This is a genomic window from Pseudonocardia sp. NPDC046786 (assembly GCF_040645415.1).
Lineage (GTDB): Bacteria > Actinomycetota > Actinomycetes > Mycobacteriales > Pseudonocardiaceae > Pseudonocardia > Pseudonocardia kongjuensis.
The window spans coordinates 1-113880 of sequence record NZ_JBEYYF010000016.1; the positions used below are offsets into that span (position 1 = coordinate 1).

General features: G+C 74.4%; 101 protein-coding genes, 1 tRNA gene and 3 pseudogenes (1 of these 105 only partly in view). 57 read left to right on the plus strand and 48 right to left on the minus strand.

The annotated features are described in order from the left end of the window. Positions 1 to 112: 112 nt before the first annotated feature. The 7 genes from trxA to ABZ881_RS19630 form a co-directional block, all read right to left on the minus strand. The gene (gene trxA, locus ABZ881_RS19600; RefSeq protein ID WP_344023839.1) at positions 113 to 436 is read right to left on the minus strand and encodes a thioredoxin; all 324 of its coding nucleotides are present in this window, start codon (positions 434 to 436) and stop codon (positions 113 to 115) included. Between the two features lie 57 nt (positions 437 to 493). Next, a complete protein-coding gene (gene trxB, locus ABZ881_RS19605) occupies positions 494 to 1498 on the minus strand; it encodes a thioredoxin-disulfide reductase (protein WP_358486459.1) in 1005 nt (334 codons plus the stop codon). Positions 1499 to 1664: 166 nt separating this feature from the next. Beyond that, on the minus strand, positions 1665 to 2222 hold the full coding sequence (locus tag ABZ881_RS19610) for a hypothetical protein (RefSeq protein ID WP_358486461.1): 558 nt from the start codon (positions 2220 to 2222) through the stop codon (positions 1665 to 1667). Between the two features lie 152 nt (positions 2223 to 2374). After that, entirely contained in the window at positions 2375 to 2890 is a 516-nt protein-coding gene (locus tag ABZ881_RS19615) for a sigma-70 family RNA polymerase sigma factor (RefSeq protein WP_358486463.1), read from the minus strand. 87 nt (positions 2891 to 2977) lie between these two features. Beyond that, complete coding sequence (locus ABZ881_RS19620; RefSeq protein ID WP_358486464.1) at positions 2978 to 4771, minus strand: protein kinase family protein; 1794 nt, start codon at positions 4769 to 4771, stop codon at positions 2978 to 2980. Positions 4772 to 4961: 190 nt separating this feature from the next. Continuing rightward, on the minus strand, positions 4962 to 7253 hold the full coding sequence (locus tag ABZ881_RS19625; RefSeq protein WP_358486466.1) for a DUF6049 family protein: 2292 nt from the start codon (positions 7251 to 7253) through the stop codon (positions 4962 to 4964). Then, positions 7250 to 7744 carry an NUDIX hydrolase gene (locus ABZ881_RS19630; RefSeq protein ID WP_344023829.1) on the minus strand — a complete coding sequence of 165 codons (495 nt, stop codon included), beginning with the start codon at positions 7742 to 7744 and terminating at the stop codon, positions 7250 to 7252. Before ABZ881_RS19630 ends, ABZ881_RS19625 begins: the two co-directional genes overlap by 4 nt. 290 nt (positions 7745 to 8034) lie before the next feature. On the opposite strand from ABZ881_RS19630, the gene ABZ881_RS19635 reads away from it, so the two are divergent. The 3 genes from ABZ881_RS19635 (at position 8035) to ABZ881_RS19645 (ending at position 11457) form a co-directional block, all read left to right on the plus strand. After that, complete coding sequence (locus ABZ881_RS19635) at positions 8035 to 9435, plus strand: CCA tRNA nucleotidyltransferase (RefSeq protein WP_358486613.1); 1401 nt, start codon at positions 8035 to 8037, stop codon at positions 9433 to 9435. Positions 9436 to 9649: 214 nt separating this feature from the next. Then, on the plus strand, positions 9650 to 10246 hold the full coding sequence (locus ABZ881_RS19640; protein ID WP_358486469.1) for a YqgE/AlgH family protein: 597 nt from the start codon (positions 9650 to 9652) through the stop codon (positions 10244 to 10246). A 38-nt stretch (positions 10247 to 10284) separates the two neighbouring features. After that, on the plus strand, positions 10285 to 11457 hold the full coding sequence (locus tag ABZ881_RS19645) for a macrolide family glycosyltransferase (RefSeq protein ID WP_358486470.1): 1173 nt from the start codon (positions 10285 to 10287) through the stop codon (positions 11455 to 11457). A gap of 19 nt (positions 11458 to 11476) precedes the next feature. On the opposite strand, the gene ABZ881_RS19650 is transcribed toward ABZ881_RS19645, so the two are convergent. Continuing rightward, on the minus strand, positions 11477 to 11953 hold the full coding sequence (locus tag ABZ881_RS19650) for an SdpI family protein (protein WP_344023823.1): 477 nt from the start codon (positions 11951 to 11953) through the stop codon (positions 11477 to 11479). A gap of 256 nt (positions 11954 to 12209) precedes the next feature. On the opposite strand from ABZ881_RS19650, the gene leuS reads away from it, so the two are divergent. After that, positions 12210 to 15098, plus strand: coding sequence for a leucine--tRNA ligase (leuS, locus tag ABZ881_RS19655; protein WP_358486472.1), 2889 nt, complete (start codon positions 12210 to 12212; stop codon positions 15096 to 15098). Positions 15099 to 15156: 58 nt separating this feature from the next. Continuing rightward, positions 15157 to 15942: a hypothetical protein gene (locus ABZ881_RS19660; protein ID WP_358486474.1), complete on the plus strand. Its 786-nt coding sequence runs from the start codon at positions 15157 to 15159 to the stop codon at positions 15940 to 15942. A gap of 35 nt (positions 15943 to 15977) precedes the next feature. Here the strand turns inward: ABZ881_RS19660 and ABZ881_RS19665 are convergent, their stop codons facing one another. Genes ABZ881_RS19665 through ABZ881_RS19680 form a run of 4 tightly spaced genes read right to left on the minus strand, consistent with a single transcriptional unit; the run spans position 15978 to position 18627 of the window. Next, a complete protein-coding gene (locus ABZ881_RS19665; protein ID WP_358486476.1) occupies positions 15978 to 16451 on the minus strand; it encodes a HEPN domain-containing protein in 474 nt (157 codons plus the stop codon). Then, positions 16448 to 17206 (minus strand): UPF0158 family protein, encoded by a 759-nt coding sequence (locus tag ABZ881_RS19670; RefSeq protein WP_358486477.1) that lies wholly within the window; start codon positions 17204 to 17206, stop codon positions 16448 to 16450. Before ABZ881_RS19670 ends, ABZ881_RS19665 begins: the two co-directional genes overlap by 4 nt. A 20-nt stretch (positions 17207 to 17226) precedes the next feature. Beyond that, complete coding sequence (locus tag ABZ881_RS19675) at positions 17227 to 17664, minus strand: DUF1707 domain-containing protein (protein WP_358486479.1); 438 nt, start codon at positions 17662 to 17664, stop codon at positions 17227 to 17229. A gap of 21 nt (positions 17665 to 17685) precedes the next feature. Next, positions 17686 to 18627: a DMT family transporter gene (locus tag ABZ881_RS19680; protein ID WP_358486481.1), complete on the minus strand. Its 942-nt coding sequence runs from the start codon at positions 18625 to 18627 to the stop codon at positions 17686 to 17688. Between the two features lie 81 nt (positions 18628 to 18708). On the opposite strand from ABZ881_RS19680, the gene ABZ881_RS19685 reads away from it, so the two are divergent. Continuing rightward, positions 18709 to 19623, plus strand: coding sequence for a LysR family transcriptional regulator (locus ABZ881_RS19685; protein WP_358486482.1), 915 nt, complete (start codon positions 18709 to 18711; stop codon positions 19621 to 19623). Here ABZ881_RS19685 and ABZ881_RS19690 read toward each other — a convergent pair. The 4 genes from ABZ881_RS19690 to ABZ881_RS19705 form a co-directional block, all read right to left on the minus strand. After that, a complete protein-coding gene (locus ABZ881_RS19690; protein WP_358486484.1) occupies positions 19592 to 20311 on the minus strand; it encodes an SDR family oxidoreductase in 720 nt (239 codons plus the stop codon). The two genes, ABZ881_RS19685 and ABZ881_RS19690, sit on opposite strands and share 32 nt — an antisense overlap. Positions 20312 to 20363: 52 nt before the next feature. Further along, positions 20364 to 20972, minus strand: a complete 609-nt coding sequence (locus ABZ881_RS19695; protein WP_358486486.1) for an NlpC/P60 family protein — start codon at positions 20970 to 20972, stop codon at positions 20364 to 20366. Between the two features lie 359 nt (positions 20973 to 21331). After that, positions 21332 to 22411: an inositol-3-phosphate synthase gene (locus tag ABZ881_RS19700; protein WP_358486487.1), complete on the minus strand. Its 1080-nt coding sequence runs from the start codon at positions 22409 to 22411 to the stop codon at positions 21332 to 21334. Between the two features lies 1 nt (position 22412). Beyond that, positions 22413 to 23051, minus strand: coding sequence for a PadR family transcriptional regulator (locus ABZ881_RS19705; protein WP_358486489.1), 639 nt, complete (start codon positions 23049 to 23051; stop codon positions 22413 to 22415). Positions 23052 to 23249: 198 nt separating this feature from the next. Between ABZ881_RS19705 and ABZ881_RS19710 the strand changes: the two genes are divergently transcribed. The 4 genes from ABZ881_RS19710 to ABZ881_RS19725 all read left to right on the plus strand — a co-directional run bounded on the left by ABZ881_RS19710 (position 23250) and on the right by ABZ881_RS19725 (position 28745). Beyond that, positions 23250 to 23645 (plus strand): DUF5318 family protein, encoded by a 396-nt coding sequence (locus tag ABZ881_RS19710; RefSeq protein ID WP_344023800.1) that lies wholly within the window; start codon positions 23250 to 23252, stop codon positions 23643 to 23645. Between the two features lie 206 nt (positions 23646 to 23851). Beyond that, complete coding sequence (locus ABZ881_RS19715; RefSeq protein ID WP_358486491.1) at positions 23852 to 26455, plus strand: transglycosylase domain-containing protein; 2604 nt, start codon at positions 23852 to 23854, stop codon at positions 26453 to 26455. Positions 26456 to 26637: 182 nt separating this feature from the next. Beyond that, complete coding sequence (locus tag ABZ881_RS19720; protein ID WP_358486493.1) at positions 26638 to 27960, plus strand: glycosyltransferase 87 family protein; 1323 nt, start codon at positions 26638 to 26640, stop codon at positions 27958 to 27960. 116 nt (positions 27961 to 28076) lie between these two features. Continuing rightward, positions 28077 to 28745 carry a CoA pyrophosphatase gene (locus ABZ881_RS19725; protein WP_344030589.1) on the plus strand — a complete coding sequence of 223 codons (669 nt, stop codon included), beginning with the start codon at positions 28077 to 28079 and terminating at the stop codon, positions 28743 to 28745. 1 nt (position 28746) lies between these two features. Here the strand turns inward: ABZ881_RS19725 and ABZ881_RS19730 are convergent, their stop codons facing one another. Continuing rightward, the gene (locus tag ABZ881_RS19730) at positions 28747 to 29520 is read right to left on the minus strand and encodes a deoxyribonuclease IV (RefSeq protein WP_344030586.1); all 774 of its coding nucleotides are present in this window, start codon (positions 29518 to 29520) and stop codon (positions 28747 to 28749) included. Positions 29521 to 29738: 218 nt separating this feature from the next. Between ABZ881_RS19730 and rpsF the strand changes: the two genes are divergently transcribed. From rpsF to dnaB, 5 genes are all read left to right on the plus strand, one after another. Beyond that, the gene (rpsF, locus tag ABZ881_RS19735; RefSeq protein WP_344030597.1) at positions 29739 to 30053 is read left to right on the plus strand and encodes a 30S ribosomal protein S6; all 315 of its coding nucleotides are present in this window, start codon (positions 29739 to 29741) and stop codon (positions 30051 to 30053) included. An 11-nt stretch (positions 30054 to 30064) separates the two neighbouring features. Continuing rightward, the gene (locus ABZ881_RS19740; protein ID WP_358486496.1) at positions 30065 to 30619 is read left to right on the plus strand and encodes a single-stranded DNA-binding protein; all 555 of its coding nucleotides are present in this window, start codon (positions 30065 to 30067) and stop codon (positions 30617 to 30619) included. Positions 30620 to 30670: 51 nt separating this feature from the next. Further along, positions 30671 to 30907 carry a 30S ribosomal protein S18 gene (gene rpsR / locus ABZ881_RS19745; protein ID WP_093350843.1) on the plus strand — a complete coding sequence of 79 codons (237 nt, stop codon included), beginning with the start codon at positions 30671 to 30673 and terminating at the stop codon, positions 30905 to 30907. A 14-nt stretch (positions 30908 to 30921) separates the two neighbouring features. Then, positions 30922 to 31368: a 50S ribosomal protein L9 gene (rplI, locus tag ABZ881_RS19750; protein WP_344030580.1), complete on the plus strand. Its 447-nt coding sequence runs from the start codon at positions 30922 to 30924 to the stop codon at positions 31366 to 31368. 652 nt (positions 31369 to 32020) lie between these two features. Then, the gene (gene dnaB, locus ABZ881_RS19755) at positions 32021 to 33436 is read left to right on the plus strand and encodes a replicative DNA helicase (protein WP_344030577.1); all 1416 of its coding nucleotides are present in this window, start codon (positions 32021 to 32023) and stop codon (positions 33434 to 33436) included. A gap of 153 nt (positions 33437 to 33589) precedes the next feature. On the opposite strand, the gene ABZ881_RS19760 is transcribed toward dnaB, so the two are convergent. Then, the gene (locus ABZ881_RS19760) at positions 33590 to 33973 is read right to left on the minus strand and encodes a DUF3040 domain-containing protein (protein ID WP_358486498.1); all 384 of its coding nucleotides are present in this window, start codon (positions 33971 to 33973) and stop codon (positions 33590 to 33592) included. A gap of 162 nt (positions 33974 to 34135) precedes the next feature. Beyond that, a complete protein-coding gene (locus tag ABZ881_RS19765; RefSeq protein WP_358486500.1) occupies positions 34136 to 34633 on the minus strand; it encodes a dTDP-4-dehydrorhamnose 3,5-epimerase family protein in 498 nt (165 codons plus the stop codon). Positions 34634 to 34839: 206 nt separating this feature from the next. On the opposite strand from ABZ881_RS19765, the gene ABZ881_RS19770 reads away from it, so the two are divergent. Together ABZ881_RS19770 and ABZ881_RS19775 are read left to right on the plus strand one after the other, a co-directional pair. Continuing rightward, positions 34840 to 36015 (plus strand): methyltransferase C-terminal domain-containing protein, encoded by a 1176-nt coding sequence (locus ABZ881_RS19770; RefSeq protein ID WP_358486615.1) that lies wholly within the window; start codon positions 34840 to 34842, stop codon positions 36013 to 36015. Between the two features lie 13 nt (positions 36016 to 36028). Beyond that, on the plus strand, positions 36029 to 36418 hold the full coding sequence (locus ABZ881_RS19775; RefSeq protein WP_344030567.1) for a BlaI/MecI/CopY family transcriptional regulator: 390 nt from the start codon (positions 36029 to 36031) through the stop codon (positions 36416 to 36418). Between the two features lie 6 nt (positions 36419 to 36424). Here the strand turns inward: ABZ881_RS19775 and ABZ881_RS19780 are convergent, their stop codons facing one another. Together ABZ881_RS19780 and ABZ881_RS19785 are read right to left on the minus strand one after the other, a co-directional pair. After that, on the minus strand, positions 36425 to 38062 hold the full coding sequence (locus ABZ881_RS19780; protein ID WP_358486502.1) for an SDR family oxidoreductase: 1638 nt from the start codon (positions 38060 to 38062) through the stop codon (positions 36425 to 36427). A gap of 38 nt (positions 38063 to 38100) precedes the next feature. Further along, positions 38101 to 39528, minus strand: a complete 1428-nt coding sequence (locus tag ABZ881_RS19785; protein ID WP_358486503.1) for an AI-2E family transporter — start codon at positions 39526 to 39528, stop codon at positions 38101 to 38103. Positions 39529 to 40204: 676 nt separating this feature from the next. Here ABZ881_RS19785 and ABZ881_RS19790 point away from each other — a divergent pair. Both ABZ881_RS19790 and ABZ881_RS19795 read left to right on the plus strand, forming a co-directional pair. After that, the gene (locus tag ABZ881_RS19790; RefSeq protein WP_344030558.1) at positions 40205 to 40693 is read left to right on the plus strand and encodes a hypothetical protein; all 489 of its coding nucleotides are present in this window, start codon (positions 40205 to 40207) and stop codon (positions 40691 to 40693) included. 530 nt (positions 40694 to 41223) lie between these two features. Further along, complete coding sequence (locus ABZ881_RS19795) at positions 41224 to 42459, plus strand: D-arabinono-1,4-lactone oxidase (protein WP_358486505.1); 1236 nt, start codon at positions 41224 to 41226, stop codon at positions 42457 to 42459. Between the two features lie 4 nt (positions 42460 to 42463). On the opposite strand, the gene ABZ881_RS19800 is transcribed toward ABZ881_RS19795, so the two are convergent. Together ABZ881_RS19800 and ABZ881_RS19805 are read right to left on the minus strand one after the other, a co-directional pair. Continuing rightward, positions 42464 to 43795, minus strand: coding sequence for an amidohydrolase family protein (locus ABZ881_RS19800; protein WP_358486507.1), 1332 nt, complete (start codon positions 43793 to 43795; stop codon positions 42464 to 42466). Positions 43796 to 43797: 2 nt separating this feature from the next. Further along, on the minus strand, positions 43798 to 44454 hold the full coding sequence (locus tag ABZ881_RS19805; protein ID WP_344030549.1) for an NYN domain-containing protein: 657 nt from the start codon (positions 44452 to 44454) through the stop codon (positions 43798 to 43800). Positions 44455 to 44517: 63 nt separating this feature from the next. Between ABZ881_RS19805 and paaI the strand changes: the two genes are divergently transcribed. Next, positions 44518 to 44970, plus strand: a complete 453-nt coding sequence (gene paaI, locus ABZ881_RS19810) for a hydroxyphenylacetyl-CoA thioesterase PaaI (RefSeq protein WP_358486509.1) — start codon at positions 44518 to 44520, stop codon at positions 44968 to 44970. 49 nt (positions 44971 to 45019) lie between these two features. On the opposite strand, the gene ABZ881_RS19815 is transcribed toward paaI, so the two are convergent. From ABZ881_RS19815 to ABZ881_RS19840, 6 genes are all read right to left on the minus strand, one after another. Next, complete coding sequence (locus ABZ881_RS19815) at positions 45020 to 46306, minus strand: benzoate/H(+) symporter BenE family transporter (protein WP_358486511.1); 1287 nt, start codon at positions 46304 to 46306, stop codon at positions 45020 to 45022. 75 nt (positions 46307 to 46381) lie between these two features. Then, complete coding sequence (locus ABZ881_RS19820; protein ID WP_358486513.1) at positions 46382 to 47632, minus strand: 2Fe-2S iron-sulfur cluster-binding protein; 1251 nt, start codon at positions 47630 to 47632, stop codon at positions 46382 to 46384. Beyond that, positions 47629 to 48501 (minus strand): FAD binding domain-containing protein, encoded by an 873-nt coding sequence (locus ABZ881_RS19825; protein WP_358486514.1) that lies wholly within the window; start codon positions 48499 to 48501, stop codon positions 47629 to 47631. Before ABZ881_RS19825 ends, ABZ881_RS19820 begins: the two co-directional genes overlap by 4 nt. Then, positions 48501 to 49283, minus strand: a complete 783-nt coding sequence (locus ABZ881_RS19830; RefSeq protein ID WP_344030534.1) for an enoyl-CoA hydratase/isomerase family protein — start codon at positions 49281 to 49283, stop codon at positions 48501 to 48503. Before ABZ881_RS19830 ends, ABZ881_RS19825 begins: the two co-directional genes overlap by 1 nt. Position 49284: 1 nt before the next feature. Beyond that, positions 49285 to 51696 (minus strand): xanthine dehydrogenase family protein molybdopterin-binding subunit, encoded by a 2412-nt coding sequence (locus tag ABZ881_RS19835; protein WP_358486516.1) that lies wholly within the window; start codon positions 51694 to 51696, stop codon positions 49285 to 49287. Further along, complete coding sequence (locus ABZ881_RS19840; protein ID WP_358486517.1) at positions 51689 to 53203, minus strand: class I adenylate-forming enzyme family protein; 1515 nt, start codon at positions 53201 to 53203, stop codon at positions 51689 to 51691. The genes ABZ881_RS19835 and ABZ881_RS19840 overlap by 8 nt, the downstream gene beginning before the upstream one ends. A gap of 143 nt (positions 53204 to 53346) precedes the next feature. Here ABZ881_RS19840 and ABZ881_RS19845 point away from each other — a divergent pair, with 143 nt between their 5' ends. Continuing rightward, a complete protein-coding gene (locus ABZ881_RS19845) occupies positions 53347 to 53919 on the plus strand; it encodes a PadR family transcriptional regulator (RefSeq protein ID WP_344030526.1) in 573 nt (190 codons plus the stop codon). A gap of 25 nt (positions 53920 to 53944) precedes the next feature. Here ABZ881_RS19845 and ABZ881_RS19850 read toward each other — a convergent pair. The 4 genes and pseudogenes from ABZ881_RS19850 to ABZ881_RS19865 form a co-directional block, all read right to left on the minus strand. Next, a pseudogene (locus ABZ881_RS19850) lies at positions 53945 to 55012 on the minus strand (nitric oxide synthase oxygenase); the annotation flags it as partial. Positions 55013 to 55631: 619 nt separating this feature from the next. Continuing rightward, positions 55632 to 56405 carry a tRNA (guanosine(46)-N7)-methyltransferase TrmB gene (gene trmB, locus ABZ881_RS19855; RefSeq protein ID WP_358486519.1) on the minus strand — a complete coding sequence of 258 codons (774 nt, stop codon included), beginning with the start codon at positions 56403 to 56405 and terminating at the stop codon, positions 55632 to 55634. Beyond that, positions 56398 to 57402: a glycosyltransferase family 2 protein gene (locus tag ABZ881_RS19860; RefSeq protein ID WP_358486521.1), complete on the minus strand. Its 1005-nt coding sequence runs from the start codon at positions 57400 to 57402 to the stop codon at positions 56398 to 56400. Before ABZ881_RS19860 ends, trmB begins: the two co-directional genes overlap by 8 nt. Positions 57403 to 57456: 54 nt before the next feature. Next, positions 57457 to 58449 (minus strand): glycosyltransferase family 2 protein, encoded by a 993-nt coding sequence (locus tag ABZ881_RS19865; protein ID WP_358486523.1) that lies wholly within the window; start codon positions 58447 to 58449, stop codon positions 57457 to 57459. Between the two features lie 316 nt (positions 58450 to 58765). On the opposite strand from ABZ881_RS19865, the gene ABZ881_RS19870 reads away from it, so the two are divergent. Both ABZ881_RS19870 and ABZ881_RS19875 read left to right on the plus strand, forming a co-directional pair. Beyond that, the gene (locus ABZ881_RS19870) at positions 58766 to 59545 is read left to right on the plus strand and encodes a hypothetical protein (RefSeq protein WP_358486525.1); all 780 of its coding nucleotides are present in this window, start codon (positions 58766 to 58768) and stop codon (positions 59543 to 59545) included. Between the two features lie 94 nt (positions 59546 to 59639). Then, positions 59640 to 59954 (plus strand): DUF6802 family protein, encoded by a 315-nt coding sequence (locus ABZ881_RS19875; protein WP_358486527.1) that lies wholly within the window; start codon positions 59640 to 59642, stop codon positions 59952 to 59954. A 6-nt stretch (positions 59955 to 59960) separates the two neighbouring features. On the opposite strand, the gene ABZ881_RS19880 is transcribed toward ABZ881_RS19875, so the two are convergent. Further along, the gene (locus ABZ881_RS19880; protein ID WP_344030509.1) at positions 59961 to 60425 is read right to left on the minus strand and encodes a hypothetical protein; all 465 of its coding nucleotides are present in this window, start codon (positions 60423 to 60425) and stop codon (positions 59961 to 59963) included. A gap of 86 nt (positions 60426 to 60511) precedes the next feature. Next, on the minus strand, positions 60512 to 61075 hold the full coding sequence (locus ABZ881_RS19885) for a TetR/AcrR family transcriptional regulator (RefSeq protein ID WP_344030507.1): 564 nt from the start codon (positions 61073 to 61075) through the stop codon (positions 60512 to 60514). 139 nt (positions 61076 to 61214) lie between these two features. Here ABZ881_RS19885 and ABZ881_RS19890 point away from each other — a divergent pair, with 139 nt between their 5' ends. The 4 genes from ABZ881_RS19890 to ABZ881_RS19905 all read left to right on the plus strand — a co-directional run bounded on the left by ABZ881_RS19890 (position 61215) and on the right by ABZ881_RS19905 (position 67898). Beyond that, positions 61215 to 62795 (plus strand): MFS transporter, encoded by a 1581-nt coding sequence (locus ABZ881_RS19890; RefSeq protein ID WP_358486528.1) that lies wholly within the window; start codon positions 61215 to 61217, stop codon positions 62793 to 62795. Between the two features lie 136 nt (positions 62796 to 62931). Next, on the plus strand, positions 62932 to 63279 hold the full coding sequence (locus ABZ881_RS19895) for a hypothetical protein (protein WP_358486530.1): 348 nt from the start codon (positions 62932 to 62934) through the stop codon (positions 63277 to 63279). 362 nt (positions 63280 to 63641) lie between these two features. Beyond that, a complete protein-coding gene (locus ABZ881_RS19900) occupies positions 63642 to 65462 on the plus strand; it encodes a phosphoenolpyruvate carboxykinase (GTP) (RefSeq protein WP_358486531.1) in 1821 nt (606 codons plus the stop codon). Positions 65463 to 65864: 402 nt separating this feature from the next. Continuing rightward, entirely contained in the window at positions 65865 to 67898 is a 2034-nt protein-coding gene (locus ABZ881_RS19905; protein ID WP_358486533.1) for a hypothetical protein, read from the plus strand. 4 nt (positions 67899 to 67902) lie between these two features. Here the strand turns inward: ABZ881_RS19905 and ABZ881_RS19910 are convergent, their stop codons facing one another. Beyond that, complete coding sequence (locus tag ABZ881_RS19910) at positions 67903 to 68247, minus strand: hypothetical protein (RefSeq protein WP_358486534.1); 345 nt, start codon at positions 68245 to 68247, stop codon at positions 67903 to 67905. Between the two features lie 150 nt (positions 68248 to 68397). Here ABZ881_RS19910 and ABZ881_RS19915 point away from each other — a divergent pair, with 150 nt between their 5' ends. From ABZ881_RS19915 to ABZ881_RS19940, 6 genes are all read left to right on the plus strand, one after another. Continuing rightward, a complete protein-coding gene (locus ABZ881_RS19915; RefSeq protein WP_358486535.1) occupies positions 68398 to 68991 on the plus strand; it encodes a peroxidase-related enzyme in 594 nt (197 codons plus the stop codon). A 99-nt stretch (positions 68992 to 69090) separates the two neighbouring features. Beyond that, entirely contained in the window at positions 69091 to 69423 is a 333-nt protein-coding gene (locus tag ABZ881_RS19920; RefSeq protein WP_344030479.1) for an antitoxin, read from the plus strand. A gap of 213 nt (positions 69424 to 69636) precedes the next feature. Next, entirely contained in the window at positions 69637 to 70830 is a 1194-nt protein-coding gene (gene pdhA / locus ABZ881_RS19925) for a pyruvate dehydrogenase (acetyl-transferring) E1 component subunit alpha (RefSeq protein ID WP_358486537.1), read from the plus strand. Further along, entirely contained in the window at positions 70827 to 71804 is a 978-nt protein-coding gene (locus tag ABZ881_RS19930; protein ID WP_358486538.1) for an alpha-ketoacid dehydrogenase subunit beta, read from the plus strand. Before pdhA ends, ABZ881_RS19930 begins: the two co-directional genes overlap by 4 nt. 9 nt (positions 71805 to 71813) lie before the next feature. Then, positions 71814 to 73559 (plus strand): dihydrolipoamide acetyltransferase family protein, encoded by a 1746-nt coding sequence (locus tag ABZ881_RS19935; RefSeq protein WP_358486540.1) that lies wholly within the window; start codon positions 71814 to 71816, stop codon positions 73557 to 73559. 67 nt (positions 73560 to 73626) lie between these two features. Then, complete coding sequence (locus tag ABZ881_RS19940) at positions 73627 to 74151, plus strand: FxsA family protein (protein ID WP_358486541.1); 525 nt, start codon at positions 73627 to 73629, stop codon at positions 74149 to 74151. Positions 74152 to 74629: 478 nt separating this feature from the next. Here the strand turns inward: ABZ881_RS19940 and ABZ881_RS19945 are convergent, their stop codons facing one another. After that, positions 74630 to 75388: a glucose 1-dehydrogenase gene (locus tag ABZ881_RS19945; RefSeq protein ID WP_358486542.1), complete on the minus strand. Its 759-nt coding sequence runs from the start codon at positions 75386 to 75388 to the stop codon at positions 74630 to 74632. 342 nt (positions 75389 to 75730) lie between these two features. Between ABZ881_RS19945 and ABZ881_RS19950 the strand changes: the two genes are divergently transcribed. Both ABZ881_RS19950 and ABZ881_RS19955 read left to right on the plus strand, forming a co-directional pair. Then, a complete protein-coding gene (locus ABZ881_RS19950; RefSeq protein WP_344027477.1) occupies positions 75731 to 76921 on the plus strand; it encodes an ATP-binding protein in 1191 nt (396 codons plus the stop codon). A gap of 192 nt (positions 76922 to 77113) precedes the next feature. Continuing rightward, a complete protein-coding gene (locus tag ABZ881_RS19955; protein ID WP_358486543.1) occupies positions 77114 to 77434 on the plus strand; it encodes a co-chaperone GroES in 321 nt (106 codons plus the stop codon). Positions 77435 to 77717: 283 nt separating this feature from the next. Here ABZ881_RS19955 and ABZ881_RS19960 read toward each other — a convergent pair whose 3' ends face one another. Further along, positions 77718 to 78089 carry a pentapeptide repeat-containing protein gene (locus tag ABZ881_RS19960; RefSeq protein WP_358486545.1) on the minus strand — a complete coding sequence of 124 codons (372 nt, stop codon included), beginning with the start codon at positions 78087 to 78089 and terminating at the stop codon, positions 77718 to 77720. 345 nt (positions 78090 to 78434) lie between these two features. On the opposite strand from ABZ881_RS19960, the gene ABZ881_RS19965 reads away from it, so the two are divergent. Both ABZ881_RS19965 and ABZ881_RS19970 read left to right on the plus strand, forming a co-directional pair. Further along, positions 78435 to 80450, plus strand: coding sequence for a VanW family protein (locus tag ABZ881_RS19965; protein WP_358486547.1), 2016 nt, complete (start codon positions 78435 to 78437; stop codon positions 80448 to 80450). A gap of 96 nt (positions 80451 to 80546) precedes the next feature. Beyond that, positions 80547 to 80972 carry a CBS domain-containing protein gene (locus ABZ881_RS19970; RefSeq protein WP_358486549.1) on the plus strand — a complete coding sequence of 142 codons (426 nt, stop codon included), beginning with the start codon at positions 80547 to 80549 and terminating at the stop codon, positions 80970 to 80972. A gap of 122 nt (positions 80973 to 81094) precedes the next feature. Here ABZ881_RS19970 and ABZ881_RS19975 read toward each other — a convergent pair whose 3' ends face one another. Beyond that, positions 81095 to 82951 (minus strand): acyl-CoA dehydrogenase, encoded by a 1857-nt coding sequence (locus ABZ881_RS19975; RefSeq protein ID WP_358486550.1) that lies wholly within the window; start codon positions 82949 to 82951, stop codon positions 81095 to 81097. Between the two features lie 271 nt (positions 82952 to 83222). Here ABZ881_RS19975 and ABZ881_RS19980 point away from each other — a divergent pair, with 271 nt between their 5' ends. The 3 genes from ABZ881_RS19980 to ABZ881_RS19990 all read left to right on the plus strand — a co-directional run bounded on the left by ABZ881_RS19980 (position 83223) and on the right by ABZ881_RS19990 (position 86122). After that, a complete protein-coding gene (locus tag ABZ881_RS19980) occupies positions 83223 to 84425 on the plus strand; it encodes an N-acetylmuramoyl-L-alanine amidase (RefSeq protein WP_358486551.1) in 1203 nt (400 codons plus the stop codon). A gap of 81 nt (positions 84426 to 84506) precedes the next feature. Next, on the plus strand, positions 84507 to 84920 hold the full coding sequence (locus tag ABZ881_RS19985) for a hypothetical protein (RefSeq protein WP_358486553.1): 414 nt from the start codon (positions 84507 to 84509) through the stop codon (positions 84918 to 84920). Between the two features lie 14 nt (positions 84921 to 84934). Then, entirely contained in the window at positions 84935 to 86122 is a 1188-nt protein-coding gene (locus ABZ881_RS19990; RefSeq protein ID WP_358486555.1) for a class I SAM-dependent methyltransferase, read from the plus strand. A gap of 12 nt (positions 86123 to 86134) precedes the next feature. Here ABZ881_RS19990 and ABZ881_RS19995 read toward each other — a convergent pair whose 3' ends face one another. Further along, positions 86135 to 86767: a 2-C-methyl-D-erythritol 4-phosphate cytidylyltransferase gene (locus tag ABZ881_RS19995; protein ID WP_358486557.1), complete on the minus strand. Its 633-nt coding sequence runs from the start codon at positions 86765 to 86767 to the stop codon at positions 86135 to 86137. A gap of 99 nt (positions 86768 to 86866) precedes the next feature. Between ABZ881_RS19995 and ABZ881_RS20000 the strand changes: the two genes are divergently transcribed. Further along, complete coding sequence (locus tag ABZ881_RS20000) at positions 86867 to 89797, plus strand: helix-turn-helix transcriptional regulator (RefSeq protein WP_358486558.1); 2931 nt, start codon at positions 86867 to 86869, stop codon at positions 89795 to 89797. 160 nt (positions 89798 to 89957) lie between these two features. Here ABZ881_RS20000 and ABZ881_RS20005 read toward each other — a convergent pair whose 3' ends face one another. From ABZ881_RS20005 to ABZ881_RS20020, 4 genes are all read right to left on the minus strand, one after another. Further along, positions 89958 to 91430 carry a dynamin family protein gene (locus ABZ881_RS20005; protein ID WP_358486560.1) on the minus strand — a complete coding sequence of 491 codons (1473 nt, stop codon included), beginning with the start codon at positions 91428 to 91430 and terminating at the stop codon, positions 89958 to 89960. Beyond that, a complete protein-coding gene (locus ABZ881_RS20010) occupies positions 91427 to 93211 on the minus strand; it encodes a dynamin family protein (RefSeq protein WP_358486561.1) in 1785 nt (594 codons plus the stop codon). The genes ABZ881_RS20005 and ABZ881_RS20010 overlap by 4 nt, the downstream gene beginning before the upstream one ends. Positions 93212 to 93418: 207 nt before the next feature. Then, complete coding sequence (locus ABZ881_RS20015; RefSeq protein WP_358486563.1) at positions 93419 to 94225, minus strand: IniB N-terminal domain-containing protein; 807 nt, start codon at positions 94223 to 94225, stop codon at positions 93419 to 93421. 123 nt (positions 94226 to 94348) lie between these two features. Then, on the minus strand, positions 94349 to 95167 hold the full coding sequence (locus ABZ881_RS20020) for a hypothetical protein (protein WP_358486564.1): 819 nt from the start codon (positions 95165 to 95167) through the stop codon (positions 94349 to 94351). A 292-nt stretch (positions 95168 to 95459) separates the two neighbouring features. Here ABZ881_RS20020 and ABZ881_RS20025 point away from each other — a divergent pair, with 292 nt between their 5' ends. From ABZ881_RS20025 to ABZ881_RS20055, 7 genes are all read left to right on the plus strand, one after another. Next, a complete protein-coding gene (locus ABZ881_RS20025) occupies positions 95460 to 97598 on the plus strand; it encodes an Hsp70 family protein (RefSeq protein WP_358486566.1) in 2139 nt (712 codons plus the stop codon). Between the two features lie 265 nt (positions 97599 to 97863). Then, positions 97864 to 98211, plus strand: a complete 348-nt coding sequence (locus ABZ881_RS20030) for a hypothetical protein (protein WP_358486568.1) — start codon at positions 97864 to 97866, stop codon at positions 98209 to 98211. 67 nt (positions 98212 to 98278) lie between these two features. Next, positions 98279 to 99091 carry a hypothetical protein gene (locus ABZ881_RS20035; RefSeq protein ID WP_358486569.1) on the plus strand — a complete coding sequence of 271 codons (813 nt, stop codon included), beginning with the start codon at positions 98279 to 98281 and terminating at the stop codon, positions 99089 to 99091. Between the two features lie 9 nt (positions 99092 to 99100). Further along, positions 99101 to 99820 (plus strand): alpha/beta hydrolase, encoded by a 720-nt coding sequence (locus ABZ881_RS20040; RefSeq protein ID WP_344025072.1) that lies wholly within the window; start codon positions 99101 to 99103, stop codon positions 99818 to 99820. A gap of 44 nt (positions 99821 to 99864) precedes the next feature. Beyond that, positions 99865 to 100203: an MmcQ/YjbR family DNA-binding protein gene (locus ABZ881_RS20045; RefSeq protein WP_358486571.1), complete on the plus strand. Its 339-nt coding sequence runs from the start codon at positions 99865 to 99867 to the stop codon at positions 100201 to 100203. Beyond that, positions 100155 to 101168: a 2-dehydropantoate 2-reductase N-terminal domain-containing protein gene (locus tag ABZ881_RS20050; protein ID WP_358486573.1), complete on the plus strand. Its 1014-nt coding sequence runs from the start codon at positions 100155 to 100157 to the stop codon at positions 101166 to 101168. The genes ABZ881_RS20045 and ABZ881_RS20050 overlap by 49 nt, the downstream gene beginning before the upstream one ends. Positions 101169 to 101220: 52 nt before the next feature. Continuing rightward, the gene (locus ABZ881_RS20055; RefSeq protein ID WP_358486575.1) at positions 101221 to 101853 is read left to right on the plus strand and encodes a pyridoxamine 5'-phosphate oxidase family protein; all 633 of its coding nucleotides are present in this window, start codon (positions 101221 to 101223) and stop codon (positions 101851 to 101853) included. 65 nt (positions 101854 to 101918) lie between these two features. On the opposite strand, the gene ABZ881_RS20060 is transcribed toward ABZ881_RS20055, so the two are convergent. Then, a complete protein-coding gene (locus ABZ881_RS20060; protein ID WP_358486577.1) occupies positions 101919 to 102326 on the minus strand; it encodes a hypothetical protein in 408 nt (135 codons plus the stop codon). A gap of 20 nt (positions 102327 to 102346) precedes the next feature. Between ABZ881_RS20060 and ABZ881_RS20065 the strand changes: the two are divergent. Next, positions 102347 to 103450: pseudogene (locus ABZ881_RS20065) on the plus strand (molybdopterin cofactor-binding domain-containing protein); the annotation flags it as partial. A 47-nt stretch (positions 103451 to 103497) separates the two neighbouring features. Then, positions 103498 to 104134, plus strand: a pseudogene (locus tag ABZ881_RS20070) (transposase); the annotation flags it as partial. A gap of 1 nt (position 104135) precedes the next feature. Here ABZ881_RS20070 and ABZ881_RS20075 read toward each other — a convergent pair. Then, positions 104136 to 104393 carry a hypothetical protein gene (locus ABZ881_RS20075; protein ID WP_358486578.1) on the minus strand — a complete coding sequence of 86 codons (258 nt, stop codon included), beginning with the start codon at positions 104391 to 104393 and terminating at the stop codon, positions 104136 to 104138. 897 nt (positions 104394 to 105290) lie between these two features. On the opposite strand from ABZ881_RS20075, the gene ABZ881_RS20080 reads away from it, so the two are divergent. Next, entirely contained in the window at positions 105291 to 105449 is a 159-nt protein-coding gene (locus ABZ881_RS20080) for a hypothetical protein (RefSeq protein ID WP_358486579.1), read from the plus strand. Positions 105450 to 105554: 105 nt separating this feature from the next. On the opposite strand, the gene ABZ881_RS20085 is transcribed toward ABZ881_RS20080, so the two are convergent. Next, a tRNA-Gly gene (locus ABZ881_RS20085) sits at positions 105555 to 105625 on the minus strand. A gap of 163 nt (positions 105626 to 105788) precedes the next feature. On the opposite strand from ABZ881_RS20085, the gene ABZ881_RS20090 reads away from it, so the two are divergent. Genes ABZ881_RS20090 through ABZ881_RS20100 form a run of 3 tightly spaced genes read left to right on the plus strand, consistent with a single transcriptional unit; the run spans position 105789 to position 108718 of the window. Further along, entirely contained in the window at positions 105789 to 106955 is a 1167-nt protein-coding gene (locus ABZ881_RS20090; protein ID WP_358486581.1) for a UDP-N-acetylglucosamine 2-epimerase, read from the plus strand. A 23-nt stretch (positions 106956 to 106978) separates the two neighbouring features. Beyond that, positions 106979 to 107563 (plus strand): dCTP deaminase, encoded by a 585-nt coding sequence (dcd, locus tag ABZ881_RS20095; RefSeq protein ID WP_358486582.1) that lies wholly within the window; start codon positions 106979 to 106981, stop codon positions 107561 to 107563. Positions 107564 to 107620: 57 nt separating this feature from the next. After that, the gene (locus ABZ881_RS20100) at positions 107621 to 108718 is read left to right on the plus strand and encodes a hypothetical protein (RefSeq protein ID WP_358486584.1); all 1098 of its coding nucleotides are present in this window, start codon (positions 107621 to 107623) and stop codon (positions 108716 to 108718) included. 77 nt (positions 108719 to 108795) lie between these two features. Here ABZ881_RS20100 and ABZ881_RS20105 read toward each other — a convergent pair whose 3' ends face one another. Then, on the minus strand, positions 108796 to 111174 hold the full coding sequence (locus ABZ881_RS20105; RefSeq protein WP_358486585.1) for a (Fe-S)-binding protein: 2379 nt from the start codon (positions 111172 to 111174) through the stop codon (positions 108796 to 108798). A 560-nt stretch (positions 111175 to 111734) separates the two neighbouring features. Here ABZ881_RS20105 and ABZ881_RS20110 point away from each other — a divergent pair. The 3 genes in view from ABZ881_RS20110 to ABZ881_RS20120 are tightly spaced (at most 14 nt apart) and all read left to right on the plus strand, a layout consistent with a single transcriptional unit that may run on beyond the window. Further along, the gene (locus ABZ881_RS20110; protein WP_344025102.1) at positions 111735 to 112010 is read left to right on the plus strand and encodes a hypothetical protein; all 276 of its coding nucleotides are present in this window, start codon (positions 111735 to 111737) and stop codon (positions 112008 to 112010) included. A 14-nt stretch (positions 112011 to 112024) separates the two neighbouring features. Continuing rightward, positions 112025 to 112873: a hypothetical protein gene (locus ABZ881_RS20115; RefSeq protein WP_358486587.1), complete on the plus strand. Its 849-nt coding sequence runs from the start codon at positions 112025 to 112027 to the stop codon at positions 112871 to 112873. Continuing rightward, positions 112860 to 113880 carry the 5' end (the start) of an ATP-binding protein gene (locus ABZ881_RS20120; protein WP_358486589.1) on the plus strand. Its footprint extends 1976 nt past the window's final position, so the window shows 1021 of its 2997 coding nt (coding positions 1-1021); its start codon is at positions 112860 to 112862; its stop codon lies off the right edge, out of view. Before ABZ881_RS20115 ends, ABZ881_RS20120 begins: the two co-directional genes overlap by 14 nt.

The following is a 113880-nucleotide window of genomic DNA, read 5'->3' on the forward strand; positions in this document are numbered from 1 at the left end:
CAGCTCCACTCCACACCCGGGAGGCCTTCGCCCGTCTACAGATCAGACCGTGTCGTCACACGATCTCGACCAACGTGCCTGGGCATCACAGCTAGACGCGCGCGAGTGAACGTCAGATGTGGTCGGAGAGATCCGCCAGCAGGGCGGCCTTCGGCTTCGCCCCCACGATCTGCTTCACCGGCTTGCCGCCGCTGAACAGGATCATCGTTGGCACCGACATCACCTGGTAGTCGCGGGCGACCTCCGGGTTGGCGTCGATGTCGAGCTTGGCGACGGTGAGCTTCTCGGCGTGCTCACCGGCGATCTCGTCGAGCACCGGGGCGACCATCTTGCACGGTCCGCACCAGGTGGCCCAGAAGTCGACCAGGACGGCCTTGTCGCTCTTGAGGACGTCCTGGTCGAACGAACCGGTGGTGACGTCGATCGTGTTGGCCATGGGTTTCTCCTTCGGTCGGAACGGGTCGGGTGGTGGGTGGGGTGGTCCTGCCGGGCGTCAGTGCGCTGCCCGAGCGACCTCCTCGGCGGGCGCGTCGCCGTAGCCGCCGCCGGCCAGCTCGGGCGAGATCGGGTGCCCGGCGAGCCAGCGCTCGGCGTCGATGGCGGCCGAGCAGCCGGACCCGGCCGCGGTGACGGCCTGCCGGTAGGTGTGGTCCACCAGGTCGCCACAGGCGAAGACGCCGGGCAGGTCGGTGTAGGTGCTGCGGTCGAGCACCTTCACGTAGCCCTCGTCGTCGAGCGGGACCTGGCCGCGGACCAGCTGGCTGCGCGGGTCGTGCCCGATCGCGACGAACATGCCGGTCACGTCGAGCGTGTCGGTCTCGCCGGTCACCGTGTCGCGCAGCTGCAGCTGCTTCACCGAGCCGTCGCCGGTGACCTCGGTGACCTCGGCGTTGGTGCGCCAGCGCATCTTCGGGTCGTTCCGGGCGCGCTCGAGCATGATCTTCGAGGCCCGGAACTCGTCGCGCCGGTGCACGACGGTGACGGTCTCGGCGAACCGGCTGAGGAAGGTGGCCTCTTCCATCGCGGAGTCGCCGCCACCGATCACGGCGATGTGCTGGTCGCGGAAGAAGAAGCCGTCGCAGGTCGCGCAGGAGCTGACACCGCGGCCGAGCAGCTCCTGCTCACCGGGGACGTGCAGGTAGCGCGGCGCGGCACCCATCGCGAGGATGACGGCCCGGGCGCGGAAGGTCTCATTCCCGACCCGGACCTCCTTGATCTCGCCCTCGAGGGAGACCTCGTCGACGTCCTGCGCGCGCAGGTCGGCGCCGAAGCGCTTGGCCTGGCCGCGCATCTGCTCCATGAGCTCCGGGCCCATGATGCCGTCGGTGAAGCCGGGGTAGTTCTCGACCTCGGTGGTGGTCATCAGCGCCCCGCCGAACTGGCTGCCCTCGAAGACGAGCGGTGCCAGCTGGGCCCGTGCGGCGTACACCGCGGCGGTGTAGCCGGCCGGGCCGGAGCCGATGATGATCAGGTTGTGCACGGTGTCATGGGTGCTCACCGGTACCGATCCCTCCTGGCGCTGCCCGTGCGGGCTGCGCGATGACGGGGCCCGCGGGGCTCTGCCCCGCGTCGTAGCTGTCTGTTCTCTCGAACGAGATCCTAGACAGGGGCATTCCCGGTGCTCCGGGCGCGAACCGGGGCCCGGCCGATCGGTTCCGCAACGGTCACGGAGCGCGGCCCTCCAGGAGCACCCGGCCGTTGCCCGGGCCACAGTCCGGCGGGACGACGAGCAGCCGCAGCCGGCCGGGCTCGGGGGTTCCGAGGACGAGCAGCACCCCGGGCTCACCCTGCACCGGATACGGCCGGGTGGCGAGCAGCGGCGCGTCCGGGTCGGCGGCGCCGGCGGCGGTCAGGCAGTCCCGCACGCGCCCGGGATCGGCGAGCGGCCCGGCGGGGGCTCCGGCGCCCGGTGCGGCGCTGCGGAGTGCCTCCGGGGTGCCGGCGGCGACCGGTCGGGGGGTCGGGCCGGGCCGGTCCGCGGACGCCCGCAGGAACGCGGGCAGGGCGGCGAGTACGGCGATCGCGGCGACCGAGCCCGCCGCGGCGAGCAGCCGGGCGCTCCGGGGTCGCGGCGGCCGACCGGGGCGGGTGGTGGGCGATTGTCCGAGGCGGGTGGTGGGCGACCGGCCGGTCACCCACCGGGTGCCCGGCGGGGTGGGGGTGCAGCCGGTGAGCTCGTCGTGCAACCGCCCGCGGATCCGGCCGGCGATGTCGTCGGGCATCGGGACCGGCCCAAGGGCCGCCCCGAGCCGCACCCGCACCGCCACGATATCGTCGATGTGACATTCATCAGGTGGATCCTGGTGCTTGTCGCTCCGACGAGAAATATCCGACTGATTCATGTCAGTGTGGCGAGAAGACTCTCCTGGCGTGCTCATCGGTCCTCCTCGTGCAGGCACCCGAGCTCCGCGGCCAAGCGTGCCCGGGCCCGCGCGCAGCGGCTCTTCACCGTTCCGTCCGCGACGCCGGAGATCTCCGCTACCTCGGCGACCGGGTATCCGAGCCCGTCCACCAGCACCACCGCGACCCGCTGCTCGACGGGCAGCACGGCGAGCGCGTCGTCGACCGTCAGCCGGGTCACCAGCGGCCCGGCCGGGTCCCGGACGACGGCCGCGCCGGCGTCGTCGGTGTCCCGGCGCCGGGCCCGGGCCCGGATGCGGTCGATGCAGCCGTTCACCAGGATCCGGTGCAGCCAGGTCCCGGGGGCGGCCTCACCCCGGAAGTGCGACGAGCGGAGCGCGGCGAGGAACGCCTCCTGGACCGCGTCCTCGGCGTCGGCCCGATCGCCGAGGATGCGCAACGCGACCGACCAGAGCCGGTCGGCGTGCGCCCGGAACACCTCGTCCAGGGCGGGCGTGGCGGGCCGCGGGGACCGGTCGACGGTGGGCACCGGCGCACGGTAGGTCCGGTGCGGGTCCGGCCACCGGTGTCCGGCCGGTACCGTTCGCGGCTGCGAACGGCGGGCATCCGGGGTGGGCTACTGGACGGCCCGTTCGAAGGAGATCTCGCCGATCTCGCTCTGGTTACCGGGACCGAGGCCGGTGATCCACAGGAGGAGGTGGCCGGTCGGCTCGGCGGCGTCCAGCGGGACGACCGTCTCGCCCTGCTCCAGGGTCATGGTGCGGACGAGATCGGTCTGCCCGAGCGTGGCGTCCGCGGTGGGCGCCGTGCGCACCTCCATGACGGTGCCTGCGCTCGCCGAGTCGATCGTCAGCCGGCTCACCGGCTCCGGCGAGCCGAACGACACCATGATCCCGATCCCGGGCTTGAGCGCCGGGAACTGCTGGAAGTACCGGCTGGTGCTCCAGGTGGTCGACGGGTCGCCGTCGACCACCCGGTCGACGGTGGCGGCGTTGTCCCCGTCCCCGGCCGGGTCGAAGACCTGGACCGACACGTCCTGCACCGGGGCGGCGACCGCGGCCGGAGCCTGGCCCTGCTGGACCGGCGCCGTCGCGGCCGGCGGGATGACGACCGGCGGGGTGCTGGAGCCGCCGAACAGTGCACCCACCTGGATGCCCAGGTAACCGAGCACGATGAGCACGCCGATCGCCAGCACGGCCAGTCCGACCCGCAGGTTCCGGCGGCGCTGCGGATCGTTGCGGGTGTCGGGGAGCCGATCGGAGTCCTGCCAGACGTCGTCCGGATCGGACGGGGCGCCGTCGTGCACCGGCGGGAAGAACGCCTGGTCCGCGTGCTCGGCGACGACGTCGGCCAGCATCCGGTGCATCGCGGCCGCGGTGTGCACCCGCCCGAGACCGCCCTCGCCCGCCTGACCGAGCGCACCCATGCACAGCGTGTCCAGCTCCAGCGGGACGCCCGGGCGCAGCTGCGCCGGCGAGCGCAGCCGGCCGGTCGGGGTCCGGTCCGCGGCGACCAGCCCGGCCCGGGCGGCATCGGCGACCGAGAGCGGCCAGCGGCGGGTCAGCAGCGTGTACAGCAGCCCGCCCAGCCCGCGCACGTCGTCGGCGGCCGACACCGACGGGCGGGGCAGCAGGAAGGCGAGGATCGCGCGGCCGTCCGGCGTGATCCGGATCCGCTGCGGGTGGTCGCAGCCGAGCACCAGGCCCTGCTGGTGTGCCTCGGTCGCGGAGGCGGCGAGCGTCTCGACGGCCTTCGCCGCCCGCTGCGCCCGGACCGGCCCGTCGGCGACGGTCTCGGCGAGCGACCTGCCCGGCACCCACTCGGCGACGGCCGCGCCCAGCACGTCGGCCGGGAGGCCGTGCGTGCCGGGGGCCAGCACGTCCAGCAGCCGCGCGCTGCCGGGGTGCTCGAAGCAGCCCGACCGTAGCGCGCGGACGATCATCTCGCCGGCCCGGGCAGAGCCCTCCGGATCATCCGAACGGTCGTCGGCGGGCAGCCTGCGGAGCAGGGTGACGGCGACCGGACGGCGCAGCACGGTGTCCTCGGCGCGCCAGAACTCGGCCCCGGCCGACGGATCGGAGCCGGTCCGCTGGCGGAGCACGTAGCGGTCGGTGAGCGGGGAGCCCGCCGCGGTGCCGACGGCGTCCCGCGCCGCGGGGATCCGCTCGGTGGCCCGGGTCTGCGCGGGCACCCGGGCGGTCGCCCCGCCGTCGGCGGCCGGGGACTGCTCACGGCCGTCGTGGGTGGTGGCGGTGGCCGGATCGACGGCGCCGGCCGGGTCCAGCGAGGGGTGCGTGCCCGCCGCGTCGGCCTGGGGGTTCGGGTGACGTTCCGTACGGGCAGCGCGCTCGTCGATCTGCCCGTTCAACGGCTTCGCCTCCCCCTGGCGCGCTGATGTCTCGTCGGGCATCAGCCTACGTCACCCCGTCCCTTCCGGACGAGTCGAGGACCGCCTTCGCGACCCGCTCGAACAGTCATCGGCCGGGGGCTCGGACAGGTTCACCACACAGCCGACGGTATTCGGTGAACTGTCGCTTCGATGCGACGAACGGTCAACCTGGGTCCGTGTATGACCCGTTGCGGGGTGAGTGGGCCGCCGTTCAGCGCGGCGGTGCCCGGTCCACGGCGGGGGGTGCGGCGGCTTCGCCGTCGGCGTCGGTGGACGCCGCCGCCCGGGGGTCCGCAGCACTGTCCGGGCCGCCGTCCGGGCTGCCTTCCGGGCCGCTCCCCGAGGCATCGCCGGAGCCGCTCCCGGCGCGCACCCGGCGGACGATCCGGCGCACCACCAGCACCACCAGCAACGCGCCGGCGATCCCGGTCAGCCAGACGGTGACGGTGCCGTAGACGGTCGACCGGACCCGGAGCCGGGTGTCCGGCCCGAGCTCCGCGCCGTCCGGGGTGCGCAGGCCCGCGTCCACCCCGAACTGGCCGGACCGCGTCACCTGCGCGCTCACCCGGACCTGCACCCGGCCCAGCGGCGGGACCGCCTGCACCGGGATCGGGGCCACCCGCAGGCCGGTGGTGCTGGACAGCACCACCCGGACGTTCATCGTGACCGGCAGCCCGTTGGCCACCGTGATCAGCAGCGGCGCGTCGCTGGTGCCGAGCGAGTACGGGCTCGGCGGCTGCACGACCCGCACCGACGCCCGGATCTGCTCGATCCGCCCGGCCACGATCGCGGCCTCCCGCTCGGCCCGGGCCGGGTCCGCCCGCCACCACGACGACGCCGCCCGCAGCGTCCCGCGGACCAGCGGATCGAACACCTCGGCCGGGCTCGCGCCGACCCCGGTCCGGACCTCCGCGGCGCCGCGCAGTCCCTCGATCGACCGGACCTGGTCGGCCACCGTGTCGATCACCGGGCCGGGGATCTCCGCCCCGCCGGCCTGCACCGGGTAGAACAGTCGGGCCGGTTCGGCGGCCGGATCGGCCTGGGCCGCGATGCCGGGCAGCCCGGCCGCGGCGAGCCTGCCGTCCTGGATCAGGGCGGTGAGTGCGGACAGGATCCCGGCGGCGGCCTCCCGGCCGGCGGCCCAGCCGTGCGGCGGGGCGACGAGCAGCGAACCCGCCGGGCCGTCCGTGCCGCCGGTGCCCGCCCGGAACGCCAGCGCCCCGGCCAGCTCCTGGCCGGCCAGTCCCCCGGCGCCACCGTCCTGCAGCTCGACGACGGCCGGGCCGGTCGCGGCCTGGGCGAGCAACGGATCGGCCAGCACGGCCCGGTCCCCACCGGCGGGGCCGTCGTTGAGCCGGACCACCCCGGACGTCTGCCCGGAGGACACGCCGTCCGACGACAGCAGGAACCGGGTGCCGCCGCCGAGCGCCTCCAGGGTCGGCTCGTCCAGCACGCCGTCGGCGGGCCACACGACGTCGCTCAGGACGGTGGTGCCCAGCAGCTCGGCGAGCGCGGCCCGGCCCTGTTCGAGGGTGGTGCGGGCCAGATCCGCCTGGCCGGCGCGGACCAGCGCGACCAGGTCGGCGTCGGACGGGGGAAGGGCCAGCACGCAGGACCCGGCCGCCGCTCCCCGGAGCGCCTCGAGCCACTCGCCTGCGGCCGCGGCGCCCTGCCCGGGGGCGGTCTCGCCGCCCGGCCCGACGGTCACCTCGTAGCCGCCGCTCATCGCCGCCGCCGTCGCCACCAGCTCGGGATCGATCGCCAGGCAGAGCGCGGTGCGGACCGGCGAGCCGGGCGGCGCGCCGTCGGACAGCGCGTCGACCAGGCCGTACAGCCGCCCGCCGGGGGCCATCGAGGTCGCCAGGTCGTCGTCGGTGAGCACCGGGACCTGTCCCGGCACCGGCGGGATCCGCCGGGGGGCGTCGGTGATCGGGTACAGCATCGACACCGGGGTCGCCGAGGTGTCCGGGTCGCCCGGCGCGCCGGGCAGCGACGAGACCGGCAGCACGCTGCGGATCCCGGCGATCCGGGACGGGGTGCCGTTCAGCGTGCCGTTGAGGTTCACCAGCAGCGGGTAGGTGCCCGGGCCCGGCAGCGCGAGCGAGTCCGCCCGGTCACCGGTCAGCGGGACCGAGTAGCGGAACGGGACGGAGCCGCCGGAGGCGACCGGCCCCAGCTCGGTGAACGCCGGTGTCGCGTCGTCCACCGGGGCCTCCCCGGCGAACGCCGCGCGCAGCGCCGGCTCGCCGCCGACCGCGGGTCCGCGCTGCACCCGCAGCGAGAGGTCGTCCACCGGATCCGGGCCGGTGTTGGTCACCGAACCGGTGACGACGAGCTCCGGCGGCCCGGCCGAGGTGACGACCCGGGGCGACATCGCGTCGACCTCCAGCCGGACCGGTGCCACGTCCGGCTGCTCCTGGGCCCGCGCCGGGGCGGGGAGTGCCACCGACCCGTACAGGAGGGCGGCGAGCAGGATCGCGACCAGGGCCGCGACCCGGCTCACGCGGTCTCCTCCAGGAGGTTGGCCGCGTGCCGGATCAACCGGCGTTCGTCGGCGTAGGCGAGCCGGCCCTCCAGCTCACCGAGCGGCACCCAGGCCACCTCGGAGACCTCGACGTCCTCGTCGGAGAGCTCGCCGCCCAGTGCGCGCATCAGGTAGTGGTGCACGGTCTTGTGCACGCGGCGGTCTTCGGCCACGAACCAGAAGTCGATGGTGCCCAGGGGTGCCAGCACCTCACCGATGATGCCGGTCTCCTCCTGCACCTCGCGCACGGCCGCCTGTTCCGCGGTCTCACCGGCCTCGATGTGCCCCTTGGGCAGCGACCACAGCAGCCGGCCGCGCCGGTCCAGCCGGCCGATCAGCGCCGCGGCTCCCGAGCGCGGATCGACGACGAGGCCACCCGCGGACGTCTCGTCCACCGTGCGCAGGCGGCGGCGCCGGTCGGACGAGCGTCCCGCGCGACGCCCCCCGGAGCGGCCGCGGGAGGTGGACATGTGGCGATGGTAACGAGACGGTGGCATCTCGGTGGGTCGACGAGCCGTCACCGATCGGGCTTGCGGCGGTCGGGTGCCCGTTGATCTGCGGGCCCGCCGTCCCGCCCGGACCCGTACCCGCGGGCCCCGCCCGGGCGCGTTGCCTACACTGGCCGGTCGTGTCCACGCCGTCCGTCACCTCGCGTCCCGTGACCTCCTCCCAGAACCCGCGCCCGGCTGCCCGGGGCGGCCGGGAGTCCGGCCCCGGGCCGGACCCGGAGGGGCTGAAGCGCTCGCAGGAGGACGCCGTGATGCAGATGCTCGACGTGCCGGCCGTCGCCGACGAGCTGGCGGCCCGGTTCGCCGAGCGCGGGCACCGGATCTACCTGGTCGGGGGCAGCGTCCGGGACGCGCTGCTGCGCGGCACCGGGGTGTCGGACCGGGACTCCGGAGACCTGGACTTCACCACCGACGCCCGGCCGGAACAGATCCTGGAGGCCGTCCGCGGCTGGGCCGACGCGGTCTGGGACACCGGGATCGCGTTCGGCACCGTCGGGCTGCGCCGCCGCGATCAGGTGATCGAGGTGACGACGTTCCGCGCCGACACCTACGACGGCAGGTCCCGCAATCCCGAGGTCCGCTTCGGCGACGATATCGAGGGCGACCTGGTCCGGCGGGACTTCACGGTCAACGCGATGGCCGTCGAGCTCGGGGAGCGCCGGTTCGTCGACCCGCACGGCGGGTTCGCCGCGCTCGCCCAGGGCGTCCTCGACACCCCGGACCTCCCCGAGCGCTCCTTCGCCGACGATCCGCTGCGGATGCTGCGGGCCGCCCGCTTCGTGTCCCAGCTCGGCTTCACCCCGGCCGACCGGGTGACCGCGGCGATGACCGAGATGGCCGGCGAGCTGTCCCGGATCACCGCCGAGCGGGTGCAGGCCGAGTTCTCCAAGCTGGTCCTCGGCGCGCACCCGCGGCGCGGGATCGAGCTGCTCTGCGACACCGGGCTGGCGCAGCACATCGTCCCCGAGGTGCCGGCGATGCAGCTGGAGACCGACGAGCACATGCAGCACAAGGACGTCTACACGCACTCGCTGGTCGTCATGGAGCAGGCGATCGAGCGGGAGACCGACGGCCCGGACCTGACGCTGCGGCTGGCGGCGCTGCTGCACGACATCGGCAAGCCGGCCACCCGGCGCAAGGAGCCGGACGGCCGGGTCAGCTTCCACCACCACGAGGTGGTCGGCGCCAAGATGACCCGCAAGCGGCTGCGCGCGCTGAAATACCCGAAGGCACTGATCGACGACGTCTCCCAGCTCGTCTACCTGCACCTGCGGTTCCACGGCTACGGCAAGGGCGAGTGGAGCGACTCGGCGGTCCGCCGGTACGTGACCGACGCCGGCCCGCTGCTGAACCGGCTGCACCAGCTCGTCCGGTCCGACTGCACCACCCGCAACCGGCGGCGGGCGGTGGCGCTGCAGCGCAACTACGACGGGCTGGAGCGGCGGATCGCCGAGCTGCGCAAGCAGGAGGAGCTCGACGCGATCCGGCCGGACCTCGACGGCAACCAGATCATGCGGCTGCTCGGCATCCCGCCGGGCCCGGCGGTCGGCCGCGCCTACCAGCACCTGCTCGCGCTGCGGATGGAGCAGGGCCCGCTCGGACCGGACGAGGCCGAGGCGGCGCTGCGGGCCTGGGCGGCCGAGAACCTCTGAGTTGTACGTACGTCATATGCGATCGTCTATGACGTACGTACGGAGTGTGCTCGGTCCGTGTGAACCCGTTCAGACGTCCGTACACACGATCGTCCGCGCCGGGCGACCCGGACGACCCGCCCGGGACCGCCCGGTCCGGCGTCCATCGGTCGGGTGGCACTCCTGCACACGGGTGCCGAAAGCGGACCTCCGGGGCGGGTGCGAAACTGACGCCGTGCGGGAACACCGCGCCACCCGAGGCGCCGCCCTTCCCCCGGTCACACCGGGCAGCCTGCTCGTCGCCGCCCCCGGTCTGGGTGATCCGAACTTCGCCCGGACGGTCGTCTACATGATCGAGCACCGTCCGCACGGCAGTCTCGGCGTCGTGCTCAACCGGCCCGGCCGGTCCGCCGTGCGCGACGTGCTGCCCCGCTGGGCCGGGGTGACCAGCGATCCCGGCTCGATGTTCGTCGGCGGGCCGGTGGAGGCGCAGACCGCGCTCTGCCTCGCCGCGCTGCGCACCGGGCAGTCGACCCGCGGGCTGACCGGGCTGATGCCGGTCCGGCCCCCGGTGCAGCTGGTCGATCTCGACTCCGATCCGGCCCCGCTCGCACCCCGGCTGCGCGGGCTGCGGATCTTCGCCGGCTACTCGGGCTGGGACGGCGGGCAGCTGCACGGGGAGATCGCCCGCGGCGACTGGTTCGTCGTGCCGGGGCTCCCGGACGACCTGCTGACGACCTCGCACGACCGGCTGTGGGAGCGGGTGCTGCGCCGGCAGGGGATCCCGCTCGCGCTGCTCGCCACCTTCCCGGCGGACCCCGCACAGAACTGATCCGGGGCGGACGCACCGGTGGAGCTACCCTGCCGCCGATGGCCACCGTCTCGCACTACGTGCCGCTCGGCGCCGGGCACGTCAACCCGACGCTCGGGATCGTCGCCGAGCTGGTCCGCCGCGGCCACCGGGTGACCAGCTTCGTCCCGGAGCGGTTCGCCGGGCTGCCGGCCGCCACCGGCGCCCGGGTCGTGCCGGTGCCCTCGACGTGGGAGGCCCACGGCCTCGCCGATCCGCCGCAGATGCACGGCAGGCACCTGGTCCGCGCGATGGGGTACCTGCTCGACGAGACCCGCATGCTCGTCCCGCTGCTCGCCCGGCATCCGGCCCCCGATCTGGTGCTGCACGACGGACCCCTGGCGATCTGGGGACGGGTGCTGGCCCACCGCTGGGCGGTGCCGTCCGTCGAGGTCTGGCCGAACCTGGTCAGCAACCGGCACTGGTCGATGAACCGCTACACCCGGCTGAACCCACTCGCCCCACGGTTTCTCGCCATGATGATGAGATATGGCTCGTACCTGCGCAGGGAGGGAATCCGGGACGTCCGGGGGTTCTTCGAGGGCAGCGCCGCGGCCCAGCGGCTGGTCACCCTTCCCCGGGCGTTCCAGTACGCCGGGGAGACCTTCGAGGGATACCGGTTCGTCGGCCCGGTGCTCGGCGACCGCGCGGCCGAGACCGGCTGGACCCCGCCGGACGGCGACCGGCCGGTGCTGCTGGTGTCGCTCGGCAGCGCCTACAACCGGCGCCCCGCCCTCTACCGGACGATCCTCGCCGGGCTCGCCGGGCGTGGCCGGCACGTCGTGCTCGCCGTCGGCGACGTCGACCCGGCCGAGCTCGGCCCGCTGCCGGCGGGGGTCGAGGTGCACCGCAGCGTCCCGCAGGTGTCGGTGCTGCGGCACGCCGCGGCCTTCGTCACGCACGCCGGGATGGGCGGCACGATGGAGGGCCTCGCCGCCGGGGTCCCGCTGGTGGCGCTGCCGCAGATGGCCGAGCAGCGGGCGAACGCCGACCGGATCGCCGAGCTCGGGCTCGGCGCCACCCTCGACCCGGCCACCCTCACCCCGGACCGGCTGTGGTCGGCGGTGCAGCAGGTCAGCACCGATCCCGCGGTGCGCGAGCGGCTGAACTGGATGGCCGGCGAGATCGCCGCGGCCGGTGGCGCAACGGCCGCCGCCGACGAGATCGAGCGGGCGCTCCCGCCGCCGGGCTGATCCGCCGATCCCGCCGGGATCAGCGGCCGGTGCCCGCGCTGCGCTCCCCGGCCCGCCGGTCGGACTCCGCCGGGCCGCCGCAGCCGGCCACCAGGTCGCAGCCGGTGCAGACACCGGCGCAGGACGGCGCGGGGGCCTGCTCGGCGATCGCGATCTCCGCGGCCCGGGCCCCGAACGAGCCGCCGAGGCCGGCCATGACGACCACCCCGGCCAGTGCGATGACGGCCAGCACCCACGGGGCCGCGCCACCCCGGTCGGTGAGCAGCAGCGCGGTCCCGCCGACCAGCCCGATCAGGCCGGCCGCGCCCAGCGGGCGCGCTGCGACCCGGTTGGCGAGTGCGAACGCGTCCGCGGTGCGCAGGCTGCTCGGCGTGCGGACACCGACGAACCTGTTGCGAGGCAGCCTGCCGCTCGCACCGAGCACGGCGAGCACGACGAGCACCGCTCCGGCCAGCAGGAGCAGGACGGCGAGGACCAGGCGCAGCGTGGTGGGCACGTGACCAGGGTAGAACCCGGCGCAGCGGGCCCGCCCGCCCCGGCTACCCTGGTCACATGTGCGCGGCCCGACGTCGGCTGCCCCACCGGCGGCACCGACTTCCCGGCGCCGCGCCGGGCTGAGGTCGGCAGCGAGACCGCCGTCACGACACGCCGGCGCGGCGACGACCCCTCCTGCACCGGGTGCGGAGGGGTCGCAGCGTGTTCCGGGCCCCGGGCACGGGCCGTCACGACATGTTTCCCGAGGTGAAGCGGACATGACCACCGAGACCAGCGCGGCACCGGCGACCGGTGACCGAACCGACCGTCCGGCCTTCCGGTACGACGCCGAGATGGCAGCCCGGATCGAGCGCAAGTGGCAGGACTTCTGGGAGGCCGAGCAGACCTTCCACGCTCCGGGCCCCGGCGAGCCGGGCTCGGAGAAGCCGAAGTTCTACCTGATGGACATGTTCCCGTACCCGTCCGGCTCCGGCCTGCACGTCGGGCACCCGCTCGGCTTCATCGGCACCGACGTGCTGGGCCGCTACCTGCGGATGACCGGGCACAACGTGCTGCACCCGATGGGGTTCGACGCGTTCGGGCTGCCCGCCGAGCAGTACGCCGTGCAGACCGGGACGCACCCGCGCGCCACCACCGAGGCGAACATCGCCCGGTACCGGCAGCAGTTGCGCCAGCTGGGCCTGGGGCACGACCCGCGCCGATCGGTCTCGACCACCGACATCCCGTTCTACCGCTGGACGCAGTGGATCTTCCGGGAGATCTTCGAGGCCTGGTACGACACCGACGCGGACCGGGCCCGCCCGATCGCCGAGCTGCGCGCGTCCTTCGAGAGCGGTGAGCGGCCCACCCCGGACGGTCGGCCGTGGACCGGGCTGTCCGAGGGCGAGCGCCGCCGGCTGATCGACTCGCACCGGCTGGCCTACATCTCCGAGGCGCCGGTCAACTGGTGCCCGGGGCTGGGCACCGTGCTGGCGAACGAGGAGGTCACCGCCGACGGCCGCTCCGAGCGCGGCAACTTCCCGGTGTTCCGGCGCAACCTCAGGCAGTGGATGATGCGGATCACCGCCTACTCCGACCGGCTGATCGCCGACCTGGACCGGGTCGACTGGCCGGAGTCGGTCAAGGCGATGCAGCGCAACTGGATCGGCCGGTCCGAGGGTGCACGGGTCACGTTCGGCGTGTGCGACGCCGACGCCGGCATCGAGGTCTTCACCACCCGGCCGGACACGCTGTTCGGGGCCACCTACATGGTGCTGGCGCCGGAGCACCCGCTGGTCGGCGAGATCACCCCCGCGGCCTGGCCCGCCGGGACCGACGAGCGGTGGACCGGCGGCGCAGCGACCCCGGTGGAGGCGGTCGCGGCCTACCGGGCCGAGGCGGCCCGCAAGTCCGAGCTGGACCGCCAGGAGAACCGGGACAAGACCGGCGTCTTCACCGGCGCGTACGCCGTCAACCCGGTGAACGGGGCCGAGATCCCGGTCTTCGTCGCCGACTACGTGCTGATGGGCTACGGCACCGGCGCGATCATGGCGGTGCCCGCGCAGGACCAGCGGGACTGGGACTTCGCGACCGCGTTCGGCCTGCCGATCGTGCGCACCGTGGACCCGGGCGCGGACTGGTCGGGCGAGGCGTTCACCGGCGACGGGCCTGCGGTCAACTCGGCGAACGACGAGATCAGCCTGAACGGCCTGGGCGTCGCCGACGCCAAGCGGGCGATCATCGACTGGCTCGCGGCCAAGGGCTCCGGCGAGGGCGTCGTGCAGTACAAGCTGCGGGACTGGCTGTTCTCCCGGCAGCGCTACTGGGGCGAGCCGTTCCCGATCGTGTGGGACGAGCACGGCCCGATCTCGCTGCCCGCCGACCAGCTGCCGGTCGAGCTGCCCGACGTCGACGACTACGCGCCGAAGACCTACGCCGCGAACGACGCGGACAGCGAGCCGGAGCCGCCGCTGTCCCGGGCCGCGGAGTGGGTGAACGTCGAGCTGGACCTGGGCGCCGCCGGTGGCGACCAGGGCCCGAGGGCGTACCGGCGCGAGACGAACACGATGCCGCAGTGGGCCGGTTCCTGCTGGTACTACCTGCGCTACCTGGACCCGGAGAACTCGGAGCGGTTCGTCTCGCCGGAGGCCGAGCGGTACTGGCTGGGCACCGACCCGTCCGAGGCGCAGCCGGGCATCGAGGACCCGGGCGGCGTCGATCTGTACGTCGGCGGCGTCGAGCACGCGGTGCTGCACCTGCTGTACTCCCGGTTCTGGCACAAGGTGCTGTTCGACCTGGGCCACGTGTCCAGTGAGGAGCCGTTCCGCAGGCTGTTCAACCAGGGCTACATCCAGGCCTGGGCCTACACCGACGCCCGCGGCGCCTACGTGCCGGCCGAGGAGGTCGTCGAGGAGGCGGGCCCGGACGGCACGCCGCGTTTCACGTGGAACGGCGAGCCCGTCACCCGGGAGTACGGGAAGATGGGCAAGTCGCTGAAGAACGTCGTGACGCCGGACGAGATGTGCGACCGCTACGGCGCGGACACGTTCCGGCTCTACGAGATGTACACCGGCCCGATGGACGCCTCCCGGCCGTGGTCGACCCGCGACGTCGTCGGCCCGCAGCGGTTCCTGCAGCGGGTGTGGCGCAACCTGGTCGACGAGCAGACCGGCGAGGTCACCGTCGTCGACGCCGAGCCCGGCGAGGACGTGCTGCGCGCGCTGCACAAGGCGATCGCCGGCGTCCGCCAGGACGTCCCGGCGCTGCACTACAACACCGCAGCCGCGAAGCTGATCGAGCTGAACAACGTGCTGACCAAGCGGGCCGCGCCGGTCGAGCGGCCGGTCGCCGAGGCGCTGGTGCTGATGCTGGCGCCGCTGGCCCCGCACATCGCCGAGGAGCTGTGGCAGAAGCTGGGGCACGACGGCTCGCTGGCCTACGCGCCGTTCCCGCGGGCCGACGAGCGGTACCTGGTCGACGACACCGTCGAGTACCCGATCCAGGTCAACGGCAAGGTGCGGTCCCGGATCACGGTCCCGGCCGACGCCGGGCAGGACGAGATCCGCACGACGGCGCTGGCCGACGAGAAGATCGTCGCGGCGCTGGCCGGTGCGGAGCCGCGCAAGGTGATCGTGGTGCCGGGCCGCCTGGTCAACGTCGTCCGCTGAAGCCGGCGCCCGGAACGCGGCGGGCATCTCGGGCGTTGACCCGGGTGGGAGGTCCGATATGACCGGAGCATTGCTCACACTGATCGTCGCGCTGGCGGCGGTCGCCGCCGTGGTCTGGCTGGTCCGCAGGCATCAGGCGGACCAGGCCGCACAGCTCGACGACGCGAAGGCCGAGGCCCGCCGCTGGGTCGAGCGGCTCGGCGGCCAGGTGCTGTCGCTGACCGGGACCGACGAGCCGTCCCGGCAGGCGCTCGCCGACGCCGCGGAGCGCTACACCGCGGCCGGGTCGCAGATGGAGCAGGCACGGACCGTGCCCCAGACCCGCCAGGTCACCGAGACCGCGTACGAGGGCCTGTACTACGTGCGCGCCGCCCGGACCGCGATGGGGATGGACCCCGGCCCCGAGCTGCCGCCGCTCCCGGGTCAGGCGCGGGCCGGTGCGGTCACCGAGGAGCGCGAGGTCGAGGTCGAGGGGCGCACGCTGGGCGCATCGCCGCAGCCGACCGACCGCAACAACCACTACTACCCCGGTGGGACGGTGGCCGGGCGCCCGGTGCCGCGCGGCTGGTACTCCGAGCCGTGGTGGAAGCCCGCGCTGATCGGCGGGGCATGGGGCGTCGGATCGGCGCTGCTGTTCACCTCGCTGTTCAGCGGGATGGCCGGTGCCGACCAGGCCGCCTACGCCGGAGCCGACGGTATGGACGGCGGCGGTATGGACGGTGGCACGGACGGCGGCGGTATGGACGGCGCCGGCGGCGGCTTCGACGATCCCGGCGGGTTCGACGGCGGGGACGGCGGCGGCATGTTCGACGGCGGCGGCGACTTCGGCGGCGACTTCTTCTGACGCCCGGTCCGGACCCGGCGCGGTCCGGGGTCCGGTCAGGACTCGGCGGCCCGCGCCGGACGGGCCCGGCGGACCGGCCGCGCCGGCCGCCGGGTGGTGCCGCTGCTCGGGTCCGGCGGGCTGCTGAGCGAGGGTTCCGCGAGCCAGGCCGCGACCGCGTCGATCACGAACGCGGCGTCGGCCAGCGCGACGTCCGCCTCGGCGGTCGGGGCCGGCACGTCGGAGTGGTCGGCCAGGCCGCGCCGGTTGTACAGCGAGCGGAGCAGCCGCCCGGCCCGCGGGTCGAGCGAGCGCTCCCGGACCACCCGGCGGACGAACGCGCTGACCACGTCGGAGTGCTCGGCCCGGGTCTCCCCCAGCACGAGCAGCGCCGTCTCGGCGGCCCGGAACGCGGCGTGGAACGAGCGCGACACCGCCGCGTCGGCGTAGCCGTGCTCGGCGAGCAGCCGGGCGCCCGCGAGCTCGGTGCGGGCCCTGGCGATCCCGGGGCGGTGCCGGCCGGTGCTCATCGCACGCGCACCGCCTCGGCGCGGGCGCGGATCACCGTCGGATCGTCCGGCCGGGCGAGTTCGCGCTGACCGACCGGCAGCGCGCTGATCGTGAGCCCGCTGCGCTGGGTGTGCCGCCACAGCACCTCGTCCACCGAGGCGAGCTCCGACCACGGGTCGACCGGGGCCTCATCGTCGTCGAGCACCAGGAGCAGGTCGATCGAGGACTCCACCGATCCCTCGCCGCTGGCCCACGAGCCGAACAGCAGCACCTGCCGCAGTCGCGGCCCGTAGTGCGCGACGAGATCGTCGGCGACGGCCGCGGGCACGTCCTCGTTCGACGGGTCGGGATCGGGATGGCGGGCCCGGACGCGTTCGGCGTCGGCCTCGGAGATCAGCCCGGCGGTGGCCAGCCAGTCGACGGCGCGGCGCCGGGAGCGGGCGTCCCGGAAGCGGTACCACTGATCGCGCACCTCGGGGAACTCGAACAGCGTGTTCTTGAACCGGCGGAAGGCGCCCCGCCCGTCGATCGCCCGGTCCAGCAGCGCGCCGGCCCGCCGGTGCTGCACGCCCGCGGTGAAGTCGGACATGTCCCGGTACGACTCGCGGCTGGTCACCGGCTCGATCAGCACCCGGTCGCCGGCCGGCGGGGGGTCCCCCGCGGGGTGCGCCGCGACCGCCCCGGTGTCCGGATCGAGGTACCACCGGACGTCGGGCGACCGGTCGTCGAGCGCGTCGGCCAGCGCAGCCAGGTCGACGCGGCCGGGATCGAGCATGCCAGGACTCTAGTCCCGGGTCAGTCGTCGTCGCGCCAGAACAGCTGCGCGACCAGCACCGCGCCCCAGATGCCGATCGGGAACATCGGCCAGAAGAAGTTCAGCTGGCCGGACGCGATCGAGGTGATCCCCCAGATCGTGGTGAGCAGCACCGCGACCCCGGCCCACGACCGCCACTCCTTGGCGTACTCGCGGATCTGGTCGGCCCGCTCGGTCTCCGCCCGCTCCGCGCGCACCGCGGGCAGGTCCTTGCGGCGCACCCGGGGCAGGTCGGCCTCGAGCGCCACGAGATCGGCGCGCACCGTCGCCGCGTAGGCCGCGCGCAGCCGCTCGTCGTACTCGGTGAGCGACAGCCTGCCCTCGTCGTGGGCGAGCTTGAGGCGCTCGGCCGTCTCCTGTCGCTCGGCGTCGGACACCCGGATCAGGGCCTTGCCGTCGTCCCCCTGCTCGTCCCCCATACCGGCGAGGGTAGACCGGAATCAGCCGGTGGGGATCGGTCGTCCGACCGATCCGGTGGGGAGCGGGCGGCCGCGCCGGGTCGCGACGGCGACACCGGCCAGGCACAGCGCACCACCGGCCAGCGCCAGCGGGGCCGGGATCTCGCCGAGCAGGCCCCAGGAGAGCAGCACCACGATCGGCGGGACCGCGTAGGTGGCCGCCGCGAGCCGGCCGGCGCTCGTCCGGGACAGGGCGTATCCCCACGTCAGGAACGCGATCGCGGTCGGGAACACGCCGAGGTACACGGTCCCGGCGAGTGCCCCGGCCGGTGCGGTGGCGAGCTCGCCGAGCAGGGCGGGGAGGAACGGCAGCAGTGCCACGGTCCCGGCGAGCGCGCCGAGCCAGGTGACGGTCAGCGCGTCGATCCGGGCGAGCAGCCGCTTCTGCGCGACCGCGGCGCCGGCGTAGACCAGTGCCGCGACCAGCCCGAGGAGCACCCCGGCGACGTCGGTCCCGCCGGCCGAGGTGGTCGCCGCGATCAGCGCGACGCCGCCGAACGCGACCGCCATCCCGATCAGCAGCCGGACCGGGAAGCCCTCGCCGAGGAGCAGCCCGGCGAGCACCGCGACGACCACCGGTGCGACGTTCACCAGCAGCGCGGTGGTGCCGGCGTCCAGGTGCCGCTCGGCCGCATTGAGGGCCAGGTTGTAGAGCCCGAACCAGGCGGCGCCCCAGAGCGCGACCGCGCCGAGCAGTCCCGGCGCCGGCCGGGGCACCGGCCGGCCGCGCCGGGTGTGCACGGCCAGCACGATCGCCGTCAGCGTCGCCGAGCCGACCAGCATCCGGCCCAGCGCCAGCGCGCCCGGCGACAGGTCGTGGCCGACCGCCCGGATCCCGACGAACGCCGAGGCCCAGAGCACGACGGTGACAGTGGCGGCGGCGAGCGGGAGGAGCGCCCGGTACCGGGTGGGGAACGGCGTCATGTGCTCAGCCTGCTCCCGCAAACTATTAAGTACCAGCGACCATTCCTACCGATGGATTCAGTAGCGCTGTACGGTCGGCCGATGCTCGACACGCACCGCCTGCGGGTGTTCCGGTCCGTCGTCGCGAGCGGATCGGTCCAGGCGGCCGCCGCGAACCTGGGCTACACGCCGTCGGCGGTCAGCCAGCACGTCACCGCGCTGCAGCGGGAGACCGGGCTCGCCCTGTTCGAACGGGCCGGGCGTGGCCTGCGGGTGACGGCGGCCGGCACCGTGCTGGCCGAGCAGGCCGATGCGATCCTGGCCCGGCTCGGCGAGGCCGAGACCGTCGTGGCCGACCTGCGGGCCGGGCGGACCGGCACGCTGTCGCTGTCCTACTTCGCCTCCGTCGGCGCCGCCTGGCTGCCCGGCGTGGTGCACCGGCTGACCGCCGACTTCCCGGGCGTGCGTCTGGACCTGGCGCTGCGCGAGTCGCTGCCGGACGATCCGGCGCAGTGCTCGGACGTGCAGATCGCGGTCGAGCGGCCGGACTTCCGGGGCCGGCCCGGGTTCGGCGTGGTACACCTGCTCGACGATCCGTACGTCGTCGTCCTCCCGGACGGCCATCCGCTGGCCGGCCGGTCCGAGATCGAGCTGGCCGAGCTCGCCGGCGAGCGCTGGGTGGACAACGACTTCGCCCGCGGCTGGTGCCGGCGCAATCTCGTCGAGGCCTGCTCGGCCGCCGGGTTCCGGCCGCCGTTCCACGTGGAGGCGCACGACTACCCGACCGCGCTGGCCTTCGTCGGGGCCGGGATCGGGATCACCGTGCTCCCCGAACTCGGGGCGGTGCGGCTCCCGGCCGGGACCCGGGCGGTCCCGCTCGTCCGGCCGGTGCCGGTGCGCACGATCCTGGCGGTGGTGCGCGAGGCCGTCGCGAGCACCCCGCCGGTCGTCGCCGCGCTCGCCGCGCTCCGCACGGTCGCGGCGCTCACCCCTGCGGCCGCACCACGATCTCGGTGAGGTGCGCGTCCCGGCTCGCGGTCAGCGCCGCGAGCACGGCGGACGCGACCGACTCCGGGCGCAGGAAGCGTGATCCGTCGTACTCGCCGCCCTCGTGCGCGACGACCGCCCGCTGCATCGCGGTGTCCACCCGGCCGGGATGCACCGAGGTGACCCGGATGCCGCGGGCCGACTCCTCGGCGCGCAGCGCGTCGCCGAACGCGCGCAGCGCGAACTTGCTGGCCGCATAGGACACCCAGCCGGGCCTGGCGGTGAAGCCCGCGCCGGAGTTCACCAACACGACGTCGGCCCCGCCGGCCGCACCGGCCGCGCGCAGCGCCGGCAGCAGCAGCCGGGTGGCCTCGGCGACGGCGACCACGTTCACGTCGAACTGCCTGCGCCAGGCCTGCGCCGGGGTCGCCTCGACGGTCCCGAGCTCGCCGGTCCCCGCGGAGTGCACCAGCGCGTCGAGCCGGTCGATCCCGGCCAGCGCGCCGGCCAGCGCCGCGTCGTCGGTGAGCTCGACGGCGAGGGTGCGGACGCCGACCGGGCCGGCCGCGGTGAGCTCGTCGGCGACCGCGGCCAGACGCTCCTCGTCGCGCCCGCCCAGGATCAGGTCGTAGCGCGGCGCGAGCTGCCGGGCGACGGCGGCGCCGATGCCCTGGGAGGCACCGGTGATCAGGGCGAGCGGGCGGTGCGAAGCGGTCATGCGCCGGAACCTACGGCGCGCTGCCGGGTCCGCGTGCGGCGGACCCCGCGGCTCAGATCCGGCGCGCCGAGTTGAACGGCATCCGGTCCATGTCGTCGATCTTCACCGGCTTGCCGCTGGTCGAGGCGTGCACGATCTGGCCGCCGCCGATGTAGATGCCGACGTGGCTGACCGGGCTGTAGAAGAAGACCAGGTCACCGGGCTGCAGCTCGGAGCGGCTGACCGGGGTGCCCGCGGTCGCCTGGGCGCGGCTGGTGCGCGGCACGTCCTTGCCGGCGGCGGAGAACGCGTAGGACACCAGGCCGGAGCAGTCGAAGGCGCTCGGGCCGGTGGCGCCCCAGCTGTAGGGCTTGCCGATCTGGGCCATCGCGGTGGACAGCGCGGTCTGGCGCGCGGCGACGGCCTGGCCGGCCTGTGCGGCCGCGTCGGTGGCGGCGGCGACGTTCTGCGCGGCCGGGTTGCCCGCGGTGGTGAGCGAGACGGGCAGCACGTTCGTGGCGGGCACGACGTCGTGGGTGACCGTCGCGGTGCCGAGTTCGGGAGTGGCGTCCGGGGCCGGGGCCGCGGTGGCGGCGGGAAGCACGGACAGGGCTGCGGCCGCGGCGGCGGTGGTGGCCACGACGGCGACGCGGAGCGCCGGAGCGGTGGGACGCTGGGGCACGGTGTTTCCTCGGGGGGTAGCACCGCCGGCGAGCCGTGGGGGCGGGGTGCGCAGGCCCGGGGGGAGTGCGTGGAGCGGCGCTGGGTACGCCGTGTCCGGTGGCCGTGCAGCCCGCCCGCGTCGTCGTCCGGCGGAGACCCTGCGCCCTGCACCCCGGTTGGGCTCAGGTCGCGCAAGGCCGAAGGCGACATTACGAACAGATATCGCCCGGATAAATGACCCAGCACACAATAACGGGATGACTGCGCTCACGGACAATTTCGAGAAGATTCCAGATTGGAGACTTCCTGTTCCGAAAACGGCATCGGCCCGGCGGTGACCTGGGTGGTCGCCGCCGGGCCGATGCCCGGAGAAATCGATCAGCTGTCGATCTCGCCCCGGATGAACGACTCCACCTTGTCCCGTGCGACGGAGTCCCGGTACTGCTCCGGCGGGGACTTCATGAAGTAGCTCGACGCGGACAGCAGCGGTCCGCCGATACCGCGGTCCTTCGCGATCTTGGCCGCACGGACGGCGTCGATGATGATCCCGGCCGAGTTCGGGGAGTCCCAGACCTCGAGCTTGTACTCCAGGTTCAGCGGGACGTCACCGAACGCCCGGCCCTCCAGCCGGACGTAGGCCCACTTGCGGTCGTCCAGCCAGGCGACGTAGTCGGACGGGCCGATGTGCACGTTGCCCCGGCCCATGTCCCGGTCCACCTGGGAGGTCACCGCCTGGGTCTTGGAGACCTTCTTGGACTCCAGCCGGTCCAGCTCCTTCATGTTCAGGAAGTCCATGTTCCCGCCCACGTTGAGCTGCATGGTGCGGTCGAGCTGCACCCCGCGGTCCTCGAACAGCGTCGCCAGCACCCGGTGCGTGATGGTCGCGCCGACCTGGGACTTGATGTCGTCGCCGACGATCGGCACGCCCGCGGCGCGGAACTTCTCCGCCCACACCGGATCCGACGCGATGAACACCGGAAGCGCGTTGACGAACGCGACACCCGCGTCCAGCGCGGCCTGGGCGTAGTGCCGGTCCGCCTCCTCGCTGCCCACCGGCAGGTAGGAGACCAGCACGTCGGCGCCCGCGTCGCGCAGCGCCTGCGCGACGTCGACCGGTTCGTCGTCGGACTCGGTGATCGTCTCCCGGTAGAAGCGGCCGAGGCCGTCCAGGGTCGGGCCGCGCTGCACGGCCACGCCGATCGGCGGCACGTCCGCGATCTTGATGGTGTTGTTCTCGCTGGCCGAGATGGCGTCGGCGAGGTCGTGGCCGACCTTCTTGGCGTCGACATCGAACGCGGCCACGAACGTCACGTCCCGGACGTGATAGCCGCCGAAGTCGACGTGCATCAGGCCGGGGACCTGGGTCGACGGGTCGGCGTCCGCGTAGTAGTGGACACCCTGGACCAGCGACGCCGCGCAGTTACCCACGCCGACGACCGCGACCCGAACCTGGCTCATGTCAGGCTCCTCCTGTTGTCTCGTCCTGTCGTTCCCCGCCGGACCCGGGTCCGGCGTCCGTTCCGGCGCCGTCGCCGGGGATGGTCTCGTGTGGCTGTTCGGCGTTCTCGGCCGCGATCAGCTCGTTCAGCCAGCGCACCTCGCGCTCGGAGCTCTCCAGTCCGAGGCGGTGCAGCTCGCGGGTGTAGCGGTCGATCTGCTCGCCGGTCCGGCCGAGCGCGGCGCGCAGGCCGTCCCGGCGCTCCTCCACCGCCCGGCGCCTGCCCTCCAGGATCCGCAGTCGCGTGTCGGCCGGCGTCCGCGAGAAGAACGCCAGGTGCACGCCGAAGCTGCTGTCCTCCCACGCCTGCGGTCCGGCGTCGTCGAGCAGCTCGCCGAACCGTTCCTTGCCCTCTGCGGTGATCCGGTACACGCGGCGGCCGCGCCGGGACCAGCCGGCCCCGACCGCACGCTCGACGTCGGCGGGATCCGGCCCGGTCTCGGCGATCAGTCCGGCCCGCAGCAGCCTGCGCAGTGCCGGGTAGAGCGAGCCGTAGGAGAATGCCCGCAGACCACCCAGTCGACGGCCGAGCTGCTTGCGCAGCTCGTAGCCGTGCAGCGGTCCTTCCTGGAGCAACCCGAGAACGGCGAACTCCAGCACCGCACGCCCCCCTCGCTGCCGCGCGATCCCGGACGGACCGCGGCCCGACCATATCGGCCCGATACATCGGTTCGCTCGTCGAATGATCGTCGTCACAACGACCACCGATCCGGACGAGTGCCCCGACCAGGCACGGAACGGGCCACCGGCACGGGACGGGCGGTCGGCGCGGATCACGGTCGCGCGTACCCTGGTCGAGTGCTCAGCCCGCGACAGGTGGTGGACTACGCCCTGCAGCGCCGCGCGCTGCTGGCCGACGTCCGTGCCGGTCGGGTCGATCCCGAGGAGGTGTGCGACGCCGGTGCCTACCTGCAGCGTGCTGCCCGCTTCCACGGCCGGACCGTCGACGAGACCTGCCCGGTCTGCCGCCGGGACCAGCTCAGCCAGGTGTCCTGGGTGTTCGGCGAGGCACTGCGGCACATCTCCGGTTCGGCCCGCTCCACCGAGGACCTGGAGCAGCTCGCGGCGCACCACCGCGAGTTCACCGTGCACGTGGTCGAGGTCTGCCGGACCTGCCGGTGGAACCACCTGGTCCGCTCGTTCGTCCTCGGCACCGGCCGTCCGCGCGGCGGCCGCCGGACGGCGGGTGGCTGAGCCCGTGTCGCCCCGCCCGCCGACCCGGCCGCCGAGCCAGGTGCACGTGCCGGCCCACCTGCCGGCCCGCCCGCCGGTCACGGACCGCGCGCCGGAGCCCACCGGGCCCGCCGCGGCGCGGGTCCGGCCACCGACCACCGCCGTCCCGGGCACCCCCGACCCGGCGACCGGCGGACCAGCGAGACCGCACCCCACGGAGCCGCCCGGTGAACGACGAGCGTGACCCCCGACGCACCCCGCCACCCGGACTGCCGCCTCCCCCCGGCCGCCCGCTCCCCCCGCCGGCTCCCCGCCCCGGCGCCGGGCCCCGTCGGCCCGGTCCGCCGGCCCCGCCACCGCCCGGACCGCCCCCCGGCCGTCCGGGCCCGAACCCGCGCCCGGGGCCGCCCGGCGCGCCCCCGCCCGTCCCGCAGGGGGGCAGGCCCCGGCCGCTCCCCCAGCCGCCGCCACCGCTGCTGACCCACGAGGACTCCGGCATCGGCAACTTCGGCGCGGTCGCCTACGGCGCCCAGCAGGCCCCGCCGTCCCCGCCGCAGCGGCCCGGCCCGCCCCGCGGCGGTGCTCCCGCGCCGGCCGCGGCGCCGGGCCGGACCGGTGGCCCGCCCGGGCCGCCCGGCCGCACCGACGGCCGCCGCCCCGGCGGTGACGGCGGCGACGGGCGCAGGCCGAGCCGCAGGCGCCGGATCCGGAACTGGCTCATCGCCGCGGCCGGGGTCTCGGTGCTCGGCCCGCTGGTCGCCTTCGCGATCGGCTGGCTGGTCTTCCCGGTGCCGGCCGCTGACGACATCGCGGTCACCCAGGTGGCGACGTTCACCTACGCCGACGGCGCGCCGCTGGCGACCGTGCGGCCCGGCAACGTGAACCGCATCAGCGTCACGCTGGACCGGATCCCGGTGCCCGTGCAGCAGGCCGTGCTGTCCGCCGAGGACCGCAGCTTCTTCTCCAATCCCGGCTTCGACATCTCCGGAATCGGCCGGGCGGTGATCAACCAGCTGACCGGCGGCATCGGCGGCGGCTCGACGATCACCCAGCAGTACATCAAGGTGACCACCGGGGACGACCAGAACTCGCTGTTCCGCAAGTTCCGCGAGGTGGTGCTGGCGGCGAAGATCTCCAAGGAGATGACGAAGGAACAGATCCTGGAGAACTACCTGAACGCGATCTACCTGGGCCGCGGGGCCTACGGCGTGCAGGCTGCCAGCCAGGCGTACTTCGGCAAGGACGTGTCGGAGCTGAGCGTCTCCGAGGGGGCGATGCTGGCCGGAGTGATCCAGTCGCCGTCGCGCTGGGACCCGGCGAAGAACCTGGACATGTCGCAGCAGCGCTGGAACTTCGTGCTCGACGGCATGGTGGGGCAGAACTGGCTCAGCCAGGCCGAGCGGGACCAGCAGCAGTTCCCCCGCTGGAACGAGTCGTCCGCCGCCGAGGGCGGCGGCATCCCCGGCGACGACCGGGGACACATCTACAACGCCGCCCGCGGCGAGCTGGAGGGGCTCGGCATCTCCGAGACCGAGCTCAACACCCAGGGGCTCACGATCACCACCACGATCGACCCGGCCGCCCAGGAGCAGGCCGCCGAGGCCGTCGCGCAGAGCCTGGACGGGCAGCCGGAGAACCTGCGCTCGTCGCTGGTGTCGGTCGATCCGCGGACCGGTGCCGTGATCGCCTACTACGGCGGCGAGAACGGCGTCGGGCTGGACTACGCGTCCGTGCTGAAGCAGCCCGGGTCGTCGTTCAAGCCGTTCGTGGTCGCCGCGGCGCTGCAGGCGCCCGACCCGATCGGCCTGGGCACCACCTACGACGGGTCGTCGCCGCAGACGCTGGCCGGCACCCGGGTCACCAACTCCGAGGGCGTGAGCTGCGCGAACTGCTCGGTCAAGGAGGCGATGACCAAGTCGATCAACACCGTCTTCTACCGGATGGGCCTCGACGTCGGCCCGGCGCGCGTCGCCGATGCCGCGCACCAGGCCGGCATCCCCGCCGACCTGCTGCCGGACCCGACCGGCGGCATCTCGCTCGGCGACCGTGAGGTGCACCCGAAGGACATGGCGGCGGCCTACGCGACGTTCGCCGCGGACGGCGTGAAGCGCGCGCCGTACATGGTCAGCAAGGTCACCGCCAACGACGGCCGGGTGATCTACGACCGCGGCGGGACCGACGACGGCGAGCAGGTCATGCCCCAGGAGGTCGCGCGCAACGTCACCGAGTCGATGACCGACGTCGCGAGCTCGTCCCGGATCGGCCTCAACGGCGGGCGCCCGGTCGCGGTCAAGACCGGCACCGTGCAGAGCTCGGTCGAGGGCCAGAACAACGACGCGTGGACCGTCGGCTACACGCCGTCGGTCTCCACCGCCGTCTGGGTCGGCACCGACGACAACTCGCCGATCCGCAACGCCTCCGGCAACGCGATCTTCGGCCGGATGCTGCCCGGCCAGATCTGGCAGTCGTTCATGGACGACGTGCTGCGCGGCACCCCGCCCGAGCAGTTCTCCAGCTTCCGGCCGATCGGCGAGGCCCCGCCGGCCCGCAACGTCTCCGCCGACACCGGCTCCGGCGACGACTCGTCCTCGGCCGGGGAGAGCACGGAGCCGAGCCGGGAGCCCGAGGAGGGCCGGGACCGCAACGGCGACGAGGGCGGCGGGCGCGACGGCTCCGGCGGCGACGGCGACTCCTCCGACGACGGCTCCGGTGGCGACGGGGGCGGCGACCGCAACCCGTTCGAGAACGGCGACCCGTTCTCCGACGGCGGCGGCCCGGACTCCGGTGGCGGCCAGGACGGCTCCGACGACCCGAACGGCGGTGGGGGCTGAGCGACCCCGGCCGCCCCGGCGCCGATCCCCCCGGGGAACCGCACACCGGGGACGGCCCGACCGTCCGCGAGGTCCCGAGCTGGACCGAGCCGCTCGCCCGCTCGGCCAGCCGGCTGGTCGGCGGCCCGCTCGGCAGGCACGCGCTGATCGGCCGGGCCCGCTACTGGACGCCGCTGCGGGCCGTGCTGCTGCTCGCCGTCGTCGTGCTGGCGATGAGCTGGCTCGGCAAGGCGGCCTGCCTGCAGGAGTACCGCACCGCGGACGGCGTGCTGGCGCTCGACTGGCGCAACGACCGCCAGTACGTGGCGATGTGCTACTCCGACACGGTCCCGCTCTACGGCCTGGAGGGGCTCGCCGACGACGGCGTCCCCTACCGCGACGCCTGGTTCGAGACCCGCTCCGACGGCACCCGGGTCGAGCGCTGGATGGAGTACCCGGTGCTCACCGGGTTCTTCCAGTACCTCAACGCGCAGCTCACCGACGGCTGGCAGTGGCTGGCGGAGCGGCTGCCGCTGCCGACCGCGCTCGACGTCGTCGTCTACTTCAACATGACGGCCTTCTGGCTGTCGGCCGCCTGGCTCACGGTGGTCTGGGCGGTGCTGCGGCTGCGGCCGGACCGGCCGTGGGACGCCGCGCTGGTCGCGCTGTCCCCGCTGGCGCTGGTGCACGTGTTCACCAACTTCGACGCGCTCACCGTCGCCCTCGCCACCGGCGCCCTGCTGGCGCTGCGCCGGGACCGGCCCGGCTGGGCCGGCGTCCTGATCGGGCTCGGCGCCGCCGCGAAGCTCTACCCGCTGCTGCTCCTGGTGCCGATCCTGCTCGTCGGGTGGCGGCGCCGCTCCGACGGCGGCCTGGTGCGGGCCGGCTGGGCGACCGGCGCCGCGGTCGCCGCCTGGACCGCGGTCAACCTGCCGGTCGCGCTCGCCTGGCCGCGCGGCTGGGCGGAGTTCTTCCTGCTCAACCGCACCCGTCCGGCCGATCCGGACTCGATCTGGTACTCGCTGAGCTGGTTCACCGGCTGGGCCGGGTTCGACGATCCACTCGTCGACGGGGCCCCGCCGACCATCCTGAACGCGGTCACCGCGGTGCTGATGGTGCTCGCCGTCTCCGCCATCGCCTGGCTCGCGCTGCGCGCCCCGCAACCGCCGGCCGTCGCGGAGCTCGCCTTCCTGTGCGTCGCCGCGTTCCTGCTGGTCAACAAGGTGTGGAGCCCGCAGTACTCGCTCTGGCTGGTGCCGCTCGCGGTGCTGGCGATCCCGCGCTGGCGGCTGCTGCTCGGCTGGATGGTGATCGACGCCCTGGTCTGGGTGCCGCGGATGTACCAGTACCTCGGCGTGGCCGACAAGGGCCTGCCGATGGAGCCGTTCCTGGTCACCGTCCTGGTCCGGGACGCCGTCGTGGTGACGCTGTGCGTGCTGGTGGTGCGGCAGATCCTGCGGCGCGGGCGGGACACCGCGCCCGACCCGGTCTGGCCGCCCGCGACCCGGGCGGCGGCCCGCACCTGACCCGCCGCGCCGCACCCCGCCCCGCCCACCGCCCCGCCCCACCGCGCCCCGCCGGTGACGGGTGACGGTGGTCTCGCGGGGCAGGCCACCGCGCACGGGTGCGGAAGTATCGGGGCATGGGCGACGACGCGGTGGTCCCGGACCGGGTGCAGCAGCGGCTGCGGGAACGGATCGAGGCGGCGCTGCCGGTGCTGCAGCGGCGCGCCGCGACCGACACCGAGCGGGCCGGGAAGCGGCCCGCGTCGGTCACGATGACGCTGCTCCCGGTGCCGGGTGCGACCGGCGACGGCCCGCTGGCCACCGAGGTCGCGTTCGTACTCACCCGCCGGGCCCGGTCGCTGCGCGCGCACTCCGGGCAGTGGGCGCTGCCCGGCGGCCGGCTCGACGCGGGCGAGACGGCCGAGCAGGCCGCCCGCCGCGAGGTCGCCGAGGAGGTCGGCCTGGACCTCGGCCCGGACCGGGTGCTCGGCCTGCTCGACGACTACCCCACCCGCTCCGGGTACGTCATCACGCCGGTGGTGCTCTGGGCGGGCGGTGCCGGGGAGCCGGTCCCGAACCCGGACGAGGTCGCGGAGCTGCACCGGCTCCCGCTCGCCGAGATCGACCGCGAACCCCGCTTCCTGACCATCCCGGAGTCCGGGTCCCCGGTGATCCAGGTGCCGCTGTTCGACCGCTACGTGCACGCTCCGACCGGTGCGGTGCTGCACCAGTTCCGGGAGGTCGTGCTGCACGGGCGGCCGACCAGGGTGGCGCACCTGGAGCAGCCGGTGTTCGCCTGGCGGTGACTCAGCTCCGCGTGTGCTCGCGGAGGTACGCGATGTCGGCGGCCTGGCCTTCGGCCGGGGTCTCCACGACCACCGGCGCGCCGGCCTCGGCGACGACGGCGGCCAGCTCGTCGGGCGGGATGGTGCCCGCACCGATGTTGGCGTGCCGGTCGCGGGCGGAGTCGAACGGGTCGCGCGAGTCGTTCAGGTGGATCAGGTCGATCCGGCCGGTGATCGCCTTCGCCCGCGCCACGATCCCGGCGAGCTCCTCCCCGCCGGCGAACGCGTGACAGGTGTCCAGGCAGAACCCGACGCCGAACTCGCCCACCGCGTCCCACAGCCGGCCGAGCGCGTCGAACCGGCGGGCCATCGCGTTGTCCCCACCCGCGGTGTTCTCGATCAGGACCGGCACGTCGAAGCCGTGCTCGCCGGCCTGGCGCTCGACGAACTTGCGCCAGTTGTCGATCCCGGCGGCCGGGTCCTCGCCCGCGGTGACGTGACCGCCGTGCACCACCAGGCCGAACGCGCCGACCTCGGCCGCGCCGGCCAGGTGCTGCTGCACGATCTTGCGGGACGGGATCCGGATCCGGTTGTTCGTGGACGCCACGTTCGCGGTGTAGGGGGCGTGCACCACGACCGCGACCCCGGACCCGGCCAGCTCGGCGGCCCGCGGGTGCGGCGGCGGCTTCTTCCAGCCCTGCGGGTCGGAGAGGAAGAGCTGGATCACCTCGGCCCCCACCTCCTCGGCCGCGGCCAGCGGGTCCTCGGCGTCGCGGACGTGTGCTCCGATCTGCATGCGGGTCACGGTAGCGAGCGCCCCCGACAGAACCGCCCGGGCGCCCGCGTACCCGCAGGTGGGGCGCCGGACGGCCGTTGGTAGCCTTGCCCGGTCATCCCGCAGGTCCGCTGCCGGCTCCGGCCGTGCGGCGATTCTGTCGGGGGGCACTGAGAACCTCCTGTCACGGCCGTCCGGGCCGTGACCGTTTTCGAGTCCATAGGAGGTGAGTGGTTCTCATGCGTCACTACGAGGTCATGGTCATCCTCGACGGCAGCCTGGACGAGCGCACCGTGCAGCCGTCCCTGGAGCAGTTCCTCACCGTCGTGAAGAGCGACGGCGGATCGGTCGAGAAGATCGAGGTCTGGGGCAAGCGCCGGCTGGCCTACGAGATCAGGAAGCAGAGCGAGGCCATCTACGCGGTCGTCGAGATCGCCGCGGAGCCCGCCACCGTCGCCGAGCTGGACCGCCAGCTGGGTCTGAACGAGTCCGTGCTGCGCACCAAGGTGCTGCGCAAGGACGTCACCCGCACGCCGGCGCCCGCCGCCGGCTGAGAGGGGCTGTCATGGCCGGCGAGACCGTGATCACCGTCGTGGGAAACCTGACGGCCGATCCCGAGCTGCGGTTCACCCCCTCCGGCGCCGCCGTCGCCAACTTCACCGTCGCGTCGACGCCGCGGACCTTCGACCGCCAGTCCGGCGAGTGGAAGGACGGCGAGGCGCTGTTCCTGCGCTGCAACATCTGGCGGCAGGCGGCGGAGAACGTCGCCGAGTCGCTGACCCGCGGTGCGCGGGTCGTCGTGCAGGGGCGGCTGCGGCAGCGGTCCTTCGAGACCCGTGAGGGCGAGAAGCGCACCGTCGTGGAGATGGAGGTCGACGAGGTCGGCCCCTCGCTGCGCTACGCGACCGCCAAGGTCAACAAGGTCAGCCGGGGCGGAGGCTCCGGCGGCTTCGGTGGCGGTGGCGGCTACGAGGGCGGAGGCTCCGGCGGCTTCGGCGGTGGCGGCCAGCAGGGCGGTGGCTCCGGCGGAGGCAACTCCAGCGGCGGCTATGACGACCCCTGGGGTTCGGCCCCGCCCGCCGGGAGCGGCGCGGCGTCCGACGACGAGCCCCCTTTCTGATCCACGTACCCACCGCCCGTCACGGGCGGTAGACCCACCAGGAGCACCACCATGGCCAAGGCCATCGTGCGCAAGCCGAAGAAGAAGGTTTGCGCGTTCTGCAAGGACAAGGCCCAGCAGATCGACTACAAGGACACCGGTCTGCTGCGGAAGTTCATCTCGGACCGGGGCAAGATCCGTGCCCGTCGGGTGACCGGCAACTGCCGTCAGCACCAGCGGGACGTCGCCGTCGCGGTCAAGAACTCCCGCGAGGTCGCCCTCCTGCCCTACACCTCGACCGCGCGCTGACGAGGAGAACGCAGATGAAGCTCATCCTCAACGCCGACGTCCCGAACCTGGGCGCGCCCGGCGACATCGTCGAGGTCAAGGACGGCTACGGCCGCAACTACCTGCTGCCGCGCAAGCTCGCGGTCGTCGCCACCCGCGGTGCCGAGAAGCAGGTCGAGCAGATCCGCCGGGCCCAGAAGACCCGCGAGATCCGGGACCTCGGGCACGCCCAGCAGGTCGACTCGCAGCTGCGCAACCTGAACGTGACCGTCCCGGCCAAGGCCGGCGACAACGGCAGGCTGTTCGGCTCGGTCACCCCGACCGCCGTCGTCGAGGCGGTCAAGGCGTCCGGCGGTCCGACGCTGGACAAGCGGATCGTCGACGTCCCGGGTCACATCAAGACCCTGGGCAAGCACCAGGTGCAGGTGCGCCTGCACCCGGAGGTCACCACCGAGCTGCCGATCGCGGTCGTCGCGAGCTGAGCGGTGCGGTGGTCGATCGACCACTGAGAGTAGTCAGAGCGGTGTCCGGAGCCGAGTGCTCCGGGCACCGCTCTGTCGTATGCACGGACCGGCCCGCGATGGGTCGGCGACCGGTCCGCGGACGCGCTCCGGAGTCGCGAGTGGACGGGACCGCCCGGTCGGGTGAGGACGGACCGGATCCGCTGTCACACAGACGACACGCCGCGCGGTGACGATCGGCTCGTCGGGCGGGGCTGTGGACGCGCCGGGCGGTGAACGGTGTCCGGCGCACTCCGACACGCCGGAAGCGGCCCTGCGACGACACGCCAGAGCGATGTTGTCCACAACTGTCCCCATGCCATTGACCAGCGCCTATGGCGGAAATCGATGCGCTGTCCCCAGGTTGTCCACAGCACGGTCCCGGGATGGGCGGCGGTCGTGCACAGGCCGTCCCCAGGTTGATCACCAGGCCGGTTGGTGCCGGGGGTGCGCGCCGACCTAGCCTCGGTCCGACCGGCTCGGCAGTACGTCCCGCACCCGCCCGCACGACAGGCGGCCCGGTGGCGGGCGCCCGGGCCGGACCATCACGGGAGACCCACGCGAGTACGCCGAGGACGGCTCTCGCGCTTCGAACGTGTGTTCGCTATGCTGTCCACCGGGGGTGACGCTGCGTATGGCTCTGACGGACGATCGTCCCACCGGCCGGCCTCGAGCCGTTCGCGACGAGGACCAGGCGGGCGGCTCCGGCAGCGGCGGTAGCGGCACCTTCGATCGTCAGCCGCCGCAGGATCTCACCGCGGAGCAGTCGGTACTGGGCGGCATGCTCCTGAGCAAGGACGCGATCGCCGACGTCGTCGAGGTGCTCCGCCCGGAGGACTTCTACCGTCCCGCGCACCAGACGGTCTACGAGACGATCCTGGACCTCTACGGCCGCGGTGAGCCGGCCGACGCGGTGACCGTGTCGGCCGAGCTGCAGCGCCGCGGTGAGCTGGTGCGCCTGGGCGGTGCGCCGTACCTGCACACCCTCATCGCGACGGTGCCGACCGCGGCGAACGCGGCGTACTACGCGGAGATCGTCGGGGAGAAGGCGATCCTGCGCCGGCTGGTCGAGGCCGGCACCCGGATCGTGCAGCTCGGCTACCACGGAGCCGAGGGCGGCGAGGTCGACGAGGTTGTCGACCGGGCGCAGGCCGCGGTCTACGAGGTCACCGAGCGCACCACCACCGAGGACTACACGGTGCTGGAGGAGCTCCTTCAGCCGACGATGGACGAGATCGACGCGATCGCCTCCCGCGGCGGCATGTCCTCCGGCGTCCCCACCGGGTTCGCCGATCTCGACGCCGTCACCAACGGTCTGCACCCCGGGCAGATGGTCGTCGTCGCGGCCCGGCCCGGGCTCGGGAAGAGCACCCTGGGGTTGGACTTCGCCCGCTCCTGCTCCATCAAGAACGGCATGACCAGCGCGTTCTTCTCACTGGAGATGAGCAAGTCCGAGATCGTCATGCGACTGCTCTCGGCGGAGGCACGGATCCGGCTGGCCGACATGCGGGCCGGCCGGATGTCCGACGAGGACTGGACGCGGATGGCGCGGCGGATGTCGGAGATCTCCGAGGCGCCGCTCTACATCGACGACTCGCCGAACCTGACGCTGATGGAGATCCGGGCCAAGGCGCGCCGGATGAAGCAGCGCAACGACCTGAAGCTGATCATCCTGGACTACCTGCAGCTGATGACCTCGGGCCGCAAGGTCGAGTCCCGCCAGCAGGAGGTCTCGGAGTTCTCCCGGCAGATCAAGCTGCTCGCCAAGGAGCTCGAGGTGCCGGTGGTCGCGATGAGCCAGCTGAACCGTGGTCCCGAGCAGCGGACCGACAAGCGGCCGATGCTGTCCGACCTGCGTGAGTCCGGATCCATCGAGCAGGATGCCGACATGGTGGTGCTGCTGCACCGCCCGGACGCCTTCGAGCAGGACGACCCGCGGGCCGGCGAGGCGGACCTGATCCTGGCCAAGCACCGTAACGGCCCGACGACGACGATCACCGTGGCGCACCAGCTGCACTACAGCCGGTTCTCCGATCTCGCGCACGGCTGAGCGCCCGGCAGCGCCAGCACCGGCGCGCGGGCGGCGGTACGACGTGGCGTGCGGCCCGGTGACCGCGGCGCGGGACGTGGCGGCAGCGCGGCGGTGGCCGCGGCACGGTGAGCGGCACGGTGAGCGGCATGGTGAGCGTGGCCCGCGGCCCGCTCAGCCCCCGGATCGGCGCCGCTGCGGCACGGTGGCCGCGACGCCCAGCGACAGCGCGGCGAGCACGATCCCGGCGATCACCACCGGCACCGCCACCATGACCGCTCCGGCCAGCAGCACCAGCAGGGACACCCCCAGCAGCACCGACGGCAGCGGCCCGGCCCCGTGCACCGAACGACCCGACCCGCCGGGGCCGTGCAGCAGGCGCCCCGGCGCGGCCGGACGCAGCAGGCTCCCCGGGGTGGCCGGACGCAGCGGGCGCCCCGGGCCGGCCGGCCGGTTCGCGCCGGTGAGCGCCGCGAACCGGCGCACCAGGCGTGGATCGGTGAGCCGCAGCTGGATCTCGATCTCGTGCAGCCGCCGTGTCTCGCGCTCGCTCAGCACAGAAGCACCCCTCGGAGTCTCGACCGGCGCACGGGAGCACCGGTGGGGAGCCTGGGGCGACGTCGATCCGGGCGTTCAGGGCAGACTACGTGACCTGATCGTGACCTTGACAGCCGGGCGAACGGGGTCACAGTGCCGGTGCTCACGCCGCACCGGCCCGGGTCACCAGATGGAGACGCGGTCCCGCCGGGGCCCGGCCGGGGCGCCGATCCTGCTGCACAGACCGGTCCACGAGCGGTCCGGGGCCGGTGTCCTGGCGGGCCGGGACCGCAGCCAGCGCAGCTGGAGGTCCGGGTCGTCGGGATCGACGGTCGTCCGGCCCCGGCGGCTCGGCCTGCCCGCCGACCGGGTCTCGACGATCGTGCCGTCGGTGAGCGCCTGCACGCCGTGCAGGCAGCCGGGCGGGACCAGCAGCAGCCGCCCGCCGTCCAGCACGGACACGGCGAGCCGGCCGAACGTCTCGGCATCCGGGCGGGCGTCGATCACGACCGCGTAGCCGGCTCCGCGGGACACGTCGAGCAGCACCGCCTCGGCCCGGTGCAGGTGCAGGCCGTCCACCGCGTCCCGGGCCACCCGGCGCCTGCGGCGCACCGCGAACGCGTCCGGCCCCGGCGGCCCGACGAGCAGCGACCCCGGTACCACGGTCCTCAGCACGCTCACCCGCCGCTCCCCCCGCCGCTCCGGTCACGCCCGGTGGCGTGTCCGGGCCCCGGCCCGTTTCTCGTACCCGGGACGACAACGAGCGAGAGCGCCGTTGGTGACGCTCGGCGAACATGTGCTGCTCCGAACGGGTGGCCGAGGCGTAGCCGCCGTAGCGGACTACTATCGTCGATAGTTGATCGGAGGTGGGCGCCGTGCCGGAACCGGTGCGTTGCCGCGCCTGCCGTTCCGATCGCGGCGAGATCGTCCTCGACCTCGGTGAACAGCCCCCGTGGGACCGCATGCCGCTGCGGGACGCGCCGCTGCCCGATCCGGTCGCCCCGCTGCGGATGTGGCTGTGCGGGCGCTGCGGCCTGGCCCAGCTCGCCGACGACGTGCCGGTCGCCGAGGAGCTGCACGGCGTCGAGCCGCTGGCGTTCGCCGCGCAGAGCGACCGGTCGGTCGCCCGGCTCGCCGACGCCCGCCTGGTCCGTCCCGGCGGCCGGGTGGCCGAGTTCGGCAGCCCGCACGGTGAGTCCTGGCTGGCCCGGCTGACCGGCCGGGGGATGACCGCGCTCGACCCGGCGGATCCCGGGGCCGGGCCCGCCGACCTGGTGGTCGACGTCTACGGGCTGCTGCACGAGCCGGACCAGCGGACCGCGCTGCGCCGCCGCGCCGCCCTGCTCGCCCCGGGCGGGACGCTCGCCCTGCAGCTCCTGTCGCTGGGCACCGTGCTGCGCGAGGGCCAGTGGTACGACCTGCGGCACGGTCACCACGCCTACTGGTCGCTGCCCGCGCTGGACGCGGCGCTGCGCGGGCACGGGATCGGCCTGCACCGCGCCTGGTGGTACCCGCTCTCCGGCGGAACGCTGCTCGTCACGGCCCGGGCCGGGGCCGAGCCGGAGGCCGGGGCCCGGCGGCTGCTCAGCGCCGAGGACGGGCTCGGTGTCCGGACCGCGGCCGGGCTGCACCGGTTGCAGGCCGACGCCGACGGCACCGGCGCGCTGCACGCCTGGCTGGTTGCCGAGCGTGCCGCGGGCCGCACCGTCGCCGCCTACGGCGCCGCGTCGCGGGCGGTCCCCCTGGTCTGCCGGGCCGGGATCCGGTCGGACCTGCTCGCGGCGGTCGGCGACGCGGCGCCGGCGAAGCAGGGCAGGCGGATGCCCGGCACCGACGTGCCCGTCGTCGCCCCGGCGGAGCTGGCGCGGCTGCAGCCCGACCGGGTCGTGCTGTTCATGCCGGAGCTCGCCGACGAGGTGCGCGCGGAGCTGCCGGGGATCGAGGCGGCCGGGGGCCGGTGGGTCGTCCTCGATCCGGCTCCGCGGCTGCTCGGCCGGGTGGCGGAGGAGCGGCCCGCCGGACGGAGCCCTGGGGCGCATGGGGGGTTGCGGTTACCCTCGTAGGCCGGGAGGCACCATGCGAGGTCGACTCGGTGAGCTCGAGGCAGCCGTGATGGACGTGCTGTGGGACGGTGCCGCACCGTGCCGCGTCCGGGACGTCCGGGCCCGCCTCGCACCGGCCCGCCCGCTGGCCTACACCACCGTCATGACGGTGCTGGACAACCTGCACCGCAAGGGCTGGGTCCGGCGCGAGCTCGACGGCCGGGCCTACCTCTACCGCCCGGCCGCCACCCGCGAGGAGGAGACCGCACAGGCGCTGCGCGAGCTGCTGGACGCGGCCGGCGACACCGAGGCCGTCCTGCTGCACTTCGCCCGTTCGGTGTCCGAGCGCGAGTCGGCGGTGCTGCGGGCCGCGCTGAACCCGTCGGCGCCGCCGGTGCTGTGGGGCCGCGACGCCGCGGGCTGACCGGGATCAGGCGGCGCGGCCGGCGGACCGGCGGGACCGCAGCCAGGACGGCCTGCGGCTCGCCGGCGGGGTGTCGGGTGCGCCGTCGTCGGCCCGCTCGGCGGTCCTGGTGATGTTGCGGACCATCCCGCCGAAGACGATCCCGTGGAACGGCGCGACCGACCACCAGTACAGGAACCCGGGCAGCCCGTGCGGAATGAACAGCGCGCGCTGGTGGTAGGTCGATCCGCCGTCGCGGGGCCGGACCGTCATCTCCAGCCAGGCCCGGCCCGGGACCTTCATCTCGGCCCGCAGCCGCAGCAGCGCCGCCCCGTCTCCGTGCCGGCTGTCTCCGTGCCGGCTGTCCCCGTGCCGGCTGTCGCCGCCGGGTTCCACCAGCCGTTCCACCCGCCACCAGTCCAGCGCGTCGCCGGTGTGCAGGTCGTCCGGGTCGCGGCGGCCGCGGGCCAGCCCGACCCCGCCGACGGCCCGGTCCATCCAGCCGCGCACCGACCAGGCCAGCGGGAACGAGTACCAGCCGCGCTCCCCGCCGATGCCCTTGACGACCGTCCACAGCCGTTCGGGTGAGGCGTCGCAGTCCTGCTCGCGCTCGTCGAGGTAGACGCTGCCGCCCGCCCACTCCGGGTCGCTGGGCAGCGGATCGGACGGCACGTTCTGCACGGTCGCGCCGGACCAGCGGGTCTCGACCTCGCCGTCGGTGATCCGGGACAGCGCCAGCCGCACCGCCCGGTCATAGCCGATCCGGCCCTCCGGTGGGTCGGGCACGTAGCCCAGGATGTCCTGCTCGGAGCAGACCACCTCGTGCACCAGCGACTCGATCAGCGGGGTCGCGATCGACTTCGGCACCGGCGTGACGACGTTGATCCAGTGCGCGGACAGCGACGGCGACAGCACCGGCACCGGGACGACCCGCCGGCGGCCCAGCCCGGCGACGGCGGCGTAGCGCTGCATCATCTCGACGTAGGTGAGGATCTCCGGCCCGCCGATGTCGAACGTCCGGTTCAGCCGCCCGGGCAGCTCGGCCGCCCGGATCAGGTAGCGGAGCACGTCGCGCACCGCGATCGGCTGGATCCGGTTGTGCACCCAGCGCGGGGTGACCATCACCGGGAGCCGCTCGGTGAGGTGGCGCAGCATCTCGAAGCTGGCCGATCCGGAGCCGAGGATCACCGCCGCCTGCAGCACGACGGTCGGCACCCCGGACCGCAGCAGCGTCTCCCCGACCTCGACCCGGGACGCCAGGTGCGCCGACAGCTCGGCCGGGTCGCCGTCCGGGTGCAGCCCGCCCAGGTAGACGATCCGCCGCACGCCGGCCTCGCGCGCGGCCTCGCCGAGGATCAGCGCCGCCCGCCGGTCGAGCGAGGCGAAGTCCGAGTCGGACAGCGAGTGCACCAGGAAGTAGACGACGTCGACGTCCCGGCACGCCTCCCGGACGCTCTCCGGATCGAGCAGGTCCCCGGTGACGATCTCGGCGTCGCCGGCCCACGGGACGTCCGCGAGCTTGTCCGGGTTCCGGACCAGGCAGCGGACGTGCACCGGGCCGGCGTCCGGGTCGGGCACCAGATCGGCCTCCGGGCCGTGCCCCAGCAGCCGCGGTGCCAGCCGTCCACCGATGTACCCGGTCGTTCCCGTGACGAGATAGCGCACGGATCGATCGTCCCACCGGTTCGCCAGCCCGGCAGGGTTCACGATCTCCCGGTGAGCTCGGCGGGCGGGTTCCCGTCGCGCGGCCGCAGCGGATCGACGTCCTCGGGCGCGACCTCCCGGGGGGCGACGAGCGAGCGCACGGCGGCGGTGAGCACCGCCAGCAGCGGGACCGCGAGCAGCGCACCGACGATGCCGGCGATCACCACGCCGGCGGCGACGGCCAGCGCGACGGCGAGCGGGTGCAGCCGCACGGCGCGTCCGAGGAGCACCGGCTGGAGCACGTGGCTCTCCAGCTGCTGCACGGCCAGCACGACGCCGAGCACGATCAGCGCGGTCCCGAGACCGTTCGCGACCAGCGCGATCAGTACGGCGATCGCCCCGGTCACCACGGCGCCGACGATCGGGATGAAGGCGCCGACGAACACCAGCGCCGTGAGCGGCAGTGCCAGCGGCACGCCGGTGATCCACAGCCCGAGGCCGATCCCGGTCGCGTCGACGATCGCCACCAGCACCGTCGCCCGCACGTAGCCGACCAGCGAGGCGAACGCGCGTCGCCCGGCGACGTCCACCCGCTCGCGCCGGCCGACCGGTGCGAGCAGCCGCAGGAAGCCCCACATCCGGCGGCCGTCGTAGAGCATGAAGATCAGTGCGAACAGGCACAGCGCGAAACCGGCCAGCACCTCGCCGACCGTCGTCGCGGTGCTCACCGCACCCGAGGTGAGGGTCTGCTGGTTGTCCTGCAGGGTCTCCAGCAGCTGGTTGCCGAGCTGTTCGACGTCGACCTGGAACGGGGTGGCGTCCACCAGGCCCTGCAGCGACGCCACGCTGATCGTGAGCTGCCCGATCAGGTCGGCGGTGCCGTCGACCAGGGTGTCGACGACGAGGGTCAGCAGCCCGCCGAGCGCGGCCAGCCCGGTGACCATCACCAGTCCGGTCGCGGCCCCGCGCGGGACCCGCCGGTCGTGCAGCCACTGGACCAGCGGGGCGAGCAGCGCGGCCAGCAGCACGGCGATCGCGACCGGGATGACGACCACCCGCAGCTGGATCACCAGGAAGATCATCAGTGCCAGGCCCGCCGCGATGACCAGCATCCGGGCGCAGATCTCGGAGGCCACCCGCAGCGGCGCCGGGACGTCCGAGCGGCCCGCCGGACGGCGCGATCGCCGGGCCCCGGGTGCCTGCTGCCGGGTGTCGGACCAGGACAGGGCGGCCTCCGGGTCGGAGGCCGCGCCGCCCCGGGGCTCGGCGAGGGGTGGTCCGGCTCCCTCGGCGAGCGCGGCCGCGGGGGGCCCGGGATCCTGCCCGGTGCCGGTCTCCGGGGGCGCGGTGTCCGGTTGCTCGCTGTCCGGGGGCTCGGTGTCTGGTTGCTCGGTGTCTGGTTGCTCGGTGTCCGGGCGCGTCGTGTCCGGGTCGGTGGCCGTCCCGGGGTCCGGTCGGCCGTCGCCTGGTCCTGCACCGTCCGCCACCACCCCGACGCTAGACCCCGGTCCGGCCGCCGGCCCGCCGCGCGCGGCGCCCGCACCCAGGTCCGCTCGGACGGCCCAGCGCCGGCCCGGCCGGGGCGGTCCACCCGGCGGCATCCGGCCGGGGCCGGCACGTCGCCCCGGGACGGTGCCGGCGATCGACCCCGCCGGCCGTCCGGCGACGCCCGCCCGGCACGCGATCCGGGGAACCTCTCGCACCCCTCGGACGGCCCACCCACCGCGCGGTCGGAGCAGTGCGGACCACGGGAGGTCACGCAGCGTCGAACTACACCCGTGTAGTGGACACCCCCGAGGTCCGGTGGTGACACCGTCAGGTGGCGGACCGGTCACCCACCGCCCGATCACCGCCCGGACGTGCTCCGAAGCTGGTAGGAGCAGCCGGAGCGATACGTCCGCACCGGGTTCGGGACGGGTTGACGATTACTCGCTGCTCCACACGGGCGCCGGACGTACACTCTCCGTACGCGCGACGCAGGGTGACGACCGAGCTGCACCACCCGTACGAGCGCACTTGCCGGTGTCGCTGTAACCGCCGTTTCCCCGCTCGGGTGTCACCCGTTGACGGAGTGAGTGGGCCGAACGGCGGTACGACGGGTACGGACTTCGGGCGAACCAGTTGCGGCACACAACCGACGTCAGCGAGCAGGAGGTACGGCGGGTGTACGAGTTCGAGAATGGATCCAGCGGTCACGGTTCCGGCGGTCTCGAGTCGTCGATCCGGCGTCGGCGGGCCACCCGGGACGGATGGCCGTTCCCGGGCCGGCACGAGTCGCACAACGAGATCGCGGACGAGACCCCGATCTTCCATTCGCTCACCGTCGGCGGGTGGCGGGACCGGCAGCGCTCCGGCTCCGCGGGCAACGCCGTGCGGCGGGTGCACCGCGGCACCGTCCGGACCACCCGCCGCGCCCCGGCCGCCGACGCCCGGCAGACCGCCGACGCGGTCGCCGCGTTCCACACCGATCCGCTCGCCTCGCCGGTCCCGCAGCAGTCCGAGCCGGTCGGCCGGGGCACCTGGAACGACCCGGGCGACGCCGCGCTGGCGATGCTGCGGCGCCGCCGGGACGCCGCGCGGGCCGCGGACCGGGCGGCGGTCGCCGACCTGCTCGGCGGCGCCGGGCGGCACCGGCTGACCCGTTCGGCCTGATCGTCACGGCGCAGGCAACCAGCGCGCCCCCGGCACGTCCCGGGAGGTGAGAAGACGTCCCGCGGAGACCTTGGGCCGCGGGGTGGGTGACGACCGGCTGGGGAGCAGGGTCGTCAGCACGCAAGGCGAGGGCCGGAACGCCGGGTCGGAGGGAGCCGACCGGGCGTCCCGGCCCTCGCGCGTGCCCCTGCCGGCACGGTCAGGCGGTGCCGGACGCGATCGAGCCGGCCCGGAACCGTGGGGAGCGCGATTCCGGAGGCGCGGGCTCGACGAGGCGGGGACGGCGTCGGCCCTGCCTCACGCGGCGACATGATCGCCACGGAGTGTGACCGTAACGGGCGGCCGTCCGGGTCACAAGGGGTCTGTCCCAGTCCGTTCTGCAGCATCACCGAACACTGCAGTCACCACCGTCACCTGAGTCACCACGTTCGACAGTCACCACGTTCGACGCAGTCGTGCGGGGGTGACGTCGCCGCGTCGTACCCGGATCCTTCCGCACGGTGACGCCCGGGAGCTCTACCCTGCAGTCGATGAGCACCGATGCCGCGGCGACCGGACCCCGTCGCACCGACCGCCCGCTGGACGAGGCCGGGGTGGTGACGGCGGTGCGGCGCGCCGCCGAGCGGGGCACCCGGGTGCGCCCGACCGGGGCGGGGGCGCGGGCGCCGGGACCGCTGGTCCGGACCGACGACGTGCTGCTCGACGCGTCCGCGCTGACCGGGGTCGTCGAGGTCGCCGAGGACACCGTGCGGGTCCGCGCTGGGGAGACGATCGCCGCCCTGTGCACCACGCTGGCCGCGTCCGGGCGCGCGCTCGCGACCGTGCCGGACGCGCCGCGGGCCACCATCGCCGGTGCCACCGGGCTCGGGATGTACGGCGGCGAACCGGCCGTCGGGTCGCTGTCCGACCAGGTGCTGGCGGTGCGGCTGGTGGACGGGCTGGGCCGGGTCCGCGAGGTGACCGGACCGGACCTGGACGCCGCCCGCTGCGGCCTCGGCGCGCTGGGCGTGCTCACCGCCGTGCAACTGCGAACGGTGCCGCTGCGCGGGCTGCGGGTGCACGAGGAGCCGACCCGGACCAGCGAGCTGCTCACCGACGGTGTGCTGACCGGGCACGCCTGGACCGAGTGCGACGTGGCGGTGCACACCGGCCAGGCGATCGTCCGGTGGGCCGAGCCCGAGGACACCGACGACCTGCCCGCCGAGGTCGCCGAGGGCCGCGGCGGATACGCCGGGACCTGGGGCCGGGCGGTGTCCCGGCTGGCGTCGTCGTGGTGGTCCGCGCGGTCGTCGTGGCCGCCGCCGCACCGCTGGGCACCCGGGACCGCCGGCCCGCCGCACGAGGTGCTGCCCGATCCGCAGCCGTGGGACCCCGATCTCGCCGAGTGGGCGGTGCCGCGCGCCGCCCTCGGCACCGTGCTCCGCGAGCTGGGCGCCGCGGTCGCCACCCGGGGGCACGACCTGCGCCCGGTCCGGGTGCGGCTGGGGCCCGCCGAGACGGGCCACCTGCACCCGGCGTCCGGCCGGGACACCGCCTACCTGCGGATCCGGACCCGTGGCGCGGCGGAGGAGCCGGTGCGTCGACTGGCCGGTGCCGTCCTGGAGGACGCGGGCGGGCGCCCCTGCTGGACGACCCGGCACGAGTGGGGGCCGGACGAGCTGGCCGTCGCCTACCCAGGCTGGGCGGCGTTCGGCGAGGTCCGCGACCGGTTCGACCCGGAGCGGCGGTTCACCGATCCCTACCTGGCGTCGGTGCTCGGCCCCTGACCCCTCAGGACGCCAGCGCCTTCCGGAGCCGGGCCGAGACGGCCCGCACCGCGGCGAGCGACTCCCGGCGGTCGGCCATCGTCGGCTCGCCGCCCGCGACGACCTGCTCGCCGCCGACCCACACGTCGCGCACCAGCCGCGAGCCGCCGGCCCACACCAGGTTCGACACCAGCTGGGCGTCGTCCTCCGGGGCGACGAACGCCGAGTCGTCGGTGTCGATGTGCACCACGTCGGCCCGCCGGCCGGTCTCGAGCACGCCCAGGTCGTCCCGCCCGATCGCGGCCGCGGCGTCGGCGGTGCCCATCAGCAGCACCTCGGCGGCGGTGATCGCCGCGGCGTCGTCGGCCCCGATCCGGGCGAGCAGCCCGGCGAGCCGGGCCTGGTGCCACAGGTCCAGGTCGTCGCCGGAGGCCGGGCCGTCGGTCCCCAGCCCCACCGGGACGCCGGCCCGGCGCAGGTCCAGCAACCGTGCCGTCCCGGCCGCGAGCTTGGCGTTGGAGCCGGGGCAGTGCGCGACCGCGACCCCGTACCGGGCGTAGGTGGCGATGTCGTCGTCGGACAGGTGCACCGAGTGCGCGGCCAGGATCCGGCCGCCCAGCGCGCCGCCCGCGTCCAGCATCGCCGGGACCGAGCCGTGCTCGTCGCGCAGGTGGGCGTCCTCGCCGCGGGACTCGGCGACGTGCGTGTGCACCAGCGCGTTCCGCTCGCGGGCGTGCTCGGAGATCGACGCCAGCGCGCCGGGCGGGAGGGTGTACGCCGAGTGCGGGCCGTAGCCCAGCTCGATCCGGCCGTCCCCGCCCGGGTGCAGGCCGTGCGCGTCGATCCGGGCCGACACGTCGTCGCGCATCTGCTCCCAGGTACCCAGCCGGTCCCAGCCGGGCGCGGCGATGATGCCCGGCGTCAGCACGGCGCGCGATCCGGCGGTCCGGACGGCGTCGGTCAGCGCGTCGGTGAAGAAGTACATCTCGACGCTGGTGGTGCAGCCGGTCCGCAGCAGGTCCAGGCAGCCGGCGAGCATCCCGGCGTGCACGTCGGACTCGGTCAGCAGCGCCTCGGCCGGCCACATCACGTCGGTCAGCCACGGCATCAGCGGGAGATCGCCGCCCATCCCGCGCAGCAGCGACATCGGGGTGTGGCAGTGCGTGTTCACCAGGCCGGGCATGATCAGCCCGGGCAGCGGCCGGACGACGGCGTCGGTCGCCGGGGCGTCGGCCGCCGGGCCGAAGTGGGCGATCCGGCCGGCGTCGTCGACGTCGAGCACGGCGTCGCGGACGACCGGGAACCCCGGCGCGCAGCTCAGCGCCACCGGGGCGGTGAGCCGCTGCAGCACCGCCATCGTCAGCGCCGCTCGAGCAGCGAGCGCAGCGACCGGAACGGCGGCAGCCAGGCGCCCTCGTCGGGCAGCGTGTCCAGCGAGACCCGCGGCAGCGGCTCCCGGAACACGCCGTCGATGTCCTCCAGGTCCAGGAACGAGATCACCTCGGAGGACAGCGCGAACCCGGCGTACTCCCGGAACCCGATCACCGAGACGTCGGTGCCGGACTCGACGAGCTTCTCCAGCGGGTCCTTGAACGCCCGCCCGTCGCCGGACGCGACGACGACGTGCCGCAGCCTGCCCTCGGCCGCCCGCAGGTCGATGTGCGCGAGCATGTCGTCGTCGACGTCGGAGTCCTCGCTGCTCTTCGGCTTGGCGAAGACCGCGAAGCCGACGTTGCGCAGCGCCTCGACCCAGGGCCGGACGATCTCGATGCTGCCCGCGGCGACGTTGGTGAACACGCACGCCTCGGCCTCGGCCTCGGGGCCGGCGAGGTCGAGCAGCCAGCGGCCGACGGCGTCGAACCGGGGCCGGTAGGCCGACGTCGGCCGGGCGCCCAGCAGCGAGCCGAGGCTCATGTCCATGTTCGGGGCGTCCCAGACGAGCAGCACCCGCTCCAGCGGTCCGGTCGGCCCGGTACGCCCCTGCTGGCCCGTCACGGTCCCCGCCCCGCTGCTCATGCCGGCGAGCCTAGTCGGGACGTGCCGTCGGCCGGCGGGCGCCGGGTGGGCGAGACTGTGCCGGTGACGACGACGGGCAGTGCGGGCACCGACGGTCAGCGGATCGCCGAGGAGAGCGCGGCCGCGATGCGGGCGGCGGACCGGGCGGCCCGCGCCGCGGGCGTCGAGGTGACGGAGGTGGCGCCGGGCCGCGCCGTCGCCACCATGACGGTCGGCGAGGACCACGCCAACGGCCACGGCGTCTGCCACGGCGGTTACCTGTTCCTGCTGGCCGACGCCGCGATGGCGTACGCGTGCAACGCCTACGGCGTCTCGGCACTGGCGACCGGCGCGGACATCGCGTTCCTGCGCCCGGCGCGGACCGGCGACCGGCTGACCGCCGAGGCGGCGGAGCGCGCGCTGACCGGGCGGTCCGGGCTCTACGACGTGACGGTCCGGACCGCCGACGGGACGGTCGTCGCCGAGTTCCGGGGGCGGACCCGGCAGGTGCCCGGCCTCGCGCCGCCGCCGGTCTGACCCGCCCGGCCCGCCCGGGCGCGGCCCGCGGCCGCACCGGCGACCGGGCTCACGCCGGCGCCGACCGGAAGTCGCGACCCTCCAGGACCGCCGAGGCGAGCACGCCGGCCACCAGCGCCCAGAACGGGCTGGAGATCCCCAGCGGCGCGATCCCGCTCATGGCCACGACCAGCGCCGTCAGCGCCCCCACCCGGAACCGGCCCTCGCCGAACGCGCCGCGGAACGACGAGACCAGCACCCCGATCATCGCCAGGCCCGCGACGGCCGAGACCAGCTCGACCGGCAGCGCCGTCACCGCGGTCACCGCCAGGCCGGCGAGCACGCCGAAGGCGATGAACACGACACCGTTGACCACGCTCGCCGCGTACCGGGCGTCCTTGTCGGGGCCCGCCTGCGGACCGGCGCAGATCGCCGTCATCGGTCCGGCCATGTTCGCGTTGTGCCCGCCGAACAGCGGGGCCAGCGCGCCGCCGACGCCGCTGGCCACCGTCATCGCGTTCACCGGCGGCCGGTAGCCCTGGCTGAGCAGCACGCCGTAGGCCTGCGCGTTCTCGGCCGCGATCACCAGGACGGCGAGCGGCAGCGCGACGGCGAGCAGCGCGCCCACGTCGAATGTGGGGACGACCAGCACCGGAAGGGTCCAGCCCTCGACGGCGGCGCCGTCCCCGGAGAGGGCGCCGGTCGCGATGGCCGCGACCAGCCCGGCCCCGAGCGCGCCGAGCGCCCCCGGGACCGACGGCACGAACCGGGACAGCACCAGGAACCCGGCGATCGCCGAGCCGACGATCCACGGCGCCGCCGCGGCCGCGTTCACCACCTCGGTGCCGAACCGGATCAGTGCCCCCGCGATCATCGCCATCACGATGGGCAGCGGGAGCAGACGGGCCACCGTGCCGATCAGCCCGCTGAGGCCGAGCGCCAGCACGAGCAGCCCGGCGACCAGGAACGCCCCGACCAGGTCGGAGAACTCGTAGGAGCCGAGCGCCCCGACCGCGAGCACCGCGCCGGGGATGGAGTACGCGCCGACCGCGGGCATCCGGTAGCGCAGTGCCAGGAACAGCGAGATCAGCCCGCCGAACACGTAGATCCCGAAGATCCAGGACGAGATGATCACGCCCGGGACGCCGGCGGCGGAGGCTCCGTCGATCACGATCAGGGCGGGCCCGGTGCACCCGAAGACCGCGGCGACCACCCCGGCGCCGATCGTCGCCGGAGTGAGCCGCGACGGCAGGCCGCGCAGGCCGGACCGGAGGCCGGGGCCGGGCTCGAGCCCCCGGGAACGGGTCGGCTCGTCCAGCACGGCGCCCTCGCCGGGCCCGTCGGTGGATGCGGTCATCGTGTCGCCTCCTTGCGATCACACACCGGATCGGTGCAGTGGGTGCGGTGGGTACGCCGGTGTCCGGCGCTGCGGTCAGGACCGGCGGCGCAGGCCCCGGAGCCGGCCGAGCCCGCGCCGGACGACCGCCCCGGCGGCGTCCCGGGCGGTGCCGACGAGCAGCCGCAGCTGCGCTCGGCGGCCCGGCGCCGTCACCGAGCCGGTCTGCGCGGCCTCGTCGACACTCGCCGCGAACTGCTCGAACATCCGCCGCGAGACGTCCCCGGCGAGTGCCCGGCCGAACTGGGCGACCCGGCCGGTGAGGTGGACGTCGGCGTGCGCGGTCAGCACGGTCCCGCCGCCGGGGCCGGCCGCCGCCGCCAGCACGACGTCGGCCCGGGTGGCGCTGCCCCCGGCGTCGGCGCCCTGGGCGTGGAAGCGCAGCCGGTGCGCCGCCGGGTCGCGTTCGACGACCTGGGCGAGTCCGTCGAAGGAGAGCCTCACCGGGCCGAGCGCGACGGTGGCGCGGCCGCGGTACCGGTCGCCGTCGAGCACCTCGGTCAGCCGGGCGCCGGGCAGGCAGCGGGCCAGCAGGTCGAAGTCGTTCAGCACCGCCCAGACCCGGTCGGTCGGCGAGCGCAGCGTGCTGGTCACCTCCACCACCGCCGACGGCGGCCCGGAGGGCAGCTCGACGCGCTCGGGCGCCGCGGCCGCCGGGACGTCCTCGGCCGGGGCCCCGGCCCCGGATCCCGCTCCGGTGCCGCGGCCGACCAGGGTGCGGTGGCCGCAGGCCAGCGGGCCGGGGACGCCCTCCGGGTAGGTGCGTGCGACGTCGTCGACGGCGGCGAGGATCCCGCGGTACCCGGTGCACCGGCACAGCACGCCGGACATCTGCTCGGGCAGCTCCTCGGCGGTGACGCCCGGATCGGACCGGAGCAGGTCGTAGCTGCTCATCAGCATGCCGGGGGTGCAGAAGCCGCACTGCAACCCGTGATGGGCGGAGAACGCCCGCTGCAGCGGATGCTGGTCCTCGGGGGTGCCGAGCCCCTCGACGGTGACGATCTCGGCGCCCTCGCACTGGACGGCGAACAGCAGGCAGGCCCGGGCCGCCTGCCCGTCGACCATGATCGTGCACATCCCGCACACGCCGTGCTCGCAGCCCAGGTGGGTGCCGGTCAGGCCGAGCTGCTCGCGCAGCGCGTCGGCGAGATGTGCCCGGGGCGGCACCTCGACGGTGGCCCCGGTGCCGTTGACGGTCATCGCGATCCGGACGGTCTCGTCGGCGGCGACCCGTTCCCGGGGTGCGGGCCGGGCCCGCGAGGCCGGGGGATCGGACAGGGCGGTCATGCGGTCTCCCTCCGGTCCCGGGCGCGGCGCAGCGCCCGGGACAGCTCTCGTGCGGCGAGCACGCCGAACAGCCGCCGCCGGTACCCGGTGGAGCCATGCGTGTCCCCGCCGGTGTCGACGACCTCCTCGGCGAGCGCCGCGGTGGCCGGGCGGAGGCCGTGCTCGTCCTCCGCCTCGCGCAGCAGCGGCGTGACCTCGCGGGTGACGGCCCGGTCGGAGATGCCGAAGCCGGTCAGCCGGGCCCCGGTGACGGCGCCGTCGCGATCGACCCGGACCCGGGTGACGACCCCGGCGAGCGCGAAGTCGCCGTGCCGGCGGGCGATCTCGGCGAACCCGTGTCCCTCGCCGGCCGCCGCGGCCGGGAAGGTCACCGACAGCAGGAGGTCCTCCGGGCCGGCGGCGGTGCTCATCGCCCCGGTGACGAACTCGGTCGCCGGGATCGTCCGCCGACCGGCCGGGCCGATCAGCTCGATCCGCGCGTCCAGGCAGCAGGCGACGGCGGGCAGCTCGGCGGCCGGGTCGGCGTGCGCGAGGCTGCCGCAGACGGTGCCCCGGCTGCGCAGCTCGCGATGACCGACGAACGGCATCGCCATCCCGATCAGCGGGACGGCGCGGGCGGCCGGGTCGTGCTCGACCGCGCGCTGGCGCACCGCCGCGCCGACGCGCAGGCCGCCGTCCCGGACGCCGAGCTCGCCGAGCTCGGGGACGGCGGTGATGTCGACGAGGGTGCCCGGCCGGCCCAGCCGCATGGCCAGTGCCGGGACCAGCGACTGCCCACCGGCGAGCACCTTGCCGTTCCCGCCGGCGAGCTCGCCGAGCACGTCGTCGAGCGAACCGGGGCGGACGTAGGCGAACGGTGCGGCCTTCATCAGCGACCCGTGAACTCCGCCGCGCGCTTCTCGCCGAACGCCTTCACGCCCTCGGCGAAGTCGTCGGTGGCGCGCAGCATCGAGTAGGCCTTCCGCTCCAGTTCGATGCCGGTGTACAGCGGACCGTCGACACCGCGGTCGAGGACCTCCTTGGCGGTGCGCAGCGCGGCCGGGGAGAAGCCGGCCATCCTCAGCGCGAGCTCGTCGGCGGCGGCGTGCAGGGCGTCCCGGTCGTCGTACAGCTCGGCGGAGAGGATCCCCCAGTCCAGCGCCTGCCGGGCCTGGATCCGGGTGGCGGTCATGATGTGGAACTTCGCCCGGGACAGCCCGATCAGCCGGGCCAGTCGCTGGGTGCCGCCGGAGCCGGGGATCATGCCGAGGTTCATCTCGGGCAGCGCGAGCTGGGTGCGGCCGGTGCCGAGCCGGATGTCGCAGGCCAGTGCCATCTCCAGCCCGACACCGAAGCAGTAGCCGTCGATCGCCGCGATCACCGGCTTGGCGCTGCGGGCCGGGGCGGTGACGTCGTGCCCGAGGTCGGTGAGGTCGATCGGGTCGACCTCCATGAAGCCGGCGATGTCGCCGCCGGAGGTGAAGTGCTGCCCGTCCGAGCGGACCACCACGACCTTGATCTGCGGGTCCCGGTCGATCTCGGCGAAGCGCTCGGCGACCAGCCGGCGCATCTCCATCGTGACGACGGTGTACGTGCCGTGGGACAGGGTCAGGTACGCGACGCGGCCGTCGTGCCCGCGTTCGAGGACGACGTCGCCGCCGGTGAGTGCCATGTCAGGAACGCTCCTTCTCGGTGAACTTCCGGTGCAGGACCTCGCCGTGCAGGGGCAGCGAGGTGACGGTGATCCCGTGCGGGGCCAGCGCGTCGGCGACGGCGTTGGCGTAGGCGACCGGGAAACTCATGGACGACCCCTCGCCGCAGCCCTTGGCTCCGAGCGGGGTCAGCGGTGACGGCGTCACCACGTGGTCGGTGCGCAGCTCGAACCCGGCCTCGGCGCTGGTCGGGCACAGGTAGTCGAGGAACGTCGCCGACGTGGGCTGGCCGGACGGGGCGTGCGTGAACTCCTCATAGCCCGCGCCGCCGAGGCCGTGCACCAGCGCGCCGTGGACCTGCCCGTCGAGCAGGGTCTGGTCGAGCACGGTGCCGGCGTCGTGCACCGAGGACACCCGGTCGACGGTGATCTCCAGGGTGTCCGGGTCGATGGAGACGGCGACGATCTCGGCGACGAAGCCGTAGCAGAGCGAGGAGTTGATCCGGTCGTCGGCGGTGGCGGCCCGGGTCTCGCGCGGCGAGAACTCGGCCTCGGCGTAGAGCCGGGCGGGCACGCCCTCGGGCAGCGCGGCCGGATCCCAGTGCACGACGCCTGCCGCGTGCCGGAACGTGACGCCGCGGCCGTCGGGGTGCACCACGTGCCCGTCGACCAGCGACAGCTCGGCCGGGTCGGCGCCGTCGAGCAGGGTCGAGGCGGCGGCCTTCACCGTCGTCGCGATCGTGTCGGCGGCCGCGACGACGGCGCTGGTCACCAGCGGCGCGAAGCGCGAGGAGTAGGAGCCGGAGGTGACCGTCCAGGGCGTGGTCGCGGTGTCCATGTCGATCACCGCGCGGACCCGGTCGGGCGGCAGCCCGAGCCGTTGCGCGGCGATCCGGCGGGCCACCGTGGCGTGCCCCTGCCCCTGCGGGACCGAGCCGAGCAGCACGGTCACGGTCCCCTGGAGGTCCACCGACATCCGGACGTGCTCGGTGGAGCCGGACTTTCCACGGCCCGGCCTACGCTGCTCGGCCGGGGTGGCGAGACCGACGTAGCCGATGTTGGTGCCGGACGGGTCGACGACCAGCGCGGTACCGATCCCATAGCAGCCGCCGCGGGCTCGCGCCTCGTCGCGGCGCTTCTCCAGCTCGGGCAGGTCGGCGTTCTTCACCGCCAGCTCCAGCGCGGCGGCGTAGTCGCCGGAGTCGTAGACGCCGCCGGTGGCTGTCTCGTGCGGGAACGCGGTCACCAGGTTCCGGCGCCGCACCTCGACGACGTCGAGCCCGGTCGCATCGGCGATCTCGTCCAGCAGCCGTTCGAGGCCGAAGTAGAGCTGCTGGCCGCCGAACCCGCGGTTCAGCCCGGTCGGCATGGTGTTGGTGACGACCGCGCGGGCCCGGATCTGCACCGCGTCGATCGTGTACGGGCCGGTGATGTTGCCGTAGCAGCGGTAGAGCGTGGAGGGCTCCGGTGGGCGCAGGTAGGCGCCCACGTTGTCGATCAGGTCGGTGCGCAGGGCGGTGATCGTGCCGTCGGCGGCCACCGCGGCGGAGAACGTCATCGCCCGGTCGGCCCCGGTGGAGCTGGCCATCAGGTGCTCGACCCGGTCCTCGGACCAGCGCACCGGGGTGCCGGCGTGCTTCGAGGCCAGCGCCATCAGCACTACGTAGGGATAGATGCCCGCCTTGATCCCGAAGCTGCCGCCGATGTCGGCGGGCACGTGCAGCCGCACCTGCGAGGTGGGCAGGCCGAGCGCGCCGGCCATCACCGGCACCATGGAGAACGGCCCGTGGAAGTTCGCCCATGCCTCGACCGACGGCCCGCCGGACTGCTCGGTCCAGTGCGCGATCACCGAGTAGCACTCCATCGGCACCGAGGAGTAGCGGGGGAAGTCGTAGGTCCCGGTCACCACGTGGGCCGCGTCGGCGAACCGTTCCTCGACCGGCCCGAAGGAGAAGGTGCGGTCGGTGGCCACGTTGGTCCCGGCGTCGGTGTGCAGCAGCGGGGCGCCGGGCTCCAGTGCCGCGCGGGCGGCGGTGACCGCGCCGAGATCCTCGTAGTCGACCGTGACCAGCTCCGCAGCATCCTCCGCGACGTACCGGTCGGTGGCGACGACGACGGCGATCGGCTCCCCGACGAAGCGCACCTTGTCGACCCCGGTCGGCAGGTAGGGCATTGGTACACCGGTCGAGAGCGGGAACGGCCGCAGCGCCGCACGCACCTCGTCGGGCCCGATCACCGCGGCCACCCCGGGATGTGCCCTGGCGCGGGTGAGATCCACCGACCGCAGCCGCGCGTGCGGACGGTTGGACCGCACGACGGCGGCGACCAGCGTGCCGGGGAGCGGATCGAGATCGTCCAGGAACGCGCCGCGGCCGGTGACCAGCGCGGCGTCCTCGTCCCGGCTCGGGGTCCAGTGCTCGGGGTGCTCAGGCACGGAACTCGCCCCTGGCCCGGTAGTCCCCCGCGACCAGGGTGCGGCGCAGGGTCTTGCCGACCCCGGACCGCGGCACCTCGTCGACGGCGATGATCCGCTTCGGGCGCTTGAGCGACGGCAGGTGCTCCCGCGCGAACGCCATCGCGCGTTCGGCGGCGACCATCGGGTCGGCCCCGCTGGCCGGGACGACGAACGCGCTGACGGCGTGCCCCCAGCGCTCGTCGGGCAGCCCGACCACGCACACGTCGTCGATCTCGGGGCACCGGGCCAGCACGGACTCGATCTCGTCCGGGTAGACGTTCTCGCCGCCGGAGTTGATCATGTCGTCGGTGCGGCCGGAGACCCAGAGGTCGCCGTCGTCGTCGGCGACGGCCAGGTCGCCGGTGTGGTACCAGCCCTCCCGGATCGCCTTGGCGTTCGCGTCGGGCCGCTGCCAGTAGCCGCCGAACGCCTCCATCGACTCCATCGAGACGATGACCTGTCCCTGCTCGCCGGGCTTCACCTGCTCGTCGACCGGGGCGTCCGCGTCCGGTGCGATCAGCCGCACCCGGGAGAACAGCCCGGCCCGGCCCGCGCAGCCGGGCTTGGCGGCGACGTCCGGGCCGATGGTGAAGGTGTAGATCTCGGTCGAGCCGAAGTGGTTGACGAACGAGATCGGTGCGAGCTCCTCGACGAGCTGCTCGGCCAGCGACGGGGTCATCGCCGCCCCGGCGTAGGCGAGGTTGTCGAGCGCGCCGGCCTCGCCGAGCCGGCCGGTGCGCAGCAGTGACCAGTAGATCGTCGGAACCAGGTAGAGCGAGCCGATCCGCTCGTCGAGGATCAGCTGCATCGACTCCTCGGCGTCGAAAGCGGGCTGGCCGACCCAGGTGCCGCCGACGACGATCGATCCCAGCAGGGTGCGCAGACCCATCGTGTGGAACAGCGGCATCACGCCGAGGGTGGCCACCCCCTGCCGCTGCCGGGTCTGCATCACGTGGGCGACGGCGGCGGAGTGCTCGGCGCCGTGCGTGCGAGGCACGCCCTTCGGCTTCCCGGTGGTCCCGGAGGTGTAGAGCATCACGCTCAGGTCGGTGGCCTGCGGCGTCGCCGCGGCGACCGGCGCGTCCTGCCGCTGCGCCGTGGCGTCGATCTCGGCGACGGTGCGCAACCGGTCGGTGATCCCGGCCTCGGCGACCCGGTCGGCGTGCGCGGAGTCGGCGATCGCGAGCCGCGCGTCGGCGTCGTCGAGGCAGTAGGTCAGCTCCGGGACCCCGAACCGGGTGGAGAGCGGCACCGAGACCGCGCCGAGCTTCTGGGCGGCGAGGTGCAGGCTCGCCAGCTGCTCGCCGCCGTGCATCAACAGCGCCACCCGGTCACCCCGGCCCACCCCGTTCGCGCTCAGGGCCGCGGCCAGCCGGTCGGTGCGGGCGTCCCATTCGCGGTAGGTCAGCCGGCGCCCCGCGCCGGCGACCGCCGTCCGCTCCGGGTTGCGCTCGGCAGCCCAGCGCAGCGTCGTCACCAGGTCCATGCGACCTCCTCGTCGTCCATATGTTTCAGACCATACGATTCAGACTATTGCCCTGGCAAGGTTTGTTCTCGGCGGACGAGGAGCGCCGGGAGCGCCCGGCTACAGTCGGGTCCCTGCCGGTGGACCGGTCCTAAGGAGAGCGGATGCGGCTGTCGACGACGTCGTACCTGGTCCTGGGCATGATCGCGCTGCGCGGGCCGTCGACGCCCTACGACCTGAAGCGGGCGGTCAGCCGATCGGTCGGCTACTTCTGGCACTTCCCGCACGCGCAGCTGTACTCGGAGCCGGACCGGCTCGCCGAGGCCGGCCTGCTGGCCCTCGATACCGAGGACAGCGGTCGCCGCCGCAAGACGTACTCGCTGACCGGGGCGGGCCGGACCGCGCTGCGGGAGTGGCTGGCCGCCCCGACACCCGAGCACTTCGAGATGCGCGACGTGGCCGAGCTCAAGCTGTTCTTCAACGAGGCGGGTTCACCGGAGGACGTCGACAAGCTCGCCCGGGAGCAGATCCGCCAGCACGAGGAGCGGATCGGCATCTACGAGGCCATGGTCGACCGGCACGGCGCCGAGGGATGGGCCGAGCCCCGCATGATCACCCTCGAGCTGGGGCTGGAGATGGAGCACGCGGCGCTGCGGTTCTGGACCGCGCTGGCCGAGGGCGACCTGGACCGGCTGCGCCGCGACCGGGCCGAGCGGGACCCCCGCGGTCCGATCTGACCGGCCCGACGGCTGCCGGCTCCGGTCAGATCCGGTGCGGCTCCAGGAACGCGGGCCGCAGGTCGGGATCCGGCTCGTCGTAGTAGCGGTGGAACACCGGGGTCTGCGCACCGGACATCGGCGGCACGATCCAGCTCCAGTCCGCCGGGCAGCTCCGGCCCGCGGCCTCCTCCTTCTCCAGGTGCCGCAGGAACCGCTCGGACTCGGTGTGGTGGTCGGCCATGGTGACGCCGTCGGCATCGAACGAGTAGGTCACCGCCCGGACCAGCTCGACCATCGCCCGGTCCTTCCACATGGTGCGCACCGAGCGGGTGTCCAGCCCGAGCCGCTTCGCGATCTCCGGCAGCAGGTCGTAGCGGTCCGGATCGGCCAGGTTGCGGGCGCCGATCTCGGTGTCGAGGTACCAGCCGTTGAACGGCGCGGCCGGGTAGACCACGCCGCCGATCTCCAGCGGCATGTTGCTGATCGCCGGGACCGAGTGCCAGCGCAGCCCGAGCCGGGCGAACCACGGGTGCTCGGGATGGCGCAGCGGGACCTCGTGCACGGCGTCCGGCGGCACGTCGAACAGCCGGGACCGGCCGTCCGCGCCGGTGATCAGCAGCGGCAGCACGTCGAACCGGCCGAGCGGCTGCGGTCGCGGCCAGCCCATCTCGACCACCCGGTCGGTGAAGTCGACCTGGGTCGGGTCGCCGACGACGGTGCCGTCCGGGCTGCGGTGGCCGGCGTAGCGCACCAGCTGGTCGTTGCGGATCCGCGGGGCGGGCCGACCGGGGGCGTCCGGCGCGAACACGGTGATCGTGGAGCGGATCCGGCCGCCGCGGGTGGCGGCCCGCAGGTGCCCGACGCTCTCCTGCGCGACGTCCGCCGGGTCGCTCAGGTGCCGCAGGTCGCGCACCTGCAGCGACTGCCAGTAGAGGCGGCCGATGCAGCGCGCCGAGTTCCGCCAGGCGACCCGCGCGCCGAACCCGAGCTCGTGCGCGGTGTGGGTGTAGACGCCGCGCCGGTCGATCTCGCCCAGCACCTGCCGGAGCCGCTCGGTCAGCGGCAGCCCAGGCTCGGTCTCGGTGTAGACCTGGCGGAGGAACTCCTCGGCGGCCTTCGGGTCGACCGGCTGCGGATCGCGCTCGTCCGGGACGCCGGCGGCGACCGGGTGCCCGCCGGACCGCCCGTGCCCGGTGACCGGGCAGCCGGTGGCGCCGGCCGCCGGGGTGCGGGTGGTCGCCGAGCCCGCCGTGCCCGCCGCCGGGACGACCGTGGTCGCGGCGATGCCGGGCGCCTCGACCCGGGTGGTGACGGTGGCCCCGGTGCTGCGCAGCGGGACCGCGACGGTGGCGCCCTCCACGGCGGCCGTCCCGCCGGTACGGACCGTGCGGCCCAGCGCGGCGGGGCCGACGACCGTGGTGGCCTCGACGCCGGTCCGGGCCGGGGTCGCCGTGGTGGCGTCGAGCGCACCCGCCAGCGGGACGATCGCGACCGCCCGGGTGTCCGGTTCGGGCTGCTGCTGACCGGCGGACGACCCGGACTCCTCGGCGGTGCCCGGCTGGGCGTCGGTGGAGCGGGGGGTGGGGCTGGGGCGGAAACCGGCCGGCCGGCGCACCGGCTGGGTCGGTCGCGCGGGCGCAGGCTGGTTGCTCGCGGCGTGCTCCACCGTCGTCACGGGCGTCCTTCTGGGGTCACTCGGGCGGGGATGTGTGTCGGGGGGAACAATGACCCTAGTCGGTCACTCTCCGTATGTCACTGGGGGCGCTTCTGTGGTCGGCGACGTACAACAGGTCCCGTACCGGGCGACCCTCGATCCGGGCACGTTCCTCGAACTTTGTGGTAGGACGCCATTCGGGCCGCTCCTGCCACCCGTCCGGCCCCGGCGGGAAGGCGCCGTCCGGCCGTAGGTCGGGCTCCGCGGTGACCACTCTGCGCATCTGCTCGGCGTAGTGCGGCCAGTCGGTCGCCAGGTGCAACCGGCCGCCCGGGACCAGCCGGGACACGGCCAGCCGGACGAACCCGGGCTGCACCAGCCGCCGTTTGTGGTGCCGTCGCTTCGGCCACGGGTCCGGGAAGAAGATCCGGATACCGTTCAGCGATCGGGGCGCGACCGCCCGCTCCAGCAGCTCGACGGCGTCGCCGCGGAGCACCCGCTGGTTGCCCAGGCCGAGCTGTTCGACCCGCATCAGCAGCTGGGCGAGGCCGGGCTCGTAGACCTCGACGGCCAGGTGGTCGATCCCCGGTTCGGCCGCCGCGAGCGCGGCCGTCGTCTCCCCCATGCCGGAACCGATCTCCAGCACCAGCGGGGCGGTCCGGCCGAACGCGGCGTGCGGGTCCCAGCGGCCGCCCGGCTCGGGGAGCACGTCCGCGACCTCGCCGCCGAGCACCGGCCACAACCTCCGCCAGGCCGACTCCTGGCCGTCGGAGAGCCGGACCCGCTGGTGGACGTACGAGCGGATCCGGCTGTCGTGCGGCCGGTCCGGGGTCAGCGCCCGATCAGGCACCGGTGGTGTTCCGGCCGGCGGCGGGCAGCCGCACGTGCGCCGTCGCGCCGGGCAGCCGGCCCCGGATGTAGCCGGCCGCGGTGACGCCGAAGCAGGCCACGATCGCGGCGGCCGAGGCGGGATTGCGCTCGCGCGCCTCCCGGAGCACGCCCGCGGGGAGCACCTTCAGCGTGTAGCTGCTCTCGGTGGACAGCGAGTCCCCGGTGCCGACGACCTTCGAGACGGCGGCCTTGGAGATGCCCTCGGCCCAGCCGCGGCGCAGCAGGTAGCGCCAGGAGACGCGGTCGTCGGAGACCCGGTGGTCGACCGCGGCCTTCGGCTCGAACAGGATCCGCGGGGTGCGGCCGTCGGCGGTGTAGGCCTGCCGGGCGCGGATGCAGAGCTCGGTCTCCTCGCAGCCCAGCGGGTTCTTGCCGATCCGGCCCATGTCCTCGGCGAACCCGCCGACCCGCTTGAACACCTCGGCCCGCAGCGACATGTTGCAGCCCATGAGGTTGCGCATCTCGGCCCGCTCGGTGGGCTGGCCGGTGTAGGTGCAGCCGACGACCCAGTCCAGCTCGCCGGTGGCGTCCGGATCGGCGGGCGCGGCGCCGGGCAGGGTGCGCGGGCGGCCGTCCGGCCAGCGCGGGTGGGCGATCCCGCCGACCCCGATGACGTCCGGATCGGCGTAGGGGGCGAGCAGCGCGCGGAGCCAGCCGGGGCGGGCGCTGGCGTCGTCGTCGAGGAACACGACGACCTCGCCGGAGGCCAGGTCGAGCGCGGTGTTGCGGGCGCCGGACAGGCCCTGCATCCGGTCGTTCGCGACGACGACGACCCCGAGCGGCCCGAACTCGCGCTCGGCGCGCTCGAACAACCGGTCGTTGTGATCGACGACGACGATCGTCTCCAGCGGCGCGACGTCCTGGGCCAGCACCGATTCGACGGCCGACCGGATGTCGAACCAGCGCTTCTCGGTGTAGACACAGACGACGACGCTGGCGGTGGGCAGGTCGCTCACGACGTACTCGCTCCTCGTGCTGCTGGTTCCGCGGCGGGCCGCGCCGGCAGCGCTCTAGCGGGCGTACCCGGACGCCTTGCGGCGCTGCTCCATGCGACGGTGCTCCGCCATCAGGGTACGCAGCACCCGGGTACCGTCCGCGAAGGTCCGCAGGTTCGTCTCGCCGAACATGCGCTCACGCTCGATCGACGGCACCTCGGTGATCTTCAGGTCGGCGGCGGCGACCCGGCAGTTGAGCACGGTCTCGATCTCGAAGCCGTCGCCCCAGAGCATCGAGCCGTCCTCCGGCTGCGGCGCGGCCGGGTCCGGGAGCTCGAGCTGCGGGAGCAGGTCGGCCCAGAACGCGTTGTAGCCGTAGCAGAGGTCGGAGTAGCGGGTGCCGAACAGCCGGTTCGCGACGCCGTTCAGGCCGGCGTTGCCGGTCTTGCGCAGCAGCGTGATGTCGTCCGAGCCGCCGCCCTTGCAGAACCGGCTGCCCTTGGCGAAGTCGGCGCCGTTGACCAGCGCGTCGACGAAGCCGGGGATCTCGTTCGGGTCGGCCGAGCCGTCCGCGTCGAACATCACCAGGACATCGCCGGTGGCGGCGGTGAAGCCGCAGGCCATCGCGTTGCCCTTGCCCTTGCGGGTCTGGGTGATCACGCGGGCCCAGGGCAGCGTGCGGCGGGCGACGGCGACCGTGTTGTCGGTCGAGTTGCCGTCGACGACGATCACCTCGTGCACCGCGGGGCGCACCGCGGCGATGGCCGGCAGCACGATCTCGAGGTTCCGCGCCTCGTTGCGGGTCGGGACGATGACCGAGACGGCCGGGTTCGCGCTGCGGCGCGGCGCGGGCCGGGGCCGCGGGCGCCGGAAGCCCTCGGGGCCCTCCGGCTGGAGGGGCTGGGCCGACTGGGTCGGCTGGGCCGCGCGGGCGGCACCGTTCGTCGGTCGGGCAGGACTCGCCGGGAGGGACGTCTGTCCCGTGCCGGGGCCGGGCTGGGGCCCGGGTCGCGCGGGTGCGCTCGACTCGGGCGTGACGGCCGGGCGGGCGGGCGTAACGGCGCTCACACTTCCTCCATACAGGTCCGCTCTACTCGTTCAACGACGGTGTCACGGTCTGGTTGCGGTTCTCGTGTCGGGCAGCTTCTCGGACCCGACTGTGCAGACGTCCGGACCACCCGGGGGGTTGCCCCGGTCGGTTGATTCGTCCGTGTCCGGCGTCCGGTTCGGTCCGCGTCCGGGACGCCGGTGGGGCTCAGGGGGACCGCTGCGCAGTCCTACGCATCCGGTCGCCGCTGGTGCCCGACAGGCTCTCACCATGTCGATCCGACGACGCCGGACGGACCCCCTCGGTGAGCTTCGCCCGCTGCTCGCACTGGCCAGGATGGACTGTGCTGCAACGCTGTCCTCGCAGGTGGACGGGCTGGTGGAGGTCGCGGTGCGCCGGCCGGGCCGGGCCGGCGACGCCGGCTGGTGGGCGGCCGCGCTGGACCGGCCGGCCCGCGATCTCGACGACGGCTGGGCGCGCCGTGCGGGTCCGCCGATGCGCCGCGCGGTCGCGCCGCGGGCACTGGGACGTCCGGGGCAATGGGTGACGCACATCACTCACGCTGGGTCACCGACTTGCGGCCCGGTCCTGGTGTCGGCGGCGTTGGCGGCCCTCGATGCCGTGCCCGGGCACCGCCCGCCCCGATCCCGGCGGCCCGGCCCGTCGCGTGCCCGGCGATCCGGCCGGGCGGTGCGTACCCGGCGGTCCGGCCCGGCCCGGCGCCCCCCGGGCTCGGGCGTGGCCGGTCTCCTCGTGTCCGGCGCCCTGCTGCCCGGAACGTTGCTGACCGGAACCCTCCTGCCAGGAACGCTGCTGCCCGGCGCCCTGCTCTCCGGGCTGCTCGGCGCCGGACGGTTGCTGCCCGCCGCCGGCCCCGGGCTGCTGCTCGTGCTGTCCGGGCTGGTGCTGCTCGGCGGCGCCGGCGTCGCCGCCCGGTCGCGGGCGGCCCGGGTCGCCCGGGCCCGGGAGATCGCGCACCGGGTGCGCGCGGCGGTGCTCGCCGCCGCCGACCGGGAGCTGATCCGGCGGACCCTGGACGCCGAGCTCGTCGTCGGGGGACGGTCGGCGCCGTGGCACCGGACGCCGTCCGGCCCGGGGACACACCGTGCGGCCTGACCCGGCTGCGGCCGGGCGCCCGGTCCCCGCGCCGGACCCGCGGACCGGTCCGGCCGGTGCCCGGCCGGTTCGCCCGGGGCGCCGGTCGTGCGGCGTGTCCGGGATCGCGGCCGGTGCGGCGGCCGCCCCGCCGTGGTGGAGCTCGGTTCAGGTCGCCCGGGCGCCGGTGCGGCCGGAGGCGGACACCGGCCCGGTCCCCGGCGCCGCGGTACCGGTGAGCGGTCCCGCGGCGCACGACACCGACCGGGACGGCCTGCCGGACACGCTGGTCGTCGACGGGTCCACCGGCACGTCGTTCTGGATCGACCTGGACCGCGACGGCCTGGCCGATCGCGTCGTCCGGCCGGGTCCGGCCGATCCGGCGGCCGGACCGCCGGACGTGCTCACCGATCCCGGCGGGGACCGGTGACCCGGCTCAGTCCCCCGGCTGCTCGGACGGTGTCCGGGCCTCGCTCTCCGGGGCCGGGCCGCCGCCACCGCGCCGGAACCGGCCGGGGCCGCGGCGCTGCTCGGCGAGCTTCTGGTCGATCTCGGCGGACACGGCCTGCTGCCGACGGCGCTCCCGGATCCGCAGCAGCACCAGCATCGAGACGCCGTAGGCGATGCCGACCAGCAGCAGCACCACACCGATCTTGAACACCACGGTCTGGGCCGTGCCAGCGTCGGCGGGCACGTCGATGACCGAGATCATCCCGAGCACGCCGAGCGTGAGCAGGTGGAACAGCACCACCAGCAGCCGGTTGATGGAGTGGGCGCTCTCCTTGTTCTGGAAGACGTCGTCCAGGAACGGTTGACCGGAGCGCAACAGGATCTGGCCGACACCGACCGTGATCAGAATGCCGATCACGACCAACGTCAGGTAGCTGGCGGTTCCCTCCACAGTGGGCCCCTCCCCGTGCGTGAGCAGGGTCCGAGCCTACCCTGTGCGACCGCTCCGACGCGCTGTGCGCGCGGATGGTTCACCGGTTAGGACCGGTCGGTGATCAGCTTCCGGAGCCGGGCGTGCAGCTCGTCCGGCGAGACGCCGCCGGTGAGCGGTGCCCCGGTGAGGGTGCGCAGGTAGAGGCCGTCCCCCACGAGCTGCACCAGCCAGGCGAGGACCGGGTCCTCGATCTCCTCGCGGAGCGCGGCGAGACCGTCGGCGTCGACCGCGGCCAGTGCGTCCCGGGCCGGTGCGCCTGCGGTGCTGCCGTCGGCGATCCGCAGCGCGGCCAGGTAGGTGCGGGTCAGCCCGACCGGCGACTCGCCGCCGGGCACCGAGGTGCGCAGGTAGTAGGCGACGGCGCCGTCCGGATCGGTCCGCATCCGCTCGGCGTCGCGCGCGCTGCGCTCGCGGAGCCGGTCGAGCAGCCCGCCGACCAGCGACTCCTTCGAGGAGAAGTGATAGAGCAGCCCGCCCTTGGAGACCTCGGCACTCGCCGCGACGGCGTCCAGGGTGGCCCCGCCCGGCCCCTGCTCGATGAGCAGCGTCTCGTACGCGTCGAGCACCCGGTCGCGGGCCGGTGGTCCTGCGTTCCGCCGCTCCGCCATCCGCGAAGGCTACCCACGTGCCCGTCGGTGCTTCCGCGCACAGGGCGGCCCGACGAGTGCACTGTACCGTCTGGACGGTATAGTACCGTACCGTCTGGACGGTAAAGCCGTCGTGCGGCGTTCACGGAGGAGAAGACAGATGTCACGGCCCGAGGTCAGCACCGTCCCGGTCGAGCGCCCGGGGGCCCGCGCCTGGCTCGCGCTGGCCGTGCTGGTGATCCCGACCCTGCTGGTGTCGATCGACAACACGGTGCTCGGCGTGGCGCTGCCCGAGCTCAGCGCGGCGCTCAGCCCGGACGCGTCGACCCTGCTGTGGGTGGTGGACATCTACCCGCTGGTGCTGGCCGGGCTGCTGGTCACGATGGGCACCCTGGGCGACCGGATCGGCCGCCGACGGCTGCTGATGATCGGCGTGGCCGGCTTCGGCGTGGTCTCGCTGGCCGCCGGGTTCGCGACGTCCGCCGGGCAGCTGGTCGCCGCCCGCGCGCTGCTCGGCGTGTTCGGCGCGATGCTGATGCCCTCGACGCTGGCGCTGCTGCGCACCGTGTTCGTCGACCGGGTGCACCGCCGCCTCGCGCTGGCCGTGTGGGCGACCGGCTTCGCCGCGGGCGCCGCGCTCGGCCCGATCGTCGGCGGCCTGCTGCTCGAGCACTTCTGGTGGGGATCGATCTTCGTGATGAGCGTGCCGCCGATGGCGCTGCTGCTCGTCGTCGCGCCGTTCCTGCTGCCCGAGTCGCGGGAGCCGTCCCCGGGCCGGCTCGACCTGGTCGGCGTGCTGCTGTCGCTGCTCGCGATGGGCCCGCTGGTGCTGGCGGTCAAGCTGATCGGCTCGTCCGGGTTCGGCCCGGGCGCCGCGGCGTCGGTGCTGGTCGGGGCCGCGGCCGCGGTCGGGTTCGTGCTGCACTACCGGCGGCGCGTCCGGGCCGGGCTCGATCCGCTGATCGACCTGGAGCTGTTCGCCCGGCCGGTGCTCCGCTACAGCGCGCTGGCCAACGCGACGACCATGTTCGGCCTGACCGGGCTGCTGTTCTTCGCCGCGCAGTACCTCCAGCTGGTGCTCGGCTCGTCGCCGCTGGAGGCCGGGCTGCTCCTGCTGCCCAGCTTCCTGGTGACGATCGTGGCCGGACTCGCCGCGGCCCGGCTGGCCCGTCGGTTCGCTCTGCACCAGCTGGTGTCGGTCGGGCTGGCGCTGGTGCTCGCGGGCTTCGCGGTCAGCCTGTTCCTGCAGGTCGACTCGGCGGTGCTGCTGACCACGGCGGCGGTGCTGATCGGCGCCGGCATCGGGCTGTCCGAGACGGTCACCAACGACGCGATCCTCGCGGCCGCCCCGCCGGAGAAGGCGGGCGCCGCGTCCGCGGTCTCGGAGACGGCCTACGAGGTGGGCGCGGTGTTCGGCACCGCGGTCGTCGGCGGGGTGCTCTCCGCGGTGTACCGGGACGCGGTGGTGCTGCCCGGCGGCGCGCCCGCGGCGGCCGGCGAGACGCTCGGCAGCGCCGTCGAGGCCGCCCGGTCGCTGCCCGCGGGCCCGGCCGGCGAGCTGCTGGCGTCCGGCCGGGAGGCGTTCGTGGCGGGTGTCGACCTCGCGGTCGGGGTGGCCGCGGCGATCGTCGCGGTCGTCTTGGTGACGGCCGGGACCGGCCTGTGGCGGGCGCACCGGGCCGTGCTGGCCGCCGGCGCGTCCGGGATCCCGGAGCGGGCGCTGCAGCGTTCCGGTCGCTGACCGGTGCCCCGGGGATGCGGGCCGGATCCCCGGGGTCCCCGCCGGCCCGGGGCCGCCGCCGGGGCGCCCCGGCGGTGTGCCGTCGACCGGCTGGTTGACTACACCGGGACAGCCGCCGACGCCGTGGGAGACATCCGTGCCGTACGAGGTGGTCAGTGCCTACACGCTGGTTCTGGGTGGGGGACACGAGGAGCCGGGTGCCGACGAGCGCGGGTCCGGGCCCGAGGTGTCGGTGCACACCACCGCCGAGGACGCCTGGCGGGCACTGGACGCCGGCGTCCGGCAGCGCTGCGGGATGCGGCCCCGGCCGCGGCGGAGCATCGACCCGGACGCGGTCGTCCGGCTGGCCGACGCCTGGCGGGCGGCCGACCCGGTGACCCGCTACTGGAACATCACCGCGCACCGGCTGCCGATCATGGTCCCGGAGTTCGCGCGGACCCCGGCCGAGCCAGTCCGCACCCCCTTCGGCACGCAGAATGCGTAACTACGTCGGATCAATACGTTGAATCGGACCGTTCCGACTGCGCGGATGTAGTTCGGCGAAGCCTGCTTGCGCATTTCCGCTCAATCGTCCTGTGAGGTCGTCGAATCCGTCACCCGCATCGGGTTGCGTTCGTGTGACAAGCCCGTCACCAGGAAGGACGTCGGCGTCCACGGCGGCCTACTGGATCGATTTACATGATCGGTGTTGTGCCTGACCTCTCAAGAGATGCCATGGGTAGGGGTCCATTCCGCGGGTAGCCTCGGTTTCCACCTTTTCCCGCACAGGCCCGTGCCGATGATCGGTACGGGCTCGTAAGACTTCCCCGGGCGGCGGGCCGGGGCCGGCGAGGAGAACAGGACGACATGACTGCAGCCACCGTTCCGGGAACCGACAAGGCACCGACCACCAACCAGGCCGTCGTGGCCTGGGTGCAGGAGATCGCCGAGCTTGCGTCACCGGACCGGGTCGTGTGGTGCGACGGGTCGGAGGAGGAGTGGACCCGGCTGACCGACCAGCTGGTCGAGGCGGGCACCCTGACCCGGCTGGAGAAGAAGCCGAACTCGTTCTACGCGGCGTCCGACCCCGACGACGTCGCCCGGGTCGAGGAGCGGACCTTCATCTGCAGCGAGACCGAGCGGGGCGCCGGGCCGACCAACAACTGGCAGCCGCCGGCCGAGATGAAGCAGACCATGACCGAGCTCTACCGGGGCTCGATGAAGGGCCGGACGCTCTACGTCGTCCCGTTCTGCATGGGGCCGATCGACTCGGACGACCCGAAGATCGGCGTCGAGATCACCGACTCCGAGTACGTCGTCATCTCGATGAAGATCATGACCCGGATGGGCGCGAGCGTCGTCCCGCTGCTCGACACCGCCGGCGACCGCTGGGTCAAGGCGCTGCACTCGATCGGCGCCCCGCTGGAGGAGGGCCAGGCCGACGTCGCCTGGCCGTGCAACGAGACCAAGTACATCAGCCACTTCCCGGAGACCTGGGAGATCTGGAGCTTCGGCTCCGGCTACGGGGGCAACGCGCTGCTCGGCAAGAAGTGCTACGCGCTGCGGATCGCCTCCTCGATGGCGCACGACGAGGGCTGGCTCGCCGAGCACATGCTGATCCTCAAGCTGATCAGCCCGGAGGACAAGGCGTACTACGTGGCCGCCGCGTTCCCGAGCGCCTGCGGCAAGACCAACCTCGCGATGCTGCAGCCGACCGTGCCCGGCTGGCGGGCCGAGACCGTCGGCGACGACATCGCCTGGATGCGCTTCGGTGCCGACGGCCGGCTCTACGCCATCAACCCGGAGTTCGGCTTCTTCGGCGTCGCGCCGGGCACCAACTGGAAGACCAACCCGAACGCGATGCGCACCATCGAGCAGGGCAACGCGCTGTTCACCAACGTCGCGCTGACCGACGACGGCGACGTCTGGTGGGAGGGGCTGGAGGGCGATCCCGCCCACCTGACGGACTGGAAGGGCAACGACTGGACCCCGGAGTCCGGCACCGACGCCGCGCACCCGAACTCCCGCTACACCGTGCCGATCGAGCAGTGCCCGGTCGTCGCCCCGGAGTGGGACGACCCGCAGGGCGTCCCGATCTCGGCGATCCTGTTCGGAGGCCGCCGCAAGACGACGATCCCGCTGGTCACCGAGGCGCGCAGCTGGCAGCACGGCACCTTCATGGGCGCCACCATGTCGTCGGAGAAGACCGCGGCCGCGGCCGGCGGGCTCGGCCAGGTCCGGCGCGACCCGATGGCGATGCTGCCGTTCCTCGGCTACAACGTCGGCGACTACTTCGCGCACTGGGTGAACGTCGGCAAGGGCGCGGATGCGGACAAGCTGCCGAAGATCTTCTACGTCAACTGGTTCCGGCGCGGCGACGACGGCCGCTTCCTGTGGCCCGGCTTCGGTGAGAACAGCCGCGTCCTGAAGTGGTGCATCGAGCGACTGGAGGGCAAGGCGGCCGCCGTCGAGACCCCGATCGGCTACGTGCCCACCATCGATCAGCTCGATCTCGACGGCGTCGACGCCGACCAGGCCGACGTCGCCGAGGCGCTGGCCGTCGACGTCGACGAGTGGAAGGCCGAGATCCCGCTGATCGAGGAGTGGTTCGCCACCATCGGCGGCGACAACCTGCCGTCCTCGATCCGCGACGAGTTCGAGGCGCTCAAGCAGCGCCTGGGCCTCTGAGCATCCCCGACCGGACCGAACCCCCGGCGGCCGTCCGGCCGCCGGGGGTTTCGTCACATTGGGCCCGCGATCGGTGACGGAGAGAGATTTCACGCCGATGGAGCAGTGCTGGACGGCGCGTCGTCACCCAGTGTGGACCCCGGAGGTTGCGTGGGTCGTGCCACCGGGGAGTTCCGCCAGGTCGGAGCGCCGCGACGGCGCGCCGGGTAGCCTGCGACAGGACCGGCACGGGCGTGCCGCCGAGCCGTCGTGTGCCCGTTCGGGTTCCCGTCCGTCGCGGATCGTGATCGCGAACGGCGGTGGGCCGGACGGAGCAGGCGGGGAGGCGGAACGCCGGGCGCGCCACGGCGATACACACCGTGAGCGCCGTCCCCGGTACGGCGTTGCTGGTACGGCGGAGGTGTGAGCGAGATGCTGGATGTCCGGGTGTCCGAGGGCACGGACACGGAGGCGCTCGTCGCGTTCGTCGAACGGTTGGCGGGCAGCGGGCGCGGTGGACCGGCGGTGCGGGCGGCGACGACCCGGATCGTCGGCGACCTGCGCGCCGAGCGGGTGCCCGCGGGTCTGCGGATCCTCTCCGCCTCGCTGAACTCGCCGGTCCCGCCGCGGCCGCGGTCCGCGGGCGACGAGACCGAGACGCTGGCCGGCGTGCTCGGCGACGAACCGCTGGTCGTGCTGTCCGACACCGGGACCGACGAGCTGGCCCGGGCGCTCGCCGAGCTGGCCGACCAGGGCATGCGGATCCTGCTGACCGGCGCGGACGCCGAGCGGCTCGGCGCGGTGCGCGCCGCGCTCCCGGCCGCACTCGGCGGGCGGATCGTGGACCGGCTGCCCGGGCTGTCCTCGATCGACCTGCGCCGGCTGCGCAGGCTGCTGGCGACGGTCGGCCGCGACCGGTCGGCCAGGGCGGACCAGGAGCTGCCCCCGGAGGGCGCGCTGCCGTCGCACGCCGAGGTGGCGGCCTGCTGCCGGCGGGCCGACCGGGTGGTCGACGGCACCGACGGCGACGGGAGCGGTGAGGCGCGGGTGCTCCCGGGCCTGCTGCGCGATCTCGACGCCGAGCGCCGCGCGGCCGTCACCCAGGTCGCCCGCTGCGTCGTCGGCTCGCTCGGCTCGCTGGCCGGCGAGCCGGACGCCGATCGGCTGCGCGACGTGGTCGGCCGGCTCGTGCACGGCGGGCTGCGCTCCGAGTTCGAGTCGCTGCAGGGGCTGGCCGCCCGCCAGCGCGACGACCGGGTGCGCTTCGCCGCCGGTCCGCCGGTGCAGGTGCTGGAGCCGCTGCCGGAGGGCGGCGACGACGTGATCCGGTACTACCTCGACTATCTCGACGGCGGCGGCCGCATCCGGTCCTACTTCCGGCCGCAGCCGCAGCGCGACGCCGAGCCGATGCTGGAGCGGTTCCGGGTGGCCGGCGGCGAGCCGTACACCTACGACCACGTGGCCGCGATCGTCAACCACCTCGACCTGGCCCGCCGGGACGACGAGATCGCCCGCCTGTGCGCGCTGCTCGGGCTGCCGATCCCCCGCTCGGCGGACGAGCTGCCGGAGCTGACCGACACCCTGGACCGGATCGCCGCGACCGCGCGATCGGTCGGCGCGCTGCGCCACGACGTGCTGTTCCTGCAGCAGAACTCGCCGGTGTCGGTGCCCGACCTGGACACCGCGGAGCGGGTCGGCCGGGCCATCGTCGACTACGACGAGCACGGCGACCCGGCCGAGGCGGTCGACGAGCTGGAGCGGTTCGCGCAGGCGTGCGAGGGGTCCGTGCCGTTCGGCGCGATGGCGCCGGAGCACGCCGCGGCGGTCGCCGCCGTCCGGGCCCACGACCCGGACGCCTACGCCGAGGCGCTCGGCGAGATCGGCCGGGCCCGCCGCGAGGTCGCCGACCGGCACGAGCTGGACACGCTGCTCGGCGAGCTCGCCGGAACCCACCGCGACCTGGCGCTGGCCTGGGCCGCGCAGGCGGCGCGGGGCGCCCGCGGGTTCGGGCTCATCGCCGTCCCGTCCACCGACGACCTGCTCGCCGCGCTGCCGCCCGCCGACTCCACCGACGTCGTCGTGGTGCTGGGGACCGGATCGATGCAGGCCGACGGCCTGCTGCTCACCGCGGCCGCACCGCGGATGCTCGCCGTCGTCGGCGACGAGCCGCGGGCCGAGTCCTCCGGGACCACCCTGCTGGAGGTGCTGAACCAGGCGTCGGCCCGGTTCCTGCGCGGCACCGGGATGGCGGAGCCGGCCGGCCCCGATCCGGACGAGCGCGCGGCGGTGCCCGCGGTGCCGCCTGCCTCGTCGGTGCCCGAGCAGTCCGGCCCGGCCGACGAGCGGTCCGGGCCCGAGGTGCCCGCGCCGCGTTCGGCGTCGGCCGGTCACGACCAGCGGCCGTCCGCGCCGTCGGCGATGGCCCCGGCGGCCCGCCCCGCGGGCGACGAGCGCTAGCGGCTCAGCTCGACCCGACCGCGCGGATCCCGTCGGCGACCCGGTCGAGCAGCACGAACGGGTCGTCGGCCGGGGGCTGCGCGCGCTCCCACCGCTCCCCGGACGCCGGATCGGCGGGCAGGTAGAGCGTCCACCGGCCGGGCTCCGGGTCGTCGGCCCGCAGCCGGGCCAGCGACGTCGACGACCAGGCCGCGCCCAGCTCGGGGAACGCGGGTGGCCTGCGGTCGAGGATCGTGACGGTGCCGCCGGCGGTGGTGTAACCGATCCGGCGGCGTTCGCGCTGCGGCTCGGGGACGAGCCCCGCACACCACGCCGCGAGCTGCTCGCGCACCTGCTTCGGGACTCCCATGCGGGCACATGGTCCCCGATCCGGATCCGTCCGGAAAGTCCCTCCCGGTCACGGGGCCCGTCACCGGGGATCGCCACCGCCGACGGGTACCCGCCCGCCTGCGATCGCGACACCCGGCTGCACCGCCCGCGCCGGGTAGCGTCGCCGGTCATGGCACAGCAGCACGAGGTCAGCCGGTTCGGACACGTCGATCCCGACGAGCTCCCGCCGGACCTGGCCGAGCGGATCGGCGCGATCGCCGAGAAGTCGGGCTTCGTCCCGAACGTGTTCCGGGCACTCGGCAGGCGGCCCGCCGAGCTGCGCGCGTTCCTGGACTACCACGACGCCCTGATGGAGCCCGCCCCTGACGCGGGCGGGCTGTCGAAGGCGGAGCGCGAGCTCGTCGTCGTCGCCACCTCGGGGGCGAACAGCTGCACCTACTGCGTGGTCGCGCACGGGGCGATCCTGCGCATCCGGTACCGGGACCCGGAGTTCGCGGACCGGGTCGCGACCAACCCGTACGCGGTGGAGCTGTCCGACCGCGAGCGGGCGATCGTCGACCTGGCACTGCTGGTCGCCCGCCGGTCGGAGTCGCTCACCGAGTCCGATCTCGACGCCGCCCGCGCCGCCGGTCTGACCGACGACGAGATCTGGGACGTCGGTGCCATCACCGCGCTGTTCGCCATGTCGAACCGGCTCGCGCACCTGACCGCGCTGCGCCCCAACCCGGAGTTCTTCCTGCTGGGACGGGTGCCGCGCGGCTGAGGGGGGAACTTCCTGCCCGCAGCGCCGCGTTCCCCTACCGTGGGCTCGACAGCCCGCGGCACGCCGAGTTGCCGCGACCCGTCACGGAGGTCCGTCACGATGTCCCTGTTCCGACGACTCGTCGTCCTGGCCGGCGCGGCCGAGGCCGCCCGCCGCTACGCCCGTTCCAACCCGGACAAGGCCGGGAAGGCGCTGGACTCGGCCGCCCAGTTCGTCGACAAGCAGACCGGCGGCAAGTACACCAACCAGATCGCCGGCGTCGCACGCAAGGCGAAGGACGCCGCAGGCATCCCGCAGCCCGGCTACGGCTACGGGACGCCCGGCACCACCCCGCCCGCGCCACCCGCGCCGGGCAACGGGCAGCAGCCCGGCGGTGCTCAGCAGCCGCCCGCGTTCCCGCCGCCGAACCCGGGCAACCAGCAGGGTGCCTGAGTCCGCCCGCGACCGGCCCCGGCACCGTGACGGTGCCGGGGCCGTCGCATGTGGACACCCGGTGGGCCGCGCCGCACGAGCTGTCCCGGCGCCCGGTCCCGTGCCAGGATCGGGGACGACGCAGGAGCGTCCCTGACCCGCCCACCCGTGCGGGTCACGGCGCCGACACCGCCGGCCGGTCACCCCGGCCCGGCGACACCGAGGAGGTACGCCGTGGAGGAACCGCAGGCGTGGGTACCGGGGGATCCGCGGTCGCGGCCCAGCCGCGAGCAGGTCGTCGCCGGGCTGAAGGGGGTCGACGAGGGCGGGGTCGAGCTCGTCCAGCTGCTGACGCCCGAGGGCGAGCGGGTGCACCACGAGCACTTCGACCGCTACACCGCCGACGTGACCCTGGACGACCTCAAGTCGCTCTACCGGGACCTGGTGCTGGTCCGCCGCGCCGACCGCGAGGGGAACTCGCTGCAGCGGCACGGCGAGCTCGGGATCTGGGTGCCGCTGCTCGGCCAGGAGGCCGCGCAGATCGGGTCCGGCCGGGCGTTGCGCCCGACCGACATGTGCTTCCCCAGCTACCGCGAGCACGGCGTCGCGTGGACCCGCGGGATCGACCCGACCGAGCTGCTCGGCATCTTCCGCGGCACCGACCACGGCGGCTGGGACTTCACCGGCCGCAGGTTCCACCCGTACACCATCGTGATCGGCAACCAGTGCCTGAACGCGGCCGGCTACGCGATGGGCCAGCGCTTCGAGGGCAGGGTCGGCGACCCGGACACCGGCGAGGCGACGATCTGCTACTTCGGCGACGGCGCCACCAGCCAGGGCGATGTGCACGAGGGCTTCGTCTGGGCCGCCGCGTACGACGCGCCGCTGGTCTTCTTCTGCCAGAACAACCAGTGGGCGATCTCGGTCCCGCTGGAGCGCCAGACCCGGGTGCCGCTCTACCAGCGCGCCCGCGGCTACGGCTTCCCCGGTGTCCGGGTGGACGGCAACGACGTCCTCGCCTGCCTCGCCGTCACCCGCTGGGCGCTCGACGAGTGCCGCACCGGCAACGGGCCGGTCCTGATCGAGGCGTTCACCTACCGGATGGACTCGCACACCACCTCCGACGACGCCACCCGCTACCGGCTGGCCGACGAGGTCGAGCTGTGGAAGCTGAAGGACCCGATCGAGCGGGTCCGGGTGCACCTGACCCGCCGGCACGGCGTCGAACAGGAGTTCTTCGAGGCCGTCGACGCCGAGGCGAACGAGCTGGGCGAGCGGCTCCGCGCGTTCTGCCGGGCGATGCCGCAGCCGGGCCCGGAGCGGATGTTCTCCGAGGTCTACGCCGAGGCGTCCCCGCAGGTCGACGCGCAGCGCGCGGAGTACCTCGCCTACCACGCCTCCTTCACCGGCGAGGGGGAGCAGGCATGAGCACCACCACGATGGCGAAGGCCCTCAACGACGGGCTGCGCGCCGCGATGGAGCGCGACCCCAAGGTGCTGATCATGGGTGAGGACGTCGGCAGGCTCGGCGGCGTCTTCCGGATCACCGACGGGCTGCAGAAGGACTTCGGCGAGCAGCGCGTGCTGGACACCCCGCTGTCCGAGTCCGGCATCATCGGCGCCGCGATCGGGCTCGCCGTGCGCGGCTTCCGGCCGGTCTGCGAGATCCAGTTCGACGGGTTCGTCTTTCCCGGCTACGACCAGATCGTCTCCCAGCTCGCCAAGCTGCGGTACCGCACCCAGGGCACGGTGCCGGTGCCGGTCGTCGTCCGGATCCCGTTCGGCGGCGGGATCGGCGCGGTCGAGCACCACTCGGAGTCGCCGGAGTCGCTGTTCGCGCACGTCGCGGGCCTGAAGGTGGTCGCCTGTGCCACCCCGGCCGACGCGCACTGGATGATCCAGCAGGCGATCGCGGGCGACGATCCGGTGATCTTCTTCGAGCCGAAGCGGCGGTACTGGGAGAAGGGGACGGTCGATCCGGACCTCGCCGCGGCCCCGCCGCTGCACTCGTCGCGGGTGGTCCGCCCCGGCTCGACGCTCACCGTCGCCACCTACGGCCCGATGGTGAAGACCTGCCTGGAGGCCGCGACCGCGGCCGCCGAGGACGGCCAGGACCTGGAGGTGATCGACCTTCGCACGCTGTCCCCGCTCGACCTGGGGCCGGTCGCGGAGTCGGTGCGCCGCACCGGGCGGCTGGTCGTGGTGTCCGAGGCACCGTCCGAGTCCTCGATCACCTCCGAGGTCGCCGCCCGGATCCAGCAGGAGTGCTTCTTCTCGCTGGAGGCCCCGGTGCTGCGGGTGACGGGCTTCGACACCCCCTACCCGCCGTCCCGGCTGGAGGACGACTACCTCCCCGACCTGGACCGGGTGCTGGACGCCGTCGACCGTTCGCTGGCCTGGTGAGGGACCCCGATGACGCGTGAGCTGTTCAACCTGCCCGACGTGGGCGAGGGACTGACCGAGGCCGAGATCGTCACCTGGCGGGTCGCTCCGGGCGACACGATCCAGGTCAACGACGTGATCGTCGAGATCGAGACGGCGAAGGCGGCCGTGGAGCTGCCCTCGCCGTGGGCGGGCACGGTCGGCGAGCTGCTGGCCGAACCGGGCGCGACGATCGAGGTCGGGACGCCGATCATCGCCATCGACACCCCCGGTTCCGGTTCCGGCGGGGCCGCCGAGGAGGAGGCCGGCGCGAAGATCGGTGAGGCGGGCAAGGACGGCCGGATCGCCACGCTGGTCGGGTACGGCCCGCGGCAGGGTTCGGTGCGTCGCCGGCCACGGCGCGCGCCCGGTGCTTCCGGCGCTCCCGGTGCGACCGCCGCTGCGCCTGCCGGTGCGCCGGGATCGCCCGCACCCGCCGGCGAGCCGGGGTCGCCCGCGTCCGCGCAGCCGGACGTCCCGGCCGGGGTGGCCGCGGCCGCCGCGGTGGGGCCCGGTGAGGCGGCGGACGTCCGCGCCGAGGTGCCCGGTGCGGGCCCGGTCGGTGCGGCCGCACCCGGGGCCCACCGCACCGCCCCCGACACCGCCGGCCTGTTCGACGAGTCCGGCCCGGCCGATCCGGTCGGCACCGGGAGTGCGGTCGGCACCGGGAGTGCGGTCGGCGCTGCAGGCCCGGTCGCGGCGCTCGTGCCGCTCGCACCCCCACCGGTCCGGCTGCTCGCCCGGGAACTGGTCGTCGACCTGCGCGCGGTGACCGGGACCGGCCCGCACGGCCGGATCACCCGCGACGACGTGCACGCCGCCGCGGCCGGAGCAGCCGCCCCGGCGGAAGCCGGAAGCCCGGCCGCCACCGGGGGCCCGGCCGCATCCGCGGCGCCGGGCGCGGGGGCCGCCCCGGCCGCCCCGGCCACCCCGGGCGCCGGGGCGGGCCCGGCAGGCACCGGCGCCGGGACGACGGCGGCACCGGCCACCGGGCCCACCGGAGCCAGCGCACCGGCACCCGCCGCCGCGCAGGCCCCGGCCGGCGACCGGCGGGAGCCCATCCGCGGCGTCCGGAAGGCCACCGCCGCCGCGATGGTCGCCAGCGCCTTCACCGCACCGCACGTCACCGAGTTCCTCAGCGTCGACGTCACCGGCATGATGGCGCTGCGCGACCGGCTCCGCGGATCGCGCGAGTTCGCCGGGGTGAAGCTGACCCCGCTCGCGTTCGTCGCGAAGGCGGCCTGCCTCGCCGCCGCCCGCACCCCCGCGGTCAACGCGACCTGGGACGAGCGGGCCGGTGAGATCGTCTACTACGAGCGGGTACAGCTCGGGATCGCCGCCGCGACCCCGCGCGGCCTGCTGGTGCCGAAGATCCGCGACGCCGACCGGCTCGCGCTGCGCCCGATGGCGGAGGCGCTGACCGAGCTCACCGAGACCGCCCGGGCCGGCCGGACCGCACCCGCCGACCTGGTCGGCGGCACGTTCACGATCACCAACGTCGGCGTGCTCGGCGTCGACACCGGCACGCCGATCCTGAACCCTGGCGAGTCCGCCATCCTGGCCGTCGGCTCGATCAAGCAGGCGCCCTGGGTGGTCGACGCCGAGCTCGCCGTGCGCACCGTCTGCCAGCTCGCGCTGTCGTTCGACCACCGGATCGTCGACGGCGCCGAGGGCTCCCGGTTCCTCGCCGACGTCGGTGCCCTGCTGGAGGATCCGGGGGTCGCGCTCACCTGGTAGGAGCCGCCGATCGGGGCGGATTCGGACGGATCGGGAGCAGAACGGCGCCGTCGCGCGTTACCAGGACATGCCGTTCGTGCTGCTCTACATCGTGCTCGAGGTGCTCGCGATCGTCGCGCTGGCGTCCTGGATCGGTGCCGGCTGGACCATGCTGGTGCTGCTCGCCGGGTCCGTGCTGGGCCTGCTCCTCGCCCGCCGCGAGGGGATCCGCGCCGCGCGGGCGCTCGGCGCCGCGGTGCAGCGCGGGAAGCTCGCGCACGAGGAGGCGACCGACAGCCTGCTGATCGCGATCGGCGGCGTGCTGCTGTTCCTGCCCGGCCTGATCACCGACCTGCTCGGGCTGGCGCTGGTGTTCCCGCCGACCCGCGCGCTCGCCCGCCGGCGGATGGTCCACGCGGCGGAGCGCGCGGCACCGGGCCTGCGCACCGCGCGGATCCGCTACGGCGCGACCGTGGTCGACGGCGAGACGGTGACCGAGCCGCGGCCGTACCGGCCGACCGGGCAGCCGACGATCACCGGTCCCGCCGCCGGCGGCGGACCGGTGGTCGAGGGCGAGATCGTCGACAATGACCGGCGTGACCGACCGGCGTGACCGACCGGATCGGCGGGGCGCCGTCGGGCACCCGCCGCGATCACCAGCCGGGCCGGGTGCCGGCGAGCAGATTCCGCAGGCTCTCCAGCCGGCGACGACGCTGCGTATTCGGGCGCATCCGCAACGTCGAGTGGTGCGTCTCGGCGGCACGGTGCCGTCCACGACGTCGGGTCACGGCGCTTCCTTCCGGGGGCGGGAACGGGTGCGACCTGGTATTCGGTCACCATATTCGCTGGTCGCGGCCGGTTCCGGAAGGTCGGTCGGCCGAGGCCACCGGATCGTGACTACAGCAGTGTGATTCAGGTCCCCGCGTCTCACGGACGGTCGGCGCGGTGTCGACCGGGCGACGCCGGAACAGTGGCGACACCCGACCGATCTCACTCTCGGTGACGGGCGGTCCGTCGCGCCGGTCGGGCCCGGCACCTGGTCGTCGGCCCGGATCAGCGGATGAACACCGCCGCGGGCCGACCCGCGCCGCTCAGCGGGAGCCGCCATCCAGCCGCAGCACGGCCCCGGTGCAGTACGACGACGCCCGCGACGCCAGGTAGAGCGCAGCACCGGCGATCTCGCCCGGCTCCCCGGCCCGTCCGAGCGCGATGGTCTCGGCCGCCTGCGCGGCGAACGCGTCGAGGTCCCACGCGCGCGAGATGTCGGTGAGGAACGGGCCGGCCTGGATCGCGTTCACCCGCACGGTGCGGCCGAAGGTGTGCGCGAAACCGACGGTCAGGCTGTTCAGCCCGGCCTTCGCCGCGGCGTAGGGCAGTTCGTGCGCGGTCGGCCGGGTGGCGGCGATCGAGCTGACGTTGATGATCGAGCCGCCGCCGTGCGCGGCCATCCGGGCGCCGATCACCGCGGTCAGCCGGAACGGTCCTTTCAGGTTGACCGCGAGCACCTTGTCGTAGAGCGCCTCGGACACGCCCTCCGGGGAGTCGTAGAGCGGCGACATCCCGGCGTTGTTGACCAGCACGTCGATCCGGCCGAACTCGGCGTACGCGCGTTCCACCAGGTGGTCGCAGTCGGCCCAGTCGCCGACGTGACACGGCACCCCGATCGCGCGGATGCCGTGCCCGGCCGCGATCTCCGCCGCCGCCCGCTCGCAGGCGTCCGGCTTGCGTCCGGCGAGCACGAGATCGGCGCCGTGCGCGGCGAACGTCTCGGCCATGACGCGGCCCAGACCGCGGCTGCCGCCGGTCACCAGCGCGACGGAGCCGGACAGGTCGAACATCGGATCGGACACGGGATCTCCCGGGGCTCGTCGGGTCGGACGGGGATCGCAGCGGCGCGGCGGCCGGCCGGCGCAGCCGCGCCGTGTCGCCGCGCCGGCGGTCCCCGGTCTCGGGCGGCCCGGCGCGTGTCCCCCTCCGGAACGACGCCCAGTGTGGAGCAGGCGGGCCCGCGGGCCCGGCACCGAACCCGGGAATCGGCCCGGAGATCCCACCTCTGCGGTACACCGACGGCGTCGCGCCCGGGGCGGCGACGAACGCGCGCCGCTGGGCCGGGCGGGTGATCGCCGCCGACACGCCGGGCGCACGCTACCGCCGTATACGGAATCCGGAAGATCGGCGGATACCGTCGGATCATGGACCCGGTGCGCAACCCGTTCGCCCCCGGCGCCGGGCAGCGCCCGCCCGAGCTGGCCGGCCGGGACCGCGAGGTGGACGCCTTCGAGATCGTCCTGGAGCGGGTCGCCCGGGGCCGGCCGGAGCGCAGCCTGGTGCTCACCGGCCTGCGCGGGGTCGGCAAGACGGTGCTGCTCGGCGAGCTGCGCTCGATGGCGATGCACGCCGGCTGGGGGGCGGGGAAGATCGAGGCACGGCCGGAGGCCGATCTGCGCCGCCCGCTGTCGGCGGCGCTGCACCGCGCCATCCGCGATCTCGCCGTCCGGCACCGCGCCCCGGAGCGGATCGACGAGGTGCTCGGCGTGCTCAAGGCGTTCGCGCTGCGGTCGTCGCCGGAGGGCACCAAGCTGCGCGACCGCTGGCAGCCGGGTATCGACGTGCCGGTCCGCAACGGCCGGGCCGACTCCGGTGACATCGAGATCGACCTGGTCGAGCTGTTCACCGAGGTGGCCGAGCTGGCGCAGGACGTCGGGTCGGGTATCGCGCTGCTGATCGACGAGATGCAGGACCTGCGCGCCGAGGACGTGTCCGCCCTCTGCGCGGCCTGCCACGAGCTGTCCCAGTCCCGGGTCCCGCTGGTCGTGGTCGGCGCCGGGCTGCCGCACCTGCCGGCGGTGCTGTCAGCGTCGAAGTCGTACTCGGAGCGGCTGTTCAAGTACTCGCGGATCGACCGGCTGGACCGCTCGGACGCCGACTTCGCCCTGCTCGCGCCGGCCGAGCGGGAGGACGCGACGTTCGACCGCGAGGCGCTCGACGACCTGTACCGGCGATCCGGCGGCTACCCCTACTTCGTCCAGGCGTACGGCAAGGCGGCCTGGGACGCCGCGCCGACCAGCCCGATCGGGGTGCGCGACGTCGCCATGGCCGCACCGGAGGCGGAGGCCGAGCTGGCCGTAGGGTTCTTCGGCTCCCGCTTCGAGCGGGCCACCCCCGCCGAGCGGGAGTACCTGCGGGCGATGGCCGAGCTGACCGACGGCGAGGACCTGCCGGTCGAGACCGCGGCCGTCGCGAAGCACCTGGAGCGGCGGGCGTCGTCGCTGTCGCCGGCCCGGGACAGCCTGATGAAGAAGGGTCTGGTGTTCTCGGCGCAGCGCGGCCAGATCGCCTTCACCGTCCCGCACTTCGGGCGATACCTGCTCGCGAACACATGAGCACTCGCCCGTTCGAGTGAAATGAAGTTGCGCCGTAACGCTTCGTAGGTAGGGGACGACATCCCTGGTGAGCCCCGCGGTGCCACCGGACCCCCGACTCGGTCGCACCGCGGGGCGTTCCACGTCCGGGGCCTTCCCCGCACCCCCCGGGCGCTGCCGGGGGTGCCCCGCGCGGCCCGTAGCATCTGCCGGGTGGCCGAGCCCAAACTCGAGATCCAGATGCTTCATGACCGCGTCATGATCAAGGGGATCGAGGGTGCCGGTGAGCGACGGAGCTCGGCCGGAATCGTGATCCCGGCAACCGCACAGGTCGCCAAGCGTCTGGTCTGGGGAGAGGTGGTCGGGGTGGGGCAGCACGTCCGCACGGTGAAGGCCGGCGATCGTGTCCTCCTCGCCGCCGAGGACCAGTACGAGGTCGAGATCGGCGGGATCGCCCATCTGGTGATGCGCGAGCGGGACCTGCACGCGGTGGCCAGCGAGGCCGCCCAGTACGGGACCGGTCTCTACCTCTGACCCCTGGTTCCGCGAGCCCGCGCGGGTGCGGAACTGCAGGAACCACGGCAGTGCGGAAAGGAAGTCCGACGTCATGCCCGAGCGTCAGTCCCCGTCCGGTGAGGCCACCGAGCAGCCGGTGACGTCCTCACCGGATCCGGCGACGGGACCTGGTGACGAGGCCGGAGGGGGTCCTGCGACCACGGAGTCGTCCGGCCGGCCGGTGATGCCGGCCCGCCGCCCCTCCCCCCGGCCCGTCCCCGCACCGCAGGCCGACGGAACCGCCCCGGCGGCCGGACGGCCGTCACCGGCTCCGCGCCCCGCGGACCCGGCCGAGGCCGCCGAGCAGGCGCCCGCCGAGTCCGCCGCGGCCCGGTCCGTCGCCGGTCAGGCCGCCGACCCGCAGTCCGAGCCGGACGGCCGTTCCGGCGCCGGGGCGGTTCCGGCCACCGGGGGTGCGGCCACCGGGGGTGCGGCCACCGGATCTCCGCGTCCGTCGCCCGCGCCGCGTTCCGGCGGGGCGCCGGGTGCCGGGCAGCCACCGGGCACCGGTCAGCCTGGCGCTGGTCAGCAGGATGCCGGGCAGCCGGGTGTTGGGCAGCCGGGTTCCGGGCAGGTCGGCGCGGCTCAGCAGGGTTCCGGACAGCAGGATGCCGGGCAGTCGGGTGCGGCCCACCAGGGTGCGGCCCAGCCGCAGGCCGCTCCCCAGGGCCAGGCCGGTGCGGCCGCCGCCGGATCGGCTGCGGCGCCGACCACCCCGACGCCGGCCGGTGCCGGCCGGCCGGGCAACGGCCCCCAGGCGGGCTCCACTCCCCCGGAGGCCGGCCGGATCGACGCACGACCCGAGAGCCACCCCGACGGCGCCGCCCGCCCCGGACCCGGCCCCCGGCCCGCCGCCGCGGCCGCCGGAGCCGCCGGAACCGGTTCCGCCGGTGCCGGCGGACCTGGCGGTGCTGCCGGTGCCGGTGGGGCCAATGGGGCCCAGCAGGCCCCCGGCGACACCGCCGAGCCCGCCGCTCCCGTGCAGCCGGACACGCCGACCGTCCCCGCCCCCACCCCGCAGTCCGCGGGCGCCCCGACCGTCGAACACCCGCCCGCCCCGACGAGCACCGACCAGGACACCGTCCGGGTCGCGCCGGTGAGCGAGCAGCAGACCCACGTGCTGCCCCGGGTGACGCCCGCGGCGGCGCAGGCCGAGGACCGTTCGGCGGCCCGGACCGAGCAGATCCGCACCGGCGGCGCCGCGGCCTTCGGTGGAGGCACGGCCGCGACCGGTCCGGGTGGCCCCGGCGGGCCCGGTGGACCGGGCGGGCCCGGTTCCGACTCCGCCGGTTCCGGCGACGGTGACGGTGAGGGCCGCTCCGGCAGCCGCCGCCCGAAGGCGCTGATCGTCGCGGCCGTCGCGCTCGGCCTGCTGGTCGTCGGGTACGTCGGTGATCTCGCGCTGTCCTCGGGCAGCGTCCCGCGCGGCGTCGTCGTCGCCGGGCAGGAGATCGGTGGCATGTCCCGCTCGGCGGCAACCGAGAAGCTGCAGGCCGCGATCGAGCCGCGGTCCACGGCACCGGTCCCGGTGCAGGCCGGTGAGATCCAGAGCGAGATCGACCCGCGGGCCGCCGGCCTGCGGGTGGACTACGAGCGCACCCTCGACGAGGCCGGGGAGCAGCCGCTCAACCCGTTCACCCGGATCGCGTCGTTCTTCGGGAACCGGGACGTTCCGGTCGTCAACACCACCGACGACCGGGCGGTCCGCACCGCGCTCGAGCAGATGGCGCCGCTGGTGATGAAGGAGCCGGCCGAGGGCTCGGTCCGGTTCGACGGGCTGGAGCCGCAGCCGGTCGAGCCCGAGCCCGGCCAGGAGCTCGACGTCGACGCGGCCGTCGGTGTGGTCGAGCAGCGCTGGGCGGACGGCGAGCCGGTGCAGCTGCCGCTGATCATCGAGCAGCCCGTCACCACGCCCGCCGACGTGCAGCAGGCGATCGAGGAGGTCGCCCGGCCCGCCGTCTCGGGTCCGCTGACCGTCACCGGTGAGGGCGCCATCGCGACCATCCCGCCGGAGCAGATCGCGAGCTCGCTGAGCTTCACCGCGGACCCGGAGGGCGCCGCCAAGCTCAAGCCGGTGATCGCGACCAAGACCCTGGAGGACGCGGCCGCACCGCAGCTGGCCGAGACCGAGCGGCCGGGTGTCGACGCCGAGCTGGACTTCGCGTCCACCCCGCCGCGGGTGGTCCCCTCGGAGGACGGCCGCGGGGTCGACTACGAGGCGACCTTCGCCAACGTCCTGCCGGTGCTCACCGGCGAGGGCCCGCGCGAGGTCCCCGCGGTGTACGCCGAGCAGCCTGCCGAGATCACCACCGCGGACCTGGAGTCCCTGGGCAACGCGGTCGAGATCAGCACCTTCACCACCGGCGGATTCGCGGCCGACTCGGGGCAGAACATCCGGCGCGCCGCCGAGGCGGTGGACGGCCAGATCGTCGCGCCGGGCGAGACGTTCAGCCTCAACGCGGTGACCCTGCCGCGCAACGAGGCCAACGGCTACGTCGAGGCGGGCGTGATCGAGGACGGGCACCCGGCGCGCGGCGTCGGCGGCGGCGTCTCCCAGCTCGCGACGACGCTGTACAACGCGTCGTACTTCGCCGGGATGACCGACATCGAGCACAAGGAGCACAGCTACTACATCAGCCGGTACCCGGTGGCCCGCGAGGCGACGGTGTTCAACAACCTGATCGACGTCAAGTTCCGAAACGACGGGCCGACGGCCGTGCTGATCAGGACCAACTGGACGCCCAGCAACGTCACGGTGACCTTCTTCGGCCAGAAGATGTGGGAGGTCGAGTCGGCGACCGGTCCGCGGACCAACCCGACCGAGCCGCAGGTCGTCGACATCCCGGCGGGCGAGGCGTGCAGTCCGAGCAACGGTGCGCCCGGCTTCACCGCCACCGACACCCGGACGATGCGCAACGTGCAGACCGGTGAGACGCAGTCGGAGACGCGGACGGTGAGGTACAACCCTCAGCCGATCGTGCGCTGCGGCGGCTGATCCGGTGATCCCTCGGTCCGGAAGCTGACGAGAGGTCCGTCACATTCGTACCCTGATCCCTCGGCCGACGACGGAGCGAGGGATCGGGGCTACCGGATGCGCATCGGGGACATTCTCAGGACCAAGGGCAGCACGGTCACGACCGTGGCGCCGGACGCGCCGGTGACGGAGGTGCTGCGCTTCATCGCCGAGCAGAACGTCGGCGCCCTGCCCGTGGTCGACGCCGGCCGCCTGGTCGGCATCGTGTCCGAGCGCGACGTCGTCCGTCGGCTGCACCAGCAGGGCAGCGGACTACTCGACGCCCGGGTGTCCGACGTGATGACCGCGGCCGTGGTGACCTGCGGCCCGGACGACGGCGTCGGGGACCTCGGGCGGGTCATGACCGACCGCCGGATCCGGCACCTCCCGGTGATCGTCGACGGCGAGCTCACCGGGATCGTCTCGATCGGTGACCTGGTGAAGGCGCGGATCGACATGCTCGAACAGGAGCGCGAGCAGCTGGAGAGCTACATCGCCCAGTAGCGCGGGCGCGGCGCCACGAGCGCGCCGCGCCGATGATCTCCGGCGCCGGCCGCACCGCCGGACATGAGCGGGCCCCGGGCGGGGAGTCCGCGCCCGGGGCCCGTCTCATCGGCGGGGCCGGATCAGAACGCGGCCTCGTCCAGCTCCATCAGTGCGTTGTCGGCGTTGTCGATGATCGCCTTCTCCGACGTCAGGCGGGGCAGCACGGTCTTGGCGAAGAACGAGGCCACGCCCACCTTGCCCTCGTAGAACGCCCGGTCCCGGGCAGGTGTGCCGTCCGCGCCCAGTGCGTCCAGGGCGACCGTCGCCTGTCGGAGCAGCAGCCAGCCGACGAGCAGGTCACCGACCGCCATCAGCAGCCGCACCGTGTGCTGGCCGACCTTGTACAGGTTCGTCACGTCCTCGGCGGAGGCGTACAGGTGCCCGGTCAGCGAGCCGAGCATGCCCTGTACGTCGGTGAGCGCGGTGCGCAGCAGCTCGCGCTCCTCCTTGAGCCTGCCGTTGCCCGCGTCGGAGTCGATGAACGCGGACACCTCCCCCGCGACGTGCGCCAGCGCCTGGCCGTTGTCCCGCACGATCTTGCGGAACAGGAAGTCCAGCGACTGGATCGCGGTGGTGCCCTCGTACAGCGAGTCGATCTTGGCGTCCCGGATGTACTGCTCGATCGCGTAGTCCTGCAGGAAGCCGGAGCCGCCCAGGGTCTGCAGCGACTGGACGAGCTGCTCGGTGGCCCGCTCCGAGCCGACCCCCTTGACGATCGGCAGCAGCAGGTCGTTGACCTTCTCCGCCAGCTCCGTGCTGATCCCTCCGCTGATGCCGCCGGTACCGCCCTCGTCGCCGAGCCGGATCCGGTCCTGGAACGTCGCGGTGTAGGTGTAGACGGCGCGCAGCCCCTCGGCGTACGCCTTCTGCAGCATCAGGCTGCGCCGGACGTCGGGGTGGTGGGTGATCGTCACCCGCGGCGCGGTCTTGTCCGTCATCCGGGTCAGGTCGGCGCCCTGCACCCGCTCCTTGGCGAAGTCCAGAGCGGTCAGGTAGCCGGCCGACAGCGTGCCGATGGCCTTGGTGCCGACCATCATCCGGGCGTACTCGATGACCTGGAACATCTGGGCGATGCCGTCGTGGACCTCGCCGAGCAGCCAGCCGACCGCGGGCGTGCCGTGCGCGCCGAAGGTCAGCTCGCAGGTGGTGGACGCCTTGAGGCCCATCTTGTGCTCGACGTTCGTCACGAAGGCGCCGTTGCGCTCGCCGGGCTCACCGGTCTCGGTGTCGAAGTGGAACTTCGGCACGAGGAACAGCGACAGGCCCTTGGTGCCCGGCTTCGCGCCCTCGGGGCGGGCCAGCACCAGGTGCAGGATGTTCTCGGTGAAGTCCTGCTCGGCCGAGGTGATGAAGCGCTTCACACCCTCTATGTGCCAGGTGCCGTCGTCCTGCGCGACGGCCTTGGCGCGCCCCGCGCCGACGTCCGACCCGGCGTCCGGCTCGGTCAGCACCATGGTCGCGCCCCAGCCGCGTTCGATCATGAGCTCGGCCCAGCGCTTCTGCTCGTCGGTGCCGTTGCGGTGCACGATACCGGCGAAGTTCGGCCCGGCCATGTACATGAAGACGGCCGGGTTGGCGCCCAGCATCATCTCGGCGGCGGCCCACTGCACCGACGGCGGGATGCCGTAGCCGCCCAGCTCGGTCGGCAGGCCCAGGCGCCACCACTCGCCGTCCCAGAGGACCTTGTAGGCGTCCTTGAGCTCCTGCGGGGTGCTCACCGAGAACGTCGCCGGGTCGAAGACCGGCGGATTGCGGTCGATCGTGGCGTAGTGCTCCGCGAGCGGGCCGGTGCAGACCGCGGACAGCTCGGTCAGCACGCCCTTGGCGGTGTCGAGATCGACGCCCTCGAACGGCCCGGTGCCGAGGTGGTCCTGCACCCGGAAGACCTCGAAGAGGTTGAACTCGAGGTCGCGCAGGTTGCTCTTGTAGTGGCCCATCAGTCCTTCACCGCCGTTCCTGCCAGGGCCGATCCCATTACCGGCCGGTAACTGCCTTCAGGGTATTACTGGTCGGTAACCAGTGGCAAGGCCAGTTGCCGCCCGGCGCAGCGACACGAGCGAGTGACGCATTCGTCCGGCGTGCCCGACACGTCGATCAGCTGTGATAGCCGAGAATGGCGTGACGCCAGAGACGCAGGGGACGTCCGTGGCGCATGTGACTCAGGGCGCCGCCGGCGGTATCGGGTGACGTCCGGAAGGGCGGACGACCATGGGCGAAGCGGAGGGGCGCGCACGCTGGAGCCGGCGCGGTGCGCTGGTCGTCGGGGCCGCTGCGGGGGCCGGTCTGGTGGTGCCGGGCCTGGCCGGCCGGGCGCACGCGGCCGAACCGCCGACCACCGAGCCCGCGCCGCGGCCGGGCCCCGCGACCGTGCCCGGCCCGGACTCCGTGCCCGGACCGCAGGGGATGCCCGGGCCGGCCGCCGGGGCCGGCGGGCTGGCCGAGGCCGTCCGGGCCCCGTACATCGCGCGGTGCTTCGAGTGGGGGGCGCGGAAGCCGAAGTTCCCGCCGAAGATCTGGGACCGGCGGCCGATCCGGATCCTGGTGCACCACACGGCCGGGGCGAACACCACCGACTACAGCGTCGGTGCGGCGCACCGGCTCGCCCGGGGTATCCAGGCGTACCACATGGACAGCAACGGGTGGCTGGACTCCGGCCAGCACTTCACGATCTCCCGCGGCGGGCACATCATGGAGGGCAGGCTGTACAGCCTGGGCGAGCTCAACGGCGGCCGCCGCGTCGTCGAGGGCGCGCACAGCCCCGGCCAGAACGTGATCGCGATCGGGATCGAGAACGAGGGCACCTACATCGGCGTCGATCCGACGGTGGCGCTGTGGAACTCGCTGCGTGCCACCTGCGCCTACATCTGCATGAAGTACGGGATCGCGCCGACCGAGCTCTACGGGCACCGCGACTACCGCAACACGATCTGCCCGGGTGACCGGCTCTACGGGATGCTGCCGCGGCTGCGCTCGGAGGTCGCCGGGCTGCTCGGGCGCCGGCTGTCCCGGACCGAGGCGGGCAAGGCGAGCTGGCCGCTGCTGCGCGAGGGGTCCTCCGGCGCGCTGGTCGAGGCGGCGCAGTACCTGCTGCGCGACGCCGGGACGCTGCACGCGAAGCCGGACGGCCGCTACGACGAGCGGACGGTCGAGGCCGTCACCGCGTTCCAGACCGCGCACCGCGCCGACGACGCCAACGGCATCCTCGGCGGGGAGTCCTGGCCGGAGCTCGCGCGCACGGTGCACGCCGGGACCGGGGGCGACGCCGCGCGGGCGGTCGAGGTGCTGGCGGCGTACCGGAAGGTGGAGAGCGTGCCGGACGTCGTCGACCATCCGGTCTGGCAGCGGCTGCTCGGCACCGGCGGAGCGCCGGTGCCGGTCGCGGAGGACCCGCCCGGCGTCCTGGACCGCTGACGCGACATGGCCGGCGGGGTAGGTAACGACCGGGTGTTTCGGGCGAAATACGGCCGTCTGTCGGGTACCGTCGTCGACGCTATGGACGAGCCTCCGCCACAGGTGCGCCGCGCCGTCGGCTGGTGGGCCGCGGCCGTCGCCACGCAGGTCGCCGCGGTACTGGTCGCGGCGACGACGCCCCCGCGCGGCGGCGTGCTCACCACCACCGCACTCGTCCTGATCATGCTGGCGGTGCCGGCGGCGCTCGCCCACCGGATGCTGGCCGGGCGCGCCCGCGCCCGCACCGGCCTGCTGCTCGCCGGTGCGGTCGGCGCGCTGCTGGCGCTCGTCCCACCCGGGACGCCGTCGCCGTTCGCCGCCGCGTCCGGGGTGCCCGCCGTGCTGGCCGGGCTCGGCGTCGGCGCCGCGGTGCTCACCGTGGTGGCGGCACTGGCGTCGTTCACCCCGCGCGTCTCGGACTACCTGGCCGTTCCGGGGGCACCCACCAACGGGTGAACTAGTCTCGCCGGGTGCTCAACCGCTGCCCCGCGTGCGAGGCCCCCGCCGCCGAGCCGTTCTTCTCGGTGACCGGACTCCCGGTGCACGGGACGGCGGTGCTGCCGGATCCGGCGTCGGCCCGCGCCGTGTCGGTCGGCGACCAGGTGCTGGTGCTGTGCGGACACTGCGGGACCGTGTTCAACCGCGACTTCGCCCCGGAGCTGCTCGACTACTCCGGCGACCACGAGGAGTCCCAGCACCACTCGCCGCGGTTCGCCGCCTACGCCGAGCAGATCGCCGCCGACTGGGTGGCGCGGTTCGGGCTGGCCGGCGCGCACGTCGTCGAGGTCGGCTGCGGGTCCGGCGACTTCGCGGCCGAGCTGCTCCGGGCGGGCGCCGGCCGGGTGACCGGGATCGACCCGCACTTCGTCCCGGAGCGGGTCCGCCCGGAGCTCGCCGGGCGGCTCACCGCGGTCCCGGCCGAGTTCGCCCGCGACCAGGTCGAGCCGGGCACCGCCGCGCTGGTCTGCCGGCACACCCTGGAGCACATCCCGGCGCTGGCCGGGTTCGGCGCGGAGCTGCACGCCGGGCTCCGCCGCGGCGGCGGTCGCGCGCTGCTCGCCGAGGTGCCCGATCTCGGCCGGATCCTGGCCGAGGGCGCGTTCTGGGACCTGCAGTACGAGCACTGCTCCTACTTCACCCCGGCGACGCTGCGCACCTTCCTGCTCGGCGCCGGATTCGCCGATCCGGCGACCCGGCTCACCTACGCCGACCAGTACGTCGTCGCCGAGGCGGGCCCGGACGGCACGCCCGGTCCGGCGGCCCTCGCACCGCAGCAGCTCGACGGGCTTCGCACCGCCTGCCTCGACTTCGCGGCCCGGGTCGGTGACCAGGTCGGACGCTGGCGGTCCTGGCTGGGCGAGCGGGCGTCCGCGGGGGACGAGATCGTAGTCTGGGGCGGCGGGGCGAAGGGACTGACCTTCCTCAACGTCGTCGAGGGCGGGGGTGCCGGCCCGGGTGCGGTGCACGGCGTCGTCGACATCAACCCGGGCCTGCAGGGCCGCTTCATGGGTGGTCTCGGCCTGCCGATCCGCGCGCCGAAGGACCTGCTCGACTCGCCGCCGCGCGCGGTGCTGCTGATGAACCCGGTCTACACCGGCGAGGTCAGGTCCACCCTGGACGGCCTCGGGCTGGGCAGCACCGAGCTGCTCGCCGTCTAGCGGCGTCGCGGCTCACCCCGCCAGCCGGCGTACGACGGCCAGGTCCTCCGCCGTCGCGACGTGCAGGTTCGCCGGGTCCCCCGGCACCGTCACGATCCGGTGGCCGCGGGCGGCGAGCATCCCCGAGTTCTCCACCGGCCGCGGCGCGTCCGCGTGCGCCGCGCGCAGCACGTCCGCCCGGAACGCCTGCGGGGACTGGGTGAGCACGGTGTCCTGTTTGGGCAGCGTCTCGACGACCACGCCGTCGACCACCCGCTGCGCGACCTCCAGCAGCGGGACGACCGGCACCGCGCCGTCCGCGCCGTCGCGCACCGCGGCGACGACGGCGCGGAAGATCCGGTCCGCGGCGAGCGGATGGGCCGGATCGGCGAGCACCAGGATCCCGGCGTCGTCCGGCACGGCGGCCAGGCCCGCGCGCAGCGACTCGGACTGGTGGTCCCCGCCGGTCGCCAGCGCGTCCACCGGCGCGCCGTCCCACGCCAGGCCGGGCGGCAGCACCAGCGCGACCCGGTCGCAGGTGCGCCGGGCGGCGGCGACCGTGTGGTCGACCAGCCGGGCCCCGGCCAGCTCCTCCAGCTGCTTCAACCGCCCGTAGCGGGCCCCGCGCCCGCCGGCCAGCACGATCGCCCACACCTCGTCCACCACAGGGGTGATCCTGCCCGGGCCCGGCCGGGGTCCGGTGGCCGCACCCGATAGCCTCGAACACCCCGTTCGGGGGACCCGTGAGCAGCGACGAGGAGCGACGTGACGGCGACCGCCCCGACCACCTCCCCGCTCGCCGGGGGGCCGGTGTCCACCGCGCTCGTCCGCGCGGTCGCCGAGGACCCGGCGGCGTCGCGCACGCTGGCCGTGACCGGCCCGGCGGGATCGGGGAAGTCGGTGGTGCTGCGGGAACTGGCCCGGGTCTGGTCCGCGGCCGGGGCGCAGGTCGACCGCATCCCGGGCACCGACCCCGGCCGGGTGGTGCTGGTCGACGACGCGCATGAGCTGACCGACGACGTCCTCGACGAGCTCCGCGCGTTTGCGGCCGATCCGGCGGCCCGGCTGGTCGTCGCGTTCCGGCCGTGGCCGCGTGGGCGGGCACTGGCCCGGCTCGGGGCGGCGCTCGCCGCGTCCGCGCCGCCGCTGGTGCTGGGCGCGCTGGACGCGGCAGGGGTGCTGGCCCGCGCGGTGCGGATCACCGGTTCCCGGCCGTCCGACGAGACCGTGCGCGTCGTGCTGGAGCGCACCGCGGGTTCGCCGCTGCTGGTCGACCGGCTGCTGGCCGCGTCCGGTGGCGCCTCGGGTGTTCCGCCCGAGCTGGCCGAGCAGCTGGGCTACGCGATCGACGCCGAGGACCGCCGGGTCGTCGACCTGGTGACGGCGACCGCGCTGGGCGCGCCGCAGGACAGCGAGGTGCTGGTCCCGCTGCTCGGGCTCGCCGATGCGGCGGGCAGCGGCATCGACGAGCTCGACGAGCTGGTGCAGCGGGCCGTCGCGGCCGGCCTCTGCACCCCGGACGGCCGGGTCGTCCCGCTGGTCGGCGACGCCGTCCGCGGCCGGGTCCCACCGGCCCGCCGGACCGAGCTGCGCCGCTCGCTGGCCGAGATCGAGCTGGACCGCGGCGGCAGCGTGCTCGCCGTCGCCCGGACGCTGCGCGGGTCCGGGGCGACCGGCGACCGGGCCGCCGCGGTGTTCCGGGCCGCCGCGGCGGAGGCGGCCCGCTCCGAGCACCCGGACGCAGTCCGCTTCTACGCCGAGGCCGTCGCGGCCGGGACGGCCCCGCTGGTCGTGGCCGCCCGGCGGGCCGAGGCGCACCTGGTCGCCGGGGACCTCGACGGTGCGCTCGGGCACGCCGACGCGGTGCTGTCGGCGACCGACGCCGTCGAACCGGAGGACGCGGTCCGGGCCGGGTCGGTGGCCGCCGCGGTGCTGGCCCGGCGCGGCCTGCTGATCCGCAGCGCCGAGCTGTACCGGTGGACGGCCGCGGTCGCCGGGGAGCGGCTGCCGGCCGCCGCGGTGCCGGTGCTGATCGGCACCGGCGCCTGGGCGGAGGCCCGCGAGATCGGCGGGGCGGGTGCGCTCGTCCCCGGCCGGGCGCCGACGCTCGTCGACGGCGCCGACGATCTCACCGCCCGCGGGATCCTCGACTCGGTGCAGGGCTCGCCGACCGCGGCGCTGTCCGGCCTGGCCCGCGCCGCCGGGCTGCTGGAGGGCGCGCACGGCGCCGCGCTGCTGCCGGACACCCCGGCCGCGCTCGCCGCGCTCGTCGCGGTGCACACCGGCGAGTTCGACGTCGCCTCGTCGGTGCTGGACCGCGCGCTGCGGACCGGTCTGGGCGGCGCCCCCGCCCGGCCCCGGCACCGGCTGCTGCTGGGCTGGATCGCGCTGTTGCGTGGCGCCACCGGCCCGGCCGCCGAGCGGCTCGACGCGGTCGACGCCGATGCGGCCGGCCGCCCGCTGGAACCGCGCGACGAGTTCCTGGCCGCCGCGCTGCAGGTCGCGATCGCCCGCCGCAACTCCGACCTGGGCGCGCTGATGCGGGCCTGGACCCGGGCCCGGCAGGCGATCGTCCGGCACCCGGTGGACCTGTTCGTGCTGCAGCCGCTCGGCGAGCTGGTCACGGCGGCGACCCGGCTGCGCGAGGAGAGCTGGGTGCGCCCGCACCTGGACGAGGCCGAGGCGCTGCTGGACCGGCTCGGCCGTCCCGCGCTGTGGGCCGCGCCGCTGCACTGGGCGCAGCTGCAGGCCGCGATCCTGGTCGACGACGCCGATGCGGCTCGGGAGCAGACCGCGGCCCTGGAGCGGGCCGCCTGCGGCAGCCGGTTCGCCCAGGCGATGGCAGCCGCCGCGCCGCACTGGGTCGGCGTGATCGAGGGCCGGGTCGATCCCGAGGCGGTCGAGGCGGCGGCGCGCGGGCTGCACGCGGTCGGCCTGTCGTTCGACGGCGGCCGGCTCGCCGGGCAGGCCGCGCTGCGCACCGACGACCGGCGCGCGGTGTCCGCGCTGCTGGCCTGCGCCAGGGCCCTGCAGGTCGCCGGGGCCGAGGCGCGGACGGCATCGGTACAGGCCGGTGGCGCGGACGCGGCGGGCCGGTCCGGTGCGCGGGGACCGGCCGGGACCGGCCCCGGCGGACCGGCGGCAGGCGGCCCCGGATCCGGGGGCGGAACCGGGCCGCAGACCAGGGTCCCGGGCGGCACCGCTGCGGGGCGCCCGGCACACGACGGCGCCACGCCGGCCGGCCCCGCTCCGGGTGGCGTGCCGGGAGGCACCGGGCGGGACGGCGCCGGGCCGGGCGGCGGTAGGTCGGCGGGCACGGCATCGGGTGCCGCCCGCCCGGCCGGCTCCTCGTGGGACGGCGCGGGATCCGGCGCTCCGGCAGCGCCCGATCGGGCCGCCGCCGGGCCCGGCGCCGGGTCGGATCGGACCGGATCCGGGGCCCACGACCAGGGCCGGGCCGCCACGGCGGCCGGCGCCGCCCGGGTCGAGCCGCCCCCCTCGCTGCTCTCCGACCGGGAGCTGGAGGTCGCCGAGCTGGTCGTGCAGGGCCGCACCCACAAGGAGATCGGCGAGGCCCTGTTCATCTCGGCCAAGACCGTCGAGCACCACGTCGCCCGGATCCGGCAGCGGCTCGGCGTCGGCGGTCGCAGCGAGCTGCTCGACGAGCTCCGCCGGATCCTCGACGAGCGCGGCTGAGGCGGCGTTCCGGGTGGAGCACACCGCCGAGATGCGCAGCAGTGTCGTGCAGAGATCGACTTCTCGCGCTGTGGCGCATCTCGGCGGACGGGGCGCGGGCGCGCGCCGGGGATAGGGCCGTCGTGGAGGGGTGCTGCCGGCGGGGTGGCCCCGGATCCGGCTAGTGCGACACCGGCGCCGCGAGCAGCCCCTCGCAGCTGCGCACCACGATCCGCGCGGCCTCGGCCGACGCCCGGCCGGTCAGCGGGCTCTCGGCGCGGCGCCGCCAGCGGCGCAGCGCGTCGACCGCGGCGTCGTGCACCTCGCGCGGGCCGGCGCCGTCGCCCAGGCCGAGCCGGGCGACCGCGGAGCCGCCGTCGCCGCCGAGCAGCCGCTCGGCGTCGACCAGCGCGTCCGGCGGGAAGACGATCCTCCCGGCGCGCAGGTCGGACAGCGCGCGCAGCTCGACGAACTCGTGCGCCCCGGCCAGGATCCGCTCCACCTCGGTGCGCAGCGCGAGGGTCGCCGGCCGCGGCTCCCGGGTGAGCACGAGGTCCACCGCGAGCAGCGCGGACCGCGACTTGAGCAGGTCCCGGCGCTCGGAGAACTGGGTGTCGAGCACCCGGCGCAGCTCGTCCAGCCCGGACCGGCGGACCAGGTCGTCGGCGAGTGCGGTCGGGTCCGTGGTGCCCTGCCGGATCAGGGTGCTGGCCAGGCGGACCCCGAACAGGCCGAACCGCTCCAGCAGCCGGACCCGGGTGCCGGCGTCCGGCCGGTCGAGCTCGGTGCGGCCGAACCGGTCCGCCGAGAGCAGCAGCGCCTCGACGTCGGCGCGTGGCAGCGCGGCCAGCTCGGAGAGTGCGACGAACTCGTCCTGGCGCATCGTGCGGGCGGACTCGGCGAGCAGCCCGGCCACCGCGACGACGGTCTGGCACAGCCCGCGCAGCTTGTCGTCGCCCCGGTAGCGGCGGGCGATCCGGCGGGCCGAGGTGAGCGCGTCCAGCCGGCCGACGCCGATCTCGTCGGCCCGCGACAGCACCGCGATCGTGTTGACCGGGGTCGCGCGCGCGACGCCGCGGTCGTGGAAGGACTCCAGGAACCGCACGTCGCCGGCGTGCAGGTGGCGCATCAGGTAGACGACGGCGTCGGCGGGCGACGGCGCGTCCTCCGGGGTGAGGAACTCCCCGGCCCGGGCCGAGGTGTCGGCGGACAGCGACGCGATGCCGGGGGTGTCGATCAGGTTGGTGCGCCGCAGGTGCTGCGACGGCCAGTCCACGATCAGCCGGTCGACCTGCTCGACCGGGGCCCCCTGCAGGTCGATCCGCAGGGCGCCGTCCCGCCGGGTCAGGGTCAGCGGCCGTTCCGGCTGCCCGGGATCGCGCAGGCGCATCCGGACGCCGGGGGCGGGCGCGTCGGCGTACCAGGTGACGATCCGGGTGCACTCGCCGGCGTCGGTGGGGGCGATCCGCTCCCCGACCAGCGCGTTGAGCAGCGTCGACTTGCCCGCCTTGACCTTCCCGGCGATCGCGACGCGCAACGGCTCGTCGAACCGCTCCAGGTGGTGGCGCAGCCAGGTCGCCGCCTGCGGCGAGTCGCCGTAGACGTCGAGCGTGCGCCGCAGCAGCCCGCGGACCTGGTCGGTGAGGGTGGTCACGACTCCACCGCCGCGGCCAGCTTCCGGGCCCGGTCGGCGAGCCCGCCGACCCGTTCCAGCTCGGCCTCCAGGTCGGCGACCCGCTGCTGCCGGGTCGCGTCGTCCTTCAGGGCGGTCTGGGCCGCCGACATCGACTCCTTCAGCGACTCCGACAGGTCCTCGGCGAGCACGGTGAAGTGGTCGCGCAGCTCCCGCTGGATCTGCCGCAGGTTGTCCCGCGAGTCCTTGCCGACCTGGAAGGTCGCCTCGTCGACGTGCCGGCGGACGGCGTTCTTCGCGTCGGCCTGGCGGCGCTGCACGAGCCGCTTCTTCTCGTCCTTGACGGTCTTCGCGCCGAACAGCAGGCCGGCGCCGATCGACAGCGGATTGAGCAGGCCGATCCCGGCGACGGTGGAGGCGAGGCCGACCATCAGCAGGCCGCCGTAACCGCCGCGGAGCCCGACGAACAGCTTCTGGCCGACGCCGAACTGCTCGCCGACCGGCATCTCCAGCGCGTCCACCTTGCCGGCCACCGCGCCGCCGGAGATCCGCAGCTCGGGCAGCTGGACGTCGACGTCCTCGGCGAAGTGCTCGGCGACCTGCTCGGCCAGCCAGCGGGCCCGCTCGGTGGTCCACACGAAGTTCTGTGCGACGGCGTGCGAGACCTGCTTGTGGAACCACTCGGCGAACTGTTCCCAGATGTCCTTCGGGTCGGCGTCGTCGAGCAGCTGCTCGGCGTCCCGGGAGACCGCGCGGAGCCGGTCCCGCAGGTCGTAGTCGATGTCGGCGATGAGATCGGCGACGCCGTCGTTCAGCGTGGTCTGCCAGCGCGCCGAACGCTGCCGCAGCGCCTCCACCCGGGCCCGGGCGGCCTCCAGCTCCTTGGCCAGCGCGCCGGCCCGCTCCGGGTCGTTCTGCGACATCAGCTCGGCGCGCATCTTCGACTCGAGGGCCTGGCAGGTGACGAGCACGTCCTGGCTGGTGGACCTGCGGTCCAGGTCGTCGGCGCGGGCGACGACCTTGCGCAGCAGGAACCCGACCAGCGCCTGGAAGCCGGACTCGGTGATCAGGTCGAGATCCTGGGTGCGGGCCGCGTGCAGTCGCAGCGCGGACGACACGGGCAGCAGATCGGCCTCGATCCGGGCGTTCCGGAGATGGCCCTCGTCGAGCTCCACGATCCGCCGCCAGTGCGGGTAGAGATCGGTCTTGGTGACGACGCAGCCGACGTTCGGGCACAGCTTGCGCGCCGCCTGCAGGAAGTCGATCTCCGGCGCGGTGTACTCCTGGCTGGCGTCGGAGACGAGCAGCACGGCGTCGGCGGTCGGCAGCGCCGACATCGTCGCGGCGCCGTGCGCCGATCCGAGGCCGCCCACACCGGGCGTGTCCACCAGCACGAGGCCACTCTGCAGCAGTTTGCGAGGAAGGGTCACCTCGGCGCGCGTGAGACCTGCCCGGTTGCCCGGATTTCCCCCTTCCGAGACGTACTCGGCGAGCTGCTCGAGCGGGACCGGGGTGCGTTCGGAGCGCTCGCCGCCGTCGTGCTCGCGGACGAGGGTCACCGTCGTCTCCTCGCCGTACCGGACCAGGGTCGGCACGGCGGTGGCGATGTCGTCGTCGACCGGGCAGACGGTGGCGTTGACCAGCGCGTTCACCAGCTGGCTCTTGCCCTGCTTGAACTCGCCGACGACCAGCACCCGCACGTTCGGGTCGCTCAGCCGGGCCTTGGTCTGCTTGAGCCGCGAGGCCAGGTCCGGGCGGTCGTAGGCGGCGACGGCCTTGAGGGCGAGGTCGACCAGTCCCACCGCTTCCGGTACCGCCACCTGCCGACGCCCCCATCGCCCCGGAGCGGTTCCGGCCGCCGCTCGCCACGTTCTTGTCATGGATACACGAACGTCATCGGCCCCGGTCACCCACGGGTGGGTGACCGGGGCCGATGGGCCGTGCGGTCCAGCGCGCTGCCGCCGGCGGCAGCAGCGAGATGTTGTCCCTTAGCCGACCGGGACTGTCTCTCAGCCGACGTTGATGTCGGCGGAGACGTCGTTGTGCGACAGCAGGTGGTTCTCGGTGGTGCTGTCGTCGGTGATGGTGGTGTCGTTGTCCTGGCTGGCGTCCACGTTGAACGAGTCCGTGAACTCGGTCGTCGTGGTGTTCGTCGTGGTGGTCTCGTTGAACGAGCCGTCGGTGTCGTTCGAGCCGGAGGCGCTGCCGCCGACCGCGACCGCGGAGCCGTCGTCGGCGGAGATGTCGCCGACCTTGGTGGCGTTGCCCGAGCCGAAGGCGGTGGTGTTGTCGTCGCCCTGCACCACGTCGTTGCCGTCGCCGACGATGTTGTCGTCGCCGGTGGTGATGACCGAGTCCTCGATGTCCCGGCCGGCCGCCACCGCGCCGTCGCCGGACGCGACGACCGAGTTGGTCTCGATGCTCTGGTTGAAGTCGCCGCCGCCGGTGTCGATGTTCTGGTTGATCGAGTTGTCGACGATGGTGTCGCGGTCGTCGATGTTGTACGTGTAGTGGTTGTTCGTCACGTACTTGTCGAGGTACTTGATCGGGTCCTCGCCCGGCTTCGGGTGCTCGACCGGCGGCGGCGGGGTGGAGTGGCCGCCACCGTGGTTGGCGCCGGTGCTGTAGTTCCGGTCGAACGAGACGTCGTCGTTGTCCTGGGACAGGACGATCGCGTCGTGCACGTCCTCGGCGCTGACCTCGGACAGGCCGCAGGAGGCCAGCAGGCCCTGCGGGTCGTCCTTGAACTCGGCCAGCAGCTTCGGGTCCCGCAGCAGGTCCAGGATGAACTGGATCAGCGACTTCTCGGCGGACATGGCGTTCTCCTCGTGTGGTGCCGTCGCGCTCGGGCGGGCGACGGAAGGTGTGTGGTGGTGGGAGGGGTGGTCACCGGGCCGGGGTCGGGGCCCGGCCCGGTGACCGGGTCAGCGGGCTGACCGTCAGAGGATGTCGGCGTTCACGTCGACGGTGTTGTGCGAGCCGACGTGGTTCTCGGTGGTGCTGTTGTCGGTGAACGACGTGTCGTTGTCCTGGCTGGCGTCCACGTTGAACGAGTCGTCGAACGTCGTCTCGACGGTGTTCGTCGTGGTGGTCTCGTTGAACGAGCCGGTGGTGTCGTTCGAGCCGGAGGCGCTGCCGCCGATGGAGACCGCGGAGCCGTTGTCGGCCTTGATGTCGCCGACGCTGGTGGCGTTGCCGGTCCCGAAGGCGGTGGTGTTGCCGTCGCCCTGCACCACGTTGTTGTCGTCGCCGACGATGTTGCCGTCGCCGGTGGTGATGACCGAGTCCTCGATGTCCCGGCCGGCCGCCACGGCGCCGTCGCCGGACGCGGTGACCGAGTTGGTCTCGATGTCCTGGCGGAAGTTGCCGCCGCCGGTGTCGACGTTCTGGTTGATCGAGTTGTCGACGATGGTGTCGCGGTCGTCGATGTTGTACTCGTAGAAGTTGTCCTCGACGTGCACCTTCTCGTGCACGGCGGCCGCGTGGCCACCCTCCTTGCCGCCGCCGTCCCAGCCGCCACGGCCGGTGCCGGCCCAGTCGACGCCGGTGTCGTAGTTGCGGTCGAAGGAGACGGTGTCGTTGTCCTGGGCGATGACGATCGCGTCGCGGACGTCCTCGACGGTCAGGTGGCCGAGGCCGTGCTCTTCGAGCGCGGCGACCGGGTCGTCGTTGAAGTAATCGCGCATCTGGATGCTCTCGGAGCCGGTTCCGAGCAGGATCTTGATGAACTCGATGAGGGTCAGCTTCTCGCTCGCCATCGGAGACTCCCGTGTGTCGGTGTTGGGGTGACCGGCTCGGGGTGGTCGGCCGGTGTTGAGGACGAAAGCTAGGGGCGGCGCCGGTCGGGGCCATCGGGGATCGCTCCGGGTCCCGATAGGGGGCGTTAGGGGATCGCACCCCTGAAGCGGGTCCCCCGCGAATCACTGCGCCGCACGGGCTAACGCCGGAAGCCCGGGGATCGATGGCTCTCTGGAGGGGCTCCGTCACCACTGGTGGCGGGCCCACGGGCGCGGCGAGTCGGGGGACCTGCTGCCGACGAGGGGACGGAGCATGTCCTACCTGCTCGGGATCGACCTGGGTGCGACCGCGGTGACCGCTGTGGCGGTGCGTACTGCGACGGGCGAGCCGGTGCGGCCCGCCGGGATCTCGCTGCCCGCCCTGCTCGTCGCCACCCCCGCCGGTGACCTGCTCTGTGGTGCCGCCGCCCGGCGGCGCGCACCGGCCGAGCCGGACCGCGTCGCGCGCGGTTTCCTGAACCGGGTCGGCGACCCCACCCCGCTCTCGCTGGGCGGGATCCCGTACCTGGCCGAGGATCTCTGCGCCCGCCTGGTCCGCGTCGTCGTCGACGAGATGACCGCCCGGCACGGCGGCCCGCCGTCTCGGATCGGCGTCACCCACCCGGAGTCCTGGGGCCGGCACAAGCGGGACCTGCTGGCCGCCGCGCTCGGCCGCCGCGGGCTGACCGTCTCGCTGGTCGCCGCGCCGCAGGCCGTCGCGCTCGCCTGGGACACCGCCCGCGGTGCGGCGACCGGCGACACCGCCCGCGGTGCGGCGACCGGCGACACCGACGTCCCGGCCGGCCGGCCGCTCGCCGTCGTCGATCTCGGGGGGAACGGGAGCACCGCGACGCTGCTCGCCCCGGCCGCGCCCGGCGTGCTGCCGGAGATCCTGGGCCGCACGGTTGCCTGCGCCGCCGGCGGCGCCGACGTCGACGACGCCGTGTTCGGCTTCGTCCGCGGCGCGACCCCCGGGCTGGCCGCCGCGTTCGACGCGCTCGACGTCGACGACCCCCGGGTGCTGGCCGCGCTCACCGTGCTGCGCGACGACTGCCGGGCGGCCAAGGAGCTGCTCTCCCGGGACACGGTCGCCGCGGTCCCGGTCGATCTCCCGGGGATCCGCACCACGGTCCGCATCCACCGTTCCGACCTCGACGAGCTCGCCGCCCCGGTCCTGGAGCCGGTCGCCGATCTGCTGGCCGACGTCGTCGGGTCCGCGCCGGACGCCGCGGTGCTGCTCGCCGGCGGCGCCGCACGGACCCCGGTCACGGTCCAGCTGCTCTCGGCCCGCCTGGGCAGGCCGGTGGCGGTCACCGCCGATCCGGTGCACGACGCCGCCCGGGGGGCCGCGCTCGCGGTCGCCCCCGGCGCCGGGACGTCCTGGCCGGGCACCCGGATCGCTCCGGTCCCGGCCGCGTCCGGCCGCGCCGGCCCGGGTGGCGCCCCGGACGGTGCCGCGCCGGACTCCACCGTCCCCGCCCCGGCGGCCGTGCCGGGCCCGCGCGGCCCGGCGCCGCGGACCGTGGTCCCCGCACAGCGTTCGGGCGAGCGGCGCCGGCCCGGCCGGGTCCGCCCGGAGCGCATCGGCTCGGCGATCGGACTGCTCGATCCGGCGACCGGCCCGCTGCCCGCCGTCCCCGCGCAGCGCGACCCGGGCGCCGAGCCGGACGTCCGCGCCGCCCGGCATCGCGCAGCGGACCCCGCGGACCGTGCAGGAGCCCGGCCGACTGCCCTGTCGGCCGCACTGTCGACGGTCCCGTCGCCCGCCCGCGCGGCAACCCCGGAGGCTCCCGCCGATCCGCCGGGCACCCTGGACACCCTGGTCACCCGCGATCCGGTGGGCCGGCCCGCGAGCCGCGTGCTGACCCGGCAGCGGGTGCTGATCGGTGCCGGCGGCCTCGCCGGCACCGTGGCGCTCGCCGGGGCGCTGCTGTTCTGGCCGTCGTCGTCGTCGCCGGCGCTCGGCGAGCTCAGCGCGGCCCCGACGCTGCCGAGCACCTCGGCGCCCGCGCCGTCGCCGGTGCCGCCCCCGGAGGTCCCGGCGCCCGGGACAGCCGGGATCTCCGGTGTCGCGGCCCCCGCCGGCGCGGACGCCACCGTCGCCGCGCGGACCGCTGCAGGCGCCCCGGCGACCGCGAACGGCGCTCCCGCGACGGGTGTGGGCGCCGCGGCCTCCCCCGCGCGGCCGGGGACCGTCGCGGCCGTGCCGCCCGCCGCGGCAGCGCCGGTGCCGCCGCCCGCGGCCGTGCCGCCACCCGCCCCGGCGCCCGCGGCCCCGGTGCCGCCGCCCGCGACCGTGCCGAGCACCCCGGCGGGTCCCCCGTCCGCGGAGGCCGAGCCGCCGCCGTCGGTCCCGCCGCCGACGGAGACGACGACCCCGGCACCGACGACGACCGTGGATCCCGTCGCGTGACCCCGATCACCCTCTGCGCTGCGACGACAGCGGCGAGTGACCCCCACCCCGTTCGGATGCCGAGTGCACACGGGATGATTCAGACCGCCGGGCCGGCGTGGAACCGGGAGCCCCCACGCCGGCTCGGCCCCAGCACCGACACCCGGGCCACCCGATCGTTCGAAGGTGTGACCGCGACCGCGTCGCGCCTGCCGGTCCGTGCCCCCGCCGAGGTGGTAGAACCACTGGTGGTAGTGGGGTGTGCACGATTCGGGGGGAGTTCGTGATGACGCGGTTCGCGGGGGCGGTCATCGGCATGGCTGCGGTGGCACTGGTGGTCGCCTACCTGGCTTTCGGGTGGCCGGTCCTGCTGCTCGGCGGGCCGCTGCTGGTCGGCATCGCGATCACGCTGCTGGCCCTGGCACTCACCGAGCGGCCCCGCGAGGTGCTCCGCGAGCGCCGCGCCGCGCACCTCGGCGAGTCGCCGTGGAAGCAGGCCACCGAGCGCGGCGGGCCGGCCGCCGGCGGCCTGATGAGCGGGTTCTTCGAGGTCAGCCCGCAGGCCGCCGGGCTGCCGGAGCAGCGCCCCGCACTCGCGCACGACGCCCGCCGGGCAGGGGCCCGCCGACCGTAGGTGAGAATCGGGCGGTGCCGATCTTCCCCACCGCCCGCGTCCCGGACCGGTGCCCGTGCTGATCGGGATGACGTTCGCCGTCCTGGCCATGCTCTGCAGCACGGTCGCGGCGATCCTCCAGGCCGACGCGGCCCGGCCGGGCGGCCGGACCAGCTCGGTGATGGCCCGCCCGCGGTTCCTCGCCGGTCTGCTGATGGACGTCGTCACCTGGCTGTGCATGGTCGTCGCGCTGCAGCACATCCCGATCTTCGCGGTGCAGGCGACCCTGGCCGGCGCGATCGCGATGACCGCGCTGTACGCCCGGTACTTCCGCGGCGAGTGGCTGCGCCCGGTGCACCGGCTCGCGATCGGCGCCAGCATCCTCGGCCTCGCCCTGGTCGCGGGCAGTGCGGGCATCGAGCGGAAGCAGGCGATGACCGGCCACGGGGCCACCGTCGCGGTGCTGGTCGCGGCGATGGTCGTGATCATGGTGGCGACGCTGGCGGTGAACCCGTCGACGATGCCCTGGCCCTCCGCCGTGCTCGCCGGGCTCGGGCTCGGCGGCGGCGCGGTCTGCATCCGGGCGCTGCACGTCTCCGACGGCGTCGACGTGTCGGCGCTGGTTCTCGAACCGCTGGTCTACGTGCTGCTCGGGATGGCCGCCGTCGGGCTCTACAACTACGCGCGGGCGCTGCAGCTCGGCGACATCGCCACCGTCACCGCGCTGTACATGGCCGTCCAGGTCGTGGTGCCCGGGCTGGTCGGCATCACCCTGCTCGACGACACCGTGCGCAAAGGTTTCACCTGGATGCTGCTGCTCGGGCTCGCCTTCATCGTCTACGGCACCTCGATCCTGGCCCGGCGGCGGCCGGAGAGGCGCGTCCCCCCGCGAGTCGCCTAGCGTGATGACATGCCGACCTTCGAACGCCCCGGCGTCAGCCTGCACTACGAGGAGCGCGGCTCCGGCTTCCCGATCCTGCTGATCGCGCCCGGCGGGATGCGCTCCACCGTGGCCGCCTGGGACAAGGCGCCGTGGAACCCGCTCGAGCACCTGTCCGACCGCTACCGGCTGATCGCGCTGGACCAGCGCAACGCCGGCTCGTCGGTCGCGCAGGTGCACGGCACCGACGGCTGGTCCAGCTACACCGCCGACCAGCTCGCGCTGCTCGACCATCTCGGCGTCGACGAGTTCGGGGTGCTCGGCATGTGCATCGGCGGCGCCTACATCGCGAGCCTGCTCGCGACCGCGCCGGAGCGGATCCGGGCCGCGGTCACCCTGCAGCCGATCGGCCGCGACGGCAACCAGCACATGTTCGAGGAGATCTTCGACGGCTGGCGCGCCGAGATCGCGGCCGACCACCCGGAGGCCGGCGACGACGACTGGGCGTCCTTCAAGGCGAACATGTACGGCGGCGGCGGGATCCTGTTCTCGGTGCCCGACGAGGCGCTCGCCCGGTTCACCACCCCCTGGCTGATCCTGATGGGGGGCGACGACTACCACCCCGAGTCGGTTTCCCGCCGGGTCGTCGAGCTCGCCCCCGGCGCCGAGCTGGTGGAACGCTGGAAGGCCGAGGAGTACGTCGCCGACGGCAAGGCCGCCGTCGACACCTTTCTGGCGAAGCACCTCTGAAACGTCCACGCCCGGCCGCGCCCGCCGGGTGCAGGATGAGCGGCATGCCGGACTGGGACGACGTCGTGCGGATCGGGTGTGCGCTGCCGGAGGTCGAGGAGTCGACCTGGTACCGCACCCCGTCGCTGAAGGTGCGCGGCAAGGGCTTCGCCCGGCTGCGGAGCGAGTCCGACGGGCTGGTGGTACTGCTGTGCTCGCCCGCTGAGAAGGAGGCACTGCTCGCCTCCGGCGATCCGGCGTTCAGCACCACACCGCACTACGACGGCCACGGCTCGATCCTGGTCGACCTGGACCGGGTGGATCCCGGGCAGCTTGCCGAGCTGGTCGAGGAGGCGTGGCGGCGCAGGGCCCCGGTGACCCTGGTCCGGGCGCACGACGGGTGATCGCCCGCTACGTGGTGGTCGGCGCCGGTGCGGTCGGCGGAACGATCGGCGCCCGGCTGCACGGCGCCGGGCGGGACGTGGTGCTGGTCGCCCGGGGCACGCACCTCGCCGTGATCCGGGAGCGCGGCCTGCGGCTGGACTCCCCCGACGGCCGGTCGGTGCACCGGATCCCGGCCGTCGGCTCGGTGCGCGAGATCGGGTTCCGGCCCGGCGACGTCGTGCTGCTGGCGGTGAAGTCCCAGGACACGGTGCCGGTGCTGGACGAGCTGGCCGCTGTCGCGCCGGAGGTCACCGTCGCCTGCGCGCAGAACGGCGTCGCCAACGAGCGGTCGGCGGCGGCCCGGTTCGACCGGGTGCAGGCCGTGCTGGTGATCCTCCCGGCCGAGCACTACGAGCCGGGTGTGGTGATCGCGTCGTCGGCGCCGGTGCCCGGGGTGCTCGACGTCGGCCGGTACCCGTCCGGCACCGACCTGACGAGCGAGACGATCGCCGCCGACCTGGCCGCCGCCGGGTTCGCGGCCCGGGCCGATCCGGCCGTCCTCGACGGGAAGTACGGCAAGCTGCTCACCAATCTCGGCAACGCCGCGGACGCGATCTGCGGTCCCGGCGACCCGGATCTCGGGCGGATCGTCGGGCTCGCCGGTGCCGAGGGCGCGGCCTGCCTGGCCGCCGCCGGGATCGCCGCCCGCACCGGCGACGACGACCGGGTCCGCCGGGAGGGGACGATCACCGAACGCCCGGTCGGCGGGCGGGCCCGGCGCGGGTCGTCGTCCTGGCAGAGCCTGTACCGGGGCGGGCCGGTCGAGGCCCGCTACCTGAACGGCGAGATCGTCGCGCTGGGTGCCGCGCACGGGATCCCCACCCCGGTCAACGCCGAGCTGCTGCGGGTGGCCGAGGAGATGGCCGGCGCGGGCGAGCCGCCCGGATCGCGCTCCGGAGCGGACCTGCTCGCGGTACTGCGATGAGGTGACCGAAAAGACGGCGCGCCGGGTGCCGGGGGGTACCTATTGTCGTTTCATGGTCGGCACACCCGTGGACACCGAGATCCGTACCGTCGCCGAGCTGGAGGGGATCACCGGGCCGCCGGGGGCGCCGTCGCTGGCGAAGGAGCGCGACCACCTCGTCGACGTGCACCGCGAGTGGCTCGCGGTGTCGCGGTTCCTGCTGCTGGCGACCGCCGGGGCGGACGGCACCTGCGACGTCTCCCCCAAGGGTGACCCGGCCGGCTTCGTACACGTGGTCGACGACCGCACGGTCGCGATCCCGGAACGCCCCGGGAACGGCCGGGTCGACGGCTGGCGCAACGTCCTGGAGAACCCGCACGTCGGGCTGATCTTCCTGATCCCCGGGCGCAACGACACCCTGCGGATCAACGGCCGTGCCCGGCTGGTCCGCGACGCAGGCTACTTCGACGCGCTCGCGGTCCGCGGCCGGCGCCCGCTGCTGGCCTGCGAGGTCGCCGTCGACCAGGTGTTCTTCCACTGCCCGAAGGCGTTTCTGCGCTCCGAGCTGTGGGCCGCCGGGCCGCCGCCCGGCGCGGACCGGCTGCCCTCGGTCGCGGCGATCGCGAAGCAGCTCGCCCGCCCGGACGAGCCGCTGGAGCAGATCGAGGAGTACTACGGCGCGTCCTACGCGCAGCGGCTCTACTGAGGGTCGAGCCGCCGGGACGCGGTCAGCAGCTCGGTGACGGGAACCCTGCTGATCAACGGAGACGGTCAGGAGGTGCCCGGATGCGCTGGCGTGCACATGCCGCGCCAGATCAGGTCGACCAGGTCCTCGGCGTGCCGCTGCCAGTCGTCGTCGGGATCGAGGTAGAGCAGCCCGCCGAGGCCGCGCAGCACCGTCTCCGCGGACACGTCCGGCCGGACGGTCCCGGCCTGCACGTTGGCCGCCACCAGCGTCGCGATGGCCCCGGTCATCTCCCGGAAGGCGGCAGCGGTGACCCCGTCGGCCGACGCCCCCGCCTTCTGCAGCGCGGCGGCGAGCCCGCGCTTGGTCATCATGTAGCGCGCCACATGCCCGGAGGCCCAGATCCGGAATGCCTGCTCCGGCGGGTGCCCGGCGAGGAGATCGGGGACCACGTCGATCAGGTGGCGCACCTCGCGCTGATCGACGGCGAGCACCAGCGCCTCCCGGGTGGGGAGACGAGCTCGCCGTTGCGCTCGGCATGGATCCGATCGAGCTGCGCCGCCGCAACAGCTCGGCCGCGCCGCCCGGACGGGACCTTCAGTGGTCCAGCAAGCACCTCGACGAGTGCTTCACCATCGGCGCCGCCCGGTTCGGCTGGTCCGGGCGCACGCCGGGCGGCCGGACCGACGGCGACTGGCTGGTCGGCCAGGGCACGGCCACCGCGATGTTCCCCGCGCTGCGCTTCCCCGCATCGGTGCGGATCACGCTGCACGACGACGACACGGCCGAGGTCGCGACCAGCGGTGCCGATCCGGGCACCGGCCTGCTGACCGTCCTGGCGGTGCTCGGTGCCGAGTCGCTCGACGTCACCCCCGACCGGGTGGTGCCCCGGCTCGGTGACTCGGCGCTGCCGCCCGGCGGAATGTCCGGCGGTTCGACGGCCACCGCGAGCGCCGGTTCGGCGATCATGGTGGCCGCGCCGATGGTGATCGACGAGCTGGTGGCGCTGGCGACCGCGCCGGACGGTCCGCTCGCCGGCACCGACGCCTCCTACGCCGACGGCCGGGTGCGCACCGCCGACGGCCGGAACCTCACCTTCGGCGAGGTGCTCCGGGCGGTCGGCCGGTCCTCGGTCGCCGCCACCGGGTCGTCCGCCGCCGGTGAGGAGATGACCAAGCACTCGTTCAGCTCGTTCGGGGCACAGTTCTGCGAGGTGCGGGTGCACCGGTGGACCCGGGAGATCCGGGTGTCCCGGATGCTCGGGGTGTTCGACGCCCGCCGGATCGTCAACGAGCAGGCCGCCCGCAGCCAGATCATCGGCGGCATGATCTGGGGCGTGTCCGCCGCCCTGCACGAGGGGCTGGAGATGGATCCGGACGGCCGCCCGGCCAACGCCGACCTCGCCGGGTACCTGATCCCGGTCAACGCCGACATCCCCGAGGTGGCCGTCGAGTTCGTGCGCCGGCCGGACACGCTGCACAACCCGGTCGGGGCGCGCGGGATCGGCGAGATCGGGATCGTGGGCATGGCCGCCGCGGTCGCCAACGCCGTGCACGACGCCACCGGGATCCGGGTCCGGCACCTGCCGATCGGGATCGAGGACCTGCTCGACGACTGAGAGCGTGTGGTGAAACCCGGCGATCGTCCGGCGCGGCGTCGCTGGTGTCGATGGCGTATCGCTGGTTCGCCGTCTGGACTGCTGATGGCACCTGGGCGCGGGTCCACAGCACCCTGCGTGGCCGGGTCCGGATGGTGGACGGGCGTGATCCGCAGCCCTCGGCGGCGGTGCTGGACTCCCAGTCGGCCCGCTCGGGCGAGGGCGGTGAGGAGGCGATCGGCTACGACGCCGGGAAACGGGTCCGGGGCCGTAAACGTCATCTGCTGGTCGATACCTGTGGGCTGGTGTTGCGGGCGGTGGTGCACTCCGCGCCGGCGCAGGACCGGGCCGGGCCAAGCTCGTGCTGGCGGGCCTGCACCAGGAGTTCCCACAGGTTGGGCTGGTGTGGGTCGACGGCGGCTACGTCAACAGCGTCGACGCAGGACTCGTCGGCTGGGCCCGTGAGCACGAGCAGATCGAGCTGGTGTGCGTTCCGCGGAACGCGGACGTGAAAGGGTTCCAGGTGCTACCCCGCCGCTGGGTGGTGGCGACTACGAACGCACGACCGCTCATGTCGAGGCCATGATCCAGTTCGCGATGATCCGCCTGATGTCGGCGCGGTTGGCCGGCGAGCAGTTGCCCGAACCTCGCAGCGAGGTCGACAAGGAAGCCGCTCACCGGCTAGCAGAAGACCTCGAGAACTGACTCACGAGGTTTCACAACACGCTCTGAGACGGCCGGGGCGACGGCAGGCGGGTGGCAAGTGGCGCAGCGCGGCGTCGGCCACCCGAAGCAGGTCGTCCCGGGTCGCGCCGCCCATCGCCTCGACCGTCATCCCGTTCACGATCGTGAGCAGGTAGCGGGTGATCAGCTCGGGATCCGCGTCGGCGGGCAGGTCGCCCTCCTCGACGGCCCGGCGGGAGCGCTCCAGGCGCTGTTGGTTCTGCGCGCGCCACGCCGCCACGGTGTCGCGCGCGACCCGCCCGGTCTCGCCGACGGCCAGCGCGCCCCGGTCGCGGCGCGCGGGAAGGGCCTGGACGGGCTGTTCGCGGATGTGGTGGCGGCCTCGTCGGGACCGTCGGGTCGCTCACCGGGGACGAACCAGATCTGAGTCCCGTGCGTCGGATCGGCCGACCCGTTACCTCGCCGGACACCGCACGGACCCTGACTCGGGACCTGTCAGGGATCCTCCTGCACGAGCTGGCGCGCGGCGCCAACCGCGTCTCCCCGGGAAGACACCCTCTCGCATCCCCGGAATCGTGCGGATCAGCATGTCCACAAAACGGGCTCTTCCGGAAACGGAGTGCATGTGAGGGTGTGATCGACCGCAGGAGTGGGGTCATGTCGCTGCGGTGAGGCGGGCCCGGGAAGTTGACGATGCAGGTTCCTACGCCGAGTGGACGGACCCGTCCCGGCCAAGGTCCGGCTCGTCGACCACGCCGAGCGCTGGGTGGAGCAGCGCGCCGGACTCCGGCCCCGCACCGTCCAGCTGTACCGGTGGCTGCTGGCCCGGCACATCCGGAACCCGTGCCGGGTGCCCGGGGCCGATCAGGAGAACCCGGCCGAACGCCCGGTCCTTGACGCTGCCGCAGGTGTTCGAGCTGGCCGACGCGATGCGCTACCGGCGGCTACGGATGCTGATCAGCGTGACCGCGTGCGCGACGCTGCGGTGGGGCGAGGCGACAGCACTGCGACGGCAGGACGTCGCCGCCCGACGGGAGCTGGGTGCGGGTGAGCGTAGCCCATACCGAGGTCGTCGGCCGGGGGATCGTCGTCGGGCCGCCGAAGTCTCGGGCCGGGGTCGGACGATCAGCCTCTGGCCGCCCAGACCGGCGCGAGCACCACGGACCTGATGTCGCGGATGGGACACGACGACATGCGGGCGGCCCTGATCTACCAGCGCGCGACCAGCTCGGTCGACGGTCGCATCGCCGACGGGCTGAGCGGCTTGGTCGGCGACCACCGGCGTGGGGCCACGCGCCCCCAGGGCGACGAGCGCGATCCGCCGGTCGCCGGGTGAGCCACCCCGAATTGCACGGAGATAGCACGCGAGGCCGTTCACCCTGAAACGACGAAGGCCCAGGATCGGCGGAAATCTGCCGCTGACCTGGGCCTTCGTTATGCGAGCGGATGACGGGAATCGAACCCGCGTATTCAGCTTGGGAAGCTGATGTTCTGCCATTGAACTACATCCGCACGGTGTGCGATCACCTTAGCACCAGCCCTCGGCGACCTGTCACGGGCCACCACCGTCCGGTCGTCGCAGGAACCGACCACCCGGCGCGATCACCTCGACCCCCACCGCGACCGTCACGCACACTTCGGACGTCGGTCCGTTCTACGGCCGGAAGGGGTCGCGATGAGCATCTTCGAGCCGCTGACGTCCGGTTCGGCCGCCGTGTCGGCGGACCACGAGCACGACGTTCTCCTCATCGCCGGGAGCCGGCCGGAGGTGGCGCGGCTCGCCCCGGTCGCGTCGGCCATCGCCGCGGCGGACCGGATCCGCGGCATCACCGTCGCGACCGGGTCGGACCCGATGGCGGTGCACGAGACCTTCGAGGCGCTGGGCGTCGCCACCGACATCACGATCCTGCTGCCGGGCGACGTCGGGCCCGCCGTGGCAGACGTCGCGGCCGCCCTGCTGACCAGGCTGGACCAGCTGATGGTCGACCAGGACCCGTCGGCGGTGCTGGTGCACGGCGGTGGGCTGGCCGCCGCCGTCGCGGCGTCGGTGGCGTTCTGGCGGCGCATCCCGGTCGTCCATATGCAGGCCGGCATGGGCACCGACGACCTGCTGTGCCCGTTCCCGCAGGAGGCGCACCGGCGGGTGATCGGCCAGCTGGCGTCGCTGTTCCTGACGACGAGCGGTTCCGCGCTCGGCAGCCCGCTCGGCCCGAACGTGCTCACCATCGGCGACACCGTCAACTCGCTGCCCGGGCCGAGCGACCGCAACTGCCGCGACGCGCTGGAGCGGGCGCACGACCAGCACCGCAGGCTGGTGCTGGTCGATCTGGAGCGGCCGTCGTCGCTGGCGGTGCTCGGCGGCCTCGCCGACCTGCTCGAGCGGTCCCCGAAGATCGAGATCCTGGTGACCGGTTCGCTCGCGACCGAGGAGCCGGCCCTGTCGCTGGCCCGGCACCCGCGGGTCACCGTCGTCCCGCTCCTGGAACTGCCCGACGAGCTGGCCGTGCTGGCCGCGGCGACCGTCGTCGTCAGCGACGACCACGAGCTGGTGGTCGACGCCCCCGGACTGGGCACGCTGGCCGTGCTGGTCGACGGGCCGAACGTGCCGCAGCCGGGCGACTCGATCCGCAGCATCGCCGCGCACGACGCCGCGGCGGCCGTCGCCCAGGTGATGGACGGCGACCACGGCCGCAGGCCGGCGTCGTCCGACGGCTTCGAGGCGGCCCGCGCGGAGCAGGCGGTGGCCTGGATGTTCGGTCTCTGCCGGTCGCCCCAGCTGGACCCGGTGGTCCGGTCGGAGCAGGCGGAGGAGTCGGCCGCGGAGGAGCCGTCCGGGGCGTGAGCCCTGATCGCTAGGGTGTGCCGGTGCTGCTCTCCGACGGTGACCTGCGCAAGGAGATCGAGTCCGGGCGGCTGGTGCTCGATCCGTGGGACGTCGAGATGCTCCAGCCGTCCAGCGTCGACGTGCGCCTGGACCGCTACTTCCGGGTTTTCCAGAACTCCCGGTACACCCACATCGACCCGGCCGAGCAGCAGGACGAGCTGACCACGCCGGTCGAGACGCCGGACGGCGAGACGTTCGTCCTGCATCCCGGCGAGTTCGTGCTCGGCTCCACCTTCGAGCGGGTCGGACTGCCCGACGACCTGGCCGGACGGCTGGAGGGCAAGAGCTCGCTGGGCCGGCTCGGCCTGCTCACCCACTCCACGGCCGGGTTCATCGATCCCGGGTTCACCGGCCACATCACCCTCGAGCTGTCGAACGTGGCGAACCTGCCGATCACGCTCTGGCCCGGCATGAAGATCGGCCAGCTGTGCCTGTTCCGGCTGTCCAGCCCCGCCGAGCGGCCCTACGGCAGCGAGGGCGTCGGCTCCCGCTACCAGGGCCAGCGTGGCCCGACGCCGTCGCGGGCGTTCCGGAACTTCCACCGCACCGACACCCGCCGGATCTGACACCGCCCGCCCCGTCGTTCCGCGGCGCGGCGGCGGCGCGTCGCTACCCTGGTCGCGATGGACGCCGACCGCAGCTCCCGGGACACCGGACCCCCTGATCCGTGGGCGACCGGGCGCCGCCGCCCGGGGCGGCCCGACCGCGGCCGGCGGTCGGGTGCCGGCGCGGGCGCCGGTGCGGGCGCCCAGGATCCCGGCTCGGCGATGGTGCACGTCCCCCGCGCGCAGGACGTCCCCGCGGCCCCGGCCCGCGAGCCCGGCCCCGGCGCGCACGGCGAGCGCAGCGACCGGGAGCGCGAGCGCAGCGGTCGCGAGCCCGGGTCGGCGCGCCCCGATCCCGATCGTGACCCGTGGGCGCACTGGCGCAGGCTGCGGCCGCGCACCGTGCGCGGGGCGAGCGCACTCGGCCTGGCCGGTGCCGCCGTCCTGCTGCTCCCGTTCCTCGACGACCCGGACCGCTGGTGGGTGCCGGTCGGGCTCGGTTTCGGGACGCTGGTGCTGCTCACCCTGTTCCGGCTCGACCGGCTGCTGAACGGCTGGGCGCCGCACGTCGCGGGCGTCGTGCTGGTCGGCGCGTTGTTGCAGGCCACCTCCCGTAACCCGTGGGCGTGGGGGCTCGCGCTGGGCGTCGGGATGGTCGTCGCCGGTCTGCTGCTGCTGCCCCGCTGGAAGGTGCTGGCGGTCGGCGGGGTGCTGCTGGTCGTGTCCGGGGCCGGCTACGCGTTCCGGTCCGCCGAGATCCGCGACGACCAGGCCCGGATCGACGCCCAGGCCGGCGCCCAGATGCGGGCGGCGCTCGGCGTGGACCGGCCGCAGCTCGCCCTGGTCGCGCTCGACACCGGCGTCACGGACGGGAACCCGGCGCGGGTCTGCCGGCTGGCGCAGGACCCGGCGATCGAGCAGCTCCGGCTCGCCACCGGCTCCGCGACCTGCGAGGACGCGGTCGCCGTCCTGCACGCCCGGGTCCCCGCCGACGCCCCGGTCACGACGCCGGACCGGAAGTCCGATCCGGTCGTCGCACCCGGCGGCAGCACCACCGTCGACGGCTGCGGCACCGCCTGGGGTGCCGCAGCCGGACCGCAGCTGGGCACCGTGGTGCTCACCCGCACGGCCGCGGCGACGCCGACCTTCCAGGTCTCGTCCTTCGCGCCCTGCTGAGCCCGACCGGCACCGGAAGATCACCGTTCCGGTGCGCCGGACCGCGATCCGCGCGGCCCGGCGCACCCGGACGGTGATCAGCTATCGTTCGTGCGCTCCCGTGCGGCCTGCTCGGGCGACGACGACGATCCGTTGCCCGTGGCGCCGTTCGATCCCGGCCCGGTGGCCGCGGTCCCGGTGCTCTCGGCGCCGTCGGACCCGGCCGGGACCTCCGGCGCGGCCGTCGGCTCGGGAGTCGGCTCGGGGGCCGGGTCACCACGGCGCACGGCCGCGAGCAGCATCTGCGACACGTCCTGCACCGTGACGGCCTCGCCGGCGGTCTGGTTGACGCCGTCGGTCATCATCGTCCGGCAGAACGGGCAGCCCACCGCGAGCGTCCCGGACGGCTCGCTGCCGTTCCCGGCCTTGGTGAGGGTCTCGGCTGCCTCCTCGGCTCGGGTGAAGTTGATGCGCTTGCCGATGCGCTCCTCCATCCACATCCGGGCGCCACCGGCGCCGCAGCACATCGACCGGTCGCCGTGCCGCGGCATCTCCGACAGCGTCGCGCCGGCGGCGCCGACGAGCGCGCGGGGCTCCTCGTACACCTCGTTGTGCCGGCCCAGGTAGCACGGGTCGTGGTAGGTGACCGGGCCCTGCTCCGCGGACGGCGCCGAGACCGGGACCAGCTTCTTCTCCCGTACCAGCTTGTTCAGCAGCTGGGTGTGGTGCAGCACCTCGTAGTGCCCGTCCAGCTGCGGGTACTCCCGGCCGAGGGTGTTGAGGCAGTGCGGGCAGGTGGTGACGATCTTGCGGGTGCCGGGCTCGCGGCCGTCGAAGACGGTGTTGAGGACCTCGACGTTCTGCTGGGCCAGCATCTGGAAGACGAACTCGTTGCCGGACCGGCGGGCCGGGTCACCGGTGCAGGTCTCCCCCGAGCCGAGCACGGCGAAGTTGACCCCGGCCCGGTGCAGCAGCTCCGCGGTGGCCTGGATGGTCTTCTTCTGGCCGTCGTCGAACGCGCCGGCGCAGCCGATCCAGAACAGGTACTCGGTCTCGGCGTCCAGCTCGCCCTCGACGACCGGCACCTCGAAGTCGAGCCCCTTGGTCCACTCCAGGCGGTCCTTCGGGTTCTGGCCCCAGGGGTTGCCCTTGTTCTCCAGGTTCTTGAACAGCGAGTTGAGCTCGGTCGGGAACTCGGACTCGATCATGACCTGGTAGCGGCGCATGTCGACGATGTGGTCGACGTGCTCGATGTCCACCGGGCACTGCTCGACGCAGGCGCCGCAGGTGGTGCAGGACCAGAGGATCTCCGGGTCGATCACGCCCAGGACGTCCTCGCCGCCGATCAGCGGCCGCTCGGCCTCCGCGCGCGCGGACTCGGGGATCGCCGCCAGGCGGGCCTCCGCGTCGTCGCCGGTGATGCCGATCTCGTCGCCTGCCATGTCCTTGCGGCCGCCCGCGAGCAGGTACGGCGCCTTGGCGTAGGCGTTGTCCCGCAGCGCGTTGACCAGCAGCTTCGGCGACAGCGGCTTCTCGGTGTTCCAGGCCGGGCACTGCGACTGGCAGCGGCCGCACTCGGTGCACGTGGTGAAGTCGAGCAGGCCCTTCCAGGTGAAGTCCTCGACCTTCCCGGCGCCGAAGACGTCGGTGTCGGGATCGGCCTCCTCGAAGTCCAGCGGCTTGCCGTCGGACATCATCGGCTTGACCGCGCCGAGCGCCTTGCGGCCGGAGTCCTCGCGCTTGAAGTAGATGTTCGGGAACGCGGTGAAGCGGTGCCAGGCCACGCCCATCGTCGGCGTCAGCGCGATCACGATCAGCCAGATCGTCGCGGAGAGGACCTTCACCGCGGCGAACACCGTCACCAGCGTCTCCGAGGGCGGCAGGACCGCCGCGAGCGCGGTCGAGACCGGCGCCGACCAGGTCGGCACGTCGAACGCGCCGAGCGAGATCTTCGCCCCGCGCACGACCAGGATGCCCAGGCCCTCGAGGAACACGATGCCCTCGACGAAGTAGGCCCGGCCCATGTTCGAGCCGTAGAACCGGGACAGCCTGCCCTCACGGTTCGGATTGTGCAGCTGCCGGATCACGATCAGCGAGCCGATGCCGACGACGGTGGCGACGCCGAGGATCTCGACGAACAGCGAGTAGACCGACCAGGTGCCGATCAGCGGCAGGTGGAAGGTCGGGTTCCAGACCTCGACGAACGCCTCGACCAGCGCCAGGAACAGCCCGCCGAAGCCGACCATCACCAGCCAGTGCAGGACGCCGATGTGGCTCCACTTGAGCATCCTGGTGTGACCCAGGGTCTCCTTGAGCATGGTGAGGAACCGGGGGCCGAACGGGCCCGTCCGGTCCGGGGCCGGCTGGCCGAGCCGGATGATCGAGACCATCTTCGCGACCGTGCGGGCGACCAGCACGACCGCGACGACGGCCGACAGCACCGTGATGGTGCCGAGTACATACTGCACCCAGGTCATACGGAGGAACCTCCCTTGTGAGCACCCGGCCCGTGGGCTGTACGGGGCCGTGCCGACCTGAGACGTGGGGCGCTGGACGCACTGTCATCGCGGCGGGACGGGACGGGAATCGTGTGGCGTGGACCGGGGAGGCGCAGGGGGGCGGGCGGTCGCGGACACGGCGGACCGTGCCGCCGGGACCGGGCGGGCCTCTCCATCGCGGTGCCTCCTCGGACGTCGCCGTCGCGTTGGTGTGGTGGGACGCAACGGCGGTCGGGCGAAGGGTAGTGCGGGCGGGCGCGGCGTGCCCTGCACCACCGGGGGACGGTCATGCCTTGTTACTGAACAGTAGCCCCCTGACCATGACATCCCTGGCGGCGGCGCCGCAGTCGACAGGCCGGAGGTGAGGTGCGAGTCACGCCCGGAATGCGCTGATCCGTTCGGCCGACCGTGTTTGATCGACTGCGGTGCGTGGCGTTCACACCGGGCGTACGGACCACTCCTCTACTATCACCGTCGGGTCTCGTGGTCTACTCGCCTGCGGGAGCGACCGGGACAAGCGGATGCCGCAAGGAGGAGCTGTGAAGACCTCGCTCGAGGCGATCCAGCTGGTGCTCGCCCAGGGCGAGCTCACGACCGTCAACCTCCGTGACTGGATCACGAACAACATCGTGCCGCTGATCCTGCTCGCGATCGCCGTCATCCTGCTGTGGATCGGCGGCCGTGGCGACAACGCGGGCGTGGCCCGGCGCAGCATCGGGTTGCTGGTGGGGCTCGTCGCACTGGGCATCGCCGTGACCGGCAGCGGTCCGGCGGTCGGTCAGGCGCTGGCCAACCTGCTCGTCTCCACGGGCTGAGCCGGGGCTGATCCGTGCTCGTTCGTACCGACGACGAGGTCTACCGCGTCGATGCGGTCTGGCTCGGCCCGCCCCGGGCCACCTTCCCCTGGCGGGCCCGCTACGTCAGCTACGGCGTCGGGCTGCTCGTGATGATGCTGATCATGATGATCCAGCGGCGGCTCGGGATCGGCCTGGACTTCTTCTCGGTCGCGTGGGCGCTGGTCGGCACCGTCGCGATCACCCGGTTCCTCGGCCACAAGATCGACTACGAGCGCCCGCTCGGCCAGGTGCTCGCCCACTTCTGGGCCGAGGTGACCGGCCCGCGGGCGGACCCGCGGGCGAACGGCGGCTCGGTGCGGGCCCGGCACGTCCGGATCCAGACCTCGCGCAACCAGCCCGCGCTGCGCGCCGGAGCCACCGGGCGGCAGGGGAAGCGTCCGGGGACGCTGTCCGGCCGGGCCGCCCGGCCGTCGCTCGCCGGGGTCACGGTCCCGGCCCCGCGCCCCGGATCCGGGCAGTCCCCGGCAGCGCAGCGGCCGGCTGTGCAGGACCGGGCTGTGCAGGACCGGGCTGTGCAGGACCGGGCAGTGCAGGACCGGGCAGTGCACGACCCGGCGGTGCAGGACCGGGCTCCGGCCGGTCCCACGGTCGTCGACGGTGCCATCGGCGACCCGGCCGTCGTACCCGGCACCGGGGAGACCGGTCCCGCCGAACCGCAGCGCATCGTCCCGCCGCTCCCGGACCCGGTGAGCGCGCCGCAGCGGGGCCGCTTCCGCAAGGCACGCGGCCGGATCGGCAAGCGCGGCCGCGGCGCGGCCGCCCCGGCCCGCACCCGTCAGCCCGAGCCCTGGCGCAGGGGTGGCCACCGTGGCCGCACCTGAGCGGACCTCCCGCCGGGCGCGCAGGCGCGGCCGTGCCCGGGCCGGCGAGGGCGGTTCGTCCTACACGCCGTCGATAGCGCTGCGCTCGATCGACGGCCACCTCACCCGCACCGGCACCCAGGTGATGGCCTGGTACCGGCTCGCCGCGCAGGCCTGGAGCTTCCGCAGCGACGGCCAGCGCGAGGTGCTGATCCGGCAGATCGCCGCCCAGCTGGGCGAGCTGCAGGGCCGCTGGCTGCACCTGCGGGTGACCACCCGGCCCTATCCGGTGCACATGTGGGCCGAGTCGTTCGACCAGAACGCGCTGGGTCGGATGCCCGACGTCCCCGGTGCGCTCGGCTGGGACGGCTTCCTGGAGGGCGAGCAGCGCCACCTGATGGGGCTGTCGATGGCCGACAAGGAGGTCTTCCTCGGCATCGAGGTATCCGGCCGCGGGCTGCTCGACCGCTGGGTGGAGCGCGCCGCGCCCGTGCTGGACCGGATCGCGCCGTCCGCGGTCCGCGCCGAGCTGGCCGCGCTGGAGTCCGAGGTGAACCACCTCGACGTGCTGGTCGCCGGGTCCGGGCTGGACGCCGTCCCGGCCAGCGCCGAGGACATGGCGTGGCTGATGCACCGCTCGGTCGCGCTCGGGCTGCCCGCGCCGCGCGGGCTGTCGTCGGTCCCGCGCGGGGTCAGCACCTGGGAGGCCGAGGACCTGGCCGCCTTCACCGAGGGCGTCGACCTGCACCAGGAGCCGTACGCGCCGACCGTGCAGGTGGTCGGGCGGATGCGCTCGCAGACCGTCTCCCGCAACGTCGCGGTGCTCTCCCTGGGCCTGATGGAGGGCCTGCGCATCCCGGAGATCGACGACCCGTGGATGCAGCACTCGGACCGGCTGCCGTTCCCGGTGGAGTGGTCGGCCCGGATGTACATCCGCCGCCCCGAGGACGTCACCGGCGAGCTGCAGCGCCAGATGGGCAAGGTCCGCAGCCAGATCCGGCACTACACGCACGACCACGATCTCGATC

Coding starts and splice junctions, on each gene's coding strand:
- trxA (WP_344023839.1), bottom strand. CDS start 436: ATGGCCAACACGATCGACGTCACCACCGGTTCGTTCGACCAGGACGTC.
- ABZ881_RS19610 (WP_358486461.1), bottom strand. CDS start 2,222: ATGCCCGACGACATCGCCGGCCGGATCCGCGGGCGGTTGCACGACGAG.
- ABZ881_RS19620 (WP_358486464.1), bottom strand. CDS start 4,771: ATGCCCGACGAGACATCAGCGCGCCAGGGGGAGGCGAAGCCGTTGAAC.
- ABZ881_RS19630 (WP_344023829.1), bottom strand. CDS start 7,744: ATGTCCACCTCCCGCGGCCGCTCCGGGGGGCGTCGCGCGGGACGCTCG.
- ABZ881_RS19635 (WP_358486613.1), top strand. CDS start 8,035: ATGCAGATGCTCGACGTGCCGGCCGTCGCCGACGAGCTGGCGGCCCGG.
- ABZ881_RS19645 (WP_358486470.1), top strand. CDS start 10,285: ATGGCCACCGTCTCGCACTACGTGCCGCTCGGCGCCGGGCACGTCAAC.
- leuS (WP_358486472.1), top strand. CDS start 12,210: ATGACCACCGAGACCAGCGCGGCACCGGCGACCGGTGACCGAACCGAC.
- ABZ881_RS19660 (WP_358486474.1), top strand. CDS start 15,157: ATGACCGGAGCATTGCTCACACTGATCGTCGCGCTGGCGGCGGTCGCC.
- ABZ881_RS19665 (WP_358486476.1), bottom strand. CDS start 16,451: ATGAGCACCGGCCGGCACCGCCCCGGGATCGCCAGGGCCCGCACCGAG.
- ABZ881_RS19670 (WP_358486477.1), bottom strand. CDS start 17,206: ATGCTCGATCCCGGCCGCGTCGACCTGGCTGCGCTGGCCGACGCGCTC.
- ABZ881_RS19675 (WP_358486479.1), bottom strand. CDS start 17,664: ATGGGGGACGAGCAGGGGGACGACGGCAAGGCCCTGATCCGGGTGTCC.
- ABZ881_RS19680 (WP_358486481.1), bottom strand. CDS start 18,627: ATGACGCCGTTCCCCACCCGGTACCGGGCGCTCCTCCCGCTCGCCGCC.
- ABZ881_RS19685 (WP_358486482.1), top strand. CDS start 18,709: ATGCTCGACACGCACCGCCTGCGGGTGTTCCGGTCCGTCGTCGCGAGC.
- ABZ881_RS19690 (WP_358486484.1), bottom strand. CDS start 20,311: ATGACCGCTTCGCACCGCCCGCTCGCCCTGATCACCGGTGCCTCCCAG.
- ABZ881_RS19700 (WP_358486487.1), bottom strand. CDS start 22,411: ATGAGCCAGGTTCGGGTCGCGGTCGTCGGCGTGGGTAACTGCGCGGCG.
- ABZ881_RS19725 (WP_344030589.1), top strand. CDS start 28,077: ATGGGCGACGACGCGGTGGTCCCGGACCGGGTGCAGCAGCGGCTGCGG.
- ABZ881_RS19730 (WP_344030586.1), bottom strand. CDS start 29,520: ATGCAGATCGGAGCACACGTCCGCGACGCCGAGGACCCGCTGGCCGCG.
- rpsF (WP_344030597.1), top strand. CDS start 29,739: ATGCGTCACTACGAGGTCATGGTCATCCTCGACGGCAGCCTGGACGAG.
- ABZ881_RS19740 (WP_358486496.1), top strand. CDS start 30,065: ATGGCCGGCGAGACCGTGATCACCGTCGTGGGAAACCTGACGGCCGAT.
- rpsR (WP_093350843.1), top strand. CDS start 30,671: ATGGCCAAGGCCATCGTGCGCAAGCCGAAGAAGAAGGTTTGCGCGTTC.
- rplI (WP_344030580.1), top strand. CDS start 30,922: ATGAAGCTCATCCTCAACGCCGACGTCCCGAACCTGGGCGCGCCCGGC.
- dnaB (WP_344030577.1), top strand. CDS start 32,021: ATGGCTCTGACGGACGATCGTCCCACCGGCCGGCCTCGAGCCGTTCGC.
- ABZ881_RS19775 (WP_344030567.1), top strand. CDS start 36,029: ATGCGAGGTCGACTCGGTGAGCTCGAGGCAGCCGTGATGGACGTGCTG.
- ABZ881_RS19795 (WP_358486505.1), top strand. CDS start 41,224: ATGAGCACCGATGCCGCGGCGACCGGACCCCGTCGCACCGACCGCCCG.
- ABZ881_RS19800 (WP_358486507.1), bottom strand. CDS start 43,795: ATGGCGGTGCTGCAGCGGCTCACCGCCCCGGTGGCGCTGAGCTGCGCG.
- ABZ881_RS19805 (WP_344030549.1), bottom strand. CDS start 44,454: ATGAGCAGCGGGGCGGGGACCGTGACGGGCCAGCAGGGGCGTACCGGG.
- ABZ881_RS19815 (WP_358486511.1), bottom strand. CDS start 46,306: ATGACCGCATCCACCGACGGGCCCGGCGAGGGCGCCGTGCTGGACGAG.
- ABZ881_RS19820 (WP_358486513.1), bottom strand. CDS start 47,632: ATGACCGCCCTGTCCGATCCCCCGGCCTCGCGGGCCCGGCCCGCACCC.
- ABZ881_RS19825 (WP_358486514.1), bottom strand. CDS start 48,501: ATGAAGGCCGCACCGTTCGCCTACGTCCGCCCCGGTTCGCTCGACGAC.
- ABZ881_RS19830 (WP_344030534.1), bottom strand. CDS start 49,283: ATGGCACTCACCGGCGGCGACGTCGTCCTCGAACGCGGGCACGACGGC.
- ABZ881_RS19840 (WP_358486517.1), bottom strand. CDS start 53,203: ATGGACCTGGTGACGACGCTGCGCTGGGCTGCCGAGCGCAACCCGGAG.
- ABZ881_RS19845 (WP_344030526.1), top strand. CDS start 53,347: ATGCGGCTGTCGACGACGTCGTACCTGGTCCTGGGCATGATCGCGCTG.
- ABZ881_RS19870 (WP_358486525.1), top strand. CDS start 58,766: ATGGACTGTGCTGCAACGCTGTCCTCGCAGGTGGACGGGCTGGTGGAG.
- ABZ881_RS19885 (WP_344030507.1), bottom strand. CDS start 61,075: ATGGCGGAGCGGCGGAACGCAGGACCACCGGCCCGCGACCGGGTGCTC.
- ABZ881_RS19890 (WP_358486528.1), top strand. CDS start 61,215: ATGTCACGGCCCGAGGTCAGCACCGTCCCGGTCGAGCGCCCGGGGGCC.
- ABZ881_RS19900 (WP_358486531.1), top strand. CDS start 63,642: ATGACTGCAGCCACCGTTCCGGGAACCGACAAGGCACCGACCACCAAC.
- ABZ881_RS19910 (WP_358486534.1), bottom strand. CDS start 68,247: ATGGGAGTCCCGAAGCAGGTGCGCGAGCAGCTCGCGGCGTGGTGTGCG.
- ABZ881_RS19915 (WP_358486535.1), top strand. CDS start 68,398: ATGGCACAGCAGCACGAGGTCAGCCGGTTCGGACACGTCGATCCCGAC.
- ABZ881_RS19920 (WP_344030479.1), top strand. CDS start 69,091: ATGTCCCTGTTCCGACGACTCGTCGTCCTGGCCGGCGCGGCCGAGGCC.
- ABZ881_RS19930 (WP_358486538.1), top strand. CDS start 70,827: ATGAGCACCACCACGATGGCGAAGGCCCTCAACGACGGGCTGCGCGCC.
- ABZ881_RS19935 (WP_358486540.1), top strand. CDS start 71,814: ATGACGCGTGAGCTGTTCAACCTGCCCGACGTGGGCGAGGGACTGACC.
- ABZ881_RS19940 (WP_358486541.1), top strand. CDS start 73,627: ATGCCGTTCGTGCTGCTCTACATCGTGCTCGAGGTGCTCGCGATCGTC.
- ABZ881_RS19950 (WP_344027477.1), top strand. CDS start 75,731: ATGGACCCGGTGCGCAACCCGTTCGCCCCCGGCGCCGGGCAGCGCCCG.
- ABZ881_RS19970 (WP_358486549.1), top strand. CDS start 80,547: ATGCGCATCGGGGACATTCTCAGGACCAAGGGCAGCACGGTCACGACC.
- ABZ881_RS19975 (WP_358486550.1), bottom strand. CDS start 82,951: ATGGGCCACTACAAGAGCAACCTGCGCGACCTCGAGTTCAACCTCTTC.
- ABZ881_RS19980 (WP_358486551.1), top strand. CDS start 83,223: ATGGGCGAAGCGGAGGGGCGCGCACGCTGGAGCCGGCGCGGTGCGCTG.
- ABZ881_RS19985 (WP_358486553.1), top strand. CDS start 84,507: ATGGACGAGCCTCCGCCACAGGTGCGCCGCGCCGTCGGCTGGTGGGCC.
- ABZ881_RS20015 (WP_358486563.1), bottom strand. CDS start 94,225: ATGTCCGCCGAGAAGTCGCTGATCCAGTTCATCCTGGACCTGCTGCGG.
- ABZ881_RS20020 (WP_358486564.1), bottom strand. CDS start 95,167: ATGGCGAGCGAGAAGCTGACCCTCATCGAGTTCATCAAGATCCTGCTC.
- ABZ881_RS20025 (WP_358486566.1), top strand. CDS start 95,460: ATGTCCTACCTGCTCGGGATCGACCTGGGTGCGACCGCGGTGACCGCT.
- ABZ881_RS20030 (WP_358486568.1), top strand. CDS start 97,864: ATGACGCGGTTCGCGGGGGCGGTCATCGGCATGGCTGCGGTGGCACTG.
- ABZ881_RS20035 (WP_358486569.1), top strand. CDS start 98,279: ATGACGTTCGCCGTCCTGGCCATGCTCTGCAGCACGGTCGCGGCGATC.
- ABZ881_RS20040 (WP_344025072.1), top strand. CDS start 99,101: ATGCCGACCTTCGAACGCCCCGGCGTCAGCCTGCACTACGAGGAGCGC.
- ABZ881_RS20045 (WP_358486571.1), top strand. CDS start 99,865: ATGCCGGACTGGGACGACGTCGTGCGGATCGGGTGTGCGCTGCCGGAG.
- ABZ881_RS20055 (WP_358486575.1), top strand. CDS start 101,221: ATGGTCGGCACACCCGTGGACACCGAGATCCGTACCGTCGCCGAGCTG.
- ABZ881_RS20080 (WP_358486579.1), top strand. CDS start 105,291: ATGGGACACGACGACATGCGGGCGGCCCTGATCTACCAGCGCGCGACC.
- ABZ881_RS20090 (WP_358486581.1), top strand. CDS start 105,789: ATGAGCATCTTCGAGCCGCTGACGTCCGGTTCGGCCGCCGTGTCGGCG.
- ABZ881_RS20100 (WP_358486584.1), top strand. CDS start 107,621: ATGGACGCCGACCGCAGCTCCCGGGACACCGGACCCCCTGATCCGTGG.
- ABZ881_RS20105 (WP_358486585.1), bottom strand. CDS start 111,174: ATGACCTGGGTGCAGTATGTACTCGGCACCATCACGGTGCTGTCGGCC.